This window comes from Bradyrhizobium sp. cir1 (assembly GCF_014198245.1).
Classification (GTDB): domain Bacteria; phylum Pseudomonadota; class Alphaproteobacteria; order Rhizobiales; family Xanthobacteraceae; genus Bradyrhizobium.
Genome location: NZ_JACIHE010000018.1, coordinates 1 through 90,000 on the forward strand (window position 1 = coordinate 1; position 90,000 = coordinate 90,000).

89 protein-coding genes, 1 tRNA gene, 1 pseudogene and 1 riboswitch (1 of these 92 only partly in view) are annotated in these 90,000 nt (G+C 65.2%); of the genes and pseudogenes, 48 read left to right on the plus strand and 43 right to left on the minus strand.

Features of this window, described 5'->3' with window-relative positions; genetic code table 11:
• Nucleotides 1–217: 217 nt before the first annotated feature.
• Complete coding sequence (locus GGD63_RS28685; protein WP_183246876.1) at nt 218–991, plus strand: thioesterase family protein; 774 nt, start codon at nt 218–220, stop codon at nt 989–991.
• Nucleotides 992–1,332: 341 nt separating this feature from the next.
• Here the strand turns inward: GGD63_RS28685 and GGD63_RS28690 are convergent, their stop codons facing one another.
• Nucleotides 1,333–2,895 carry an AMP-binding protein gene (locus GGD63_RS28690; protein WP_183246878.1) on the minus strand — a complete coding sequence of 521 codons (1,563 nt, stop codon included), beginning with the start codon at nt 2,893–2,895 and terminating at the stop codon, nt 1,333–1,335.
• 107 nt (nt 2,896–3,002) lie between these two features.
• Here GGD63_RS28690 and GGD63_RS28695 point away from each other — a divergent pair, with 107 nt between their 5' ends.
• The 4 genes from GGD63_RS28695 to GGD63_RS28710 all read left to right on the plus strand — a co-directional run bounded on the left by GGD63_RS28695 (nt 3,003) and on the right by GGD63_RS28710 (nt 5,897).
• The gene (locus GGD63_RS28695; protein WP_183246880.1) at nt 3,003–3,986 is read left to right on the plus strand and encodes a nitronate monooxygenase family protein; all 984 of its coding nucleotides are present in this window, start codon (nt 3,003–3,005) and stop codon (nt 3,984–3,986) included.
• Between the two features lie 99 nt (nt 3,987–4,085).
• A complete protein-coding gene (locus tag GGD63_RS28700) occupies nt 4,086–4,334 on the plus strand; it encodes a hypothetical protein (RefSeq protein WP_183246881.1) in 249 nt (82 codons plus the stop codon).
• A 132-nt stretch (nt 4,335–4,466) separates the two neighbouring features.
• On the plus strand, nt 4,467–5,180 hold the full coding sequence (locus tag GGD63_RS28705; protein ID WP_183246883.1) for a hypothetical protein: 714 nt from the start codon (nt 4,467–4,469) through the stop codon (nt 5,178–5,180).
• A gap of 90 nt (nt 5,181–5,270) precedes the next feature.
• Entirely contained in the window at nt 5,271–5,897 is a 627-nt protein-coding gene (locus GGD63_RS28710) for a hypothetical protein (RefSeq protein WP_183246885.1), read from the plus strand.
• Between the two features lie 3 nt (nt 5,898–5,900).
• On the opposite strand, the gene GGD63_RS28715 is transcribed toward GGD63_RS28710, so the two are convergent.
• A complete protein-coding gene (locus GGD63_RS28715; protein ID WP_183246887.1) occupies nt 5,901–7,481 on the minus strand; it encodes a GMC family oxidoreductase in 1,581 nt (526 codons plus the stop codon).
• Between the two features lie 182 nt (nt 7,482–7,663).
• Nucleotides 7,664–7,888 (minus strand): cysteine rich repeat-containing protein, encoded by a 225-nt coding sequence (locus GGD63_RS28720; protein ID WP_183246889.1) that lies wholly within the window; start codon nt 7,886–7,888, stop codon nt 7,664–7,666.
• Nucleotides 7,889–8,123: 235 nt separating this feature from the next.
• Here GGD63_RS28720 and GGD63_RS28725 point away from each other — a divergent pair, with 235 nt between their 5' ends.
• Nucleotides 8,124–8,414 (plus strand): hypothetical protein, encoded by a 291-nt coding sequence (locus tag GGD63_RS28725; protein WP_026312537.1) that lies wholly within the window; start codon nt 8,124–8,126, stop codon nt 8,412–8,414.
• Between the two features lie 137 nt (nt 8,415–8,551).
• Here GGD63_RS28725 and GGD63_RS28730 read toward each other — a convergent pair whose 3' ends face one another.
• From GGD63_RS28730 to GGD63_RS28740, 3 genes are all read right to left on the minus strand, one after another.
• Nucleotides 8,552–10,462 carry an ATP-binding protein gene (locus GGD63_RS28730; protein WP_183246891.1) on the minus strand — a complete coding sequence of 637 codons (1,911 nt, stop codon included), beginning with the start codon at nt 10,460–10,462 and terminating at the stop codon, nt 8,552–8,554.
• Nucleotides 10,459–11,142: a response regulator transcription factor gene (locus GGD63_RS28735; RefSeq protein ID WP_183246893.1), complete on the minus strand. Its 684-nt coding sequence runs from the start codon at nt 11,140–11,142 to the stop codon at nt 10,459–10,461. The genes GGD63_RS28730 and GGD63_RS28735 overlap by 4 nt, the downstream gene beginning before the upstream one ends.
• 139 nt (nt 11,143–11,281) lie before the next feature.
• Nucleotides 11,282–11,515, minus strand: coding sequence for a hypothetical protein (locus GGD63_RS28740; protein WP_183246895.1), 234 nt, complete (start codon nt 11,513–11,515; stop codon nt 11,282–11,284).
• A 123-nt stretch (nt 11,516–11,638) separates the two neighbouring features.
• Between GGD63_RS28740 and GGD63_RS28745 the strand changes: the two genes are divergently transcribed.
• A complete protein-coding gene (locus GGD63_RS28745) occupies nt 11,639–12,100 on the plus strand; it encodes a DUF6314 family protein (protein WP_183246897.1) in 462 nt (153 codons plus the stop codon).
• A gap of 29 nt (nt 12,101–12,129) precedes the next feature.
• Here GGD63_RS28745 and GGD63_RS28750 read toward each other — a convergent pair whose 3' ends face one another.
• Both GGD63_RS28750 and GGD63_RS28755 read right to left on the minus strand, forming a co-directional pair.
• Nucleotides 12,130–12,432, minus strand: coding sequence for a hypothetical protein (locus GGD63_RS28750; protein ID WP_183246899.1), 303 nt, complete (start codon nt 12,430–12,432; stop codon nt 12,130–12,132).
• 182 nt (nt 12,433–12,614) lie between these two features.
• Nucleotides 12,615–12,699 (minus strand) — tRNA-Leu (locus tag GGD63_RS28755).
• Nucleotides 12,700–12,858: 159 nt separating this feature from the next.
• Here GGD63_RS28755 and GGD63_RS28760 point away from each other — a divergent pair.
• Nucleotides 12,859–13,395 (plus strand): disulfide bond formation protein B, encoded by a 537-nt coding sequence (locus GGD63_RS28760; RefSeq protein WP_183246900.1) that lies wholly within the window; start codon nt 12,859–12,861, stop codon nt 13,393–13,395.
• A 138-nt stretch (nt 13,396–13,533) separates the two neighbouring features.
• Here the strand turns inward: GGD63_RS28760 and GGD63_RS28765 are convergent, their stop codons facing one another.
• Nucleotides 13,534–14,619 carry an AbrB family transcriptional regulator gene (locus GGD63_RS28765; RefSeq protein ID WP_183246902.1) on the minus strand — a complete coding sequence of 362 codons (1,086 nt, stop codon included), beginning with the start codon at nt 14,617–14,619 and terminating at the stop codon, nt 13,534–13,536.
• A gap of 100 nt (nt 14,620–14,719) precedes the next feature.
• Complete coding sequence (locus GGD63_RS28770; protein ID WP_183246904.1) at nt 14,720–14,995, minus strand: PsiF family protein; 276 nt, start codon at nt 14,993–14,995, stop codon at nt 14,720–14,722.
• A gap of 221 nt (nt 14,996–15,216) precedes the next feature.
• Here GGD63_RS28770 and GGD63_RS28775 point away from each other — a divergent pair, with 221 nt between their 5' ends.
• Nucleotides 15,217–15,708, plus strand: coding sequence for a hypothetical protein (locus GGD63_RS28775; protein ID WP_183246906.1), 492 nt, complete (start codon nt 15,217–15,219; stop codon nt 15,706–15,708).
• Between the two features lie 46 nt (nt 15,709–15,754).
• Here GGD63_RS28775 and GGD63_RS28780 read toward each other — a convergent pair whose 3' ends face one another.
• Complete coding sequence (locus GGD63_RS28780; protein WP_183246908.1) at nt 15,755–16,303, minus strand: TetR/AcrR family transcriptional regulator; 549 nt, start codon at nt 16,301–16,303, stop codon at nt 15,755–15,757.
• A gap of 110 nt (nt 16,304–16,413) precedes the next feature.
• Between GGD63_RS28780 and GGD63_RS28785 the strand changes: the two genes are divergently transcribed.
• From GGD63_RS28785 to GGD63_RS28805, 5 genes are all read left to right on the plus strand, one after another.
• Nucleotides 16,414–16,842, plus strand: coding sequence for a thioesterase family protein (locus GGD63_RS28785; RefSeq protein WP_183246910.1), 429 nt, complete (start codon nt 16,414–16,416; stop codon nt 16,840–16,842).
• Nucleotides 16,843–16,845: 3 nt separating this feature from the next.
• Complete coding sequence (locus GGD63_RS28790) at nt 16,846–17,322, plus strand: PaaI family thioesterase (protein WP_183246912.1); 477 nt, start codon at nt 16,846–16,848, stop codon at nt 17,320–17,322.
• Nucleotides 17,323–17,366: 44 nt separating this feature from the next.
• The gene (locus GGD63_RS28795; protein ID WP_183246914.1) at nt 17,367–17,750 is read left to right on the plus strand and encodes a CidA/LrgA family protein; all 384 of its coding nucleotides are present in this window, start codon (nt 17,367–17,369) and stop codon (nt 17,748–17,750) included.
• Nucleotides 17,747–18,469, plus strand: coding sequence for an LrgB family protein (locus GGD63_RS28800; RefSeq protein ID WP_183246915.1), 723 nt, complete (start codon nt 17,747–17,749; stop codon nt 18,467–18,469). The genes GGD63_RS28795 and GGD63_RS28800 overlap by 4 nt, the downstream gene beginning before the upstream one ends.
• 88 nt (nt 18,470–18,557) lie before the next feature.
• Nucleotides 18,558–19,220 carry a DsbA family protein gene (locus tag GGD63_RS28805; protein WP_183246917.1) on the plus strand — a complete coding sequence of 221 codons (663 nt, stop codon included), beginning with the start codon at nt 18,558–18,560 and terminating at the stop codon, nt 19,218–19,220.
• A 96-nt stretch (nt 19,221–19,316) separates the two neighbouring features.
• Here the strand turns inward: GGD63_RS28805 and GGD63_RS28810 are convergent, their stop codons facing one another.
• From GGD63_RS28810 to GGD63_RS28820, 3 genes are all read right to left on the minus strand, one after another.
• Nucleotides 19,317–19,523 carry a hypothetical protein gene (locus GGD63_RS28810; protein WP_183246919.1) on the minus strand — a complete coding sequence of 69 codons (207 nt, stop codon included), beginning with the start codon at nt 19,521–19,523 and terminating at the stop codon, nt 19,317–19,319.
• Nucleotides 19,524–19,605: 82 nt separating this feature from the next.
• Nucleotides 19,606–20,676 carry a phospholipase gene (locus GGD63_RS28815; protein ID WP_183246921.1) on the minus strand — a complete coding sequence of 357 codons (1,071 nt, stop codon included), beginning with the start codon at nt 20,674–20,676 and terminating at the stop codon, nt 19,606–19,608.
• Nucleotides 20,677–20,697: 21 nt separating this feature from the next.
• Complete coding sequence (locus tag GGD63_RS28820) at nt 20,698–21,669, minus strand: S1C family serine protease (RefSeq protein WP_183246923.1); 972 nt, start codon at nt 21,667–21,669, stop codon at nt 20,698–20,700.
• Nucleotides 21,670–21,945: 276 nt separating this feature from the next.
• On the opposite strand from GGD63_RS28820, the gene GGD63_RS28825 reads away from it, so the two are divergent.
• The 9 genes from GGD63_RS28825 (at nt 21,946) to GGD63_RS28865 (ending at nt 33,104) form a co-directional block, all read left to right on the plus strand.
• Nucleotides 21,946–23,364: a M20 family metallopeptidase gene (locus GGD63_RS28825; protein ID WP_183246925.1), complete on the plus strand. Its 1,419-nt coding sequence runs from the start codon at nt 21,946–21,948 to the stop codon at nt 23,362–23,364.
• A 262-nt stretch (nt 23,365–23,626) separates the two neighbouring features.
• On the plus strand, nt 23,627–25,417 hold the full coding sequence (locus GGD63_RS28830; RefSeq protein ID WP_183246926.1) for a peptide ABC transporter substrate-binding protein: 1,791 nt from the start codon (nt 23,627–23,629) through the stop codon (nt 25,415–25,417).
• Between the two features lie 26 nt (nt 25,418–25,443).
• The gene (locus tag GGD63_RS28835; protein WP_183246928.1) at nt 25,444–26,403 is read left to right on the plus strand and encodes an ABC transporter permease; all 960 of its coding nucleotides are present in this window, start codon (nt 25,444–25,446) and stop codon (nt 26,401–26,403) included.
• Entirely contained in the window at nt 26,369–27,286 is a 918-nt protein-coding gene (locus GGD63_RS28840) for an ABC transporter permease (protein ID WP_130363364.1), read from the plus strand. The genes GGD63_RS28835 and GGD63_RS28840 overlap by 35 nt, the downstream gene beginning before the upstream one ends.
• A complete protein-coding gene (locus GGD63_RS28845; RefSeq protein WP_183246929.1) occupies nt 27,286–28,281 on the plus strand; it encodes an ABC transporter ATP-binding protein in 996 nt (331 codons plus the stop codon). Before GGD63_RS28840 ends, GGD63_RS28845 begins: the two co-directional genes overlap by 1 nt.
• Complete coding sequence (locus tag GGD63_RS28850; RefSeq protein ID WP_183246930.1) at nt 28,278–29,246, plus strand: ABC transporter ATP-binding protein; 969 nt, start codon at nt 28,278–28,280, stop codon at nt 29,244–29,246. The genes GGD63_RS28845 and GGD63_RS28850 overlap by 4 nt, the downstream gene beginning before the upstream one ends.
• 211 nt (nt 29,247–29,457) lie before the next feature.
• On the plus strand, nt 29,458–30,597 hold the full coding sequence (locus tag GGD63_RS28855; RefSeq protein ID WP_183246932.1) for a TRAP transporter substrate-binding protein: 1,140 nt from the start codon (nt 29,458–29,460) through the stop codon (nt 30,595–30,597).
• 93 nt (nt 30,598–30,690) lie between these two features.
• On the plus strand, nt 30,691–31,359 hold the full coding sequence (locus GGD63_RS28860) for a TRAP transporter small permease subunit (RefSeq protein ID WP_183246934.1): 669 nt from the start codon (nt 30,691–30,693) through the stop codon (nt 31,357–31,359).
• The gene (locus GGD63_RS28865; RefSeq protein WP_183246936.1) at nt 31,356–33,104 is read left to right on the plus strand and encodes a TRAP transporter large permease subunit; all 1,749 of its coding nucleotides are present in this window, start codon (nt 31,356–31,358) and stop codon (nt 33,102–33,104) included. The genes GGD63_RS28860 and GGD63_RS28865 overlap by 4 nt, the downstream gene beginning before the upstream one ends.
• 471 nt (nt 33,105–33,575) lie before the next feature.
• Here GGD63_RS28865 and GGD63_RS28870 read toward each other — a convergent pair whose 3' ends face one another.
• The 4 genes from GGD63_RS28870 to GGD63_RS28885 form a co-directional block, all read right to left on the minus strand.
• Nucleotides 33,576–34,223, minus strand: coding sequence for an HAD family phosphatase (locus GGD63_RS28870; RefSeq protein WP_183246938.1), 648 nt, complete (start codon nt 34,221–34,223; stop codon nt 33,576–33,578).
• A 114-nt stretch (nt 34,224–34,337) separates the two neighbouring features.
• Nucleotides 34,338–36,242 carry a sensor domain-containing diguanylate cyclase gene (locus GGD63_RS28875; protein ID WP_183246948.1) on the minus strand — a complete coding sequence of 635 codons (1,905 nt, stop codon included), beginning with the start codon at nt 36,240–36,242 and terminating at the stop codon, nt 34,338–34,340.
• A gap of 175 nt (nt 36,243–36,417) precedes the next feature.
• The gene (locus tag GGD63_RS28880) at nt 36,418–36,639 is read right to left on the minus strand and encodes a dodecin (protein ID WP_183246949.1); all 222 of its coding nucleotides are present in this window, start codon (nt 36,637–36,639) and stop codon (nt 36,418–36,420) included.
• 150 nt (nt 36,640–36,789) lie between these two features.
• The gene (locus tag GGD63_RS28885; RefSeq protein ID WP_246785700.1) at nt 36,790–38,124 is read right to left on the minus strand and encodes a glycosyltransferase family 87 protein; all 1,335 of its coding nucleotides are present in this window, start codon (nt 38,122–38,124) and stop codon (nt 36,790–36,792) included.
• Nucleotides 38,125–38,326: 202 nt separating this feature from the next.
• On the opposite strand from GGD63_RS28885, the gene GGD63_RS28890 reads away from it, so the two are divergent.
• Both GGD63_RS28890 and GGD63_RS28895 read left to right on the plus strand, forming a co-directional pair.
• Nucleotides 38,327–39,328: a family 16 glycosylhydrolase gene (locus tag GGD63_RS28890; protein WP_183246951.1), complete on the plus strand. Its 1,002-nt coding sequence runs from the start codon at nt 38,327–38,329 to the stop codon at nt 39,326–39,328.
• Nucleotides 39,329–39,330: 2 nt separating this feature from the next.
• On the plus strand, nt 39,331–40,791 hold the full coding sequence (locus tag GGD63_RS28895; protein ID WP_183246953.1) for a GH1 family beta-glucosidase: 1,461 nt from the start codon (nt 39,331–39,333) through the stop codon (nt 40,789–40,791).
• A gap of 9 nt (nt 40,792–40,800) precedes the next feature.
• Here GGD63_RS28895 and GGD63_RS28900 read toward each other — a convergent pair whose 3' ends face one another.
• The 8 genes and pseudogenes from GGD63_RS28900 to GGD63_RS28935 form a co-directional block, all read right to left on the minus strand.
• Nucleotides 40,801–41,397 carry a hypothetical protein gene (locus GGD63_RS28900; RefSeq protein ID WP_183246955.1) on the minus strand — a complete coding sequence of 199 codons (597 nt, stop codon included), beginning with the start codon at nt 41,395–41,397 and terminating at the stop codon, nt 40,801–40,803.
• Between the two features lie 15 nt (nt 41,398–41,412).
• Nucleotides 41,413–41,970 carry an HNH endonuclease gene (locus tag GGD63_RS28905; RefSeq protein WP_027522133.1) on the minus strand — a complete coding sequence of 186 codons (558 nt, stop codon included), beginning with the start codon at nt 41,968–41,970 and terminating at the stop codon, nt 41,413–41,415.
• A 203-nt stretch (nt 41,971–42,173) separates the two neighbouring features.
• Nucleotides 42,174–43,151, minus strand: a pseudogene (locus tag GGD63_RS28910) (peptidyl-alpha-hydroxyglycine alpha-amidating lyase family protein).
• Nucleotides 43,152–43,295: 144 nt separating this feature from the next.
• A complete protein-coding gene (locus GGD63_RS28915; RefSeq protein ID WP_183246957.1) occupies nt 43,296–45,059 on the minus strand; it encodes an NAD(P)/FAD-dependent oxidoreductase in 1,764 nt (587 codons plus the stop codon).
• 78 nt (nt 45,060–45,137) lie between these two features.
• Complete coding sequence (locus tag GGD63_RS28920; protein WP_183246959.1) at nt 45,138–46,223, minus strand: DUF2855 family protein; 1,086 nt, start codon at nt 46,221–46,223, stop codon at nt 45,138–45,140.
• 89 nt (nt 46,224–46,312) lie between these two features.
• The gene (locus GGD63_RS28925; RefSeq protein WP_183246960.1) at nt 46,313–47,827 is read right to left on the minus strand and encodes an acyl-CoA synthetase; all 1,515 of its coding nucleotides are present in this window, start codon (nt 47,825–47,827) and stop codon (nt 46,313–46,315) included.
• Nucleotides 47,828–47,851: 24 nt separating this feature from the next.
• Complete coding sequence (locus GGD63_RS28930; RefSeq protein WP_183246962.1) at nt 47,852–49,036, minus strand: ABC transporter substrate-binding protein; 1,185 nt, start codon at nt 49,034–49,036, stop codon at nt 47,852–47,854.
• Nucleotides 49,037–49,070: 34 nt separating this feature from the next.
• On the minus strand, nt 49,071–50,045 hold the full coding sequence (locus tag GGD63_RS28935) for a nitronate monooxygenase family protein (RefSeq protein ID WP_183246964.1): 975 nt from the start codon (nt 50,043–50,045) through the stop codon (nt 49,071–49,073).
• Between the two features lie 181 nt (nt 50,046–50,226).
• Here GGD63_RS28935 and GGD63_RS28940 point away from each other — a divergent pair, with 181 nt between their 5' ends.
• Nucleotides 50,227–51,114, plus strand: a complete 888-nt coding sequence (locus tag GGD63_RS28940) for a LysR family transcriptional regulator (protein ID WP_183246966.1) — start codon at nt 50,227–50,229, stop codon at nt 51,112–51,114.
• Between the two features lie 55 nt (nt 51,115–51,169).
• Here the strand turns inward: GGD63_RS28940 and GGD63_RS28945 are convergent, their stop codons facing one another.
• Nucleotides 51,170–51,820, minus strand: a complete 651-nt coding sequence (locus GGD63_RS28945) for a DNA-3-methyladenine glycosylase (protein ID WP_183246968.1) — start codon at nt 51,818–51,820, stop codon at nt 51,170–51,172.
• A 225-nt stretch (nt 51,821–52,045) separates the two neighbouring features.
• Here GGD63_RS28945 and gluQRS point away from each other — a divergent pair, with 225 nt between their 5' ends.
• Together gluQRS and GGD63_RS28955 are read left to right on the plus strand one after the other, a co-directional pair.
• Nucleotides 52,046–52,915 carry a tRNA glutamyl-Q(34) synthetase GluQRS gene (gene gluQRS / locus GGD63_RS28950; RefSeq protein WP_183246970.1) on the plus strand — a complete coding sequence of 290 codons (870 nt, stop codon included), beginning with the start codon at nt 52,046–52,048 and terminating at the stop codon, nt 52,913–52,915.
• A gap of 103 nt (nt 52,916–53,018) precedes the next feature.
• Nucleotides 53,019–54,293, plus strand: coding sequence for an ATP-binding protein (locus tag GGD63_RS28955; protein WP_183246972.1), 1,275 nt, complete (start codon nt 53,019–53,021; stop codon nt 54,291–54,293).
• On the opposite strand, the gene GGD63_RS28960 is transcribed toward GGD63_RS28955, so the two are convergent.
• Nucleotides 54,220–55,113 (minus strand): YihY/virulence factor BrkB family protein, encoded by an 894-nt coding sequence (locus GGD63_RS28960; protein ID WP_183246974.1) that lies wholly within the window; start codon nt 55,111–55,113, stop codon nt 54,220–54,222. The genes GGD63_RS28955 and GGD63_RS28960 overlap by 74 nt on opposite strands.
• 351 nt (nt 55,114–55,464) lie before the next feature.
• On the opposite strand from GGD63_RS28960, the gene GGD63_RS28965 reads away from it, so the two are divergent.
• The 6 genes from GGD63_RS28965 to GGD63_RS28990 all read left to right on the plus strand — a co-directional run bounded on the left by GGD63_RS28965 (nt 55,465) and on the right by GGD63_RS28990 (nt 59,653).
• Nucleotides 55,465–55,659 carry a twin transmembrane helix small protein gene (locus tag GGD63_RS28965; RefSeq protein WP_183246976.1) on the plus strand — a complete coding sequence of 65 codons (195 nt, stop codon included), beginning with the start codon at nt 55,465–55,467 and terminating at the stop codon, nt 55,657–55,659.
• 88 nt (nt 55,660–55,747) lie between these two features.
• On the plus strand, nt 55,748–56,320 hold the full coding sequence (locus GGD63_RS28970) for a cob(I)yrinic acid a,c-diamide adenosyltransferase (protein WP_183246978.1): 573 nt from the start codon (nt 55,748–55,750) through the stop codon (nt 56,318–56,320).
• Between the two features lie 126 nt (nt 56,321–56,446).
• Nucleotides 56,447–57,196: an electron transfer flavoprotein subunit beta/FixA family protein gene (locus GGD63_RS28975; RefSeq protein WP_183246979.1), complete on the plus strand. Its 750-nt coding sequence runs from the start codon at nt 56,447–56,449 to the stop codon at nt 57,194–57,196.
• Nucleotides 57,196–58,140 carry an electron transfer flavoprotein subunit alpha/FixB family protein gene (locus GGD63_RS28980; RefSeq protein ID WP_183246981.1) on the plus strand — a complete coding sequence of 315 codons (945 nt, stop codon included), beginning with the start codon at nt 57,196–57,198 and terminating at the stop codon, nt 58,138–58,140. Before GGD63_RS28975 ends, GGD63_RS28980 begins: the two co-directional genes overlap by 1 nt.
• A 208-nt stretch (nt 58,141–58,348) precedes the next feature.
• Entirely contained in the window at nt 58,349–59,230 is an 882-nt protein-coding gene (locus tag GGD63_RS28985; RefSeq protein ID WP_183246983.1) for a 3-hydroxybutyryl-CoA dehydrogenase, read from the plus strand.
• A 228-nt stretch (nt 59,231–59,458) separates the two neighbouring features.
• Nucleotides 59,459–59,653, plus strand: coding sequence for a putative motility protein (locus GGD63_RS28990; RefSeq protein WP_183246985.1), 195 nt, complete (start codon nt 59,459–59,461; stop codon nt 59,651–59,653).
• Between the two features lie 3 nt (nt 59,654–59,656).
• Here the strand turns inward: GGD63_RS28990 and tlpA are convergent, their stop codons facing one another.
• Nucleotides 59,657–60,322, minus strand: coding sequence for a thiol:disulfide interchange protein TlpA (gene tlpA, locus GGD63_RS28995; protein ID WP_183246986.1), 666 nt, complete (start codon nt 60,320–60,322; stop codon nt 59,657–59,659).
• 105 nt (nt 60,323–60,427) lie between these two features.
• Between tlpA and argH the strand changes: the two genes are divergently transcribed.
• From argH to lysA, 3 genes are all read left to right on the plus strand, one after another.
• On the plus strand, nt 60,428–61,825 hold the full coding sequence (gene argH / locus GGD63_RS29000; protein WP_183246989.1) for an argininosuccinate lyase: 1,398 nt from the start codon (nt 60,428–60,430) through the stop codon (nt 61,823–61,825).
• A 93-nt stretch (nt 61,826–61,918) separates the two neighbouring features.
• Nucleotides 61,919–62,209 (plus strand): LPS translocon maturation chaperone LptM, encoded by a 291-nt coding sequence (lptM, locus tag GGD63_RS29005; protein ID WP_183246991.1) that lies wholly within the window; start codon nt 61,919–61,921, stop codon nt 62,207–62,209.
• Nucleotides 62,210–62,232: 23 nt separating this feature from the next.
• Nucleotides 62,233–63,498, plus strand: a complete 1,266-nt coding sequence (gene lysA / locus GGD63_RS29010) for a diaminopimelate decarboxylase (protein WP_183246993.1) — start codon at nt 62,233–62,235, stop codon at nt 63,496–63,498.
• Nucleotides 63,499–63,682: 184 nt separating this feature from the next.
• Here lysA and GGD63_RS29015 read toward each other — a convergent pair whose 3' ends face one another.
• Together GGD63_RS29015 and GGD63_RS29020 are read right to left on the minus strand one after the other, a co-directional pair.
• Nucleotides 63,683–64,591 (minus strand): NAD(P)-dependent oxidoreductase, encoded by a 909-nt coding sequence (locus GGD63_RS29015; protein WP_183246995.1) that lies wholly within the window; start codon nt 64,589–64,591, stop codon nt 63,683–63,685.
• A gap of 251 nt (nt 64,592–64,842) precedes the next feature.
• Nucleotides 64,843–65,226, minus strand: coding sequence for a carboxymuconolactone decarboxylase family protein (locus GGD63_RS29020; RefSeq protein WP_008567285.1), 384 nt, complete (start codon nt 65,224–65,226; stop codon nt 64,843–64,845).
• Nucleotides 65,227–65,394: 168 nt separating this feature from the next.
• Between GGD63_RS29020 and GGD63_RS29025 the strand changes: the two genes are divergently transcribed.
• Complete coding sequence (locus GGD63_RS29025) at nt 65,395–67,329, plus strand: TIGR02302 family protein (protein WP_183246997.1); 1,935 nt, start codon at nt 65,395–65,397, stop codon at nt 67,327–67,329.
• The gene (locus tag GGD63_RS29030) at nt 67,317–68,468 is read left to right on the plus strand and encodes a DUF4175 family protein (RefSeq protein ID WP_183246998.1); all 1,152 of its coding nucleotides are present in this window, start codon (nt 67,317–67,319) and stop codon (nt 68,466–68,468) included. Before GGD63_RS29025 ends, GGD63_RS29030 begins: the two co-directional genes overlap by 13 nt.
• Nucleotides 68,469–68,751: 283 nt before the next feature.
• On the opposite strand, the gene GGD63_RS29035 is transcribed toward GGD63_RS29030, so the two are convergent.
• Entirely contained in the window at nt 68,752–69,126 is a 375-nt protein-coding gene (locus GGD63_RS29035; RefSeq protein ID WP_025033579.1) for a response regulator, read from the minus strand.
• 39 nt (nt 69,127–69,165) lie between these two features.
• The gene (locus GGD63_RS29040) at nt 69,166–70,041 is read right to left on the minus strand and encodes an MJ0042-type zinc finger domain-containing protein (protein WP_183247000.1); all 876 of its coding nucleotides are present in this window, start codon (nt 70,039–70,041) and stop codon (nt 69,166–69,168) included.
• Nucleotides 70,042–70,211: 170 nt separating this feature from the next.
• On the opposite strand from GGD63_RS29040, the gene ftsE reads away from it, so the two are divergent.
• The 4 genes from ftsE to GGD63_RS29060 all read left to right on the plus strand — a co-directional run bounded on the left by ftsE (nt 70,212) and on the right by GGD63_RS29060 (nt 73,618).
• Complete coding sequence (ftsE, locus tag GGD63_RS29045; protein ID WP_183247002.1) at nt 70,212–70,871, plus strand: cell division ATP-binding protein FtsE; 660 nt, start codon at nt 70,212–70,214, stop codon at nt 70,869–70,871.
• Nucleotides 70,864–71,832: an ABC transporter permease gene (locus GGD63_RS29050; protein ID WP_183247004.1), complete on the plus strand. Its 969-nt coding sequence runs from the start codon at nt 70,864–70,866 to the stop codon at nt 71,830–71,832. Before ftsE ends, GGD63_RS29050 begins: the two co-directional genes overlap by 8 nt.
• Nucleotides 71,833–72,105: 273 nt before the next feature.
• Complete coding sequence (locus GGD63_RS29055; protein WP_183247006.1) at nt 72,106–72,810, plus strand: YdcF family protein; 705 nt, start codon at nt 72,106–72,108, stop codon at nt 72,808–72,810.
• 34 nt (nt 72,811–72,844) lie between these two features.
• A complete protein-coding gene (locus tag GGD63_RS29060; RefSeq protein WP_183247008.1) occupies nt 72,845–73,618 on the plus strand; it encodes a 1-acyl-sn-glycerol-3-phosphate acyltransferase in 774 nt (257 codons plus the stop codon).
• A gap of 97 nt (nt 73,619–73,715) precedes the next feature.
• Here the strand turns inward: GGD63_RS29060 and GGD63_RS29065 are convergent, their stop codons facing one another.
• On the minus strand, nt 73,716–74,324 hold the full coding sequence (locus tag GGD63_RS29065; RefSeq protein ID WP_183247010.1) for a gamma-glutamylcyclotransferase: 609 nt from the start codon (nt 74,322–74,324) through the stop codon (nt 73,716–73,718).
• A gap of 110 nt (nt 74,325–74,434) precedes the next feature.
• On the opposite strand from GGD63_RS29065, the gene GGD63_RS29070 reads away from it, so the two are divergent.
• The gene (locus GGD63_RS29070) at nt 74,435–75,619 is read left to right on the plus strand and encodes a DUF2125 domain-containing protein (protein ID WP_183247012.1); all 1,185 of its coding nucleotides are present in this window, start codon (nt 74,435–74,437) and stop codon (nt 75,617–75,619) included.
• 118 nt (nt 75,620–75,737) lie between these two features.
• Here the strand turns inward: GGD63_RS29070 and GGD63_RS29075 are convergent, their stop codons facing one another.
• Genes GGD63_RS29075 through GGD63_RS29085 form a run of 3 tightly spaced genes read right to left on the minus strand, consistent with a single transcriptional unit; the run spans nt 75,738 to nt 78,651 of the window.
• Entirely contained in the window at nt 75,738–76,673 is a 936-nt protein-coding gene (locus tag GGD63_RS29075) for a prephenate/arogenate dehydrogenase family protein (RefSeq protein ID WP_183247014.1), read from the minus strand.
• On the minus strand, nt 76,670–77,767 hold the full coding sequence (gene hisC, locus GGD63_RS29080) for a histidinol-phosphate transaminase (protein WP_183247015.1): 1,098 nt from the start codon (nt 77,765–77,767) through the stop codon (nt 76,670–76,672). The genes GGD63_RS29075 and hisC overlap by 4 nt, the downstream gene beginning before the upstream one ends.
• Before the next feature lie 35 nt (nt 77,768–77,802).
• Nucleotides 77,803–78,651, minus strand: coding sequence for a chorismate mutase (locus GGD63_RS29085; RefSeq protein ID WP_183247017.1), 849 nt, complete (start codon nt 78,649–78,651; stop codon nt 77,803–77,805).
• 204 nt (nt 78,652–78,855) lie between these two features.
• Nucleotides 78,856–78,935: riboswitch (SAM riboswitch) on the plus strand.
• Between the two features lie 91 nt (nt 78,936–79,026).
• Here GGD63_RS29085 and GGD63_RS29090 point away from each other — a divergent pair.
• Together GGD63_RS29090 and metW are read left to right on the plus strand one after the other, a co-directional pair.
• The gene (locus GGD63_RS29090; RefSeq protein WP_183247019.1) at nt 79,027–80,229 is read left to right on the plus strand and encodes a homoserine O-acetyltransferase; all 1,203 of its coding nucleotides are present in this window, start codon (nt 79,027–79,029) and stop codon (nt 80,227–80,229) included.
• 1 nt (nt 80,230) lies between these two features.
• Nucleotides 80,231–80,893, plus strand: a complete 663-nt coding sequence (metW, locus tag GGD63_RS29095) for a methionine biosynthesis protein MetW (RefSeq protein ID WP_183247022.1) — start codon at nt 80,231–80,233, stop codon at nt 80,891–80,893.
• Between the two features lie 147 nt (nt 80,894–81,040).
• Here the strand turns inward: metW and GGD63_RS29100 are convergent, their stop codons facing one another.
• Nucleotides 81,041–81,904 (minus strand): alpha/beta fold hydrolase, encoded by an 864-nt coding sequence (locus GGD63_RS29100; protein ID WP_183247024.1) that lies wholly within the window; start codon nt 81,902–81,904, stop codon nt 81,041–81,043.
• Between the two features lie 215 nt (nt 81,905–82,119).
• Between GGD63_RS29100 and GGD63_RS29105 the strand changes: the two genes are divergently transcribed.
• Nucleotides 82,120–82,779 carry a TIGR02594 family protein gene (locus GGD63_RS29105; RefSeq protein ID WP_183247026.1) on the plus strand — a complete coding sequence of 220 codons (660 nt, stop codon included), beginning with the start codon at nt 82,120–82,122 and terminating at the stop codon, nt 82,777–82,779.
• Between the two features lie 209 nt (nt 82,780–82,988).
• Here the strand turns inward: GGD63_RS29105 and GGD63_RS29110 are convergent, their stop codons facing one another.
• Complete coding sequence (locus GGD63_RS29110) at nt 82,989–83,777, minus strand: MOSC domain-containing protein (protein ID WP_183247028.1); 789 nt, start codon at nt 83,775–83,777, stop codon at nt 82,989–82,991.
• 242 nt (nt 83,778–84,019) lie between these two features.
• Here GGD63_RS29110 and clpB point away from each other — a divergent pair, with 242 nt between their 5' ends.
• Entirely contained in the window at nt 84,020–86,659 is a 2,640-nt protein-coding gene (clpB, locus tag GGD63_RS29115; protein WP_183247030.1) for an ATP-dependent chaperone ClpB, read from the plus strand.
• 75 nt (nt 86,660–86,734) lie between these two features.
• On the opposite strand, the gene GGD63_RS29120 is transcribed toward clpB, so the two are convergent.
• The 4 genes from GGD63_RS29120 to GGD63_RS29135 form a co-directional block, all read right to left on the minus strand.
• Nucleotides 86,735–87,001, minus strand: coding sequence for a hypothetical protein (locus tag GGD63_RS29120; protein ID WP_183247032.1), 267 nt, complete (start codon nt 86,999–87,001; stop codon nt 86,735–86,737).
• A gap of 89 nt (nt 87,002–87,090) precedes the next feature.
• Nucleotides 87,091–88,710, minus strand: a complete 1,620-nt coding sequence (locus GGD63_RS29125) for an SMP-30/gluconolactonase/LRE family protein (RefSeq protein WP_183247034.1) — start codon at nt 88,708–88,710, stop codon at nt 87,091–87,093.
• Between the two features lie 145 nt (nt 88,711–88,855).
• Entirely contained in the window at nt 88,856–89,218 is a 363-nt protein-coding gene (locus tag GGD63_RS29130) for an SPW repeat protein (protein ID WP_183247036.1), read from the minus strand.
• A 126-nt stretch (nt 89,219–89,344) separates the two neighbouring features.
• A protein-coding gene (locus GGD63_RS29135; protein ID WP_183247038.1) for a M23 family metallopeptidase crosses the window boundary here: on the minus strand, nt 89,345–90,000 show its 3' portion. The gene runs 1,408 nt beyond the window's last position; the window shows 656 of its 2,064 coding nt (coding positions 1,409–2,064); the start codon falls outside the window, past its right edge; it ends in the stop codon at nt 89,345–89,347.

Below are 90,000 nucleotides of genomic sequence, written 5' to 3' on the forward strand. Positions count from 1 at the left end.
GGCTCACGGACGGCTCCTGTGAATGGGTGTGTGACAACCTCATTCTGGCACACCTGATGCCGTAGGGGGCCGTCCACACCATCAACCACAGGGAGTAGTTTGGCGAAGACTCCTGGTTATCAGTCTTGCGTCACAACTTCTCCCTGGGAGTATGGGTCCCGGCCTGCGCCGGGACGACACCGTCTTCTGAACTGCGAATGTGCGCCACGGTGAAAGCATGTCCCCCATCTACCGCGTCGACGGTAACAACGTCGTCACCAGCCCGGATGCTGCTGGACCCTGGGACCGGCGCATGCAGCACGGCTCGGCGCCGGCATCGCTGGTGACATGGGCGGCCGAGCGCATTCCGACGCCTGTTGCGATGGACATCGCGCGCGTCACGATCGATTTGATGCGGCCGGTCCCAGTGGCGCCGCTCACGATTGCGACCGAAGTACTGCGCGAGGGCCGCAAGATCCAGCTCTGCGAGATCAAGCTGCTCGCCGACGGCGTGCAGGTGGTCGGCGCCACCGTGCTCAAGGTCAGGCGCCAGGCGCAGGCGCTGCCGGATGAGGTCAAGGAGTTGCCGGTCACGCTGCGGTCTCCGGAGGACTCGCTTGTTGAGGACGGTCACGCCGCCACCAGCCCGTTCGTGCGATCGGTCTCGATGCGCGCCGCGCGCGGCCGCTTCGGCCAGGCCGGTGCCGGCGCGATCTGGTTTCGCGTCGACCATCCTCTGATCGAGGGCGAAGCGATCTCGCAGGCGATGCGCGCCGTGGTCGCCGCCGACTTCTCCAACGGCACCGCCTCGACGCTCGACTTCCGCGCCTGGACCTACATCAACGCCGATCTCACCGTGAGCTTTGCGCGCCAGCCGGTCGGCGAGTGGATCCTGCTCGACGGCGACTCATGGATCGGCCCTGATGGCGCGGGCCTTGCGATGTCGCGGCTTGCCGACCGGCAGGGCTATTTCGGCCGCGCGGTGCAGAGCCTGGTGATCGAGAAGCGGTGACGGCAGGGCCGCGATCGTTCCTTCCGAATGAACGGCAGGCTTCCGCCGCCGCGGAAGGGACACCTGGTTACGAGCTCTTGCTCGACGCTGGCATCCTGCCATTTCACAAACCGTAGAAGATCTTGATCTCCCACAGCACCACGATGATAGCCGTGATCAACGTGACCGCGGCGACTGCACTTTCCAGGGAAGCGACTCTCATGGCTTACTCCGCTTCCCAGCCCCGTCAGCGGTCTAGGTGATTCCCTGATTCGCGGGCAATCGGGTGGGCATCGCTGGCGCGCACTCCGTTGCGCGCTGTGGTGCCGGGGCCACAACAACACCGTAAAATCCCGGGGTATTTACCCCACCATCCGGTCCCGCCCGGTCCAGAAGCCCGCACGCAGTACCTTCTTGTCGACCTTGCCGACGCCAGTCATCGGCAGCTGCTTGACGAACTGGATCTGCTTCGGCGCATGCGCCGAGCCCTTTCGCGTCTTCACGAGATTGATCAGCTCATCGGCATCAGGCCTGGCACCCTCGCGCGGTACGATAACGGCGGTGACGGCCTCGCCCCATTTCTCATCGGGAACGCCGACGACCGCGACCATCGCCACATCGGCATGCTGCGACAGCACGTCCTCGACCTCGCGCGGGAAGATGTTGAAACCGCCGGAGACGATCATGTCCTTCTTGCGGTCGAGGATGAACATGTAGCCGCGCTCGTCCTTGCGTGCGATGTCGCCGGTGTGGACCCAGCCGTTCTTCAGCGTCTCGGCGGTGATGTCCGGCCGCTTCCAGTACTCCGCCATCGCATGCGGGGCACGCACGCAGATCTCGCCGGCCTCGCCCGTCGCCACCTCCTGGTCGTTGTCGTCGAGGAGCTTGACCTCGCAGGCGGCGATCGGGAAGCCGCAGGACAGGAATAGCTCCGGCGTCCTGGGATCATGATCTTTCTTGCGCAACACCGAGATCGGATAGCATTCGGTCTGTCCGTAGAGCTGCGAGAACACCGGGCCGATGCGTTCGATGCCTTCGAGCAACCGGCTCGGTGACATCGCGGAGGCGCCGTAGAGCACGAGCTCGAGCGAGGACAGGTCGGTCCTGCCCAGCGCGGGATGGTCGAGCAGCACATAGATCATGGTCGGCACGAACAGCGTGAAGTTGATGCGCTCGCGAGCGATCGTCGCCAGCACGGCCTCGGGATCGAAGCCTTTCAGCATGTGTACGGTGCCGCCACGCATCAGGGTCGGCAGCACCTTCGTGCCGGCGACATGGCTGATCGGCGCGACCGCGAGATAGCGCGCTCCCTCCGGGATTTCGAAGTCGGCGAGGATCGCGGCGGCTCCCCCGGCATTTTCGCGGTGGTAGCGCAACGCCCCCTTGGATTTGCCGGTCGTGCCGCCGGTGTAGTTCAGCGTGGAGAGGTCGTCCGGGCCGGCAAGGCACTGTGCGCTGGTGTGGCCTTCGACTTCGATCGCCTGCAGCAGATCGACGCCATAGTCGGCCGGTCCCATGGTGAAGACCGCCTTGAGCCGGCCTGCGCTCGCGGCGAGCTCGCCGCCGCGATCGCGGAAGGCGGCCGCATCGACCACGAGGACCTCGGCCTCGGAATCCTCGAGCTGGAACAGCTGGTCCCCTTGCGATCCCAGCGGATGCAGCCAGGTCACGCAGAGCCGCGACAATTGCGCGGCGACACCGGCGCACCAGGTGTCGGCGCGGTTTGCGGTGAGGAAAGCGACGCGCGCGCCGGGCTGCAATCCAAGCCGCATGAACACGCCCTGGATGCGTCCGATCAGGTCGATCGTGCTCTGGTAGCTCAGCGATCCGCCGGGCCAGGCGAAAGCGGTGCGGCCGGGATAGCGCGACAGTGCCCGTAGCGTCTGCGCGCAAGTCGGCGACGATGCGTGGAGCGGATCGGACATATGTTTCCTCGTTGCTTTGTCATCGGCCTCTAACGTGCCAATGTTGCTGTAACGCTAGCACAGGGAATGCGGGAGGAAACGACAAAGCCCGCGCGAGGGAGGCATGCGTGAGGTCAGAGCGTCTGCAACGTTTCGGCGATCGTCTCGCCCTGCCGCTGATCGCCGCGCCGATGTTTCTGGTGTCGGGCGTGGAGCTCGTGGTCGCGGCCTGCCAGAGCGGCGTGATCGGCAGCTTCCCCACTGCGAATTGCCGCAGTACGGAACAACTCGATGCGTGGCTCACTGAGATCGAAACACGGCTGGGACAGCACGAAGATCAGACCGGCCGCAAGGCAGCGCCGCTGTGCCCGAACCTGATCGTGCACCGCTCCAATGCGCGGCTCGAGCAGGATCTCTCCGTGCTGCTGCGGCACAAGCCGGAGATCGTCATCACCTCGGTCGGCTCGCCGGCGCCGGTCTTGAAGCCGCTGCATGACGCGGGTGCGCTGGTACTGGCGGACGTCGCCTCGATCCGCCATGCCGAACGCGCGGCGGAAGCGGGGGCAGACGGGCTCGTCCTGCTCACCGCAGGCGCGGGCGGACAGACCGGCTGGCTCAATCCGTTCGCCTTCGTCCGCGCGGTGCGTGCGTTCTATGACGGCATCATCGTGCTCGCGGGCGGTATCAGCGACGGGCGCGCGCTGCATGCGGCCGAGGTGCTCGGCTGCGATCTCGGCTATATGGGCACGAAGTTCATCGCCACGCGCGAGAGCATGGCGGATGACCGTTACAAGCGAATGCTGGTCGAGAGCAGCGCCGACGACATCCTGCTCACCACCGCGTTCACGGGCCTCCAGACCAACATGCTGAAGCCGTCGATCATCGCTGCCGGTCTCGATCCCGACGACCTGCCGGCGCGCGGCGCGATCGACATCGCGGAGGATATCGACGTCACCGCGCGCGAGAACAGACCCAAGCGCTGGCGCGACATCTGGAGCGGCGGGCACGCGACGTCGGGCGTCACCGATGTGCTCGCGGTCGATGATCTCGTTGCGCGGACGATCGCGGAATACCGCGAGGCAGGTGGGCGCGATCGCATCGGTCACAGTTAATCCCGCATAGCTCCGGCCCGGCCCACTTAACGGCAGATTAACCATCGCCCGCCAAGAATCCCTCTCGAGGCCGCCAATCAGGACCGAGAGGGACAGGCGATGGACTACGAGTTTCTCAACACCAAGACGGCGGCATCGCTGGACGAGATCCGCGTCCGCGTCGCCCATGCGCTGGCCCGCCATCCGCTGTGCCGCAATGTGCGCTTCGACATCGTCAGCGTCCCCCGCACCCGCCGGGGCGGCAACTGGACGGTGACGCTGCAATCGGTCGAGCCGCGCGCGGTCTGGGAGGCCTCCGAGATCGTCGCCGACATCCAGGACGCCTATGATCTGGCGGCAGCTGCCTGATTTCCTTGGGGTTTCGGCGATGTCGCCGCAGTCCGCGCGATTGCCGCCGCAATGGCACGGTTAGGCCTTAATTATCGCCCAGTTTCCGGGCAGTGATCACGTGGACTTGAAGTTGTGGGCGCGGAGGGACGTTTGTCCAAAGCCATCACCATCGTTGTGCTGACCTGTTTCCTCGTCCTCGGCGCCGCCACCGCTGCCATCCTCGGCCGTGACAGCGTGCCCAGCGTCAGCGCTGAGATGATCACCGAAGCCCTGCCCGCGAAGCCGCTCACGACCAACCGTGCCGCCAAGGCCGATCGCCTGGTTCCGACGCTCGCGCTGGCCTCGGCCGCGATCGAGCCGGTCCAGGTGCCCGCCGACAGGCTCGCGCAGGCGCCGGTCCTGACCGAGCCGCTGCGCCAGGCCTTTGCCGCTGCGACGCCGTCCGATTTCCCGATGCCGAAAGCAAACGCGCATGAGGCGCCCGCGGCAGCGGAAGTTCCCGCCGTCGACGTCCCGGCCAAGCCGAAAGTCGTCGCCAAGCCGCAGCCGCAAAAGTCCTATTCGCTGCTCTCCGACGTTCAGATTTCGGGCATCAAGGATCGTCTGAAGCTGTCGTCGTCGCAGGAATATTACTGGCCTTCGGTCGAGACTGCGCTGCGCAACGTCGCGCGCAGGATGCAGGCGAACAAGCTGTCGAATCCGAACGCGCCGCCCAGCGCGCAGATCGATCCGAATTGCGACGAGGTGCAGCAGTTGAAGTCGGCCGCGATGCCGCTGCTGTTCCAGCTGCGCGACGACCAGAAGGAAGAAGTGCGCAAGCTCGCCCGCCTCATCGGGCTCGAGAAGGTCGCGCAACAGATCTGACGCGCGCGGTTTCCCTTATCGGAACCCGCCGGCATCAGGAACATCCGGTAATCCCAACGCGTTGCCCGCCCCAAAAGAGGGAGTGGATCAATGCGCGCCACGACAGCTTATTTCGTCGGTGCCGGAACGATCATCGCGGCCATTGCCATTGGTCTCGGCGGCGGCATCGTCGCCGGCAATATCATGAATCCGAGCCCGCCCAAGCAGGGCGCGGACACCAACAAGGTGTCGCAGCGCACGACCAATGCGCCGGAGCGCGTGCAATATCTCACCGGCTCGCAAGCCTTCGGCATGATTATTGCAGCGCCAGCCCAGGCCGAAGCAAAGCCCGAAGCCGCAAGGTCCGACACGCAGACCGCTCAGGCGAACGCAGAACCACCAGCGCCGCAGCCTTCGCAAGCGGCCGCGGTTGAGCCGCCGAAGCCTGCCGAGCAGCAGCCTTCGACGAACCAATCCTCCTCACCTGAAAATGCCTATGCCAAGGCCAGGGATTCCGACCTGAAGCGTGCCGCGTCCGAACGGCGCCGAGCCGAACGCCGCGAGCGCTGGGCGGAACGTCACCGCTACGACTCTCGCGAGCCGCGCGGCATGCGCGATCGCACCGATTGGGACGACGTGGCACGGAGCGTTCGCGAGGATTCCGATGCGCGCGATTACGCGAGCCGGCCGCGTGGCGGCTTCCCGCAGATCAGGCTGTTCGGGCCTGACGACGATTAGCGCCTAGCCCAGGATCGCGGCCGCCGCGCATTCGGCAATCAGGATCGTCGGCGTCTGGATGTTGCCTGAGATCATGATCGGGATCACCGAGGCGTCGGCGACATGCAGGCCGTCGATGCCGCGCACCTGCAACCGCTGCGGATCGACGACGGCCAGACCGTCCGTACCCATGCGGCAGGTCGAGGCGGCATGATAGAGTGTCGTGCAATGGCCACGGATATAGTCGGCGATCTCGGCGTCGCTCACCGCTTCCGCGCTGGGCGTGATCTCACCCTCGATCATCTCTTTCAGCGGCGCTTGCGCGGCGATGCGGCGGTTGATGCGCACGCCTTCGATCATGGTCGCGATGTCGTCGCCGCTCGCATCCGAGGCGAAATAGCCGGGGTCGATCGCGGGATGTTCGATCGGATCGGCCGAGCGCAGCGTGATCCGGCCGCGGCTGTTCGGCCGCTGCAACGTCGCATGCAGGGTGATGCCCGGCTTCGACGACAGGAAGCGGACATAGTCGCGGTGCGGGCTGATCGCGCCATAGAGCTGCAGGTCGGGCTCGACGTCGGGGCGGCTCTTCACATGCGCGCCGGCAGCGACCCAGGGAGAGGTGCGCGGACCGCTGCGGCTGGTTTCCCACTCGGCAAGGCTTGCGGCCAGGCTCTCCTCCGTCCAGGCGCCGACGCCGATCTTCTCCTTCGTGTAGAAGGTGATGGGAATGTTGATGTGATCCTGGAGATCCCTGCCGACGCCCGGCAGATCGTGCACGACGTCGACGCCGGCCGCCTTCAATTCGTCGGCCGGGCCGACGCCTGACAGCAGCAGTTGCTGCGCCGAGCCGATGGCGCCGGAGGCGACCACCACCTCGGTGGTGGCGAAGACGCTCTTCGGCTGCCCGTTCTCGAGATATTCGACGCCGATCGCGCGGGAGCGCTCGATGATGATGCGGATGACGCGCACGCCCGTCTTCAGCGTGAGATTGGCCCGCGCCAGTGCCGGGCGCAAATAGGCCTTGCCGGTGCCGAAGCGTTCGCCGTCCTTGATGACGAACTGGAAGAAGCCTGCCCCTTCCTGGGTGGCGCCGTTGAAGTCGGGATTGTGCGGCAGCCCCGCGGCCTGCGCCGCCTCCAGCCATTTCAGTTCATTCGGATCGACATGGGGAACGTCGGCGACGTGCAGGGGACCGCGCGTGCCATGGAAGGGATTGTCGGTGAAGCGCGCATTGCTCTCGAAGGCAATGAATTTCGGCAGCACGTCGCGCCAGGCCCAGCCTGCGCAGCCCGCCTGCGCCCAGCCGTCGTAGTCGGACGGCAGGCCGCGGATGTAGATCATCGCATTCATCGCGCCGGAGCCGCCGACCATTTTTCCGCGCGGCCAGAAGATGCGCCGTCCGCGGCAGCCCGCCTGCGGTTCGGTGTAATAGCCCCAGTCGACCGATGTGTTGAACATCGTCGGCCAGTCCGACGGAATGTCGGAAGCGAGCGGCGCAGTCCGGCCGGCTTCCAGCATCAGAACCTTGCGGTGCGGATCGGCCGACAGCCGGTTGGCCAGCACGCAGCCGGCCGAGCCGGCGCCCACGATGATGGTGTCGTACATTGAAGAGCACTCCGAAGACATTCACCTCGCGGAGTGCTTGCAAGATCTGTGCTTTGGAACTGGTTGCGTCATTCCGGGATGCGTGCGCAGCACGCAGGCCCGGAATCCATCTATCCGCAGCGAACGCAGCACGATGGATTCCGGGTTCGCTCCGTTGGAGCGCCCCGGAATGACAGCCGTAGTCAGCCCCCGTGCGACTCGACGACCTTGCGGCAGCCGTCAGAAAGCTTCGACTTGTTCTCACGCAGGCAGGCGTTCATCTGGGGCGGCTTGCCGACATGTTCGGCGCAGAATTTGCTGGCGTCACTGCGGCAGGCCATCTGTTCCTGCAATGTCGGGCCGGATTGCGCTGCGGCGGGCAGGGCGGTAGCGGCAAGCAGCAGCGCGGCAAGAACCGAAATCTTCATAAAGCACCTCTTTGGGATTGTCGGTGGTCCCGTTCGGGATCAAGCGGGCGGGACCATCTCGCGAAGGGCGGGTGCCGGTCCATGCCATGTTCATGGCATCGGCTCGTCGCCCCGGCTGCCGCACCCCCATCTTCATGGCATGTATCCGCGCGCCGTCTTTTGCCATTCAGGCTGCACGTCGGCTGCGAGACCCGGTGAATTGCATCGGGCGCCGAACGGGAAGCAGGAGAGCAAGATGTCGAAACGAGCGGGAGCGCTGAGCGCCGGGCTGACGGTCATGGTGCTGGCGGGTGCGGCGATGGTGTCGCTGGGCACGAGCCCGGCGCAGGCCGTGGTCTATTGCAAGACCGTCGGCGTGCCCAAGGGCTGTGTGGTGCGACCGACGGCGGCGGTGGTGGTCGCACCGGGAGCCCCGGTCGCGGCGGCTGCAGTCGCGACACCCGGTGTCGGTGCGCCCGGCGTTGGCGTGCGTGCGGGCACGCCGATGAATCGCGGCGGTCCGGTCAACCGCGTCGGAGTTCGCTGACGATCTCGTTCCATTGAGTTGATTGCATCGTTTCGGGCAAAGGAGCCTTGCGGACGAACCCCCCGTCCTCCGCAGGCAAAACAATCCGGCCCGTCCCCTCTCTCCGCGCGTCCCACACGTTCGGGGAGGGGGGCTTTTCAGCCGCCGGCGGCGTCGCTGTCGGGAAAGACTTGCGGCAATTGCAGCCGCACGCGCGTGCCCGAGGCGTCTGAGCTGAGATCGAGCACCGCGCCACAGCGCGCGGCGCGGCTTCTCATATTGCGCAAGCCCCGTGCGGTCTGGCTCGCGCCGTTGCCCGAAGGCACAAAACCGCGGCCGTCGTCGGTCACGCTGATCACGCCATACGGTCCCTGGCCTCCGTCGAGCGTCTCGATGGTGACCGCGACGTTGCGGGCCTGCGCATGCTTGACGGCATTGGTCACGGCCTCGTCGAGGATGCGCACGATCTGGATCACATGCCATGGCCTGAGCTCGGGATGCAGCGGCAGGCCCTGCGGCGTCGCCACGCGCCAGTCGAGCGCGATGTCATGCGGCCGCAACTGTGCCGTCGCGCGCTCGCGCCAGGAGCCGAGCGCGAGCATGAGGTCGCCGCCGATGTCGTCCATGGAGTCGATGACGAGGCGCAGATCCTTCAGCGCCGCGCGGGCGGCATCCGTGATGGTCGCCCCCTCATGGCCGCGCTCGGAGAGCGCGACGATGCTGACGAGCTGGCCGCCGAGGCCGTCATGGAGGTCGCGCATCAGCCGCGTGCGCTCATTGGCGAGCGCGGCCGCGCGGGCGCGCTCCTCCTCGCGGGCAAAGCTCGCCTTCAGCCGTTCCTCGGCCTCGCGCACGCGCGCCACGAGCTGTCCGGCGAAGCTGTCGACCTGGTTCAGCGCGCGGGCGAAGCGCCAGGTCAGCCCGGCACCGATCGCGACCAGCATCGCCGAATAGGACAGGCGCGAGACGAAGATGCGTTCATTGGTCACGATCTCGAACACCGACAGCATGTCATGGACCCAGCAGGTCAGTACGATGGTCACCGCGCAGCCGATCGTGAAGCTCGCCGCATCCTGCCGCCGCACCACTGCGGTCGCGGTCACGCAGGCCATCAGGAACAGGGAGATCCCGACGGTGGGGATGCCGAGCACCAGAAAGAGAATGCGCGGCAGCGGCGGGCCGGCGATCAGCCCGACCACGAACACGATGAGGCCCGGAGCGAACAGCAACGTGCCGTAGCGCGGCCAGCGCCAGCCGAAGAACAGCACGCCGAACATGACGATCAGCGCGCTCTCGGTCGGCGCTGACGCCAGCAGGACCGCGGCAAGCCGCGACGTTGGGGCCGGCGGCACCGGTGGCGGCACGAACGCCTGCACGACACCGAGCACCATCGCTACCGCCAGCACGCCGTAAACCGGCTCGCGCCGCCGCATCAGCCACATGATCGCGAGGATGACGGCGAGGATCGATTGCCACGCGGAGAACACGACGGGCAGCGTCACGAACAGCAGCGTGCGCGTCTCGAAGGCCGGGCGGAGGGCAGCGTCGGGTCCGACATAGACGGTGTCGAGGAAGCCCTTCAAGGGGCCCCATACGAACAGCCGCACCATGATCTCATTGCTGCCGTCGCGCAGCAAGGACGCCGGGATCATCGCGATCTGCGGCGTGTTGCGGTCCGGCCGGTTGGCGTTGGCGTCGCGACGGGAGTCGAGCACGACGACGCCGTTGACGGCGACCTCCACCGCGTTACTGAAGCGCGGCAGGAACACCGACCATCCCGATGCGGCTTGGTCGCGCCGGAACGTGAAGGCACCGGTATAGAGCGGCGGATCGCCCAGCGAATAGCGCGACGACGTGAAGTGCGGCAAGGTGACCGGGCGCGTCGCGCCGTCCTCGCGCAGCGAAAATCCGCTGACCGCGAAATCGTCGGGGTCGCTGGGCTGGAGCAGCCGCAGCCCGAGGATGGTGGCGATCACGATCAGCACCTGGAGCAGCAGATAGGGCACGAGGCGCGACACGATCAGCCGGCGCCGCGGGCGTGTCGGTGCCTTCGCCGCAATCTCGCTCACAGCTTGATCAGGCCCTGCTGCACCGCCTCGAACACCGCTTCGCTGCGCGTGTGCACCTCGAGCTTGCGATAGATGTTCTTGATGTGCCCGGGCACGGTCTGCCTGGACAGGCCGAGATGGCTCGCGATCTCGGCGTAGCTGAAGCCTTTTGCGATGCCCCAGAGGATGTCGATCTCGCGCGGCGTGAGCTTGGCCGTGTTGAGCGCGGGACCCGGCGACGGCTCGGCCGAACCCTGCGCGGCACCTTGCGTCCGGCGCACGATGAAGCGGGCGATCGAGGCCGAGATCGGCGAATGGCCGGCGACCAGATCGCGCACGGTGGTGGCGATATCGGTGGGGAAGGCGTCCTTGAGCAGGTAGCCGGTGGCGCCGACCGTGATCGCCGAGATCACGCTCTCCTCGTCGCCGAGCGCCGAGATCACCATGATCTCGGTGTCGGGAAAGCGCTGCCGGATTTCGCGGATCAGTTCGACGCCATGGCCGTCGGGAAGCCTGAGATCGGTGAGCAGCACGCGCGGTGCCGCCTCGGCCAGCGCGGAGCGGGCCTCTGCCAGCGTGCCGGCGCTGCGCACCTCGTAGCCGGCCTTGACCAGCGCGTCCTGGAGCCGCCAGCAGGTCGGCGCATCGTCCTCGACGAGGAGGATGGTGATGGCTTCACCCGTCTCGCCCTGTTCGCTCATGTTCATGGTCCCGCGACCCGCGTGTCCCCCGCGGCGCGAGGCCAAGCTTAGCCGCAGCGTGGAGGTCGCGACACCCATAATCATGGGGGCGGTTTGGCTGCGGCGTCCGCCTTATCTGTGGCCGCCGAACCGGCGCTCTCTATAAAACATCCACCCGCGGTGGCGGATAGCGCCGCGCCAGGGTCGACAGTGGCAGGTGCCGTTCGCCTTCCGGCAACTCCAGATACGCGAGCACCAGCGATCGCTTCCAGTCGCCGATGCCGAAATCCATCGCCATCCATTTCTGTGGCTCGGGACCTTCAAGGCCCCGGACCCAGACGAAATAGCGGGGGAGGTCGTCGGCGTCCGCTTCCGTCGTGCGTCGTCTGGCCATCAAAGCTGCTCGCTGCATCACCATCCGTTGCGGTAGGATATAGGTATCGGTTCGCTGAAGTCGAACTCCCGGTTGCGGCTCCTGCAAGTCTGGACCGGTTGGTTAACGCGCGGGCCTGAAGATATGAACGAAGCCACGATCGATCGCTGGGGTGAAGCCTCTAAAGTCACGAAAAAGCTGATCGGCTCGTGGTCCTTCTACCGGGTCATCGAAGGCCAGGCCACGATGCAGGGTATAGCGACCTTTACGCCACTCGACAGGGAGCGGTTGGCTTATCGCGAGCAGGGACATCTGAAGCTCGCGAACGGCACCACGGTGCAGGCCGAACGCGAATACGTCTTCAGCAACAGCGACGGAGGATTCCAGGTCTTCTTCAAGGAAGATCCACCGCGGCTGTTTCACGAGATTTCACTGTCCGCATCTTCCGGAGGAGAGCTGAGCGGACATGCGCGCCATCTCTGCAGGCGCGACGAATACCGGTCGGCCTACATGTTCCTGCCGGGTGGAACGTTTGTCGTCCGTCATGTGGCGTCGGGCCCAAGCAAGGACTACACGATGAACACGACCTACACGCCTCTGTCGTGATCAAGCCGGCGCGGTGGCCAGGCCGCCTATCATTGCCAGAGCCGGCTCTCTGCCACGCGGTTGATGTCGGCGAGCCTGCGGTCGGCATCGGCGTTCAGATCGATGCTCGCGACCAGCGCCAGCAGGCGGTGATAGGCGCTGTCGGCAACCTCGACCGGCAGCGGGGCCTCGTCATAGGCCTCGACATAGCTGGCGACGAGGCTGCTCAACAGGCGGCAGAGGCCGCGCTGGGCGGGATCGTCCCGGCCGAGCGTATCGAGCTTCTGCTGAAATGTCCGGAAGGTTCGCAGGCCGTGGTGCTGTTCGGAAAGCCACGCGTGCAGGTCGTTCATGTGAGCCTCTTCGAATTACGGAAGAAGCTACCGGTTTATACAGTGGAGATGGGAGGATGGCTAGTGGAGGGAAGGGATTGAGCTATGTTGAGCCAGTCCGTCTTCGCCAAGAGGCTTCGCCGGACACGCTTCGCCCTTCGCTCCTGCATCGCCGTGCCACGCGAAGCCCGAAGGGCGAAGCGTGGTGCCCCTGGCCGGAATCGAACCAGCACTCCTTGCGGAACTCGATTTTGAGTCGAGCGCGTCTACCAGTTCCGCCACAGGGGCCCTCGGTCGGCCCCTCCAAGGAGGGCGTCGCGAAGCCGGCGGACTATAGCCATGGACAAGGCGGGGTCAACCCGCGCCAAAGTGATCCCGGCCGTTCTCGACAGCCGGATGGGCTGGAGCTAGAGGCTTGAGCAGCGCGAGACATGCTACGAGGCCGCCGTGACGACCCAGAGTGCCGCAATACCTGCGTTCAAACCGGCGGCGAGCCCTGCGCTCGCCGCCTCGCTTGCGGTCACCCTGATCGCGGCAGCCACGATCGCGGGCGCGTGGTTTTTCCAACTCGTGCTGGAAATCCTGCCCTGTCCGCTGTGCCTGGAGCAGCGCTACGCCTATTACCTCGCGATCCCGCTCGGCGCGCTGACGGCGCTCGCGGCGCGAGCCGGTGCACCGCGGCCGCTGCTGCTCGCAGGGCTTGCGATCCTCGCGCTGGCGACCCTCGCCAATGCCGGCCTCGGCACCTACCACTCTGGCGTCGAATGGGGTTTCTGGAAGGGCCCGACCGATTGCTCCGGCCCCGTCGTCAATCTCGGCAGCGCCGCTGATCTGCTGTCGAAGCTCGACACGGTGAAGGTGGTCCGCTGCGACGAGGTGCAGTGGCGCTTCCTCGGCCTCTCGCTCGCCGGCTATAACGTGCTGATCTCGCTCCTGATGGCCGCGATCGCCGCGTGGGGATTTGTGCGGACGGCGAAGCGCTAGGCGAGATGCCGTAGGGTGGGCAAAGGCGCGCGCTTCGCGCGCCGTGCCCACCATCTCCTAGTGATATTGCCGCAAGAATGGTGGGCACGGCGCTGCGCGCCTTTGCCCGCGGAGCTCCGTTACCGGAGCTGCGCCCCGTCAATCATCCACATCGTCCTGCGTGCGCCCGAACAGGTGCACGATGCCCGGCGTTGCGATCGTCACGAACACGAAACGCGACAGATGATGGGCGCCGACGAAGATCGGGTCGATATGCAGCGTCAGCGCCAGGGCCAGCATCGCGTCCATGGCGCCCGGCGCGAAGGCGACGACGACGTCGGAGAACTTCACCTGCGTGGTGAGCGCGACGATGCCGACGAAGATCGCGGAGACGGCAATGGCCACGGCGAACGAGCCCAGCGCCGCATTGATATGGCCGGCGAGCGTCTTGATCCGCATCCGTGCGAAACGGCTGCCGATCAGGGCGCCGATGCCGACCAGCGCCACGCCGCGCACCCAGTCCGGCAATCCACCCTCGACCCAGCCCGCGCCATGCAGCACGCTGGAGGCGATCATCGCGCCGAACATCCAGCTTGCCGGAAACTTGACCAGCCGCAGCAGGAGCGCCGCAGCCAGGGAGGCGGCGACCAGCTCCAGGAGGCCGAGCGGCGAGGCGATGGTCGTCGTCAGCGACGGCGCGGCCGAAGGCGCCACGCCCGCGAGCGCCAGCACCAGCGGCAGCGCCGCGGTGAGGATGATGACGCGCATGGTCTGCACCACCGCGATGCCCGGTAGGTCGGCGCCGCGCTCGACCGCCAGAATCGTGATCTGCGACAGCGCACCGGGGCTGCCGGCGAGGAAGGCCGAGGTGCGGTCCCAGCCATGGATGCGCTGGAGGTAATAGCTCGAGCCGAAGGTCGAGCAGAAGGTCGCGAGCGCGAGCAGCCCGATCGTGAGGGGATAGGCGCTGACCTGCTGGATCAGATGGCGCGAGACCACCGAGCCCAGCGAAATGCCGAGCAGCACCAGCACGGTCTGGGTCAGGATCGGCGGCAACGTCAGCTGGCGACCGGCGATCGCGGCGATCCCGACCGCGATCATCGAGCCCGAGATTAACCCGCCGGGAAGGTTGGCGAAGAGAAATACGAGACCGCCGGCGGTGCCGATGACGAGCGTCTCCACCGTGCTCAGGATCTTGGCACGGCTCGGCCATTCGAACGGCAGGGAGGCGGTGATTTGCTTCACGCCACCTTATCGCAAATCAGCGAGAGGCGCACAATTGCGGCTACGTCATGCCGCAATGCGCGACGCCTCTCCTTGATGATCGAACCGTATTGTGACGGATTTACTTCTTGTCGGCGGCAGGGGCGGCGGTGCCGGCCTTCGCTTCCTTCATGCACTCGCGGCGAAACTTCTTGCGCTCCTTGCCCTTCAGTCCCTTGGCGTCCGCCTGCTTGGAGCATTCGAGCGACTCGGCCGAACGCTCCTTCGGCGCCGCCTTCTTGTCGGCGGTGGCAGCGGCATCGGTCTTGGCGGCCGGCGCTGTGGCCTGCGCGAAGGCGGTGCCGGAGGCGAGCAGGGAGACGAGGGCGACGGCGGCGAGGCGAGAGGCGAGGGTCATGATGTTGCACTCTTCTTGGGGGAATTGCGAAGAGCTGGGAACGTCGGCTTGCGATGCTGAACGCGACATGAATGATTTGAACGGCGCGATCACTATATTTTTGCGGCGAAAGCCATCGCTTCCTTGTCGCGGGCCGGCGGCACGCTAGGATAGCAATCCTCGTTTCACTTCCCCAAGGGAAGACAAGGGAAGACAAGGGAAGACCAAGGAGGAGATCAGGGATGACCAATCAGACAAAACTGCTGTGTGCGATCGTGGCTTCGGGCGTCGTGGCATTGATGGCCGCCGCACCGGCGCAGGCGCTGACCTCGCAGGAGTGCAGCGCGAAATATCAAGCCGCCAAGAAGGACGGCTCGCTCGGCACCATGAAGTGGAACGACTTCCGCAAGGCCCAGTGCGGTGCCGATGCGACGCCTGCCGCCGCGCCGACCGCGGCTGCTCCGGCCGCGCCGGCCGCTCCGGCCGAACCGAAGCAGGCCAAGAAGGAGGCGGCACCTGCGGCCGCGCCAGCCCTGCCGGCTGGCCCCGCGATCTATCCGAACGCGGTCGACCCGAAATACGCCAAGGAGACCGCCGGCAAGGCGCGCCTGCACACTTGCGTCGACCAGTACAATGCCAACAAGACCACCAATGGCAATGGCGGCCTGAAGTGGATCCAGAAGGGCGGCGGCTATTACAGCGAATGCACCAAGAAGCTGAAGGGCGCTGCCTGAGCTTCGAATTGATGCGGAGGCCGGAGCAATGCTCCGGCCACTTCGCCTAGTCCAAGAGCTTCTCGGCCGACTTTGCCACCAACTGCGAACGCTTGCGCGGGCCGCGCTCGACGAACAGCAGGCTCTGGCCGAAGATGAAGCAGTAGAACAGGAAGGCCTGCGCCTCGGCTTCCTCGGCCTCTAAGCCGGTCGCGCGGTAGAGCTCGGCAACGTGCTTGAGTCGCGCTGCATCGACGCTCGCCACCGCCGCCGCGGCGTTCTCGTCCGAGCGGGCCCATTGCCGGATCGCAAGCTCGATCGCCATGCCTTCCGGATTGACCCGCTCGGAATAGAGCTGGATCACCGCCTTCAGCCGCTCGCGGGGGGCCTCGCCATCGAGGCTCGTCTGCTGCGCAATCGACGCCGCGCGCCCCTCGCGCCAGCGTTCCAGCATGGCCTCGAGCAGCGCGGCGCGGTCGGCGAAACGGCGATAGAACCCCCCCTTGGTGACGCCGAGATTCTTGGCGAGCACCTCGACCCTGACACCCTCGACCCCCGAGCGGGCGAGCTCGGCAAATCCCGCCTCGACCCAGACATCGCCCTTGCCGTCGCTCATGAAGGAAGCCTCGCCGATTCCTGATACGGTGCCGTATTGCTAACGCGCCGCAGCCCTGATACGCTACCGTATCAATAGCTAAAGAGCAGAATGGGCGGGGAGAAATTGCGATGGAGCGGGAGGCGACCTATCGCGGCACGGTTTATCCGTGGCAATGCGACCATGTCGGCCACATGAACATCATGTGGTATGTCGGCAAATTCGACGAGGCCAACCGGAATCTGTTCGCCCGCCTCGGGCTGACGCCGAGTTATCTGCGCAGCTCGGGCCGCGGCATGGTCGCAGTCCAGCAGAACATCGCCTACAAGCGCGAGTTGCTCGCAGGCGACATCGTCGAGATCCACAGCCACCTGCTCGAGGTCGGCGACAAGTCGATCCGCTTCCGGCACGACATGCGGAATGCCGAGACCGGGGAGATCGCCGCGACGTGCGAGATCACGGGCGTGCATATGGACCGTCAGCTCCGCAAGTCCGCGCCGTTCACTGACGCCATCCGCGAAGCTGCCTCGAGGCATCTCGCTGAGCCGGCAGGGGCCTGAGCCATGACTGCGTTCGAGCCGAAGAACCCGGGCTATCGCGCGGCGGCCATCGCCATGTTCGACGGCCAGCCGGCAATGCGCACGCTCGGCATCGTAATCGTCCGTCTCGCGCCGGGCGAGGTCGAGCTGGCGATGCTGCATGCGCCGGCCCTCACGCAGCAGAACGGTTTCATCCATGCCGGCATCGTCACGGCCGGGCTCGACAACGCCTGCGGCGTTGCCGCCTTCACCCTGATGCCGCCGGAGGCCGATATCCTCACCGTCGAATTCAAGACGACGCTGCTCGCGCCCGCCCGCGGCGAGCGCTTCGTCTTCAAGGCCGAGGTGGTCAAGCCCGGCCGTACGCTCACCTTCTGCGAGGCAAAGGCCTTCGCCGAGCATGACGGCAAGACCACGCTGATCGCCACGATGACCGGGACGCTGATGACGATGCTGCCGCGCCTTGCGACTTCGCATGAACCGCGCGCGTCCCACGCATAGCGGCGATTGACAAGCCTGGCGGCACATCCCTTGATGTGAACGCCATGCTTGCAAGTCTCGGTCTCATCCTGCTCTGCCAGTTGATCGGCGAAGCCGTCGTGCGCGGCCTCGGCCTGCCATTGCCGGGACCCGTGCTCGGACTGCTGCTGCTCCTGATCCTGCTGCTTGCCCGCGACCGCTTTGCGCTGCTTGCGCACGGGCCGCTGCGCGACAATGGCATCGAGACGGCGAGCAAGGGCCTTCTGGCCCATCTCTCGCTGCTCTTCGTGCCGGCCGGCGTCGGCGTCGTGCAGAAGCTCGACCTGCTCGCGTCTCACGGCATCGCCATCGTCCTCGTGCTCGCACTGTCCGTGGTCGTCACGCTGCTCGCGACCGTGCTGACCTTCCGCCTCGTCAGCCGGTTGTTGAGGCAACAGGACGCGCGATGACGGACAACCCATTCTCGCTCTGGGTCTATCTCTCGCAGTCCCCGCTGCTGTGGCTGACCGTGACCCTGCTGGTCTATGCGAGCACGGATGCGGTGTCGCTGGCGACGCGGCGCCATCCGCTCGCCAATCCCGTGCTGCATGCGATGTGGATCATCGGTGCGTTCCTGCTTGTCACCGGCACCTCCTACACGACCTATTTCGCCGGTGCGCAGTTCGTGCACTTCCTGCTGGGACCCGCGACCGTCGCGCTCGCCGTGCCACTCTACGAGAACCGCAAGCGCGTGGTCGTATCGATCGTGCCGATGCTGGTGGCGCTGATTGCAGGCTCGGTCACGGCGGTGGTGTCGGTGGTGCTGCTGGCGGAGCTCGCCGGGCTGCCGCGCGATGTCGTGCTGTCGCTGGCGCCGAAATCCGTCACCGCCGGCGTCGCCATGGGCATCGCCGAATCCCTGCACGCCGATCCTTCGCTGGCGGCGGTCGCCGTGATCCTCACCGGCATCATGGGCGCAATCATCGTGACGCCGCTGATGAACCGCACCGGCATCACCGACTACCGGGCTCGCGGCTTTGCCGCGGGCCTCGCCGCGCACGGCATCGGCACTGCGCGAGCGTTCCAGGTCGACGAGATCGCCGGCGTCTTCTCCGGCATCGCCATGAGCCTGAACGCTTTGGTGACCTCGTTCCTGGTCCCCCTGGCGGTCACGCTGCTGGTGCGATGACATCGCGACCGCAACATTCTATATGGTCGGTAACAATTCCCGGTTCTGAGCCGTATTTGTCGACGATGGGACCGAAACGGGACGAGATATGACTGGATCTGGGAATAAGAGCCGCCTGATGCCGACCCGGCGTGCGGCGCTGACGCTGATCGGGGCGGGCGCGCTCGCGGCGGGCGGCATCACCTCGGCGCGGGCAGCCGCCGGCGATGACGAGGTGCTGACCGAGACCAAGGTGCTGCGCGATCCCGACACGCCGGTCGCCGGCAATCCCGACGGCAACATCACGATCGTCGAATGGTCCGACTACAATTGCCCCTATTGCCGCAAGCTCGAGCCCGAGCTGCGCCAGGTCGTTCAGGACGACGGCAAGGTGAGGCTGGTGATGAAGGACTGGCCGATCCTCGGGCCGGTCTCGGTCACGGCAGCGCGAATCGCGCTCGCGGCCAAATTCCAGGGCAAGTACCTCCAGGCCCATGATGCCATGATGGGCGTCAGCTCGCGCCTGACCGAGCCGCGCATCAACGAGCTGCTCGCGGCCGCCGGCGTCGACATGGACCGGTTGAAGCGCGATCTCACCGGTCATGCCAAGGACATCGACGCCATCCTCAAGCGCAACAACGAGCAGGCCGAAGCCTTCGGCTTCCGCGGCACCCCGTCCTTCATCGTCGGCAAGTACCGCGTGCCCGGCGTGCTCAGCATGACCGAATTCGAGCAGGTCATCGCCGACGCCCGCAAGGCCAGGATGAACTGACGCGCGCATCGTTGATCACAGCCAACATGAAGGCGCCGCCGCGGAGCTGCGACGGCGCCTTGTTCATGTCGGTCGGACGAAATGATTTGGACGAGACTACTTGGACGAGATCCGGACCCAGTCCTTGTGGGCGCGATCGCGCAGCGCATCCCAATCGGCCTTGGCGACATCCCAGTTCACGATCGTGCGATTGCTGGTCGCGACCTCGCCATTGGCGACCGACGACGTCCGCATGGAGTCATAGACATAGACGCTGCCGGCAAGCAGCAGCGCGCCCAAGATCATTCCGAAAAAAGTCTGCATGTCGAACCTCCGGTGACGGCCGATAACGTCGGCCCGGAGAGAAAGGTTCCGCGGCCATGCGGCGCATGTAAGGAGAGATCGTTCATCCCGCATTCAGCCACTGCAACAGCTCCGCGTTGATCTCGCGCGGATAGGTGTGGCTGAGGTCGTCGATCTCGCGATAGGTGATGTTCGCGCCGGCGGCTGCGAGCGCCGCCTGCGTCTGGCGCGCGGTCTGCACGGGAAACATCCAGTCGAGCTTGCCGTGGGTGATGAAGATCGGCAGCTGCCGCAGGCGCGTGATGTCGGCCATTTCTGCCATTAGCGGATGGAAGGTTGCGGACACCGGCGCCAGATGGGTGAAGGGCGAGGCGCCGTCGAGCCCGCTCACATAACAGAAGGTGCCGCCGTCGCTCATGCCGGTCAGCAGCATGCGGGAAGCATCGACGGTCCAGCGGCTGCGCACCGTTTCGAGTATGCGCATCAGGTTCGGCGTGTCGGCGTCATCGCCCATCAGCGCCCAGGTCGGGCCGGTTGCAGTCGGTGCCACCAGGATCGCGCCGAGACTGCGGGCATCGCGCAGCCAGCTCCACAGGAAGCCGCGGCCGTTGCCGCTGCCGCCATGCAGCGCCATCACCAGCGGCATGGCGCGATCGTGCCTGTAGTACTCGGGCACATAGACCGAGAAGCCGCCGCGGCTGCCGGGCTCGTTGTGGTTGTGCAAGATGCCGGTGTGCTCGCTCGTGCTGACCTGCAGTCGCGAGAGCAGATCCTCATTCTCGCGATTTGCGGCGTTGAGGAAGAAGCTGCTGACCGGCGGAAATTGCCCCGCCAGGGGATAAAGCGCCTCCAGCGCGCGCGGTACATGGCGCAGCGCGCGAAAGACGGCGACGAGATCGCCATTGCCGCGCTCGACCTCGCGGATGCCGGCAAAGGCGGCGAGCGTCTCGTTGCAGGCGAGATCGAGTCGTTCGCGCAGTCCGGCAAACTGCTCCGGCCATTCGCCGATCGCGGCGTGCGATGTCTGCAGCGCCGCGTCCGGCGTGCCGATCGCGTTCATGACGGAGGCGAAGGCAGGCGGGTGAAAATGCCGCTGGAAGAAGCCGAGCGCTTCAAGCGCATTCAGCAGCCGCGGCAGAACGGCCACGATGTCGTCGATCACGGCCTCGCTCATCGCGGCATTCCTGGCTTGGGGTCAATGCAGCTTCGGTGCCTTCAAAAGCCTGAAGCGGTCGGTCGAGGTCACCGTGACATCGAAGGTGACGCCCTCATGGTGCACGGTCAGCGGCACGTCGACGCCGGCGGCGCCGAGAGCCCACATCTTCCTGTAGAAGGCGGTCTGGCTCGTGATCTTCTCGCCGTCCACGGCGAGGATGACGTCGCCGGTCTTGAGCTCGGCGCGTGCGGCCGGGCCGTTGGCGGAGATGCCGATCACCACCACGCGGTTGTCGATCTCGGTCGAGTAGAGCCCGAGCCAGGGCCGCGCCGGCTTGTTGACCCGACCGAACTTGCGCAAGTCCTCCAGGATTGGCTTCAGCAGGTCGATCGGCACGATCATGTTGACGTGCTCGGCCTTTCCGTCGCGTTCACGCTCGAGCTGGAGCGAGCCGATGCCGATCAACTCGCCGCGCTCGTTGAGCAAGCCGGTGCCGCCCCAGTTCGGGTGCGCGGGATAGGTGAAAACGGCCTCGTCCAGGAGATATTCCCAGTAGCCGGCGAATTCCTGCTTGGCCACGATCTGGCTTGCAACCGATCGCGTGCGGCCGCCGGCGCCGCCGACCACGACGCGGTCGCCGATGCGGGTATCTGCTGAGTTGCCGAGCGGCAAGGGCTCGACGCCGAGCTCACCGAGTGCCTGCACGAGGCCGAAGCCGGTGACGGAATCGAAACCAAGCGCATGCCCCTCGACGACGCGACCGTCTGCGAGGTGCAACCACACCGATTCCGCTTCGGTGATGAGGTAGCCGATGGTCAGCACCAGCCCGTCGTCGATCACGACGCCGTTGCCGGCGCGTTCGGTGCCCAGCGTCTCGGCGCTGAATGCGTCCGGCGGGACGATGGCGTGCAGGCCGACGACGGAAGCGAGCGCGCGGTCGAGATCGAAACCGTAATCGCTCGCACGCGGCTGATTGGCCGGCGGCACTCTCCATTCGGTCAGGGCGGGCATGGAGTTCTCCTGCTGAGTGCATCGCGCCGCCATTGATGCGGGACGACGCGCGAAGCACGCATAATTTAGGCCGGAGAAGGCCGTCTTGAAAGCCTCGTTCCGGAGAACGCCGCATGAAATCTTCGAAACGCACGGTAACGCCGCGTGCACAGGGGACGGGCAACCGCGCGATCCGGCACCGGCCGCATGGCTGCTGTCCGGCGAGGTGCTAGGCGGGCTGCAATGAAGCTGCTAACCATTGCCGCTTCGTTTGACCAAGGGATCACGGACCGAAGCATGGATAACCGCAGCGACATCTGGCGTGGCGTCGACACGATCAAGGCGCGTTTCATCGACCTCAGCGATAAGGTGTGGGGCACGCCCGAGGTGTGCTACACCGAGGCGCGGTCCGCCGCCGAACATCTCGCCGAGTTGCGTCATCAGGGCTTCCGCATCACCGAGAACGTCGCCGGCATCCCGACCGCGCTGATGGGCGAGTGGGGCGAGGGCGGACCGGTCATCGCCTTCATGGGTGAGTATGACGCGCTGCCGGGCCTCAGCCAGGAGGCGGGCGTTGCGGAACACCGTCCGATCGAGACCGGCGGCCATGGCCATGGCTGCGGCCACAATCTGCTCGGCTCGGCCGCGCTGCTCGCCGCGACCGCGGTGAAGGACTGGCTCGCCGAGAACAAGGTGCCCGGCCGTGTGCGCTATTACGGATGCCCGGCCGAAGAAGGTGGTGCGGCAAAGGCCTTCATGGTGCGCTCCGGCGCGTTCGAGGACGCCGACATCGCCATCACCTGGCATCCGCACAGCTTCTGGGAGGTGGCGGTGACGCCGTCGCTCGCGAATACGCGTGCCGACTTCATCTTCACCGGCCGCACCTCGCATGCGGCGGCTTCGCCGCATCTCGGCCGTTCCGCGCTCGATGCCGTGGAACTGATGAATGTCGGCGTGAACTACATGCGCGAGCACATGCCGAGCGATGCGCGCGTGCATTACGCGCTGCTCGACACCGGCGGCATCGCGCCCAACGTGGTGCAGGCGCATGCGCGCGTGCGCTACTCGATCCGCGCCCGCGATCTTCCCGGCATGAACGAGCTGGTCGAGCGCGTGTCCAAGATCGCGCAGGGGGCCGCGCTGATGACCGAGACCAAGGTCGAGATGAAGATCATTTCCGCGGTCTCCAACATCCTGCCGAACACGCCGCTGGAGCAGGCGCTGCACCGGGTCATGGAAGAGCTCGGACCGCCGCATTTCGACGATGGGGACAAGAGCTTTGCCACCCAGATCCGTGCGACGCTGAGCGACAAGGACATCTCCTCGGTCTACTACGCGATCGGCATGGAGCCGACCGATCGGCCGCTGGCCGACTTCCTGGTGCCGCTCGATGCCAAGCGCAACCCGCTTGTCGGCTCGACAGACGTCGGCGACGTCAGCTGGGTGGTGCCGACCGTGCAGGTTCACGCACCCACGGTTGCAATCGGCACGCCCTTCCACACCTGGCAGGTGGTGGCGCAGGGCAAGAGCGCGCACGCGCACAAGGCCATGGTGCAGGCGGCCAAGGCGATGGCCGGGCTCGGCATCAAGGCGCTGACGGAACCGGAGCTGATCAAGGCCGCGAAGGCGGACCTGAAGAAGCGCACGGCCAAGACACCTTATGTGTGTCCGCTGCCGGACCACGTCTCGCCGCCGCTGACTATGTCCGTGGCGTAGAATTCGGCCTCGATACTTCGTCTGATCCGACGAACAAATTTTCCGCAGTGCAGCGCGGTTTCCGGCGCGTTTTGGCGCCGGATTGCCAAACGCTTGGGCTGCGGAACACGGTTTTGCTCAACGGACAGCCAGAAGACCGTTTGCATACACACGGTCCCAGTTGACGTGCCCCCTAATCGGTGTGCCATCTACCGCCAGCCAAACCCGGCGGTCGCCTCTTGCGGCCGCCTGCATCCATACGGGAACCAGACGGGGGACAACCATGCTGGATAAAGAACTGCGTTCGATGATCGGTCAGGTGAAGGGCGGGCGGATGGATCGCCGCGCCTTCATCAAGCGCCTCGCCGCGGTCGGTCTCACCGCCCCTCTGGCCAACCAGATCCTGGCGCTTGGCGGTGTCGCCATGGCGCAGAGCCCCAATCCCTATCCTCCGACCAAGCGCGGCGGTGGCGGCGCGCTGAAGCTGTTGTGGTGGCAGGGGCCGACGCTGCTCAATCCACATTTTGCCAACGGCACCAAGGACCAGGACGGCTCGCGTCTGTTCTATGAGCCGCTCGCGAGCTGGGACGCCGAGGGCAATCTCAATCCGATTCTGGCCGCCGAAATTCCCTCACTCGCAAATGGCGGCCTTGCCGCCGATGCCAAGTCGGTGACCTGGAAGATCAAGCCCGGCGTCAAATGGCACGACGGCAAACCCCTGACTGCCGACGATTTCGTGTTCACCTGGGCCTATGCCAGCGATCCGGCTACGGCCGCCGTCTCCGTCAGCACCTACGCGGACATGACGGTCGAAAAGGTGGATGACCTCACCATCCGCATCCTGTTCAAGAATCCGACGCCGTTCTGGGCCAACGCGTTCGTCGGCGCTTATGGATGTGTCATCCCGAAGCATCTGTTTGCCGACTACAAGGGCTCGAAGTCCCGCGAGGCGCCGAACAATCTGTCCCCGGTGGGCACCGGTCCCTACAAGTTCGTCGAGTTCAAGCCGGGCGATGTGGTCCGCGGCCAGCTCAATCCCGACTATCACATGCCCAACCGTCCGCATTTCGACACCATCGAGATGAAGGGCGGCGGCGATGCCGTCTCGGCGGCGCGCGCGGTGATCCAGACCGGTGAATTCGATTTCGCCTGGAACATGCAGGTCGAAGACGACGTGCTGCTCCGCCTGGAGAAGGGGGGCAAGGGCAAGACCGTCTATGCCACCGGTGGTGACATCGAGTTCATCGCCATCAATTTCACCGACCCCAACGTCGAGATCGACGGCGAGCGCTCTTCGATCAAGACCAAGCACCCGATCCTGTCGGATCCGAACGTGCGCAAGGCGCTCGCCCTGCTCGTGGATCGCGAGTCCGTCAAGAAAGCGATCTACGGCCGGGCCGGACGCACCACGGCCAACTATCTCAACGGGCCCGAGAAATTCGTCTCAAAGAACACGTCGTGGGAGTTCAACATCGAGAAGGCATCGAAGATGCTCGATGACGCCGGCTGGAAGGTCGGAGCGGACGGCATCCGCGAGAAGGACGGCAAGAAATTCAAACTTCTGTACCAGACCTCGACCAACGGTCCGCGCCAGAAGACCCAGGCCATCGTCAAGCAGGCCTGTCAGAAGGCCGGCATCGACGTGGAGCTGAAATCGGTCGTCGCCTCGGTGTTCTTCTCGTCCGACGTCGCCAATCCGGACACGTTCCCGAAGTTCTATGCCGACATCGAGGAATTCCAGATCCCGATGACCCAGCCGGATCCGGCTCTGCACATGAAGCGTTACATCTCCGCCAATGTCGCCAGCAAGGAGAACAAGTGGCAGGGGCAGAACTTCCCGCGCTACGTGAACAAGGACTATGATGACGCCATTGCTGCCGCCGAGACCGAGACCGATCCGGTCAAGCGCGCCGCGCTCTACATCAAGTGCAACGACCTGTTGTGGCAGGACACCGTGTTCATTCCGGTGATGCACCGCCTCAAGGTCGAGGCCGCCGCCAACAACTTGCGGCCAGCGCTGAGTGGCTGGGCTAACGAGACCGACAACATCCAGGACTGGTACCGGGAGGCATGAGCGCAGCCTAAACGGGATTCTTCCCTATGAGTCAGTATGTCCTGCGTCGCCTCCTGATTGCCGTTCCGAGCCTGCTGGCGATTTCGCTGGTGCTGTTCGTCGTGCTCGCGCTCGCCCCCGGCGACCCGTTCTCCGAACTGGCGACGAACCCGAACGTGCCGCCCGAAGTGCAGGCCGCACTCCGGGCCAAGTTCGGTCTCGACGATCCGATCCACCTTCGTTACCTGCACTGGCTCAACGCGATGCTGCACGGGGACTGGGGCTTTTCCTTCGTCAGCCGGATGGACGTCGACACGCTGATCCTCCAGCGCCTGCCGGCCACGCTCTACGTGATCGGGTCGGCGCAGATCCTGGCGCTGCTGATCGCGATTCCGGTCGGGGTCTATGCCGCGACCAAGCCCTATTCGCTGTTCGACCAGATCGCCAACACGCTCGCCTTCGTCGGCTTCTCGCTGCCGACCTTCTTCACCGGCATCCTGTTCATCCTGATCTTCTCGGTCACGCTGGACTGGCTGCCCTTCGTCTACACCACCGACATCAAGGCCACCGGCATCCGCTGGGTGCTCGAAATGATCCGTCAGGCCATCATGCCGGTGGCTGTGCTCGGCCTGTTCCAGGCAGCGTCGATGACGCGCTTCGTGCGCTCGGCGATGCTCGACGTCATCAGGCTCGACTACGTCACCACGGCGCGGGCCAAGGGCCTCGGCCAGGCCACGGTGATCGTCAAGCACGTGATGCGCAACGCGATGATCCCTGTGGTCACGCTGATTGCGTTGCAGATGCCCGCGGTGTTCGGCGGCGCCATCGTCACCGAGCAGATCTTCCGCATTCCCGGTATCGGCTCGCTGCTGATCTCCTCCATCCTCTCCAACGACACGCCGGTGGTGATGGCCGTCACCTTCGTCTTCGCGTGCCTCGTGGTGCTGTTCAACCTCATCGCGGACGTCCTTTATGGCTGGCTTGACCCTCGCATCTCCCTCCGCTGAGCGGGGCGTCTACTCGCCCTGGCGCGAGACGTGGCGGCGCTACAGCCGCCACCGGCTCGCCGTCGTCAGCGCCTTCCTGCTCCTCATTCTGGTGCTCGCCGTCGTGCTTGGGCCCTTCGTGTGGCGTGTGAAGATCAACGACATCGACATTGTCGCGGGCATGCAGGGACCCTCGCTCGCCCATCCCTTCGGGACCGACGATCTCGGCCAGGACATTCTGGCGCGCATGATCTATGGCGGCCGCATCTCGCTTGCGGTGGGGCTCGCCGCGATGCTGGTCTCGGTCTTCATCGGCACGCTGATCGGCGCGCTCGCCGGTATGTCGCGCGGTGCGCTCGGGCACGGGTTGATGTGGCTCACCGACCTTTTCCTGTCGCTACCGCAACTGCCGCTGCTGCTCCTGCTCATCTATCTCTTCCGCGACGGGCTGAAGCAGGTGTTCGGTCCCGAAGGCGGCATCTTCATCCTGATCGTGCTGGTGATCGGGGGCTTGCGCTGGATGCCGGTGGCGCGGCTCGTGCGCGCGCAGTTCCTGTCGATCCGCGAGAAGGAGTTCGTCGAAGCGGCGCGCGCGCTCGGCGCCAGCCCGGTGCGGCAGGTGGTGCGCCATATCCTGCCCAATGCGGTCGGTCCGGTGATCATTGCCGGCACCATCGACGTCGCCGCCGCCATCATCGCGGAATCGACCCTGTCCTTCCTCGGTCTCGGCTTTCCGCCCGACACTCCGACCTGGGGACGGCTGCTGTATGACGCCAAGGACTTTCTCGACATCGGTCCGCACTGGGCGCTGTTTCCGGGCGGCGCGATCTTCATTGCGGTGGTCGCCATCAACTTCATCGGTGATGGCCTGCGTGACGCGCTCGATGCGCGACGGGTGATCTGATGGCGCCGCTGCTCGAGATCAAGGGCCTGAAAACCCACTTCTCCACCGACGACGGCATCCTCCAGGCCGTCGACGGCGTCGACATCTCCATCAACAAGGGCGAGACGCTCTGCGTCGTCGGCGAATCCGGCTGCGGCAAGACCGTGACCGCGATGTCGATCCTGAAGCTGATCGCGATGCCGCCCGGCCGCATCGCGGCCGGCCAGATCATCTTCGAGGGCCGCGATCTCGTGCCGCTGACCAGCAATCAGCTCGACGAGATCAGGGCCAAGGAGATCGGCTTCATCTTTCAGGAGCCGATGACCTCGCTCAATCCGGTGCTCACGATCGGCGAGCAGATCGCCGAGAGCCTGCGCCGGCACGAAGCGGTGACCAGGAAGCAGGCGCTCGAGCGCACCATCGAGATGTTGAAGCTGGTGCAGATACCCAACGCCGAAGGCCGCGTGCACAATTATCCGCACCAGTTCTCCGGCGGCATGCGCCAGCGCGTGATGATCGCGATGGCGCTCGCCTGCAAGCCGAAGCTGATCATCGCCGACGAGCCCACCACGGCGCTCGACGTCACGATCCAGGCGCAGATCCTCGATCTCTTGCAGGACATGAAGGAGCGCTTCGGCATGGCGGTGATGCTGATCACCCATGCCATGGGCGTCGTCGCCGAGACCGCGCAGCGCGTCGTCGTGATGTATGCCGGCAAGGTGGTGGAGGAAGCGCCCGTCGACGATCTCTTCGGCGATCCCCGTCATCCCTATACGCAAGGCCTGATCCGCTCGATCCCGCGCATCGATCTCGACAGCGAGCACAAGACCCGGCTGGAGGCGATCGGCGGCTCGGTGCCGATCCTGATCAATCCGCCGGTCGGCTGCCGCTTCGCGCCGCGCTGCAAGTTTGCCATGAACGTCTGCACCGAGAAGGAGCCGCTGCTGCGCGAGGTCTCGCCCGGCCATCGGATGGCCTGTCACCTGGGAGATACGTCGTTGGGAGCCGCGTCATGAGCGAACCCTTGCTCCGCGTCAGCGGCCTGAAGAAACATTTCCCTGTGCTCGGCGGCCTGCTGTCGCGCCAGGTCGGCAGCGTCTATGCGGTCGACGGCGTATCGTTCTCGGTCGATCGCGGCGAGACGCTCGGCCTCGTCGGCGAATCCGGCTGCGGCAAGTCCACCACGGGCCGCTGCGTGCTGCGCCTGATCGAGCCGACCGACGGCGAGGTCATCTTCGACGGCCAGGACGTACGCAAGCTCGGCGGCAACGATCTGCGTGCGATGCGGCGCAACATGCAGCTGGTGTTCCAGGATCCGTTCGCCTCGCTCAATCCGCGCATGACGGTCGGCGCCATCCTCGGCGAAGCCTTCACCATCCACAATCTGGCCTCGTCCGCCAAGGAGCGCGAGGAGCGCGTCGCAGGCCTGTTGGTCAAGGTCGGGCTGAAGGCCGAGCACATGCGGCGCTACCCGCACGAATTCTCCGGCGGCCAGCGCCAGCGCATCGTGATCGCACGCGCGCTGGCGGTCGAGCCGAAGCTGATCGTCTGCGACGAGCCGGTCTCCGCGCTCGACGTGTCGATCCAGGCCCAGGTCATCAACCTCCTGGAAGACCTCCAGGCCGAGCTGAACCTCACCTATCTCTTCGTCGCCCACGACCTCTCGGTGGTCGAGCACATCTCCGACCGCGTGGCCGTGATGTATCTCGGCCGAATTGTCGAGCTGGCCAAGGCCAGCGACCTCTACCGCAATCCGCAGCATCCCTACACCAAGGCGCTGCTGTCGGCGGTGCCGGTGCCAGATCCAAAACTCAAGCGCGACCGCATCCGCCTCAAGGGCGACGTACCGAGCCCGATGAAGCCGCCGTCGGGTTGCCACTTCCACACCCGCTGCCCGATCGCCCAGCCGCGCTGCTCGGAAAGCGCGCCCGAGCTGAAGGAGGGGGCGGGAGGGCACTTCGTAGCGTGTCATCTGGCGTAATGGTGCAGCGCGTCATTCTCAGCAGGCGCCTTTACGCTGCCGTTTAATTTGACCCGATGGGCGGGGAATAATTCGAACAGGCGAGTTGGCGGCCTCCTGCACGCCCTCCGCGTCGTAGCGTCGCATCGTCAGGAACTTTCGGCGCAAGCCCTTGTCTTCTCCTTACAAAAAAAGGGGCGATCCGTCACGGATCGCGCTGAGGGAGGACATCATGACGAAGACGAGCAAGGACGGCGCGTCGACGCGCCGCCGTTTCCTCAAAACTGCCGCAGCCGGAGCGGCGGCAACGGTCGCAGCGCCGACCATCGTGAGCGCGCAGGGCCCGATCAGCATGCGCTGGCAGAGCACTTGGCCTTCCAAGGACATTTTCCACGAATACGCGCTCGACTATGCCAAGAAGGTCAACGACATGACTGGCGGCGAGCTCAAGATCGAGGTGCTTCCCGCAGGCGCCGTGGTGCCGGCCTTCGGCCTGCTGGATGCGGTGTCCAAGGGTGTGCTCGACGGCGGCCACGGCGTGCTCGTCTATCACTACGGCAAGCAGACGGCGCTCGCATTGTGGGGCTCGGGACCCGCTTTCGGCATGGATGCCAACATGCTGCTGGCCTGGCACAAGTTCGGCGGCGGCAAGGAACTGCTCGCCAAGCTGTATGAGTCGATCGGCGCCAATGTCGTCTCCTTCCCTTACGGACCGATGCCGACGCAACCGTTCGGCTGGTTCAAGAAGCCGATCACCAAGCCCGATGACATCAAGGGCATCAAATTCCGGACCGTCGGCATCTCCATCGACCTGTACTCGGCGCAGGGCGCCGCGGTGAACGCATTGCCCGGCGGCGAGATCGTCTCGGCAATGGACCGCGGCCTCCTCGATGCGGCCGAGTTCAACAACGCCACGTCCGATCGCGTGCTCGGCTTCCCCGACGTCTCCAAGGTCTGCATGCTGCAGAGCTTTCACCAGAATGCCGAACAGCTTGAGATCACATTCAACAAGACGAAATATGACGCTCTACCTGACAAGATGAAGGCGATCATATCGAACGCTGTCGAAGCAGCTTCGGCCGAAATGTCCTGGAAGGCCATCGACCGCTACTCGAAGGACTACGTCGAGCTGCAGACCAAGGACAACGTCAAGTTCTACAAGACGCCCGATGCCATCCTGAAGCAGCAGCTTGAACTCTACGACGACATCGTGAGGAAAAAGGCGACGGAAAATCCGATTTTCAAGGAGGTCCTGCTATCGCAGATCGCCTTCGCGAAAAGAGCATTGCAGTGGGAGATGGATACAGTCGTCAACCGCCGCATGGCGTTTGAGCACTATTTTGGCGTCAACGCCGCGGCCAAGAAGATCTGATCGTCCCTGCCTCATGCCGCAACGCACCATCCAGGGCACGACCCGGATGGTGCTTTGTGCTACGATATTGCCTCGCGCTGAGCGGTCGCACACATGAGCGTCCAGAATTTACTGTACACGATCGATCGCCTGAGTACCTGGGTCGGCAAGGCGGCAGCGTGGCTGATCATCCTGTTGATGAGCGTTGTCTGCGTCGAAGTGTTCAAGCGCTACATCATGAACATGCCGACGGCGTGGATATTCGATCTGGACAACATGCTGTACGGCACACTGTTCATGCTCTGCGGCGGATACACGCTGGCACAGAACGCCCATGTCCGCGGCGATTTTCTCTATTCCTCAATGCGTCCGCGCACCCAGGCCTCGCTGGACCTCGTGCTCTACATCGTGTTCTTTCTGCCCGGCATCGCAGCGCTGATCTATGCCGGCTACTTCTACGCCGCGGATTCCTGGCGGATCGCCGAGCATTCCAACGTCACGGCGGAAGGCCCGCCGATCTACCACTTCAAATCGGTGATCCCGATCGCCGGCGGGCTGATCATGCTGCAGGGCCTGGCCGAGATCGTGCGCTGCGTCGTGTGCCTGAAGACGGGAGAGTGGCCGAGCCGGCTCGCCGACGTCGCCGAGATCGATGTGGTCGAAGAGCAGCTCGCAAAAAGCGAATATGTCGATGAGGAATCGCGCCGGCTCGCCATCGAGAGCGCACAGCGGATCGACGAAATGGCGCGGCAGCGCGGCATGGGTGGGGAAATCAACACATGAGCGATCCGGCACTCGGCCTGTTGATGCTGGCGCTTATCGTCGTCGTTATCATGATGGGCTTTGCCACGGCCTTCACGCTGATGGGCCTCGGCATGTTCTTCGGTTTCATCGCCTTCTACGACCCCGCGCAGCACTGGACGCAGAACCGCGTCTTCGAGCTGATGGTTCAGCGCACCTATGGCGCGATGACCAACGACGTGCTGATTTCCATCCCGCTGTTCGTCCTGATGGGCTATGTGATGGAGCGCGGCGCGCTGGTCGACAAGATGTTCTATTCGATCCAGCTTGCGTTTCGCCGCGTGCCGGCGTCGCTCGCGGTCACGACCCTGATCGTCTGCACGTTCTGGGGGATCGCCAGCGGACTGGTCGGCGCGGTGGTCGTGTTGATGGGCGTGATCGCCTTCAACCCGATGCTGCGGGCCGGCTATGACGTCAAGCTCGCCTCCGGCGTCATCACCGCCGGCGGCACGCTTGGAATCCTGATCCCGCCATCCGTGATGATCATCGTCTATGCGGCAGTCGCCGGACAGTCCATCGTCAAGCTCTACGCGGCCGCGATGTTTCCGGGCTTCTTCCTGGCGTTCCTGTACCTTGTCTACATCGTCGCTTGGGCGCTGATAAATCCAAAGATCGCCCCGCCTTTATCGGAGGAGCACACCCGGGTCGAGGTGCCGGCCTGGATCACGAGATTTGAGACCCTGTATTCGCCCAACCTGTTCATCGCCCTGTTGAAGGCTGTGATTTCGCCCGGCCAGGCCGGGCGCGTCGAGCTCGATGGCAAGCCGATGAGCTATCGGGCGATAATGCAGAATTTCCTGATTGCGCTGGTGCCGTTCCTCTTGACCGCCGGCACGTTATCCATCGTCTGGTGGTATGTCGTCATCCACCAGCAAGCCGCCGCCGCTTCGGGCGCGGTCGAGGGGCTCGAGCAATTGGGCGGTACCGTATCGGCGGTGGAACCGACGTCCGCCGAAAAGGGACCAGACCTCCAGTTCTATCTCTGGTTCGCGATCAGCGCGGCTATCCTGGCCCTGTGGACCGCGCGTTCCTATTGGCGCATGAACGGAGAGCGCTTCGAGGTGCTCAAGCTCCTCACCTCGTCCGTGATGCCGCTCGGAATCCTCACCGTGGTCGTACTGGCCGTGATCCTGTTCGGCATCACCACAGCGACAGAGTCGGCCGCCGTCGGTGCCGCCGGCGCCTTCCTCCTGGCGGTGCAAGCCCGGACGCTCGACTGGAAGCGCACCAAGGAAGCCGTGTTCCTGACCGCCAAGACCACGGCGATGGTGTGCTGGCTGTTCGTCGGCTCGGCGCTGTTCTCGGCGGTGTTTGCCATCCTCGGCGGTCAGGCGTTGCTGGAGAACTGGGTGCTGTCGCTGAACATGTCGGCGATCCAGTTCATGATCCTGTCGCAGGCGATCATCTTCGTGCTCGGCTGGCCGCTGGAATGGACCGAGATCATCATTATCTTCGTGCCGATTTTCCTGCCGATGCTGAAGCACTTCAACATCGACCCCATCCTGTGGGGGACGCTGGTATTTGTGAATTTGCAGGCCGCGTTCCTGTCTCCGCCGGTCGCCATGTCGGCCTTCTATCTGAAAGGCGTGTCGCCGAAACACGTCACGCTCAACCAGATCTTCGCGGGCATGATGCCCTACATGCTGATTGTCATTCTTTGCATGGTCATCATGTATTTTTGGCCCGGCATGACGCTGTGGCTGCCGAACTATCTGTACGGAAGTTGAGCGTCGAACGTCTCAGTGCTTCGCCGGCCTGGAATCCGGCCTCTCGAAACGAAGGCCGGCGCGCCCGCGTTCGACGCTTCCATGGGCGGCGTGGAGCCGCCGGCCGCTCCGTGGGCGAAGGAGTAGGCGGAAAAAACATCTCGGACTGTGAAGCATCTTACACCACGTGCCTCCGATGGTGCTAGGATGGCCACGCTTCTTGCTTGAAGGAGGCCCCGATGCTTACGCCCTTCAACAGGCCGTACTGGGAACAGAGCGCCCGTGACTGGACGATGAGGCTTGGCGCGCTCATGCCCCAACCGTGGAAAAAGCCCGCCGAGCCCAAGCCGCAGCGGCCCCCGTGGCGGCACTTCGACGATACCCATCATTGGGACTCGACCGCGGAGGAATGGGTCCCCAATCACGACAGGTGATCGCGCCGGGGCCGAGCCTGCCTGGACGCCTTCACCGACGTTACGATGTTACGCATATTCATCCAAGAAGCAGGCCATATTCCGAGAGGGCCTGCCCGAACGCCTCCAGCGACGTGTGGTGATGCGCGAACAGCCCCGCCTCGCGCGCGCCGGCAACATTGGTCATGAGGTCGTCGACGAACAGGACGGCCTGCGGCATCACGTTGAGCTCAGACAGGCAGCGACGATAGCAGCGCGGGTCCGGTTTCGCCGTCTTGAACTGGGCCGAGGCGTAGATTCTCGAGCCGAACAGCGGACGCAGCTCGGGCAGCAGCGTATCGATATGGTCGGCGACCAGCGTGGTGTTGTTGGTGAGGATGGCAACATCGACGGTCTTGCGCAGGCGACGGGCAATCTCCAGCATCGCGCGATCGGCCTGCATCGAACGGCGCCGCGCTTCCACCCATTCGTCGAGCGACAGCGGATAGCCCATGCGTTCGCCGAAGCCTCGCAGATAATCCGCAGCATCGAGCGCGCCGGAGTCGCCGAGCGACTCGAAGCCGCTGTCCCAGATCGCCTCGTGGACGAACGCGCTGGTCGTCCCCGCCAGCTCCGCCAGGCAGGCAACACGCTTTGCCCTGTCGTAGTCGCAGAGCACGTTGTCCATGTCGAACAGGAATAGCTTGATTGCGTCAGTCACGGCAACACTCTCGGATTGGCCGAACATCCGGCCGTGACCGCAGTCATATCCTGCCCGAGTACTGAGGACAAACCCGGGACTGTCTCGACGGTTGTGGTGCGCGGCGCAGCGTCCGCCACGTCTTGTGAGAGGTCGATCCCGTCACGCGGTCTTCGCGGGCCAGGGGACGACCTGTCCCGACATCACCAACCGGTCACGGCCGCTGTCCTTGGCAGCGTAGAGCGCGCGATCAGCTGCCGCGACCAGCGTGCTGGAGTCCGCCGTGGTTTCCGATGGGAGGCTCGCCGCGGCGCCCACGCTGACGGTTACCAGGCGAGAGGGCGGGTTTTGCGCATGCAGCATGGCGTGATCGTGCAGAGCCTGGCGAATCGCTTCGCCGACCTCGGCGCAGCCATCCGGGCCGGTGTTCGGCAACAGCACGGCGAATTCCTCGCCGCCGTAGCGTGCCGCGAGGTCGGCCGGGCGCCTGGTGTGGGCGGACAGAATCCGGCCTAGCGCGCGCAGGCACCCGTCGCCCGCCAGATGTCCGTAATGGTCGTTGAACTTCTTGAAATGATCGACATCGATCAGCAGGAGTGAGAGCTGCGTGCCGTCACGCCGGGCGCGCGCCCATTCGTCGGCGAGGCGTTCGTCGAATGCGCGCCGGTTGGCGAGACCGGTGAGCCCGTCGCTCGTTGCAAGCGCGGCGAGCTTGTCCTGAAGGTCCTTCTGCTCGGTCATGTCGCGCACGACGGCGACGACGCCGTCGATCTCGCCGCTGTCGGAGGCCCGCGTCACGTGCAGAGCCGCTTCGACCCAGATATCGCCCTTCTCGCGATGGCGTTGGCGGTAGACGAACCTCGCCTCCTCGGCCTCGCCGTTCTTCAACGCGGTGATGGCCTGCTCGACCCGTTCCATGTCCTCCTCGTGGATGCCGGCCACGGCCGACGTGCCGAGAAGCTCGTCGGGAGACCAGCCGATCATGCGCTGACATGACGGAGAGACGTAGAGCAGGCGGTTATCCAGCCCGATCCGGGTCACCATATCGCTGGATTGCTCGGCGAGCAGGCGGAAATGGGCCTCATTGGCGACCAGCGCCTGCGCCATGCGCTGCCGCTGCGACAGCTGTCGGACCAGATAGTAGCCGATCACCGCGATCAACAGGACAAGGCCGAGGACGAAGGTCACGCGCGTGACCGCCGCACGTCGCCAGGGCATCAGCACATCGTCTTGCGACTTGCTCGCCAGCGCCATCAGCGGATAACGGCTGCTGCGCTGGTAGTAGCTCAGCCGCTGCACGCCATCGAGCGGCGACTTGAAATAGTAGACGGCCGCGGTCGGCCGGTTTTTCCACTCCCTGAACAATGGCGCATTGGACAGGTCGCGGCCGACGAAGGCGCCCGCCTCGTCGCGGCTGCGCGCCAGCATGATGCCGCCGTTGTTGAGCAGCGATGCCGAGCCATTCGGCCCGAAGTCGAACCGCTCGTAGAATTTCACGAAATAGGCGACGTCGATCGTGAGCAGCACGACGCCGGCGAAGCTGCCGTCAGGATGGTCGATCCGGCGCGACGCGGTGATGATCCACTGGCCGCCGGAGCGGCTCTTGACGGGTCGCCCGATCAGCGTGCCCTTGTCCGGGGAGTCGCGGTGCTGCCGGAAATATTCGCGGTCGCTGTTGTTGAGCCCGGAGAAATCGATGTGCTCGGTCGTGGCGAGCCAGCGGCCGGTCTCGTCATAGACGAAGATGCCGCGGATGCGATCCGATGATTTGCGGATCGGTAGATAGGTCTGGAGCTTTGCGATCGTATCGGGACCGGTGCCGTCGAGCTCCAGTCGGTGGACCAGCCCGACCAGGATCGTGTCGGCGAGCTCGAAAGTGTCGTCCGCGTGCTGGATCAGCGATTGCGCCAGGTTGGTGACGTCGATCTCGGCGTTCCTGAGATCGGCATTGCGCGCTTCCCATTCGCGCCAGGCGCTCAAGCCGAGGATCGCCACGCAAATCAGCACGACGAAGCCTGCCGCCCAGAGTGGAAGGCGCGTCTTGCCGAGTTCGCGGCTCGTGACCATCAGGCTTGCTCCAAATCGGCGCAAACCTCTCACTTTGGACTTAACGGCTTGTTGCAATATCCGCGATGATTGTGTGCGGTCCGTATTCAACCGGTGGGGGTCGATATATCTTGATCGACTTTCGTCGGCGGATGTTAACCATGCTGCCGCGGCGCAACGGTTGGTATCCGCCGCGTCATCCTTCCAGTGTGAATCCAACGCGCAGCGTCACCTGGTAGTGGCGCACGGCGTTGTTCTCGATGTGGCCGCGCGTCTGCACCACCTCGAACCATTTCATCTCGCGCACGGTCTTGGCAGCGCGGCCGATCGCGTTCTTGATCGCATCCTCGATCGAGGTCTCGGATGATCCGACCAGATCCAGGATCTTGTAGACGTGATCCTTCTCGGTTGTGGGCATGAGACGTCTCCCCTTGGGCTGTGGCGGGCCCGGCTACCGCTCCCGCGGTGTAAACCGAAAGCGTCGGGCCTCCCAGTGAACGGGCGGACCTGCTTTGGGTTCCCTGCTCCGCGATGGCCCGTATGCACCAGCGCGGCCAGCGTTCGCCAGCTAAGCGCTGTCCATGGATTCGGTTCGGCACGACAGGACGAGCGGCCATCTCTGCCGGCTCCACAGCAGTTTTAGCAGGAGAAGCAACAGCGCCATCAGCGCAAAGCCGCCTATCGCCGGTGCGAAATGCTGATCGAGATCCACCTTTTGCCCGAACTGCACGGCCAGTCGCGCCGATTGCAACAGCCCATACGCGCCCGCGAGCAGGATCAGGCCGTACGTCACGTCGCGCTCGCGCGGGCTCGCCATCCGGACGAGATCGGGCAGTGCCAGCGCAAGGCCGATCCCGAGGATCGGCAGGTCGTAGTCATAGGCATAGGGGCTGATCATCACCGACACCATCACGGTGACGCCGAGCGTGAATTTGGACGACAGGCCGCGGGCCGCGCCGACGAGGGCGGCGAGCAAGGCGAGGCCGGCAACGGCGACCTGGCCCCAGAAGGCGGCGCTCGCCGGAAAGCCGGCCATGTAGAGCGCCGCATAGGCCGAGATCATGCGGAAGAGCGGGTAGAACCCCTGCTCGAGATAGCTCGCCGATTCCCTGATCGACCCCAGCCATGCGAACCAGATCTGCCAGCCGAACAATAGCGTGCAGAGCAGGGAGCTCGTCAGCACGACGAGCGCCGCGGTCGCGAGCGCGATCCAGCGTCGCGTCGCCAGCAAGTAGAGGCCGACGGCAATGGCAAGGTGCGGCTTGATGACCATGGCGCCGAGCGCGAGGCCGGCGAGCCATTGCCGCCGTTCGACATTGAGGCAAATCAGCCCGATCAGCGCACCGGTGAGAAAGCCGTTCTGCCCGCAGCCGATGGTAATCGCCAGTGCCGGAAACAGCACCACCAGCACCTGTGCGAAATTCGCGCTTGAGATCGCGCGCAGGGTCACGAGATAGAGCGCGAGTGTCGCGGCCGTGAACAGGAGATAGCCGATACCGACCGGCAGGAATGCGAACGGCGCGAGCAGGAGAGCGTATTGCGGCGGATAGGTCCAGGGCATGAAGCTGGTCATGCCGCCAGCCGCCTCCATTTGCATCTTGAGCAGCGCCTCGAAGTGATAGACTTGGTCGAGGTCGCCGCGCCAGACGCGCTGCGCGACGATGTGGAAGGCGTCGAAATCGGCGAGCTCGCGAGTTGCCCAGCTACCCCAGCGGGCGAACCAGAATGTCTTGAAAGCCACGATCACCGCCAGCGTGGCCAGCGCGAAGCGCACATAGGTCGTTCGCTTCGGCGGCGAGAGGCGAACCTGTTCCAGTGTTTCGGCGAGCATGGCGGCGGCGACCTCGAACTGACGGATGGGCGGCCGGGCGGGCGGGTCCGCAGATCGCTGCCAAACTGCCATCGGAGGCTTAAGGGACGGTAACGAATAGGGACGGATTCTGGCGGGTGGCGCCTGCCTGACGGACTGGGAGCGCGAGAATCCGGGCCGGTTCAGGCCGCGATGCCTTTTCGAAATCGCCCGCGGGCTCGGACGCGCGTGCTTGTCCGTTCAGGGACGGGCGAGCTAACCTTTGTGGGTTTCCCGGCAGTTTCGATGTGCGGTCATGTTCCATCGTTGGACGAAGGGCGCTCTGATTGCGATCGGTTTGTCAGCCGTGCCTGCGCCCATTGCGGCGCAGGACGAACTTCATGACGCGCCGCGCAGCCTGTCGCTGCAAGTCACCACCGATCCCTCCACGATCGAATGCCGCAGGCTGGAGACGGTCAATCCCACGTCGCTCGCGTTCCTGATGCTGCGCCGGACGTTCAACGACGATTTCAACGAGCATCCACTCGCGACGGGTCGCTGGGTGCCGCATTATGCCGGCGGTGCGGCCTGGCCGGAGGCGCGCTACTGGGGCGGCGACGGCTCCGACTTCAAGCGCAAGACCAGCGCCAATGGCGAGCAGCAGATCTATGTCGATCCGCGTTACGCCGGCCGTGCGGCGGCACCGCTCGGGCTTGATCCGTTCAAGGTAAAGGATGGCGTACTGTCGATCGTTGCCAGCCGCACGCCGCCGGAATTGAAGCCGGTGCTGTTCAACAACGAGTACATCTCCGGGATCCTGACGACCCAGGGCACATTCGCGCAGAAGCACGGCTATTTCGAAATCCGTGCAAAAATCCCGGTTGGCCATGCGGTGTGGCCGGCGTTCTGGATGCTGGCGGACGACGGCGGCTGGCCGCCGGAGGTCGACGTGTTGGAAGGCCGCGGCGAGAAGCCGGGTGACATGGTCATGACCACGCATTGGCGGATACCGTCGACCCAGAAGATCCAGTCCTGCGGCTTCGATTTCGCAGTCGGCGATGCATCACGCGCTTTCCACAATTACGGTGTGCTGTGGGAGGAGGACCGGCTGGTCTATTTCATCGACCGCAGGCCGGTGTCCGACATCAAGGTGCCGATCGGCTTCGACGATCCCATGTACATGATCGTCAACCTGGCGATCGGATCGAAATTCTTCCTTGGCGTGGGACCGGTCGATGCGGAATCGCCGCCGAGCGTGGCCTTCGAGATCGACCGGATATCCGTCTATCAGATCGATATGGAGCAGGCGCGGAGATAGCAATGTCAGTTGATGTCTCGCGGCGCGAATTTGCAGGGTTTGCGGGTCTCGCCGCGCTTGGCGCGGCAATGGGCGCCAGAGCCGCGGAGACCACTCAGGCTGACCGACACGCGCCCGCGCCCTTCCCGAAGGATTTCCTGTGGGGCACGGCGACCTCGTCCTACCAGATCGAAGGCGCCGTCAACGAGGACGGGCGCGGCAAGTCGATCTGGGATATTTTCAGCCACACCCCCGGCAAGATCGAGGATGGCTCGACCGGCGACCGCGCCAACGAGCATTATCATCGCTACAAGGAGGACGTCGCGCTGATCAAGGCGCTCGGCGTCAAGGCCTACCGTTTCTCCATCGCATGGCCGCGCGTGTTCCCGGATGGATCGGGCCAGCCCAATCCGAAAGGGCTCGATTTCTACAACCGCCTTGTCGACGAGCTGCTCGCGAACGGCATCGAGCCCTACGCCACGCTCTATCACTGGGACCTGCCGCAGGCGCTGCAGGACCGCGTCGGCGGCTGGCAGTCGAGCGACACGTCAAAAGCCTTTGCCGACTACGCCGCCTACGTGGCGGCGCGCCTCACCGATCGCGTCAGGACCGTCTTCACCGTGAACGAGGTCGGGCGCTTCCTGAATTTCGGCTATGGCTGGGGCATCGATGCGCCGGGCCTGAAGCTGCCGGCCGCGCAGCTCAACCAGGCCCGCCATCACGTCGCGCTGGCGCACGGGCTCGCTGTGCAGGCGATCCGCGCCTCAGGGCGGGCTGGCACCCGCGTCGGTGCAGCCGAAAACATCGCCGCGTGCGTGCCGGCGATCGCAACGCCTGAGAATATCCGCGCCGCCGAGATCGCAACGCGCGAGCTCAATGCCGGCTTCCTCGGCGTGGTGCTGGAGGGCAAGTACACCGACGGCTTCCTCGCCTATGCCGGCGCCAACGCGCCAAAGTTCACGCCCGAGGAGTTGAAGATCATCGGCGCGCCGAACGATTTCGTCGGCCTCAACATCTACGCGCCGCAGTTCTACGTCACCGCTTCCGATCGCGCGCCGGGCTTCCACGTGCTGCCGTTCCCGACTTCGTTCCCGCACATGAATTCGGAATGGCTGCGGGTCGGCCCCGAGGTGATCTACTGGGCCCCGCGCCTTGCCGCGAAAATCTGGAACATCGAGACCATCTACATCAGCGAGAACGGCACCTCGTCCGAGGACAGGATCGCCGCCGACGGCCAGGTCTACGACCTCGACCGCATCATGTTCCTGCGCAACTACCTGACCCAGATGCAGCGCGCGATCAGCGAGGGTGTGCCGATCCGCGGCTATTTCCTCTGGAGCCTGATGGACAATTTTGAATGGATTTTTGGCTACGGCAAACGGTTCGGCCTCTACCGGGTCGACTTCGAGACGCAGGCAAGGGTGCCGAAACTGAGCGCGGCATTCTATCGCGACGTGGTGGCGCGGAATGCGATTGGCGTGTGAGGGCGTTGTCTATTGATGACTGCGGGGCGGGTAGTCCCGCTTGAGCCGCACGATCTCCTCAGCTGGCGCAGTAAGCAGCATCAACTTGAGCGGTGACAATGGGCCTCCACGGCAAGGACCGAACTGGCCATCGACCCGCCCTCGATACAGTGTCTTGCCGTCGCCGCTGACCTTGTCAGGGCTGGGCGAAACTCCGATTGTGAGCAACGCACCGGGCGCCCACTCCAGCGGGCGGTGAGCACAGCCACCGTCGCACCATCGATCGTACGCGACCATCGCGATCCGATCGACCCTGCTGCGAGGAAGCGCGCCCCTCAGGACTTTGACGTCCCTGAATCCAAGCAGCTCGATGCCGGTGTCCGGTTCGGAAAGGTGGCGGATGCTGACGAGACGGCCGCTGAAGACGATCGGGCTCAGAGTTTCGAGAGCGGCACGCGCCTCGAGATCAACGGCTCTCTTGGTCGGATCGACCTTCTCGTTGATCGCTTCGAAAAAGGCCGGAAACGGAAGCCCACAATCCAATCCATGGACAGTGACAGGCCATCCAATTCCCAATGCTGCCAGCAAAATGGCCGGTCGAATGCCGCGAGGAAAGCCGAACCGCACAGGGGGCTCCGGATCCTACGGATCCAGCTCCGTATCCCAGTACAGGTAATCCAGCCAGCTGTCGTGCAGGTAGTTCGGCGGGAACAGCCGGCCGTTGCGGTGGAGCTGGTGCACGGTCGGCGCGAACGCGGTCTGGCGCGGAAACATTTTTGCCTGCGCCGGGGTGAGGTTGCCCTTGCGCAAATTACATGGCGAGCACGCCGCGACCACGTTCTCCCAGGTGGTCTGGCCGCCTTTGCTGCGCGGGATGATGTGATCGAAGGTGAGGTCTTCGGGCGAGCCGCAATATTGGCAGTTGAAGCGATCGCGCAGGAAGACGTTGAACCGGGTAAAGGCAGGATGGGTGGTCGGCTTGACGAAGGATTTGAGCGAAACCACGCTCGGTAATTGCATCTCTAACGTCGGACTTCGAACCGCCTGATCGTAATGGGCGACGATGTTGACGCGATCGAGGAACACCGCCTTGATCGCGTCCTGCCACGACCACAGAGACAGTGGGTAGTAACTCAGCGGCCGGAAGTCCGCATTCAGCACCAACACCGGCCAACTGCCTTGCGAGACATGTGCGTTCAAGTAACGCTCCCGGCCTCCAATATACGCTGCGAAGCAGCATGTACTGACATACTACATGCAGCGTGACGGGATTGTGAAGCCCGTTGAGCGACTTATTCAGCCGTGGCCAATGCGGCTGCGGGGTGGCGAAGCGCCCAAAAACGCCGTGATTCGGGGAGGGGCGGGCGAGGCCGGCCCGGAACCGCCGGACGGTCGCCGATACCTCATTCCGGTACCCGCTCCAGCTTCTGCAGGCACCGTGTCGCCCGCACCACGGCCGGCATCTCCTCGTCCGGAAAGCTCGCCTTCCAGTTGGTGACGCCGACCTCGCCGACATAGATGTCGCCCTTCGAATCCAGCGCGAGGCCGTGCGGCGCCAGGAATTTGCCGCTGGCGACGCCTGGCCCCGCTTCGCCGCCAAGCCGCGCGATGCGTTTGCCCTGGGCATCGACGATCGACAGCCGCGGGCCGAGATTGGGCACATTACGGTTGATGTCGAAGCCGGGACCGAGCTCGCCGATGACGAAGGTCGGGCGCTTGGCCCCACCGCAGCAGCACAGCGCGCAGGGCCGGTGCAAATTGTTCCACTGCGTCTCGTACTTGCCCTCGCCGTCGAACACCTGCACGCGATGGTTCTCGCGGTCGGCGACATAGACCCAGCCGTCGGCATCGGTCGCGATATTGTGTACGATGTTGAACTGGCCGGGATCGGTGCCCGGCTCGCCCCAGCTCTTGATCAGCCTGCCGTCGGGCGTGAACTTGTGCACGCGCGCATTGCCATAGCCGTCGGAGACGTAGATATCGCCCTTCGGCGACAGCGCGGTGTGGGTGCAGCGATGGAACGGCTCGCCGCTCATGAACGGCGCCGGCTTTGCGGGGATGCCGATCGTCAGCAGCACCTTGCCGTCGGTGGTGCATTTGCGCACGGTATGGTCGCCGTCGTCGGTGCAATAGAGATTGTCGTCGGCGTCGATGTGAAGTCCGTGCGCGCGGGAGAACAGACCCTCGCCCCAGCTGCGGAGGAAGTTGCCCTCGCGGTCCAGCACGACCATCGGATGGGCGCCGCGGTTGAAGACATAGATGCGGTCGCGGCTGTCGACCGCGACGGAGGCGACGTCGGTCAGCATCCAGCCGTCGGGAAGCTTCGCAAAATTTTCGACGACGCGCTAGCGGTGCTCGCCGGTGCCGAGAATGGCTGGCATTGATCTCTCCTCTTGTCATTCCGGGGCACGCGAAGCGTGAACCCGGAATCCATTGTGCGGCATATTTCATGGATGGATAGATTCTCAGATGCGCAATTGCGCATCATAGCTCGCGCTGCGCGCGCCCCGGAATGACGGGCGTAGTTAAACCCGCCCCAAGATCCCTTCCTCGATCGCCTTGATCTGCAGCGCGAGATATTTCGAGTTGATCCGGCACTGCGCGAGGCTGCCGGCGATGAACCAGAGACCGGGCTGCAGGGTGCGCGCATACATGTTGCGCAGCTCGAAGCCGTCGCCAAAACCCCAGACCGGGCCGACGCGGTCGGCGATGCCATCGCCGAACAGCTTTCGCACCAGGTATTCCTGCGGCTTGTAGCCGGTGGAGAGCACGATCAGGTCGGCCGGAATGGTCGAGCCGTCCTTCATCCGCGCGCCCTCGGGGACAAAGCGTTCGATGTCGGAAAACTGCCTGAGCTTGATCGCACCCTCGACGATCAGGTTGGAGCATCCGACGTTGAAATAATAGCCGCCGCCACGGGTGAGGTATTTGAACTGCCAGCCGGTGCCAGCCTCGCCGAAATCGAGCTTGAAGCCGACACCGGCAAGGCCGTCGAGCAGTTCCTTGTCGAGCTGCTTCGACTGCTCGGTCAGCATCACATGCGTCTTTTTCGCGAGCGGCGTCGGCATCGAGGCCGCGATCAGATCGTTGTCCTCGAGCGTGCCCTCATTGTAGGTCGCATAGGCCAGTTGCGCCGACGGCTCGATATTGGTGACCAGCGTCGGCGAGCGCTGCAGCAGCGTCACCTCGGCGCCGCTGGAATAAAGATCCTGCGCGATGTCGTGACCGCTGTTGCCGGTGCCGATGACGATGGCGCGCTTGCCTGTCCAGTTCTCGCCATCCTCGTAGCGGCTGGAGTGCACCAGCGTCCCCTTGAAATTGTCGAGGGTCGGAATGGCAGGAATATTGGCGATGCCGCTGACGCCGGTCGCCATGATCACGTGGCGCGGATGCATGGTGCGGCTGCTGCCGTCGGCGCGGCGCAAGGTGACGGTCCAGCGGCCCTTGGCCTCGTCATAAGAGCCGCCCTCGAATTCGGTGCCGGTCCAGAAGTTCAGCTCCATGGCATCGACGTAGGCTTCGAACCAATTGGCGAGCTTGTCCTTGGGAATATAGACCGGCCAGTTTGGCGGGAACGGCATGTAGGGCATGTGATTGACCTGCACCTGGTTGTGCAGGGTGAGCGCGTGATAGCGCTTGCGCCAATTGTCGCCGATCCGCATCCCGCGATCGACAATCAGCGTGTCGACCTTCAATTGCTTCAGCCGCGCTGCAATCGCGAGCCCGGCCTGTCCGCCGCCGACCACCAGCACCGCCGGGTCGCGATCGGAATAGTCGCGTGAGGCGTTGCGGAGGTCGAGCCAGTTAGGCCCACGGAAATCGCGCGAATAGGCCTGGCCGCGCGGGCGCGAGGTGCCGAGCTGCTCCTCGAAGCCCTTCAATTCGTCGAGCGCGGTCAGCAGCGTCCATGCCTTCAGGCGGTCGCTGTCGGCAGTGTCAGGGATGAGCCGCACGATGCCGCTGCCGCGGCCGATCGCGGTCTCGAAACTGAAAATGGCCTCGATGTTGTTCGTGCCGGCGCGGGTCACCCAGCGCGGCGGCGCGCGGTTCGGAGCGATCTTGAAATTGGCCGGCGCCGCCTTGGGCGCGCGCGCCGCCAGCTCCTGCGTGATGGTATCGCGGCCCGCGAGCGTCTGCAGGTTCCAGCTCAGCGCCAGCACATCGCGCCAAAAGCCGTCGGTGAGGAAGAGGCTCTCCAGCGTGGCGGGATCAGGCCTGCCCAGCGCGTGCTCGAACGCGTCGAGCCAAGCCTGTGCGGCGACGGAAATATCCTTCGTCCTGTCCAGCATGCGCGACCTCATGGCCGTTTTCGCGGCGTTTCCTCTGAGATCGAACGCTATACTGGTTCAACGATGGTCGAAAGCGCTTTACCCGAGCAGCGAGAGCATATGGCCCTGCTCCGGCGGAATGCGGCCCTGCAGCGTGTCGAGATAGACCTGCCGCACCGCCTCGGGCCCGCGGCTCTCGATCACGGTCAGACATCGCTCCAACATCGGCGCGAAGCCGGCCCAAGCCGCGCCAAGGCGCTGCTCGATGCCGCCCGGCCCCCATTCCTTGGCGCGCTTGCGGATGTGGTCGGGCGCGAAGAACCAGCGCGGCTTTGCGCCGGGCAGGACGCCTTCGTCGGGATCGGTCGCACGATGCGTCAATCCGACGCGTACCGAGCATTTCATCTGGTCGCCGAAATGCCGGTGCAGCGTGGCTCGCAGCGCGCTGTTGCCGGCCATGTCGACGAAGGCGGCGGGGGCGTCCGGCGGCAGCGACGTCACGCGGTCATAGGTGATGACCTCATCATAGCAGCCGAGCGACGAGACAAACCCGGTATTGCCTGATGAGGTCAGGCCGATCACCTTGCGGCCGCGCGTGTGCAGCAGATGCGCAAGACCGAATGCGGTCTTGCTCGATGCGCTCGAGAGCAGCACGGCGTGCGCGCCGAAATCGCCGTTCTCGGCGAGAAAGTCGTCGACCAGGAACGACAGCATGAACAGCGGCCGCAGCAGCGCCTGGTAGTCGCCCTGCCGCCCGGCGTAAGCAGGGTCGCCGCCGACGCGCGCATAGACATTGTAGACGGGCGCCACACCCTGCCGGTGCGCGGCGCCGTCGCGCAGGCCGCGCTTGCTGACGTCGGTCGCCTCGATCACGAGATGCGTCGCCATCGGGAAATAGCCGAACAGGCGCTCACCGACCGGCACGTTCGGATGGTTCGAGGCGATCACCTCGCCAAAGCCCCACACCGGGATGTTGCCGAATCCCTCAGGCGCGGGAAAGATCTGCCAGTATTTCAGCTCGTCGCCTATCACCGCATAGGTGATGTTGTTGGCGGTGAGCGCGAAGCGCTCGACCCTGACGAGTAGTGCATCCTCCAACAGCGCATCTGCCGCGGGAAGCGCGGTCGCGATCGTCTTGCAGGTCTCGAAATTGTCGCGCGCAACGATGAAGTCGGTAGCTGTCATGATGTCGATCCCGGCTTTGATCCGCACCGGCATCTCATCGACTATGCGCGCCCCTTTTGCAACCTCAACATAGTTTTAAACGCTGTTCGCTAGGTACGACCGGCCCAATAGGGATCGCGTAGCTTGCGCTTGAAGATTTTTCCAGTCGCCTCGCGGGGCAGGGTGTCCAGAAACTGGACTTCCTTCGGCACCTTGAAGTTAGCCAATCGCTCGCGCAGAAAAGTCTGCACGGCGCCGGCGGAAAGCTGCGCGCCCGCCTCCGGCTCGATGCAGGCGCACAGCCGCTCGCCGAATTCCGCATCGGGGATGCCGAACACCGCGCAATCGCGCACCCCTCGCATCGCGATCAGCACGTTCTCGATCTCGGCCGGATAGATGTTGACGCCGCCTGATATCACCATGTCGCGCTTGCGGTCGCACAGGAACAGATAGCCGTCTTCGTCGAGATAGCCGACGTCGCCGACGCTGACGAGACCATCGCGCCCGGCTTCGGCGCGGGCCTGCGCCTTGCCGTGATAGTCGAAGTCGGGCACGGCCGTCTGGCGCATGTAGATCTCACCGACCTCATTGACGCCGCAGAAGCTGCCGTCATCGCGAAAAATCTTGACGATGCCGCCTTCGATGGCGCGGCCGACCGTGCCGGGCTTCTTCAACGCCTCCTCGGCCGAGTGCCACACCGGGATGCCAGTCTCCGTCGAGCCGAAATATTCGTTGATGACCGGTCCCCACCAATCGATCATGGCGCGCTTGATCTCGGGCGGGCAGGGCGCGGCACCGTGAACCACGAAACGCAACGAGGAGAGGTTGTAGCGCTGCCTGACCTCCTCGGGCAGCCGCAGCAGCCGGACGAACATGGTCGGCACCATGTGAATATGCGTGACGCGGTGGCGCTCGATCAGTGCCAGCAGCTCCTCGGCGTCGAACCGCGCCTGGAGGACGATGGTGCAGCCGCTGCGGAACGCCAGCATGCCGTAGGAGTGCGGCGCCGAGTGGTACATCGGCCCGTTGATCAGCACGACCTGGTTGTCCCGCGGCTTGATGCCATAGGCGATCGCGCCGACGCGCTCGGAGGCGGCCGCCTGTTCCGGCTGCATCGGCATGCGCCGCACGCCCTTCGGCATGCCCGTGGTCCCCGATGTGTAGATCATCGCCGCGGCACGGCGCGGCGGATCCTGTCTTTCCGGATGGCCGTCGCGCCAGCGGTCCCAATCGGTGAGGCCCGCCGGGACTTGGGTCAGCTCGGGGGGAATGGCGAAGGTTGCGGCGAGCTCGGGCGGCGTCGCAACGACGAGCAGGCGCACGTCCTCGGGCAGACCCGCGCGGATCTGCGGCAGCAGGTCGGCGTGGCAGACCAGGATCTTCGCGCCGCTATCCGTCAGGATGTAGCGGACCTCCTCGGCCTTGAGATGCCAGTTGATGGGCACCATCGGACTGCCGAGCGCGGCGGAGGCCGCGACCACCTCGAACAGCGCAAAATCGTTGCGCAGCATCATGGCGACCGGAGCGCCTTCGGCCAGGCCAAGGGCGCGGAGCCCGCTCGCCGCGCGTCTGATGCGCGCCTGGATCTCGTCGTAACCGATCCGGCGTTCGCCGCTGATGATCATGGCGTGTCCTTACCCTGTTCCAGTTTAGCGATCATCCAGCACGTCGCCGAATCCGACCCAGCTCTTGCCGTTGAAGCGGCGCAGCTGCAGCTGCTGGAACGGCAGATAGTCATCGGGGCCGGTTGTGACAGACATGCCCGGCAGCAGCAGCGGCAGCTTTACGTCCTTTAGCGAGGCGGCCTGGCGCATGATGTTGTCGCGGCTGAAATCATCCTTGCATGCCTTCAGCACCGTCATCAGCAGCGTCGCGTAGTGGTAGCCGGCCGCGTAGTTGGAATTGGAGAGGTCCGCATTCGGCATGTACTGCTTCATGAAGGCAAAATAGTCCTTCACACCGGGATCGCTGGCCCATTGCGGGTCCATCGTGTCCTTCTGGTTGCTCGACGAGATCAGGCCGACCGCGTTGTCGAGCCCGGCCGGCTCGAGGAACGAGATCGACGAGGCCGAGGTCGGCACGAAGAACAGCTCGGGCTTCCAGCCGATCTCGGCCACGCCCTTGATCATCTGCGAGGTGAACTTGCCGAGCACGACGCCGAACAGCACGTCGGCGCCCGATGCCTTCAGGGTCGAGAGCTGCGAGCTGATCGTCGGCGCGCTGGTCTCGTAGGTCTGCTCCGCCACGATCATGCTGGCGGCCTTCTCGCCGAGCGCGCGCTTGAAGCCGGCGACATAGTCGCGGCCGAAATCGTCGTTCTGGGACAGGATGGCGATCCTGGCGCCGGGCTTGGTGCGCAGCACGTGCTTGGCATAGACCACGCCCTCGGATTCGTAGGCGGCCATGCCGGGCATGGTCCACGGATATTTCAGCGGGTCGGCCCATTTCGTCGCGCCCGAGAGCACGAACAGCTGCGGCACCTTCTTGCCGTTGAGGTAGCGCTGCACGGCGCTGTTGGTGGCGGTGCCGAGCGAGCCGAACATCATCAGCACCTCGTCCTGCTCGACCAGCTTGCGGGTCTGCTCGACGGTCTTCGGCGGCGAATAGGCATCATCCAGCGTGATGAACTTGACCTTGCGGCCGTTGATGCCGCCTTCGGCGTTGACCTTATCGAAGAACGCCTCCTGCGTCCGTCCGATCGCGCCGAAGCCGGAGGCCGGGCCGCTGTAGGGCAGGGTCTGGCCGATGCGGATCTCGTCGCTGCCTTCGGCATGGGCGCCGCCGGCGGCGAGCGTCAGCAGGGACAGGCCGATCAATGTGGCTGCCAGCTTCATGATGTCCTCCCGATTTTCTTGTCCGTCCGAGCCGTCAGGCGCTGGCGCGCATCAGGAAATCCTGCCGGGCCTGATCGAATTCGCCCTTCATCCGGTCGACGAGCTCGGCGACCGGAGGGGCGTCGGTGATCTGGCCGATGCCCTGGCCCGATCCCCAGATGTCGCGCCATGCTTTCGATTTCATGTTGCCGCCGGAGCCGAAATTCATCTTCGATTTATCTGCGGCCGGAAGATTGTCCGGATCGAGGCCGGCGGCGGCGATCGAGGGCCCAAGATAGTTGCCGTGCACGCCGGTGAACAGGTTGGTGTAGACGATGTCGTGCGCGGCGTGCTGCGTCAGCGCCGACTTGTAGGCTTCGTCGGCATTGGCTTCCTGCGTGGCGATGAAGCGCGTGCCCATATAGGCGAGGTCGGCGCCCAGCGTCAGCGCGGAGGCGATGCCAAAGCCGTCGCTGATCGCCCCCGACAGCAGGATCGCGCCATCGAACCATTGCTTGACCTCGCGCACCAGTGCGAAGGGCGACAGCGTGCCGGCATGGCCGCCCGCGCCGGCGCAGACCAGGATCAGGCCGTCGACGCCCTGCTCGGCGGCCTTGCGGGCATGTTTGACGTTGATGACGTCGTGGAACACCAGCCCGCCGTAGGAATGCGCGGCCTCGACGATCTCCGCCGGCGGCCGTAGCGAGGTGATGATGATGGGCGCCTTGTGCTTCACGCAGGTCTCCATGTCCTTCATCAACCGGTCGTTGGAGGCATGGCAGATCTGGTTGACGGCGTAGGGCGCGACCTTCCTGCCGGGATTGCGCGACTTGTATTCGCCGAGCTCGTCCTCGATGCGGCTCAGCCACTCGTCGAGTTTCTCGACGGGACGGGCATTGAGCGCGGGAAACGAGCCGACGACACCGGCCTTGCACTGGGCGATCACCAGCTCCGGTCCGGAGACGATGAAGAGCGGCGAGCCGACGACGGGCAACTCCAGATTGTTCTTGAGCAGAGCGGGCAGTGCCATCGGACCCTCCTGATAACGCGCATCGCCGGTCCTTTCGGCCGATGGTGAGCGCTTCCATGTCGATTTGTCGCGCCGGCGGAGTGTGCTCGCTTGGCGCTTTGACCCCACTATAGGGTTGGATAACGGGCGGGGATCGTTCAATATTGAACAAGCGCATATACAAATTTGAACGGAGGCGGCGATGGATTGGGATCTCTGCAAGACCTTCGTCGCGGTCGCCGATACCGGCAGCTTCACGGCCGCGGCGAAGCGGCTGCACGCCAGCCATCCGACCGTCAGCCGCAAGATCGCGGCGCTGGAGGCGCAGCTCGGCACAAAACTGCTGGCGCGTGCCGCCGACGGCTTCGTGCTCACCGCCGATGGCCGCACCTTGCGCGAACATGCCGAGGCGATGGCGGCTGCCGCGCTCCGGGCTGAAGCCGCGGTCGGGGCCGGCGGGCGCAAGGCGCGCGGCACGGTCAAGCTGTCGATCGGCGCGACGCTGGCCTCGCACTGGCTGATGCCGCGGCTGCGGTCCTTTTTCGGCGCCCATGATCACATCCGGCTCGAGATCATCACCCATCCGTTTCCGGCCAGCGTGCGCCGCCGGGAGGCTGACGTGGTATTGCGGCCGGTCGACAGCGGCGAGGAAAACCTGGTCGGCCGCAAGATCGGCCGCCTCGGCACCGGCTTCTACGCCTCGCGCGACTATGCGGCCGGCCGGTTCCTGCCGGAGCGAAGCGGCGAATGGAAGGGGCACAATATCATCGGCTTTGCCGACCAGGATTCCAACGCGCAGCTGGCGCGCTGGAGCGATGCGATCACGCGTCAGGGCACCGTCGTGATGCGCTGCTCGTCGCAGGGCGATATGCTGGCGGCGGTGCGTGCGGGGATCGGAATCTCCGCGCTGTCCTGCTTCGTCGCGGAGAGCTATCCGGACCTCGTGCGCGTCGCGCCGCAGAAGCTCGTCAGCGTCGCCGACCTCTGGCTGCTCGCCCATCCCGATCTGGTCGAGCTGTCCGCGGTGCGTGCCGTCGTCGACTTCGTGGCCGAGTGTGCCCGCGCCGATCGCGAGCGGCTGCGGGGCTAAAGCATGATCCGGAAAAGTGCGAAGCGGTTTTCCGGAAAGATCATGCGCAAAAAATTCAGTTTCCGGCGAGCACGCCTTCGCGCTTCTTCACGGCGCGATAATAGCTCCACCACAGATGCGCGGCCGCGCCGCGCAGCGGGCGCCAGGGCTCGGCGAGCGGCGCCATCTGCTTCTCCGTCGGCCGTGCCTTGAGGCCGAGCCCGATCTTGATGCCCTCCTGCACGGCGAGATCGCCGGCCGGCCAGGCATCGCCATGGCCGAGGCAGAACAGCAGATAGACGTCCGCCGTCCACGGCCCGATGCCGGGAAGCGAGATCAGCGTGTGATGCGCAGCGTCGGCGTCTTCCTCCGCGAGCACGTCGAGGTTAAGCCGCTGCGCATTGATCTCGCGCGCCAGATGCTTCAGCGTCTTGATCTTGGCGGCGGACAGGCCGAGCCGCCCCAGCCGGTCGGTGCGGGCGCGGCGCACGGCGTTATGGTCGAACGGATCGAAGGTGGCCGACAGTCGCCCCCAGATCGCCGCCGCACTCGCGGTCGAGAGCTGCTGCCCGCAGACGATGTGCGCGAGCCCCGTAAAGCCCGGCTCGCGCCGCCGCAACGCCGGCATGCCGGCGGTCGCGAGCACGGGCTTGAGCCGCGGATCGCGCTTGATCAGCGCGTGGACGGCTTCTTCGAGGTCGGACTGGGTTTCGAGGTGGATGGTCATTGTTATGGGACTCGTGATGCGCGGGCTTGACCCCGTATCTATTATCCTACTCCGTCATTCCGGGGCGAGGCGACGGGATCGCGCGAAGCGCGACGCCGGCGCATCGAACTATGGTGCGCAATTGCGCACCAGGGAATCTCGAGATTCCGGGTTCGGTCCTGCGGACCGCCCCGGAATGACAATCGTGGCAGTCAAGCCCGGCAATGACGGATACACCGAGAACTCATGCCACCCGTTTTCCGATTTGCCCCCAGCCCGAACGGCCTGCTGCATCTCGGCCATGCCTATTCGGCGCTGCTGAACTTCGATCGCGCCCGAGAGACCGGCGGGCGGCTGCTGCTGCGGATCGAGGACATCGACGCGACGCGCTGCCGGCCGGACTACGAGGCGGCGATCTATGAGGACCTCGCCTGGCTCGGCATTACCTGGGAGACGCCGGTGCGGCGGCAGTCGGAGCATCTTTCCGACTATCGTGCCGCGCTCGAAAGACTCTCCGCGCTGGACCTCGTCTATCCCGCCTTCGAAAGCCGCGCCGAGATCGCAAGGCTGGTGGCCGTGCGCGAGGCCGACGGGCCGTGGCCGCGCGATCCCGACGGCGCACCGCTTTATCCTGGTGATGCGAAGTCGCTTCCTGCCGCCGAGCGCACGCGGCTGATCGCCGCGGGCGCGCCCTACGCGCTCCGGCTCGACATGGCGGCCGCCTGCCGCTGCGCCACCGGCCTGAGCTGGAACGAGCTCGGCGAGGGACCGGATGGCGAGCGCGGCACCGTCCCGGCGCGACCGGAGGCCTGGGGCGACGTGATCATGGCCCGCAAGGAGACGCCGACCAGCTACCATCTGTCGGTGGTCGTCGACGACGCGCTCCAGGGCGTTAGCGAGATCGTGCGGGGGCAGGACCTGTTTCACGCAACCGCGGTGCACCGCCTGCTCCAGGTCCTGCTCGGCCTGCCGGAACCCGCTTACCGCCACCATGCTCTGATTCGTGACGGCGAGGGGCGGAAGCTGTCGAAATCCAGCCGGTCGACCGGGCTGCGGGAGTTGCGCGCCGCCGGCGCCACACCAGCCAGTGTCCGCCAGCTGGTGGGATTAGGTTAAGTTTCTCTGGGGGTTAGCGAAACGCCGCCGTGACTCCGGGGGTTCCGTCGTGCCATGCTCGGCCGACAGCCCGGGTTCGAAGCGGATACTTCGAAGGGGAATTATGGCGGCGAAAACGCGCGCAGTGCGCACTACGCGGACGTCCCCGCCTCGGAAACGGTCCGGGGCGGCCGGGCGGTCGCGCAAGCGCGGCCCCAAGGCTGACGCGCCTGATGTGGTCCAGGCGGCGCTCGCCGCCTTTGCCCACGAGGTCCGCACCCCCCTGACCGGCATTCTCGCGATCAGCGACCTGCTTGCGACCTCCGATCTCGGAGAGCGGGAGAGGCGCTGGGCCGACACCATCAAGGCCGGCGCCGAGCATCTGGCGAGCCTTGCCACGCTGTTCGTGGACGCAGCCAGAACGGGCAAGGGCGCCGGGAAGGGCGGCAGCGCGCTGCGGCAGGATCTGTTCGACTTGCGGGCGCTCGCGCGCAGCACCGGCGATTCGCTCGCCGGGCGCGCGGCGGCCAAGGGGCTCCAGGCCCAGGTCGAGATCTCCGAAAAGCTGCCGGGGCTGGTGGTCGGCGATCCCGTCCGCCTGCGCGCCGCGCTTGAGAACCTGATCGACAATGCCGTGAAGTTCACCGAGCAGGGCGGCGTGGCGCTCGCGGTGGCGCCCTGGCGTCCTGCGAAGGAAGAGGCCAAGGGCAAGGCAAAGGGCAAAGGCAGGGTCGGTGTTGCCTTCGCGGTGTCCGACAGCGGCATCGGCCTGACCATGGCCGAGATCAAGCGGCTGTTTCGCCCTTTCACCCAGGCCAATGTCACCATCGCCTCGCGTTTCGGCGGCGCCGGGCTCGGGCTGTCCTCGGTGAAGCAACTGGCGCGCGCGATGGGCGGCGACATCTCGGTCGCGCCGCGCGGTGGCGGCGGCGCCACCTTCACGCTGACGGTGTCGCTGGATGCGGCGGGGCCGGCCAGGTCCAGCAAATCGAAGGGCGAAGCCGGGGTGGATGCGGTCGCTGCGCTGCGCGTGCTCAGTGTCGAGGACAACCCGTTCGGCCGCGTCGTGCTCAACACCATCCTCACCGAGCTTGGCCATCATGCCGAGTTCATCGGGCGCGGCGAGGATGCCGTGAACCGGCTGGAGCAGGGCGCCTTCGATGCCGTGCTGATGGACATGGTGTTGCCGGGGATCGACGGCGTCGAGGCGATCAGGCGGATCCGCACCATGCCGGCGCCGCTGGCTCAGATCCCCATCATCGGGGTCTCCGGGCGCGGCGAGGACGAGGCGGCCTCGCGCGAAGCCGGCGCCGACGCCTTCCTGGTCAAGCCTGTGTCTCCGCGGGCTTTAGCGACTGCGCTGCTTGAAGCGACACGCCGTGAGGTAGCTGCGACTTGATGATCGCGGCATTGAGCTCGCCGCCGTAAACGAAGATCGCGGCGATGAAATACAGAAACACCAGTGCGATGATCACCGAGGCGAGCCCCGCATACATCGTCACGTAATTGTTGGCGAAGCGCGCCAGATATTGTCCGAAGACGATGCCCGAGATCAGCGACGCCACGATGGTGAAGACGATGCCGGGCAGGATCTGGAGAAAGCCGCGCCGGCCCGCCGGCAGCCAGGCGTGCAGGATCAGCAGCGCGACCACCAGCGCAGCCACGGTGATGCCGTAGCGCAGCCAGGTGAGGATGCTTTCATTGGATTCGACGAACAGCGGGATATGGCGCCGCGCCGCCTCGATGAAGAGCGGACCAAGCACGATCAGGAAAGCCATGGCGAGCGCGGTGAAGGCCGCGACCAGCGTGTAGCCGATCGATTCCAGCCGCAGCCAGTACCAGCGCCGCATCTCCACCACCGCGTAGGCGCGGTTGAGCGCGACGCGGAGCGCCTCGACTCCGTTCGAGGCGAAGTAGACCGACAGCGCCGCGCCGATCGTCAGCACGCCGGTGCGGGTGGTGGTCAGCACGTCGTGGATTTCGCCCGAGATCGAATCGGCGACCTGCTTGGGCCAGACCTGGAGCATCAGGCTGGCGGCCTGATCGGCGAGTTCCTTGGAGCCGAAGAAGCCGGCGAGCGAGGTCAGCACGATCAGGAACGGGAACAGCGCCATCAGCGTCGACAGCGCAATATGGCTTGCGATCGCCCAACCGTCGTCGGCCAGGAACGTGTAGAACGCATCCTCCACCACGACGTAGATGTAGCGGATCGCTTTCACGTGGCACCTGTGTTGGCGGCCGATGCTTTCGTACCCCTCTTGCGGCGTGGTTCGCCTCGCCCCGCTTGCGGGGAGAGGCCGACGCGCTCGGCAGCGCACTTGCGCGCCTGAGCGCGGCGGGTGAGGGGGAGTCTCCGCGGGGACGGTGAGAGCCGGATTCGCGGAGAGTCCCCCTCACCCGAATTCGATCTGCGATCGAATTCGACCTCTCCCCGCAGGCGGGGAGAGGCGAAGAGAACGGGCCGCTCGCGCAAATCGGAAATCATCCAGCTAGCTTCTGATATTATTGGCCTAAAAGCCAGATCGGGAACGCCATGGCGAACCGCCGCACACGGTGTTATCTACCCTCAGATGGCATCTATCCTGAGTACTTTCATCCTGCCGATTGCGGTCGGCGCCGTGGCGCTGGTGCTGCTGCTCGGTCTCGTCAACATGATGCGCGGCGGCTCGCCAGACACCTCGCAGAAGCTGATGCGCTGGCGGGTGCTGCTTCAGTTCGTGGCGATCGTCATCGCCATGGCCGCAGTCTGGGCGATGGGGCGCTAGGGCATGATCCGGACCCGTAGGGCCGCGTTCGCGCAACGTGCGAAGCGGTTTTCCGAAAAGATCATGACCTAAGATCAAGGAATCTATCATGGTCGTGCTGAACCGCATTTATACCAAGACCGGTGACGACGGCACGACAGCGCTCGGCTCGGGCGAACGCCGGCCGAAATATGATCTGCGCATCGAGGCCTATGGCACCGTCGACGAGACCAATGCCGCAATCGGCGTTGTCAGGCTCCATACCCATGACATGCCCGAGTTCGACGCGATGCTCGGCCGCATCCAGAATGATCTGTTCGACCTCGGCGCCGATCTCGCCGTGCCCGAGCGTGAAGGCAAAGACGAGCGGCTGCGGGTGGTCGCGAGCCAGGTGGAGCGGCTCGAGCGCGACATCGACGCACTCAACGACAAGCTTTCGCCGCTCACCTCCTTCGTGCTCCCCGGCGGCACGCCGGCCGCGGCCTACCTGCATGTTGCGCGCACGATATGCCGCAGGGCGGAACGCGTCATCGTGGAACTGGCGGCTCAGCCCAACGAACCGGTCAGCGCGGCTGGCATCCAGTATATGAACCGCCTGTCGGACTTGCTGTTCGTGGCGAGCCGTGCCGCTAACCATAACGGCGCCGGGGACGTGCTCTGGGTTCCGGGCCAGAACCGCTGACCCATTTGAGCGGCGCATTTCTAAGGTCTAAAAATTGGCCGCTTCGCGCGTTGACCGGGCCGGATCAGGCCTTTAGGTTCCGCGCCAGTTGATAACTCCCCTCCCAAATTGAGTGAAAGAGGATCGATGAAGGTCTTAGTGCCGGTAAAGCGGGTGGTCGATTACAACGTCAAGGTCCGCGTCAAGGGCGATGGATCGGGCGTTGAACTCGCCAACGTCAAGATGTCGATGAACCCGTTCGACGAAATCGCGGTCGAGGAAGCGCTGCGTCTGAAGGAAGCCGGCAAGGCGACCGAGGCCGTGGTGGTCTCCATTGGACCTGCGCAGGCGTCGGAGACGATCCGCACCGGTCTTGCCATGGGCGCCGATCGCGGCATCCTGGTGAAGGCCGAGGGCACCGTCGAGCCGCTCGCCGTCGCCAAGATCCTGAAGAAGGTTGCCGAAGAAGAGCAGCCCGGCCTCATCATCCTCGGCAAGCAGGCGATCGACGATGACAGCAACCAGACCGGCCAGATGCTGGCCGCGCTGCTCGGCTGGTCGCAGGCGACGTTCGCCTCCAAGCTCGAGGTCGAAGGCTCTGACTTCAAGGTCACGCGCGAAGTCGACGGCGGCCTGCAGACCGTCAAGCTGAAGGGACCGGCGATCGTCACCACCGACCTTCGTCTCAACGAGCCGCGCTACGCCTCGCTGCCGAACATCATGAAGGCGAAGAAGAAGCCGATCGCGGAGAAGACCGTCGCCGATTACGGCGTCGATGTCGCCGCGCGTCTCGAGGTTCTCAAGACCACTGAACCGGCAGGCCGCAAGGCGGGCGTCAAGGTCAAGGACGTCGCCGAGCTGGTGTCGAAACTCAAGAACGAAGCCGGGGTGCTCTGATGACGACGCTTCTGATTGCCGAACACGACAATGCGTCGCTCAAGGATGCGACCAACAAGACCCTGACCGCGGCTGCCGCGCTCGGCGGGGATGTCGAGGTGCTGGTCGCTGGCCAGAACGCCAAGGCCGCGGCGGATGCTGCTGCCAAGCTTGCCGGCGTGAAGAAGGTGCTGCTCGCCGACGGCGAGCTCTACGCGCACGATCTCGCCGAGCCGCTGGCCGCGCTGATCGTCTCGCTGGCCCCGTCCTATGACGCGATCGTCGCGCCCGCGACCTCGCGCTTCAAGAACGTGATGCCGCGTGTCGCCGCCCTGCTCGACGTCATGCAGGTCTCGGAGATCATCAAGGTGGTCGCTCCCGATACCTATGAGCGTCCGATCTATGCCGGCAACGCCATCCAGACGGTGAAGTCGAAGGACGCCAAGAAGGTCATCACGGTCCGCACCTCCACCTTCGCTGCAGCAGGTGAAGGCGGCAGCGCGCCGGTCGAGACCGTGGCGGCGGCGGCCGATCCCGGCCTGTCGTCCTTTGTCGGCGAGGAAGTCGCCAAGAGCGATCGTCCCGAGCTGACCTCGGCCAAGATCATCGTTTCCGGTGGCCGGGCCATGCAGAGCCGCGAGAACTTCGCCAAGTACATCGAGCCGCTGGCCGACAAGCTCGGCGCCGGCGTCGGTGCCTCGCGCGCGGCGGTGGACGCCGGCTATGCCCCCAACGACTGGCAGGTCGGCCAGACCGGCAAGGTCGTGGCCCCCGAACTCTATGTCGCGGTGGGCATTTCCGGTGCGATCCAGCATCTGGCCGGCATGAAGGACTCCAAGGTGATCGTCGCGATCAACAAGGACGAGGACGCGCCGATCTTCCAGGTCGCCGATTACGGCCTGGTCGCCGACCTCTACCAGGCGGTTCCGGAGCTGACGGCCGAACTCGCCAAGCTCGGCAAGTAAAACGCGTTCAAAACACCGGCCGGAGGTATAAACTCCGGCCGGTGTTTCATTTTTGAGGCGTTTTCTTTGGCGTGGGGCACGCCTTCGAAGCGATCCAATCTAGGTTTCGAGCCAAGGTTCTGATTAAATCAGGCTTCTGGTCAAATCAGACCTCCCGGCTCAGGGGATAGGCAGGCGCGATATGCGCGCCGTTCCGGTGGATGACATTATGGCGGCAGTGATCAAGAAGGTCGGCGTGATCGGCGCGGGTCAGATGGGCAATGGCATCGCCCATGTTGCGGCGCTCGCCGGCTTCGACGTGGTGCTCAACGATGTTTCGGCCGACCGCCTCAAGTCGGGCATGGCCACCATCAACGGCAATCTGGCGCGCCAGGTCTCCAAGAAGGTCGTCACCGAGGAGGCCAAGACCCAGGCGCTGGCGCGCATCGTGGCCGCCGAGAAGCTCGACGACCTCGCCGACTGCGATCTCGTGATCGAGACCGCGGTCGAGAAGGAAGAGGTCAAGCGCAAGATCTTCCACGAGCTCTGCGCGCTGTTGAAGCCGGAGGCGATCGTCGCCTCCGATACGTCCTCGATCTCGATCACGCGCCTCGCCGCTGCCACCGACCGGCCCGAGCGCTTCATCGGCATTCACTTCATGAATCCGGTGCCGCTGATGGAGCTGGTCGAGCTGATCCGCGGCATCGCCACCGACGATGCGACCTTCGAGGCGTCCAAGGAATTCGTCGCCAAGCTCGGCAAGCAGGTCGCGGTCTCCGAGGATTTCCCGGCCTTCATCGTCAACCGCATCCTGCTGCCGATGATCAACGAGGCGATCTACACGCTGTATGAAGGCGTCGGCAACGTCGAGGCGATCGACGCGGCGATGAAGCTCGGCGCCCATCATCCGATGGGCCCGCTCGAGCTTGCCGACTTCATCGGTCTCGATACCTGTCTGTCGATCATGCAGGTGCTGCACGAGGGCCTCGCCGACTCTAAGTACCGCCCGTGCCCGCTGCTGGTGAAATACGTCGAGGCCGGCTGGCTCGGTCGCAAGACCCAGCGCGGCTTCTACGACTACCGCGGCGCCAAGCCGGTTCCGACGCGCTGATCCATTCCCCGGTGCCGTAAGGTGGGCAAAGCGACTTGTCCGCCGTAGCTCGGCGAGCGAAGGCGGAAGCGTGCCCACGCATTTTTTGCGACCATGGTGAGGTGGTGGGCGCAGCGCGAGTGCGCCTTTGCCTACCCAACGGCACCTCGGCCGTGGGTCGACCGTGTGACAATTCATGTCCCATTAACTGCTCGCCTCTAGGTTACGCCCGGTATAAGGGTTCGCGTAATGGACATGATGGCAATGGTCAGCACCATGCTGGCCGCTCAGCAAGGCGCTCTGCAGTCGAATATTGCGGCGACGCTGACCAAGCAGAACATGGATATGGAGAAGTCTACCGTCCTGACCCTGCTCGGTGCCGCTCAGCCTTCCCTTGCCAATGTCGGCCCCGGCGTCGGCGGCAACCTGAACGTGACGGCCTAAGTCCTAGAGCGACGCGGCCGCCTTGCCCGTCGCCGCCCGGATCAGCTTGAGCGCATCCTCGCTCGCCCATTCCGCCGGCCCCGCGATCGTCGCGATCTCGCAGCCATGCGGGTCGACCAGCACCGAGGTTGGCATGCCCAGCGCCCGGCCTATCGCCTTAAGATCCTGAAAAACCTTGGCTTTCTGGTCGGTGAAATAACCGAGCCGGGTCAGATTGGCTTCTTTCAGGAAGGTCCTGGGTTTTTCGGGGTCGCGGGTGTCGATGTTGATCGCCACCACCTCGAAATTCGGGCCCGACAGCTTGCCCTGGAGCTCGTCCAGCGCGGGCATCTCCTTCCGGCACGGCACGCACCAGGTGGCCCAGAGGTTCACCAGCAGCGTCTTGCCGCGGAAATCGGACAGTTTCTTCGGCTTGCCATCGGCATCCTCGAAAGCGAGGTCCGGCAGCTTCAAGGGGGCGGTCGCCATGGTCAGCGCTGCCACCTCGCCATGGGCGAACGGAGCGATTTTTTGCGCCGTCGCCACCGCCGGCTTGCAGCTCGGATCGCCGCCAGGCGCCCGACTCAGGCCCAGCCCGTACAGCGCGGCGAAGCCGGCTAGCCCGCCGATCGCCACGGTGGCGATGACGAGGGGGATCCGGCGCGTGGCGGAGGGTTTCGGGTCGAGCATATCGTTTGTCATCCGGTCGCAGATATGGCTATCAGGGGCCTCTTAATACGGCTGGCCGCGGCCAGCAAACGTGGCTAGCGACAGGCAAGGCGTGAGCAGGGGATCATGAGCAACAAGATGTGGGGCGGCCGGTTCTCGGAGCGTCCCGATGAGATCATGGAAGAGATCAACGTCTCCATCGACGTCGATCGTCACCTTTTTGCCCAGGACATTGCCGCGTCCAAGGCCCACGCCGCGATGCTCGCCAGCCAGGGCATCATCACGGCCTCTGATGCGAAAAATATCGGCAAGGGTCTAGACACGATTTTGTCAGAGATCGGCAAGGGCGGCTTCGAATTCAAGCGCGCGCTCGAGGACATTCATATGAATGTCGAGAGCCGCCTGTCGGAGCTGATCGGCCCCGCGGCCGGCCGCCTGCACACCGCGCGCTCGCGCAACGATCAGGTTGCGACCGACTTCCGTCTCTATGTCCGCGACGTCCTCGACGAGACCGATGCCGCGCTCGCCGCGTTCCAGCAGGCGCTGGTCGGGCGTGCGCTGGAGCATGCAGCGACCGTGATGCCCGGCTTCACCCATCTGCAGACCGCGCAGCCCGTCACCTTCGGCCACCATCTGCTCGCCTATGTCGAGATGGCCGCGCGCGACCGCGGCCGCTTCCAGGACGCGCGCAAGCGGCTCAACGAGTCCCCGCTGGGCGCAGCCGCGCTCGCCGGCACCTCGTTCCCGATCGACCGCCACGCCACCGCGAAGGCGCTTGGATTCGACCGCCCGATGGCGAACTCGCTCGACGCCGTCTCCGACCGCGACTTCGTGCTGGAGACGTTGTCGGCAGCCTCGATCTGCGCCGTGCACATGTCGCGCTTTGCCGAGGAGATCGTGATCTGGACCTCGCCGCTGGTCGGTCTGATCCGGCTGAGCGACAAGTTCACCACCGGCTCCTCGATCATGCCGCAGAAGCGCAATCCGGATGCCGCCGAGCTCGTGCGTGCCAAGACCGGCCGCGTCATCGGTGCTCTGAACGGGCTGCTCATCGTGATGAAAGGCCTGCCGCTCGCCTATCAAAAGGACATGCAGGAGGACAAGCAGGGCGCCATGGAGGGCTTTGCCGCGCTGTCGCTCGCGATCCGCGCCATGACCGGTATGGTCCACGACCTCGTCCCTGACGAAGCCAAGATGAAGGCGGCCGCCGGCGAGGGTTACGCCACGGCGACCGATCTTGCCGACTGGCTGGTGCGGACGCTGAAGATGCCGTTCCGCGAGGCCCATCACGTCACCGGCCGCATCGTGGCCAAGGCGGCCGAAGGCGGCGTGGCGCTGCACGAACTGCCGCTGAAGGACATGCAGGCGATCGAGCCGAAGATCACCAAGGACGTACTCGGCGTGCTCTCGGTCGAATCGTCGGTGAAGAGCCGCACCAGCTTTGGCGGCACCGCGCCGAAGAACGTGGCCTCGCAGGCAAAGAGCTGGGCGAAGCGGCTGGAAAAAGAGCGAAAATTGGGCTGAGGGCAAAATTTCGCTTATGTTTCATGGTCATCCGGCTCTCGCCAGAGCGCGCCAATCTCTGTATGGTGCGCCCCGCGTAGTGGGGATTTCGTCGTGACGTCAAAGTTTCGCCCGGCCGGCTCGGGGTGGGCCATCATTGTCTTGAGCCTGACGGCGCTCGCGCTTGCCGCCTGTGGCCGCAAGGGCCCGCTCGATTTGCCGCCGACCGCCTCCGGCGCGTCCACGGCCAACGTCGCAGCTCCAACCGACACCGAGACCGCAGCCCAGAAGACGCCGAGCCTGTTCAACCCCACCTCCGGCGCGGACGCCGCGCCGGCGGCGCCCAAGGGCAGCAAAAAATCGTTTATCCTCGACCCGCTCCTGGACGAAAAGCCCAGCCGCTAGGCTGGGACAACTGAGCCAACGCCATGAACCATTTTGACTACCGCAACGGCGTGCTGAACGCCGAGGCGGTGAACCTGTCCGAGCTGGCCGCAACAATCGGCACGCCGTTCTACTGCTATTCGACCGCGACGCTGGAGCGGCACTACCGGGTCTTCACCGAGGCTTTCGCCGGCGAGAAGGTGCTGGTCTGCTACGCCATGAAGGCGAACTCCAACCAGTCGGTGCTGCGCACGCTGGCCAAGCTCGGCGCCGGCGCCGACGTGGTCTCGGGCGGCGAGCTGAAGCGCGCGCTGGCCGCCGGCATTCCCGCCGGCAAGATCGTGTTCTCCGGCGTCGGCAAGACGGAAGATGAGCTGCGCGCTGCGCTCGCCGCCGACATCCTCTGTCTCAACGTCGAATCCGAGCCGGAGCTCGAGCTGCTGTCGCGCCTTGCGACCGAGATGGGCAAGACCGCGCGGATCTCGTTGCGCGTCAATCCCGACGTCGATGCCGGCACGCATGCAAAGATCTCCACCGGCAAGTCCGAGAACAAGTTCGGCATCCCGATCGTGCATGCCCGCGAGGTCTATGCGCGCGCTGCAAAGCTGCCAGGCATCGAAGTGACCGGCACCGATGTGCATATCGGCAGCCAGATCACTGACCTCTCCGGCATGGAGACGGCGTTCCGCATCCTCTCCGAATTCGTGCAGACGCTGCGCGCGGACGGCCACGAGATCAGCCACGTCGATTTCGGCGGCGGTCTCGGCATTCCCTACTACATGGACCGCGAGGCGCCGCCGGCGCCCGCCGCCTATGCCGCCATGGTCAAGCGCGTCAGCCACAATCTCGGCTGCACACTGATGTTCGAGCCGGGCCGCATGATCGTCGGCAATGCCGGCATCCTGGTCGCCAAGGTGATCTACGTGAAGCACGGCGACGGCAAGAACTTCGTCATCATCGACGCCGCCATGAACGATCTGATCCGCCCGACGCTGTATGAAGCCCATCACGACATCCTGCCGGTGACGCAGCCGGCGAGGGATGCCGCCACGATCACGGCCGACGTGGTCGGCCCGGTCTGCGAGACCGGCGACTATCTCGCGCTCGACCGCACGCTGCCGATGCCGAAGGCGGGCGATCTCCTCGCCATCATGACCGCCGGTGCCTATGGCGCCGTGCAGGCCGGCACCTACAACACGCGGCCCTTGGTGCCCGAGGTGCTGGTGAAGGGCGAGCAGTACGCCGTGGTGCGCCCGCGCATCGAGGTCGAGCAGCTGATCGCGATGGATACGCCCGCGCCGTGGCTGTGAGTGTGAGGCGGTAAGGTCGCGCCTCAAGCTTGCTGTCGTCCCCGCGAAGGCGCGGACCCATAACCACAGGGAGTGGTTGTCGTGCGAAGCTGATAACTCCGAGTCTTCGCAAAACTCCTTCCTGTGGCTATGGGTCCCGGATCTGCGCTTCGCTTGTCCGGGACGACGAGTAGAATTTGAGGCGCTACTTCCCCGCCAATCCACCCGTTGCTCCGCCAACCACAACTCCCGCCTTCTTCTCGATCGGCTTGATCGCCGCGGTGAAATCCGACTCCGCGCCTTCCGCGCTGATCACGGTCTCCCACAGCCGCCCTACCGCATCGGCGACTTCCATCGACAGGCCGAGCTGCTTCATCTCTTCCAGCGCCAGCCGCACGTCCTTCACCATCAGCCCCGTGGCGAAGCCGAAGTCGAAGGTGCGCGGCAGCACCGAGCGCGGAAACTTGTCGCGGCTGGCGGTGTTCATGCCGGAGCCGGCATTGATGACGTCGATCATCACGGCGGGATCGAGCCCGGCCTTCACCCCCATCACCACCGCTTCCGACGTCGCCACGATCGCCGTGGCCGAGAGGAAATTGTTGGCGAGCTTCATGGTCTGCGCCGCGCCCGGCTTCTCGCCGATGAAGAACACTTTTCCGATCACCTCGAGCGCGGGCTTGAGCAGCTCGAACTCCGCCTTCGGTCCCGACACCATCACCGCCAGCGTGCCCTTCTCGGCGCCGCCGACGCCACCGGAGACGGGACAGTCGATCTGCACGATATCGCGCTTGGCGAGCAGGCCGTGAATCTTCGCAGCCATCGCCGAGCCGACGGTGGAGAGATCGATGAAGCGTTTGGCGCGCCTGCCTTCGATCACGCCGTTCGCGCCGGTGGCAACCTCGAGCGAAGCCTGCAGCGAGGGTAGGCTCGCCATCACGGTCTCGACCTGGTCGGCGACGTCCTTCGGCGATGACGCGGCAGTGGCACCGCGCGCCACCAGCTTTTCGACGACCTCCTTGCGCGTGTCGAACACGATGAGCCGGTTGCCGGCCTCGATCAGCCGCCGCGCCATCGGGAAACCCATGTTTCCGAGCCCGATGAATCCGATGTCCATGGTGTTTCCTTGTGCTTGTTATTCGTTGTTGTCGATGTGCGTTCGACCCAGCTGTCGTCCCGGACAAGCGCGCCCAAAGCGCGCGCTGATCCGGGACCCGTAACCCCAGGGAGAAGTTGTGGCGCGAGAGTGTAACTCCGAGTCCCCGTAACCACATCGTCCTGTGGTTGGGTCCCGGATCAGCGCTACGCTGCGCTTGGTCCGGGACGACGATGAGGAGGGACGGCGCGCCCCTCACTCACGCGCCCCTCTCACGCCTTGCCATCGATCTCCGCGAACACCTCGCGCGCGATGCGGAAGCTGTCGACGGCGGCCGGCATGCCGCCGTAGATGGCGACCTGCATCAGGATCTCGCGGATCTCGTCGCGGGTGACGCCGTTGGTGAGTGCGCCCTTGAGATGCGCGCGAAACTCGTGCTGGCGGTTGAGGATCGCGATCATCGCGATGTTGAGCATGCTGCGGGTCTTGCGCGGCAGCTCCTCGCGGCCCCACACCGTGCCCCAGCAATATTCGTTGAGCATCTCCTGGAACGGACGGTTGAAATCATCGACGTTCTTCAGGGCGTTGTTGACATAGGCTTCTCCGAGTACCGCTTTGCGGACCTCGAGGCCCTTGTCGTGCATCTTCTTGTCCATGGCGTTTCCTTCGTTTCCCTCAGGTGGCGGCGCGGAAATTACGGGGTTGCGGCGGGCCAGTCACGTCCTCGTGTTATGCGGGAAAAGGGGTCTCTCCCGTACAGGAACGGATGCCTCAGTGCTGCCGTTGTGGTACGCTTCACTCTACCGGGCAACCTGGAGAGCTGATTGAACGGCGTCACCCCCGACCCGTCAGACCCGATCCGCGATGGCGACGCTCTGTCGCGGCTGAAGCTGGCGCAGGCCCTCGACAGGGCCATCTATGCCATCGCGTGGGAGCGTGCCTGGCCAAGTTTCGCGCGGCTGCTGACCGTCATCGGCCTGTTCCTGGTGGTGTCCTGGGCCGGTCTCTGGCTGGCGCTGCCGTTCCTGGCCCGTGCGGTCGGTCTCGTCATCTTTGCCGGCATTGCGATCGCCGCGCTGTTCCCCCTGCTTCGGTTCCGGTGGCCGAGCCGCGAGGAAGCGCTGAGCCGGCTCGACCGCGGCTCCGGTATCCGTCACCGCCCGGCCACCACGCTCACGGATACCCTGACCTCGCAGGACCCGATCGCGAAGGCGCTGTGGCAGGCGCAGCGTGAGCGCACGCTGGCTTCGCTCAAGCGCATCCGTGCCGGTCTGCCGCACCCGCGGCTCGCGCTCCACGATCCCTGGGCGCTGCGGGCGCTGGTCATGGTGATGCTGGTCGCGACCTTCTTCGCCGCCGGCGACGAGCGCGCGATGCGGCTGGGCGCCGCCTTCGACTGGAACGGCGTGCTGGCGCCGACCAATGTTCGCGTCGACGCCTGGGTCACGCCGCCGCTCTACACCGGCAAGCCGCCCATCATCCTGTCGGCGGCCAACAAGGAGGCCGCAGCGCTGCCGGCCAGCGGCCCGCTCGCCGTGCCCGCCGGCTCGACTCTGATCGTGCGCTCTTCCGGCGGCAACCTCGATGTCGTCGTCTCCGGCGGCCTCAAGGAGGTTGCCCCCACTGAAGCCACGCCCAAGGGCACCAACGAGAAGCATTTCGCCATCACCGCCGACGGCACCGCGCATGTCCGTGCGCCCTCCGGCCAGCCGCAATGGGCGTTTGCGGCGACGCCTGACCGTCCGCCGACGATCGCGCTCGCCAAGGATCCCGAGCGCCAGGCGCGCGGCGGACTCCAGCTGTCCTACAAGATCGAGGACGATTACGGCGTCACCGGCGCCGAGGCGCAAATCGGCCTGCGCTCCGCCGATTCCGGCAAGGACGGCAGCAAGGACGACACCAAAGCCGCGGCGCGGCCGCTGTTCCAGCCGCCGCAATTCCCGCTGGTGCTGCCGAATGCGCGCACCCGCAGCGGCGTCGGCCAGACCGTGAAGGACCTCAGCGAGGATCCCTATGCGGGTGCCGACGTCACGCTGACGCTCACCGCCAAGGACGAGGCCGGCAACGAGGCTAGAAGCGAGCCGTTCAACATGCGCCTGCCCGAGCGTCTCTTCACCAACTCGCTCTCGCGCGCGCTGATCGAGCAGCGCCGGATCCTCGCGCTCGACGCCAACAAGAATTCCGACGTCTACGCCGCACTCGATGCGCTGATGATCGCGCCTGAATTGTTCACCCCGGATGCCGGCTGCTATCTCGGCCTTCGGAGCCTCGCTGCCCAGCTCGAGGCCGCCCGCACCGACGATGCGTTGCGCGACGTGGTGGCGAGCATGTGGGCGTTCGCGGTCACCATCGAGGACGACGGTGTCGCCGGCAGCGTCAATGCCGCGCTGCGTTCGGCGCAGGACGCGCTGAAGCGGGCGCTTGAACGCGGCGCCAGCGAGGACGAGATCAAGGTGCTGACGCAGAAGCTCCGCGAGGCGATGGCCGGCAAGGTGCGCGATCTCGCCCGGCGCGCCGAGCAGAATCCGCTCGGCCCCCGGCAGCCATTCCCGGCGGAGGTCCAGCTCATCCTCGACAAGGCCATCGAGCTGCGACAGAAGACCCAGCATGCGACGGCGGAACAGCTCGAGGAGCTGGCGCAGCAGCAGGACGCACTTCGCCAGCAGCTTCAGGCCTATCGAAAGTCGGCGAGCAACCGGGCGAAGGCGGGCAACGACGGGGCCAACCAGTTTACGCGGGACCGGAAATGCGGAAGCTAGCACGCGTGCCAGTCTTCAAGGCGATCTCGATCGCCTTTCTCGCCTTGCTGTTGGGAGGCGTCTCGCCGGCCGCTGCCCAGCTGGATCAGGATCCCGATGCGCTGCTCGACAGCGCGGAAAAGGCGATGCAGGATTCCGGCGACAGCCTCAGGCAGAAGGAATCCGGCAAGAGCCTGAGCAATCAGTCCGACGCGATCCAGAAGCTCGAGGAATACAAGCGGGCGACGGAACGGAGCCAATCCTCCAGCCGTGATCGCAACGTCATCACGCAGCGCGATCTCGACGAGCTGCTGAAGCAGATCGAGAAGGCGGCGCGCGAGGGCAATCGCGAGGCGGCCCAGCGCATGCTCGAGCAGCTTGCGCAGATCATGGAAAATCTCCAGATGGCGCAGCCCGGGCAATCCGGCGACAGCGACATGGAGCAGGCGCTGAACGAGCTCAGCGACATGATCCGCAAGCAGCAGCAATTGCGCGACAAGACCTTCAAGCAGGGCCAGGATTCCCGGCGTGACCGCTCGCGCGGCAAGCAGGGCGACCAGTCGATGTCGGACCTCCAGCAGGACCAGCAGGCGCTACGCGATCGCCTGAAGAAGCTGCAGGACGAGCTCGCCAAGCGCGGCCTCACGCAGAAGGGGCAAAAGGGCCAGAAAGGTCAGCAGGGGCAGAAGGGCCAGCAGGGCGATCCGGGACAGTCCGGCCAGGATGGCGATCAGGACGGCGACCAGGGCGACGATGACGGCAGCCTGGATACCGCCGACGGCGCCATGGGTGATGCCGGCTCGAAGCTCGGCGAGGGCAATGCGGATGGTGCCGTGGACTCGCAGGGCAAGGCGCTCGACGCCCTGCGCAAGGGTGCGCAGAAGATGGCCGAGGCGATGCAGCAGGGCGACGGCGACGGGCAGGGCGATGGTCCCGGCAACCGGGCCGGCCGCCAGCAGAGCGGCGGCAATCAGACCGACCCGCTCGGTCGTCCGCTTCACGGCCGTGAGTTCGGCGACGATTATACGGTCAAGATCCCCGGCGAGATCGACGCCCAGCGTGTCCGCCGCATCCTCGAAGAGCTCCGCCGCCGCCTGGGGGATCCCTCCCGCCCGCAGATCGAGCTCGACTACATCGAGCGGCTGCTGAAGGATTTTTAGAGGGCGGTTAAACCGGACCTTCCATCGTCATTTGCGAGCGCAGCGTGTTTCCGCGGCGGCAGTCTGGATTGTTTCGCTGCGCTCGCAATGACGATGTTGCGAGACCGGACTCCAATCCATCACCGTCACCCTGAGGTGCTCGCCTCTTCGGCGAGCCTCGAAGGGCGACGGCCCGGCTGCAGCGGGGCCGTTCATCCTTCGAGGCTCTCCATGCAGCGCCTGTTGCGCTGCATGTTTCGCACCTCAGGATGACGGATTCGGGACAGTCGCTGTGTTGTAGCCGCTACCCCTTCTTCGCCGCCAACGCATCCGCTACCGCGGTGCGGATGTCGGCGACCGAGAAAGGTTTTGTTACGACATCATGCACCAGCGCGTTCAAGTTCGACGCGCGCTCGCGCTGGTCGGCAAAGCCGGTCATCAGCAAAATCGTCAGATCGGGGAAATCGCGCGCAGCGGACAGCGCCAGCGCGATGCCGTCCATGACGGGCATCTGGATGTCGGTGAGCAAGAGATCGAACGCGCCGTCCTCGCGGGTCAGGATCTCCAGCGCCTCGGCGCCGTCTTGTGCGGTGACGGTCTCGTGGCCGTCCATGGCGATCGCGCGCGCCACCAGCGTGCGCATCGAATCCTCGTCGTCGGCGATCAGGATTTTCGGCATCAGGCAAACCTTGGTATCAGCTCCCGCTTGCGAGGCTGACTATACGCTGCCGCCGGCGATGTCGCGCCGGTTGAAGAAGCGAACGTCGATATTGCGGCCCTCCGGCGGCGGCGAGGCCAGGCGCGAGCGGAAGAAAGCGCGCTCGCCGGGCCGCAGCACGGTCTGTTCCAGCACCGTATTCCAAGCATAGATCTCCGCGCCTTGCGCGTCGCGCACGGCAAAACGCAGCCGCGGAATGTCGAGCGCCTTCTTGCCCTCGCCAACGATGACCCCCTCGATCACCAGCACCTGCTTACCGTCGACGGTCTCGCTGGAGAGCTTGACGTCCTTGAAGGTCAGCCCGCGCAGGTTCACATCAAAGCCGACCAGTTTGTAGAAGGCAGCCGTCTGCGGCAGCAGCCGCACCATATCCCCGCGCCAGATCACCAGCGCCAGCACCAGGGCGCCCATGGCGGCGCAGGCGGTCGGCAGGCCGAGATAGGATTTTCGCGGCGCCGGGGCTGCGGCGGGGCGGCTGACCCGCGCGCCGGGGCGGCGGAACAGGCTACGGAACCAGGACTGGTGCTGCGCCCCAGTGGCCTCCTCTTCGGCCTCCCGGGCGGCCGCCGACCATTCGTCCTCGGTCGTCTTGACCTCGTCCGGCCAGTCGCTGGCAATCGATGGGCTGTCGACCACGGGCGCGTCGGCGGCGTTATCGTCCTTGGCGTAGGAGTTCCACTGCTCGGCGAGGTCGGACTGGTCGTCGGCCTGGCTGGCCGCGGCCATGGCCGGGACGGACGCCCCCTCGATGGCATCCTCGGCATAGGCGACCCAGGTCTCCTTGCAGCGGGAGCAGCGGACCGTCCGTCCGTTCGCCCCCAGGCTCGCGGGCTTGATGGCGTAGGATGTCGTACAATGGGGGCAGACGATATGCATGGACGAGCCTTGATGCATGGACTGGTCTTGATGACCCGGAGAGCCGGTTGCCCTGGATGCTACAAGGCGACCGTTAACGAACCGGAAACCATAACGGTCGCAAAAACCGTTGATCGCGCATGGCAGCGCGCCGAGTCGCTTCCATCGTCCCCTCTCGAACGGAGCTGAGCTTGGTTCGGTTCGAAAATGTCGGATTGCGTTACGGCCTGGGGCCGGAGATCCTGTGCGACCTCAGCTTCCAGATCCCCGCGCATTCCTTCCAGTTTCTCACCGGCCCGTCCGGCGCCGGCAAGACCTCGCTGCTGCGCCTGCTGTTCCTGTCGCATCGGCCGACGCGCGGTCTCGTCAATCTGTTCGGTCACGATATCTCGCAGCTCGGCAAGGACGAGATCGCCGATTTGCGCAAGCGCATCGGCATCGTGCTGCAGGACTTCCGCCTGCTCGACCACATGACGACCTATGAGAATGTCGCGCTGCCGTTCCGCGTCATGGGCCGCAGTGAGTCGAGCTATCGCAAGGAGGTCATCGACCTCCTGCGCTGGGTCGGCCTTGGCGATCGCATGGATGCGCTGCCGCCGATCCTGTCGGGCGGCGAGAAGCAGCGTGCCGCGATCGCGCGCGCCGTGATCTCGCGGCCGCAGCTGCTGCTCGCGGACGAGCCCACCGGCAGCGTCGATCCGACGCTCGGCCGCCGCCTGCTGCGGCTTTTCATCGAGCTCAACAAATCCGGCACCGCCGTCATCATCGCGACCCATGACATCGGCCTGATGGACCAGTACGAGGCGCGGCGGCTGGTGCTGCACCAGGGACGGCTGCACGTCTATGAATAGGACCGACGAGCGCGGCGTGCTGGTCGATCTCGGACAGGAGCGTCCGCAGCTTCCGGCCAAGGCGCGCAACATGTCGCCGATCGTGCCGCGTGCCTCGATCCACGGCCGCGCGCTGGTCGCCGTCGTCGCCATCATGACCTTCCTGGCGTCGATGACCACGGGCACGGTGCTCCTGGTCAGCGCCTCCGCAGCGGAATGGCAGTCGGAGGTCGCAAGCGAGATCACTATCCAGGTCCGTCCGCAAGCGGGGCGCGATCTCGACCGCGACACCGCGGCCGTGACCGAGGCGATGCGCGCGCAGGCCGGCATCGTCGAGGTCAAGCCGTTCAGCAAGGACGAGAGCGGCAAGCTGCTCGAGCCCTGGCTCGGCACCGGCCTGTCGATGGACGATCTGCCGGTGCCGCGCATGATCATCGCGCGCGTGCAGCCCGGCACGCCGCTCGATCTCGGTGCCCTGCGCGCCCGCGTGACGCAAGTGGCGCCGAGCGCCAGCGTCGACGATCACCGCGCCTGGATCGAGCGCATGCGCTCGATGACCAATGCCACCGTGCTCGCCGGCCTCGGCATCCTCGCGCTCGTCATCATCGCGACCATCATCTCGGTGTCGTTCGCCACCCGTGGCGCCATGGCGGCGAACCGCCCGATCGTCGAGGTGCTGCATTTCGTCGGCGCCGGCGATCGCTACATCGCCAACCGTTTCCTGCGCCATTTCCTCAGGCTCGGCCTCGAAGGCGGCGTGATTGGCGGCGGTGCCGCCATGCTGGTGTTCGGCTTCTCCGAGTCGGTCGCCGGCTGGTTCTCGGGGACCCCGGTCGGCGATCAGTTCGCCGCGCTGCTCGGCACCTTCTCGTTGCGGCCGTCCGGCTATGTCGTGCTCGCGGTGCAGGCGGTCCTGATCGGCGCCATCACGGCGGTTGCTTCGCGCCAGACGCTGTTCGCGACGCTGAATGACGTTGATTGAAGTTTCTTCGCCTCTCCCCGCCTGCGGGGAGAGGCCGGAATGCGCGCTGCAAGCGCGGATTCCGGGTGAGGGGGACTCTCCGCGAGTCCAACTGCCGCCGTCCCCGCGGAGAGTCCCCCTCACCCCAACCCTCTCCCCGCAAGCGGGGCGAGGGAGCGCACCATCGACGAGGATGGAGTTGCGGCCCGTTGCATTCATCGAGCCTGACAAACCGGACTCCACTTCGCCTCAAAACGTCCTAAAATCATTCAGGGAAGGGATCACCGACATCGCATGACCTCGCCGACCGACGATCGATCGCCGAAACTGCCGCGCGGCTGGCTGCGCGCGACAATCGTGTCGACGATTGCGTTCGCTTTCGTCGGCGCGGCGGCGGGTTTCGTCGCGTTCCTGTCGCAGATGCGCGGCGCCGAGATCACGCCGGACCGTAAGGCCGACGGCATCGTGGTCCTGACCGGCGGTTCCTCGCGGGTGTCGGACGCGATGGAGCTTCTAGCCGCCGGCTATGGCAAGCGGTTGCTGATCTCCGGCGTGCATCCGACCTCGACCGCAAGTGACATCTCGCGGACCTTGCCGGAGAACCAGTCCTTCATGACCTGCTGCGTCGATCTCGACCGCACCGCGCTCACGACCCGCGGCAACGCCGCGGAGGCGCGGCGCTGGGCCGAGGGACGACGTTTCAAGTCGCTGATCGTGGTCACCTCGAACTACCACATGCCGCGCGCGCTGGTGGAGTTCTCGCATGCGATGCCGGAGACCACGCTGATCCCGTTCGCGGTGGTCGGCGATAAATGGCGCGAGGAGCCGTGGTGGACCTCGGCGTCCACCCTGCGGCTGCTGTTGTCCGAATATGTCAAGTACATCGCGGCCGAGCTCAGGGTGCGGCTGGAGGATTTCGGGATTGACCTTTCGCCCGAGATGTCGGAGCAGCCTGCAGGTCAGCAGCCGAAGCGACCCGCCACCGCCCAGGCCAATTGACCGGCCATTGATCGGCAAATTGATCGGATCGTCGATGTTTCTGATTTTCCTGCGTTCGCTCTTGTTTAACGTGCTGTTCTACACTGTGCTGGTGTGCCTTGCGATCGTGGCGCTGCCGACCTTCGCATTGCCGCCGCGGGCCATGCTCACGGTCGCCGAATGGTGGGCGAAGGCGACGCTGGTCCTGATGCGCGTGATCTGCAACATCAAGGTGGAATTCCGGGGTGTCGAGAAGATTCCGCAGGGACCGCTGGTGATCGCAGCGAAGCACCAGTCGTTCTGGGAAACCTTCGTATTGCCGGGCTTCTTCAACCGCCCGATCTTCATCCTCAAGCGCCAGCTCATGCAGATTCCGGTGTTTGGCCAGTTCCTGGTCAAGACCGGGATGATCGCGATCGATCGCAATGCCGGCGTGAAGGCGCTGCTGGACATGACGCGGCGCGCGCGCGAAGCGGTGCGCAGCGGCAGGCAGCTCGTGATCTTTCCGGAAGGCACGCGTCGCGCGCCGGGCGCTCCGCCCGACTACAAGACCGGCTTTGCGCAGATCTATTCGTCCTGCGGCGTGCCGTGCCTGCCGATCGCGCTCAATTCCGGCCTGTTCTGGCCGCGCCGCACTTTCATGCGCTATCCCGGCACGCTCGTCGTCGAATTCCTCGATCCGCTGCCATCAGGCCTGCCGAAGGACGAGTTTCTTTCCCGCGTGCAAACGGCCATCGAAGACGCGACCGGTCGCCTCGTCGAAGCGGGCCGGAAAGAGCAGGAGCAGTTGATCGGCAGCGCGCCGAGCTACGCGCCGTCGGAGAGCTAAAGCATGATCCGGAAAAGTGCGAAGCGGTTTTCCGAAAAGATCATGCGTAAACAACAACCCAAAGCGCGATGACGATTCATCCAGATCTCATCGCGCTTTAGCGGCTCTCTCGATCTTCCGGAGTCGCCGCGTGCAGGGGATGCGCATCACCATGCAGCATGACCGCGAGCTGATGCAATTGCGTGTCGCGAAAACCTTCGGCCTCGATCGCCTTCACTGTTGCCGTGACGTAGTCGCGGTTGGCGCCGGACTGGCCGTGGCCCTGGACGACATGGCGGTGCTGCTCGGCGAGCGACAGCCGGCCGGCATACTGCACATGGCCGCGGTCGACGACATAGGCGAGCGCGGAGACACGTTGGCGCGCATCGTTCTCCAGCCAGACCGAGCGCATCACCTCGCGATAGACCGACGTGACCTGCTCGCGTTCGCGCAAATAGGCGACGACGTCAGTGCGGTTCTTCTCGGCGACGCGGAAGGCGATGCCGCGGCAGGCGCCGCCGCGATCGAGCCCGAGCACCAGGCCCGGCTTTTCCGGCGTGCCGCGGTGCACGAAGGAATAGACGCAGAGCGCGCGATGCTCGCCGACCAGCCGCGCCGGGACGCGCTCCTCGAATTCGAAGCCCGGCCGCCACATCAGCGAGCCGTAGCCGAACACCCAGAGGTCGTCCTTGGCTGTGGTGACGGAGGGGAGGGTGATTTCCGACATTTCGGGCACGGCTACCAGAACCGCGCCCCCAAGCGAAGCGAATTCTCCGTCTTTCGTCGGGGGCCGGCCCCGCTTACATTTGCCTGAATCTGGGGCCAAAGGGTCGCCGCATGTCCGATATGACCGTTGCCACAGGCCGCCGCTCCCGTTGGGGCCTTTTCATCGCACCCGTTCTCCTGCTGATCCTCGCCGTCGCGTGGACCTGTTTCTGGTTCTATGCCGCTTCGCAGGCCGAGACCGCCGCAGACGCCTGGCGCGCGCAGGAGGCCAAGTCCGGCCGCATCTATGATTGCGCCAAGCGCTCGATCGCGGGCTTCCCGTTCCGCTTCGAGGTTCAGTGCTCCGGCGCCAGCGTCGCCCTGGTCTCGCAGAACGCCAGCAAGACGCCGTTCACGGCGAACCTCGACAACATCCTGGTCGTCGCCCAGGTCTACGATCCCAAGCGCGTGATTGCCGAATTCTCGGCGCCGGCGACGCTGACCGACGGGGTCACGCAGAACACCTTCGTGGTGAACTGGAGCAAGGGCCGCAGCAGCGTCGTTGGCCTGCCGGCCGTGCCGGACCGCGCCTCCCTCGTGTTCGACGATCCCAGCATCAATCGCCTTGATGGCTCGGTGCAGGTGCCGCTCGCGCGCGCCAAGCAGGTCGAGCTGCATGGCCGCCTCGCGGACGGCTCTCCGGCCGATCATCCCGTGATCGAGACCGTGCTCCACGTCGCGCAGGGCAGTATCCAGGGCGTTCATCCCTTGCTCGCCGAGCCGTTCGAAGCCGATACGCGCGCCAAGATCACCGGCCTTTCCGACCTCACGCCAAAGCCCTGGCCGCAGCGCTTCCGCGAGATCCAGGCCGCCGGCGGTCATATCGAGATCGTGCAGTCGCGGATCCAGCAGGGCGAGATGATTGCGGTCGCGGCCGGCACGCTTGGCCTGTCGGCCAATGGCCGACTGGACGGCGAGCTGCAGATGACGGTGACCGGCCTCGAGCGCGTGATCCCCGCGCTCGGGATCGAGAAGATGCTGGAAGAGGGCGTGCCGCAGGCAACGCTGGATCGCGTCGCGCCCGGTGTGAAGTCGCAGGATCTCAACAATTTGTTCGGCGCGCTCGACCGCGCCGTTCCCGGCCTCGGCAAGGTCATCAAGCAGAACGCCAACGCCGGCGTTGCCGCCGGCATCAACTCGATCGGCACCGAGAGCACGCTCGAGGGCAAGAAGGCGCGCAGCTTTCCGCTGAAGTTCGTCGACGGCGCCGTGCTGCTCGGCCCGGTCAAGGTCGGCCAGATCCCGCCGCTGTATTGAAACCTCTCTCGTCATTCCGGGGCGATGCGTAGCATCGAACCCGGAATCCATTTCTCCGCGAGCGCTGTGGCCCGATGGATTCCGGGCTCGCCCTTCGGGCGCTCCGGAATGACAGGAGCTACGGCTTCTTCAGCGCCGCATGCGGTCGGCCGAAATCCGCTGCCGCCGAATCCTGGCCAATCTCGACGATGCCGCGGCGGATGGCGCGGGTGCGGGTGAAGTGATCGAACAGTGCTTCGCCGTCGCCGCGGCGGATCGCGCGGGTCAGCTTGGCGAGATCCTCTGTGAAGGTGCCGAGCATCTCCAGCACCGCTTCCTTGTTGGCAAGGAAGACGTCGCGCCACATCGTCGGGTCGGAGGCGGCGATGCGGGTGAAGTCGCGAAAGCCGCCGGCGGAGAATTTTATCACTTCCGATTCCGTCACCTGCTGCAGTTCGTCGGCGGTGCCGACGATGGTGTAGGCGATCAGATGCGGCAGATGGCTGGTGATCGCGAGCACGAGATCATGGTGATCCGGAGTCATCACCTCGACCTTGGCGCCCATCGCCGCCCAGAAGGCGCGCAAATGCGCGACGGCCTCGGCGTCGGTGCCATCAGGCGGCGTGAGAATGCACCAGCGGTTGATGAACAGCTCGGCGAAGCCGGAATCCGGACCCGAATGCTCGGTGCCCGCGACGGGATGTGCCGGCACGAAATGGACGCCCTGTGGCAGATGCGGCGCCACGTCCCTGACGACCGCGCCCTTGACCGAGCCGACGTCGGAGATGATTGCGCCGGGCTTGAGGTGCGCGGCGATTTCCTGCGCGACCGGCCCGCAGGCGCCGACGGGAATGCAGAGGATGACGAGATCGGCATCCTTCACGGCCTCCGCATTGGTCGCCACCACCTGGTCGACAATGCCGAGCTCGATCACCCGCGCACGCGTCTTCTCCGAGCGCGCGGTGGTGACGATTTCGCCAGCCAGGCCCTGGAGCTTCGCGGCGCGCGCAATCGAACCGCCGATCAGGCCGAAGCCGATCAGGGCAACGCGCTGGAAATGCGGGTTCGCGCTCATTTGCCGGCCATGAAGTCGCGCAAGGCATCGACGACGAGGCGGTTGGCCTCCTCGGTGCCGATGGTCATGCGCAGGGAATGCGGCAGGCCGTAGTTCTTCAGCGCGCGCAGCACGAGGCCGCGCTTCGTGAGGAAGGCGTCGGCGTCGTCCGAGGTCCTGCCCTTGTCGGTCGGGAAGTGGATCAGCACGAAATTGGCAACGCTCGGCGTCACCTTCAGGCCGAGCTTGGTGATCTCCTCGGTCAGCCAGTTGCGCCAGGTCTCGGTGAACTGCTTCGACATGGCCTGATGCGCGGTGTCCTCGATCGCAGCGACCGCGGCATACATCGCCGGCGTCGACACGTTGAAGGGACCGCGAATGCGGTTGACGGCGTCGATGATGTGCTCGGGGCCGAACATCCAGCCGATGCGCAGCGCGGCAAGGCCGTGGATCTTGGAGAAGGTGTGCGTCACCACCGTATTCTCGGTGGTGGCGACGAGCTCGATGCCCATCTCATAATCGTTGCGCGAGACGTAGTCGCAATAGGCGGCGTCCAGCACCAGCAGCACGTGCGAGGGCAGGCCGGCGCGCAGCCGCTTGACCTCGTCGAACGGAATATAGGTGCCGGTCGGGTTGTTGGGATTGGCGAGCCAGACCAGCTTGGTCTTCGGCGTCACGGCCTTGAGGATGGCGTCGACGTTGCAGGTGAGGTTGGTCTCCTCCGCGATCACGTTCTTTGCGCCGACCGCCATGGTCGCGATCGGATAGACCAGGAAGCCGTGGGTGGTGGAGATCGCCTCGTCGCCTTGGCCGAGATAGGTGTGGGCGAGCAGGTTCAGGATCTCGTCCGAGCCGGCGCCGCAGATGATGCGGTTGGGATCGAGACCAAAGCTGCGCCCGATCGCTTCGCGCAGCACGCGCGAGGTGCCCTCCGGATAGTCTTCCAGATGATCCGCCACGCGCTTGAAGGCCTCGATCGCCTTTGGCGAGGGCCCGAACGGCGTCTCGTTGGCCGATAGCTTGAACACCTTGCGGCCCGGCTCCGGCACCGGGGTCTTGCCGGGCGTGTAGGGCGCAATATCGAGAATGCCGGGGTTCGGCACGGGGCGGGACATCTTCAACTCCGGATAGGCTTTAGGCGGTACGCGATTTACGATTTCGACCCGGTCGGGGCCACCGTATAGCGCGTTGCGTGGCTGCCGACGAGGGCCGTAGAGCGCACCGAGGCCCCCGCCTCGATCAGGGCAGCCTTGATTTTGTCGATGCTGCTCGCAGCCGTGACCGAAACCAGCAGCGCCGCGCCGTCGAAGGCGGTATCGGGCACCGCGACAATGTCGGCGAGCGGCGACAGCGCCCGCGCGATCTCGGCATTCCAGCCCGAAACGCGCACGCTGAAGGTCTCGACTTCCGTCACCAGGGCGCTGTCGGCGACGCGCGAGATCGCGAACACCGGCAGCGCGGCCGGATGGTCGGCGCGCTCGACGAAGGGCAGCCGCGCGATGATCTTCGGTGCGCCTTCCGCTTCCAATTCCAGCCACCACGGCGTGCGGCTGGAGGTCGCCGAGACCAGCGCCAGATCGCCCTTGGATTTCGCCACAGCCTCGACCGCAGCCTGCGCGCTGAAATGCGCGACGTAAGGCACCGTAAAACCAAAATGGAAGCGCACGGAATCGCGCATAGCGGGCTCGCTCACCGAGATGTCGGCATGCACGGAGAACGGCGCCTGCACATAGGTGAAGGTCGCGATGATGACGCGCCAGATGCTCTCGACGGTGTCGAGCGGCAGGATGCCGCGATGACGCTGCACGATCTCGCGCATCATGGAGGCCTCGCGCGCCGGGCGGAAGGCCGAGCCAACCTCCTGGGTCTGCTTCACCTGGATCAGGCGGTCGATGATGTCGCCGCGCTGCATCAGCAGGCGATGCATTGCCTCGTCGATCGCATCGATCTCCTTGCGCAATTCCTGCAATGATGGTGGCGCGGGTGGACGTTGGGACATATCTGACAGGACTGTTGAGAGGCGTTCCAATGCGGATCGGCCAACTGCTTGGCAAAGGCGGTCCGCTGCGGTTGATGTCCTGATTAGGCAGTCGGAGCGGCGAAAGCAAAGAGAAATAACAGTCTTTTCGGCTGACGTGCCAGGGACGAATTTGGCTCATCGGGACCCGCGACTTGACGAAAACCGCCCAAGCCGGTAGGTTTTTGCCTGTTCCGTGGTCATTTGAGCCGGCCGGCTTGCAGCCACGTTAAAAAACTCGCTAAACAGGCCGGGGACGCTTCCGATCCCGGCCGAACCTAATCGTTCAGGCCGGGTTTTTTATGGCCTGATGTCAATGCGGTCTGCAGTCCGATCGCAAACGAGGTCGATGGTCAGATGGTTGGCGTCAAGTCGATTCCGAGTCCCGCGATCAGCGCCGACGATCGGTCGCATGAGGTGGATCATCCAAGCTCGCTGGTCGCGCATTTCGGCATCGAGCAGCCGTTGTCGCTCGATTGCGGCGTCGACCTCACCCCGTTCCAGATCGCGTACCAGACCTATGGCGAGCTCAACGCCGATCGCTCCAACGCAGTCCTGATCTGTCATGCGCTGACCGGCGATCAGCATGTCGCCAATGTGCACCCCGTCACCGGCAAGCCCGGCTGGTGGGAGACCCTGGTCGGCCAAGGCCGGCCGCTCGATCCTGACAGGTACTTCATCATCTGCTCCAACGTGATCGGCGGCTGCATGGGCTCGACCGGGCCGGCGTCGATCAATCCCGCCACCGGCAAGGTGTGGGGGCTGGAATTCCCCGTCATCACCATTCCGGACATGGTGCGCGCGCAGGCGATGCTGATCGACCGGCTCGGCATCGACACGCTGTTCGCCGTGGTGGGCGGCTCGATGGGCGGCATGCAGGTGCTGCAATGGACCGCGGCCTATCCCGAGCGCGTGTTCTCCGCGCTGGCGATCGCCTGCTCGACGCGGCACTCGGCGCAGAACATCGCGTTTCACGAGCTCGGCCGCCAGGCCGTGATGGCCGATCCCGACTGGCACAATGGCGGCTATGCCGATCGCGGCATTCATCCGCATCGCGGCCTCGCGGTGGCGCGGATGGCCGCGCACATCACCTATCTCTCCGACGCCGCGCTGCATCGCAAGTTCGGTCGGCGCATGCAGGATCGCGACCTGCCGACTTTCTCGTTCGACGCCGACTTCCAGGTCGAGTCCTATCTGCGCTACCAGGGGTCGTCCTTCGTCGAGCGCTTCGACGCCAACGCCTATCTCTACTTGACGCGCGCGATGGACTATTTCGACATCGCCGCCGACCATGGCGGCGTGCTGGCGAAGGCGTTCGCAGACATCCAGACCCGCTTCTGCGTCGTCTCCTTCACCAGCGACTGGCTGTTTCCGACCTCGGAATCGCGCGCGCTGGTGCATGCGCTGAACGCCTCGGGCGCGCGGGTGTCGTTTGCCGAGATCGAGACCGATCGCGGCCATGATGCCTTCCTGCTCGACGTGCCCGAGTTCTTCGACATCTCCCGCGCCTTCCTGCAATCGGCCGGCAAGGCGCGCGGACTGAACGGCGGGGGTGGCTAGGATGTCGGTGCAGGAAGTGCTGCCGCTGGGCGGCGTAGCGACCGGGCAGTCCGGCCAGGTTCGCGCCGACCATCTGCTGGTGGCCGAGATGGTCAAGCCGGGCTCGAAAGTGCTCGACGTCGGCTGCGGCGAGGGCGACCTGCTTCAGTTGCTCGAGGCCCGCGGCATCGACGGCCGCGGCATCGAGCTGTCGCGCGAGGGCGTCAACCGCTGCGTCGCCAAGGGCCTCGCGGTGGTGCAGGGCGACGCCGACACCGACCTCGTCAATTATCCCGACGACGCTTTCGACTACGTGATCCTGTCGCAGACGCTGCAGGCGACGCGGCAGCCGAAGGTCGTGCTGGAGAATCTGCTGCGCATCGGCCGCCGCGCCATCGTCTCGTTCCCGAATTTCGGCTTCTGGAAGATGCGGCTGCAGCTCCTGATCGGCGGCCACATGCCGCGCACGGAGAATCTGCCTGCGACCTGGTACGACACCGCCAACATCCACTTCTGCACCATCAAGGATTTCGTCGAACTGTGCGACGCGATCAACGTCAAGATGGAGCGCTCGGTGGCGCTCGATCTCTACGGCCGCCCGGTGCCACTGAACCTGCCCTGGTGGGTGTGGAACATGTTCGGCGAGCAGGGCGTGTTTCTGCTGAGCAGGGGCGGGGGGAAATAGCTTTCCGTCCGCGCTCCTCAATATGAGGAGCTGAGGTCTATCCTTCGTCGTTGCGAGCGCAGCGAAGCAATCCAGAGTCTTTCCGCGGAGGGATTCTGGATTGCTTCGCTGCGCTCGCAATGACGTAGCACTCGGCTCGGCCCGCGCCTAGTGCGCCGCCAGCGACCTGGGATCGCGCGCCGACCATCGTCCCGCTTCCACCAGCGCCACGAACCTCTCCACCGTCGCATTGAACAGCGCGGGCTCCTCGAGATTGAGCACGTGGCCCGACTTCGGAAACATCGCGAGCCCCGCGGCCGGCAGATGCTTCTTCAGGAACAGGCTCGCTCCGACGCAAGGATCGTCCTCGTCGCCGCAGATGATCAGCGCGGGCGTGGACGCCTTCTTGATCGCATCCACCATCGTGTAGATCGAGGGACGGCGACCCTGGAAGCCGCGCATCGTGTTGGCCGAACCCTTCGCGTCGTGCCGCGCCAGCGCGGCGTAGAAATCGGCGTGGCCGCGCGGATCTTTCACCAGGAAGGGAATCCGGCTCGGCGCCTCGCGCGTGACCTTGGCGACCTCGGCTGAGCCCAGCGTCTCGAACTGCTCGGCATTGGCGCGGCACTGCTTGCGCCAGGCGTCGAGATTTTCGAGCTCCGAGCCCGAGCCAACGCCGGCCAGCGTCATCGACAGCGCGCGGTGCGGCGCGTTCAGGCCGATCTGGAGCGAGGAGTAGGCGCCCATCGAGAGCCCGACGAGATGCGCGCGCTCGATCTTGAGATGGTCGAGCACGGCGAGCGCGTCGGTGTAGAAATGCGTGTAGGTGTAGACCTCGCCATCAGGCACGTCCGACGGCGCGTAGCCGCGCGCCGAATAGGTGATGCAACGGTGGCCGCGCGAGAAGTAGCGCATCTGCGGCTCCCAATTGGTGTAGTCGGCCGCGAACTCGTGCAGAAAAATAACCGGCGTTCCCTGACCCGCCTCTTCGAAATAGATGCGGACGTCATCCCAGGTCGTGGCGTGGGGCATTAACTGTTTCCCTCTCTTCAGAGCCGCCTTTGCAGGATCGCAGTTAATGCTGATGTCCGCAATGCGGCGGCATCAGGCGAGCATCGGCACAAAATCATCGCAGCTATTCGCGGGCGTGGCGTCTTTTTCTCGCCACATCCGGAAGCTTTACGCCCCGGCGGATGTCGGCCACCGCACGGGCCGACAGGAAGTGGGGTGTCAACGAAGGATGAAGAATGTTTGAGTTGTTTGCGTTCCGCCTGTCGCGTTGTGTTGTCGCGCTGGCGGTCTTCTTCGCGGCGGTCGCCGCATTCGTTTCTCCGGCCTCGGCGCGGCCGCATCATCGTCATAGCGCAGAGCGGCACGTTTACGTGCACCACGCCAGACATCATCACTCCCGCCATCATGCACGCAGCTCGCGCTTCGAGCGCAGCGCGGCGCAGTTGCGGGCGGGCGGCTTCGCCGACACCCAGGCCAGCTATGATCCGAACGCCAACAGCGGCGGCATGGGCAATAGCAGCATGGCTGCGAGCGGCGGCTTCGGTGGCGGATCGGGCCTCGTGTCCGAGGCGCGCCGCTATCTCGGCGGCAATCCGACCGGGCGCGGCAGCCTGTGGTGCGCGCGCTTCATGAACATGGTGCTTGAGCATACCGGCCATCGTGGCACCGGCTCGGACATGGCGAATTCGTTCGCACGGTACGGCACGCGTGTGTCCGGCCCGCAGGTCGGCGCCATCGCGGTGATGTCGCGCGGCGGCCGCGGCGGCCATGTCGGCATCATCACCGGCGTCGACGCCCAGGGCAATCCGATCATGATCTCCGGCAACAACGGCAACCGCGTCCGCGAGGCGCCGATCGCGCGCGGCCGGATCTATGCGTATGTGATGCCGAATTGAGGTAACGGTGCGTGGGGTGGGCGGACCCTCGCGTCATGTGAGGTTGTCGTCCCGGACAAGCGTCAGCGCAGATCCGGGACCCATAACCACAGGCGTGTGTCGTCGCGCGAGCCGGTGACCACGGGTCTTCGCCAAACCACTCCCTGTGGCTATGGGTCCCGGATCGGCGCGCGCTTAGGGCGCGCTTGTCCGGGACGACGAGAGAGGGCTCACACCAATCTCGGCTCTTCCACCGCAACCGCATCGCCCACGCCGATCTCGCCACCTTCGATCACCTCGGCATAGATGCCGCAGTCCATGTGGCCGAGATGGCGCGAGAGCGTCGGTGGTATCTCGAGATCGCGCTTGGCGGTCACGGGATCGACATTGGTCGCCGGACAGCGGACGATGCGCTTGACCACTTTCAGTCGGGCCTCGCCGATCGCGAGCGTCTGGCCGACGAGGTCGAGCTCCGACCAGGCCGGCCAGCCCTTCACGTAGAGATTGGCGCGGAAGCGCAGCGGATGCACGGCTGTGCCGCCGAGCATGGCCTCGATGGCGCGGACGCTGTCGAGATTGATGATGGACACGACCTTGCGGGCGACGTCGGAAAAGCTGTGGTCGCGGCCGGACAGGACTTTTGGCGGGCCCTTCAACTCCGGCTGGAAGTTCTCGGTGAAATAGCTCTCGATCGCGGCGCGCCCGGCGGCGGTCTCGAGATCGCCGCTGGCGACGATCTGGCCGTCCTTGCGGATGGTCAGGCGGTTGGTCGCATCCTCGAAGCGGCTGTCGAGGGAGGCCAGCCGCTCATTGCGCGCCAGCATCAGGAACAGGATTTTCGGCTTCCATTCGGGCGCCTCCGGATCGAAGCCGCTCGGGCCGTTCTCGATGGCATAGCGGCGGTCGGCGGGCAGCGTCTCCCCTCGCCGCAAGGGGGCGCGGGAGAGGGGCTCCGGTGTCAGGCCCTTGATCGGGTAGCGGAAGAGGCCGGTGATCTCGGCGGTCTGGCTGGCTGTCATGCTGCTACTTAGGGGATTCGAGCTGCTGGCGCCAAGCTGGCGGATCAGCGCACGAAATTGTGAACTGGCCTCTTTCGCATCCGCAGCCCGCTTCCCACATCTGCCCCAGGCCGGCGGCAGCGTCGGCAAGCCACGACCGTTACCGGTTGAGAAACGTCAATGCGGTAATTGGAAACCCAATGAAGATGCCGTTTGGGGTGCCTTAGAGGGCCCCAAGGGCAGGCCGAGGGAAAGACAACGACATGAATATCGACAAATATACTGAACGCTCCAGGGGCTTCATCCAGTCCGCGCAGTCGCTCGCGGTGCGCGAGGGGCACCAGCAGTTTTCCACCCTGCACGTGCTGAAGGTCCTCCTGGACGACAATGAGGGGCTCGCGGCCGGCCTGATCGACCGCGCCGGCGGCAATTCCCGCGCGATCCTGAAGGCGACCGAGGAGGCCCTTAACAAGGTGCCGAAGGTCTCCGGCGGCGGTGCCGGCCAGATCTATCTCGCGCCCGAGCTTGCCCGCACCTTCGACGTGGCCGAGAAGGCCGGCGAGAAGGCCGGTGACAGCTTTGTCACCGTCGAGCGGCTGCTGCTCGGCCTCACGCTGGAGAAGACCAGCGAGGCGGGTGCGATCCTCGCCAAGGGCGGCGTCACTCCGCAAAACCTCAATGCGGCGATCGAGGCGCTGCGCAAGGGCCGCACCGCGGATTCCGCGACCGCCGAGAACGCCTATGACGCGCTGAAGAAATATGCCCGCGACCTCACCCAGGCTGCGCGCGACGGCAAGCTCGATCCGGTCATCGGCCGCGACGAAGAGATCCGCCGCACCATCCAGGTGCTCTCGCGCCGGACCAAGAACAACCCCGTCCTGATCGGCGAGCCTGGCGTCGGCAAGACCGCCATCGCGGAAGGGCTCGCGCTACGCATCGTCAACGGCGACGTGCCGGAGAGCCTGAAGGACAAGAAGCTGCTGTCGCTCGACCTCGGCGCACTGATTGCCGGCGCGAAATACCGCGGCGAGTTCGAGGAGCGGCTGAAGGCCGTGCTCCAGGAGGTGACCGGCAGCGAGGGCACCTTCATCCTGTTCATCGACGAGATGCACACGCTGATCGGCGCGGGCAAGGGCGATGGCGCGATGGACGCCTCCAACCTGCTCAAGCCGGCGCTCGCCCGCGGCGATCTGCACTGCATCGGCGCGACCACGCTCGACGAGTACCAGAAGCACGTCGAGAAGGACGCGGCGCTGGCGCGGCGCTTCCAGCCGATCTTCGTCAGCGAGCCCTCGGTCGAGGACACCATCTCGATCCTGCGCGGCCTGAAGGACAAGTACGAGCAGCACCACGGCGTGCGGATCACCGATTCCGCGCTGGTGGCGTCCGCGACGCTGTCCAACCGCTACATCACCGACCGCTTCCTGCCCGACAAGGCGATCGACCTCATGGACGAGGCGGCGGCGCGGCTGAAGATGCAGGTCGATTCCAAGCCGGAAGAGCTGGATTCGCTCGACCGAGAGATCATCCGGCTCAAGATCGAGCAGGAGGCTCTCAAGAAGGAGAGCGATGTGGGCTCCAAGACCCGTCTCGAATCGCTCGAGAAGGAGCTGGCCGAGCTGGAAGAGAAGTCGGCGGCACTGACGTCGCGCTGGAGCGCCGAGAAGAACAAGCTCTCCAACGCCCAGAAGCTGAAGTCCGAACTCGACGCACTTCGTGTCGAGCTCGCCAATGCGCAGCGGCGCGGCGAATTCCAGAAGGCCGGCGAACTGGCCTATGGGCGCATCCCGGAGCTGGAGAAGAAGCTCGCGGACATCGAGGCGCGTGAAGGCTCCGGCGAGATGATGGAGGAGGCGGTCACCGCCAACCACATCGCGCAGGTGGTCTCGCGCTGGACCGGCGTGCCGGTCGACAAGATGCTGGAGGGCGAGAAGGAGAAGCTCCTGAAGATGGAGGAGCAGCTCGGCACCCGCGTCGTCGGCCAGGCCGAGGCCGTGCGTGCGGTCGCAACCGCCGTGCGCCGCTCGCGTGCGGGCCTGCAGGACCCGAACCGCCCCACCGGCTCGTTCATGTTCTTAGGGCCCACCGGCGTCGGCAAGACCGAGCTGACCAAGGCCTTGGCCGAGTACCTGTTCAACGACGAGACCGCGATGGTCCGCCTCGACATGTCCGAATACATGGAGAAGCACTCGGTCTCGCGACTGATCGGCGCGCCTCCGGGCTATGTCGGCTATGACGAGGGCGGCGCGCTCACCGAAGCGGTGCGGCGCCGGCCTTACCAGGTCGTGCTGTTCGACGAGATCGAGAAGGCGCATCCTGACGTCTTCAACGTCCTGCTGCAGGTGCTCGACGACGGCCGCCTGACCGATGGCCAGGGCCGCACCGTCGATTTCCGCAACACGCTGATCATCATGACCTCGAACCTCGGTTCGGAATTCCTGGTGAACCAGCCGGAGGGCGAGGACACCTCGGCCGTGCGCGAGCAGGTGATGGGGATGGTGCGCGGGCACTTCCGCCCCGAATTCCTCAACCGCGTCGACGAGATCATCCTGTTCCACCGCTTGCAGAAGAGCGAGATGGGCCGGATCGTCGAGATCCAGTTCGCCCGGCTGCAGAAGCTGCTGACCGATCGCAAGATCGTGCTGGCGCTCGATGCCGCCGGCCGCGACTGGCTCGCCGCCAAGGGCTGGGACCCCGCCTACGGCGCACGGCCGCTGAAGCGCGTGATCCAGCGCTACCTCCAGGATCCGCTCGCCGAGATGATCCTGGCCGGCGACGTCAGGGACGGTGACAAGGTCGCGATCTCCTCCGAAGGCAACGTGCTGACCTTCAACGGCAAGGCCCCGCAGACCGCGGAGATCGCCCAGTTCGAGGCGCCGGTGGCGAAGCGGAAGCTGAACTGAGGGGCACGGCCGCCTGAAATAACAATTCGCCCCGGAGAGGTTCGCTTCTCCGGGGCGAAGCGTTTTGGTCAGACCCTAGCCGACGGCGGACGTGGAGCCGGGCTCGGCCGGTCCGACCTCCTCCTGTTCCTCTTCCAGCTCCGACAAAATATCCACCAGCTCGCGCACCCGTCCCTGCGCGAGCGGCCGCAAATCGTTGATCATCGGCTCGTCATTGGCGAGCCAGGCCACGGCCTCAGTGAGTTCCTCGACGGTCGCGCCGGTCCCGATGATCTGGGCAATGGTGACGTCATCGGCCCGGTCCACGATCTTGATGACATCGTCGCGTGAGAGGCGCGTCATGGGGCGATCCTCCTGCTGGTCGGTCCCGTTAGCCACTAACCGGGAACCGGCGCACCGGTTCCCCCGCAGCCGGATTCCGCTGGCAGGCGCTACTTCCTCACCGCCTTGTAGATCGCATTCTCGATGTCGGAGGAGAAGTAGATGACGCCCGTCGCGCCGACCGCCACGCCTGTCGGAATGTGGGTCGGCAGGCCGCCGGGCGCGCCCGTCAGGCCGATCGGAAGGTCGGCGGCGATCTCGGTGACCTCACCGGTTTCCGGCACGATCTCGATCAGTCGCTTGGCGCCGACCTCAGCCACGATCAGCTTGCCGTCGCTGCCGCGTGCGAGGCCTTCGGGCATTTTCAGCTCCCTGGCGAGCACGGTCTTCTCGCCGTTGCTGTCGACCCTGGCGACGGTGCCCGCAAAGGCCTCGGTGATGTAGACTTCGTCGGCTTTCCCACGAACGAGCCCGATCGGTCCCTCGAGGTCGCCAATCAGCGTGGTGCGATCCTTGCCATGCTCGCCGCCGACACGGACCAGCGACTTGGTGCCGAGCTCGGCCACCAGGATGCTGCCGTCCGCGAGCACGATGGCGTCATGCGGCACCTTGAAGCCGTGCAGCATGTCGCGCGTTGCGCCGGTCTTGCCATCGATCACCTGCACCGTGCCGGTGAACCAGCTCGACAGGACCACGTCGTTACCCTTCGCCGTCGCGCTCATCGGATATTCGAGCGTGACGCCGGCGGCATGCATGCGCGCCTTCTCGATGACCTCGCCGGTCGCACCGTCCACCGTGCGATAGGCAAACACGTCGGCAACGTGGATCGTGTCCCTGCCATCCTCCGAGGTGACGCCGATGCCGCCGGGCAAAGCGAGCTTGCCGATGATGATCTGCTTGGCCTCGCCGGTCGCCGGATCGACCTCCTGGATGCCGTTGTCGGCCATGTTGGAGACGTAGATGCGATCCCTGTCGTCGATCGCGAGGTTATCGAGCGACGGCTTCAGCTGCGCGACCATGGCCTTCGCGCCCGACTTGGGATCGACCCGCACGAGCTGGCCGAGGGCGGTGTCGACCACAAAGAGGTTGCCCTTGGAATCGAAATTCACCGCGGCCGGCACCTTGAAGCCGTCGGCGACGACGGTCAGCTCGGCCTTGTCGACGTCGACCTTGGCGATCTGTCCCTTGAACCAGAGCGGACCGTAGAGCTTGTCGTCGGGACCGAACTCGAAGCCGTTGAGGCCGCCCATCTTCTCCATGATCTGGCGGGGCGGTTTGACGCCCTCGACGTCGATCTCATAGAGCGTGTCGCCGAGAAAGACGGTGGTGGCATAGAGCCTGCCGTCCTTGCGGAAGGCGAGGGAATTGATACCGGGAAGGCCCGAGGCGAGCTTCTTGATCGGGCCGTCGCCTTTGCGCGCGTAGAGATCGCCGGCCAGGAAGCCGGTCCAGGCCATGGTGCCGTCGGGCGCGAACGCGATGTCGTCGGCCATTCCGACCGGGGCTGGGATTGCAACCTTGGCGGTAGCGCCGGCGATGTCGACCTCATAGAGCGCGGCGCCCGCGACGCTGCCGGCGAACAAATGGCCTTCCTGGTCGATCCCGAGCCCATGCACGCCATGGAACGCCGAGCTCGGAACGAGCCTGGTCACCTCCCAGTTTTCTGCGGATGCGCTCGGGTTGGAGAAAGCCGCAGCAATCAGGGCCGCGCAGGCGAGCCTGTTCTTCATGGGCGAGACCTCCCGTTTTTTGGAAAGTATTCGCCCGTCACGCGGCTTTGGCAAACGAAACTTGACGTTGTGCCGGCAAGGCGGCGTGCCTTGCGGCACCTCGTCGATATGATGGCCTACCCGCGGTGCGGGCGGGCTTTGCCCGTTACCGGCTCGTCGTCAGCCGCGGCGGATTCTGGGACATCATCCAGATCTCGACCGCAGCAAGCACAGCGACCAGAATGCCGACCACGACGTGAATGGTCATTGCCGTCTTGGCGCCCTGGAACCCGAGCACCCAAGGCGCAATGAGCGTCCACAGGCCAACGATCAGGTTGAGCCACTCTTCCCACACCGCGAAGGCTGCAAGCGCCGCGACCGCCAGCACCGCGATCACGATGCCTGCGATATACGCATTCTGGGAGGCTGCTCCGGCGTCAAAACCGAATATCCAGGGCGACAGGAACAGGAACGCGCCGAGGATCAGGTTTGCGACGTCGCAGAATTTTGCGTTCGTCCAATTTTCCATGACATCCTCCGTCAGGCCTCCTGCCTCGTGACAAAACAACCGGGCCGCAGCCCGGTAGGTTCCCTGCGGTTCCAGGAAAATTGATTGAAAAAGCGGGAGATTCGCCGGGGAGGTGCGCGGCAACCGCTACCGGTTCGTCACCTGCAACGGTCCGCCCGTTGCATCCGACATGCGCGCGATGGCGGCACCCCGACCGCTCATCATGCCATCGAGTCGGTCGCGCTCTTTCTCGAAGCCGGCGAGCACCGCACCTTCCAGTGAACGGCCGCGCGGCAGCTTGACGCGCATCGGGTCGACGAAACGGCCGTTGACCAGGATCTCGTAATGGACGTGCGGGCCGGTCGACATGCCGCTCGAGCCGACGAAGCCGATCACCTGGCCCTGTCGCACCTTCTTGCCGAGCTCCATGCCCTTGGCGAAGGCCGACATGTGGCCGTAGGCGGTCTCGTAGCCGTTGGAATGCTTGATGCGGATGTACTTGCCGTAACCGCCTTCGGGGCCGGCCTTTTCGATCACGCCGTTGCCGGAGGCGAAGATCGGCGTGCCGTAAGCGGTGGCCCAGTCGACGCCGGTGTGCATCTTCACGAAGCCGAGGATCGGATGGCGGCGGCCGCCGAAGCCGGAGCGCATGATGGCGTTGTTGACGGGCTTCCTGACCAGGAATTTCTTCGCGCTCTTGCCGGTCTCGTCATAATAGTCGACGACGCCGTCGTCGGGGCTCTGGTAGCGGTAGTATTTCTTGGTCTCGCCGCCGACCGTGAGCGAGGCGAACAGCACGTCGT

What these genes read in the sequence shown, in the direction of transcription:
- GGD63_RS28835 (WP_183246928.1), top strand. Translation starts at nt 25,444, where the DNA reads ATGAGTCAGTATGTCCTGCGTCGCCTCCTGATTGCCGTTCCGAGCCTG.
- GGD63_RS28745 (WP_183246897.1), top strand. Translation starts at nt 11,639, where the DNA reads ATGAACGAAGCCACGATCGATCGCTGGGGTGAAGCCTCTAAAGTCACG.
- GGD63_RS28935 (WP_183246964.1), bottom strand. Translation starts at nt 50,045, where the DNA reads ATGGCACTGCCCGCTCTGCTCAAGAACAATCTGGAGTTGCCCGTCGTC.
- clpB (WP_183247030.1), top strand. Translation starts at nt 84,020, where the DNA reads ATGAATATCGACAAATATACTGAACGCTCCAGGGGCTTCATCCAGTCC.
- GGD63_RS28840 (WP_130363364.1), top strand. Translation starts at nt 26,369, where the DNA reads ATGGCTGGCTTGACCCTCGCATCTCCCTCCGCTGAGCGGGGCGTCTAC.
- GGD63_RS28940 (WP_183246966.1), top strand. Translation starts at nt 50,227, where the DNA reads ATGGATTGGGATCTCTGCAAGACCTTCGTCGCGGTCGCCGATACCGGC.
- lysA (WP_183246993.1), top strand. Translation starts at nt 62,233, where the DNA reads ATGAACCATTTTGACTACCGCAACGGCGTGCTGAACGCCGAGGCGGTG.
- hisC (WP_183247015.1), bottom strand. Translation starts at nt 77,767, where the DNA reads ATGTCCCGCCCCGTGCCGAACCCCGGCATTCTCGATATTGCGCCCTAC.
- GGD63_RS28990 (WP_183246985.1), top strand. Translation starts at nt 59,459, where the DNA reads ATGGACATGATGGCAATGGTCAGCACCATGCTGGCCGCTCAGCAAGGC.
- GGD63_RS28790 (WP_183246912.1), top strand. Translation starts at nt 16,846, where the DNA reads ATGACTGCGTTCGAGCCGAAGAACCCGGGCTATCGCGCGGCGGCCATC.
- GGD63_RS29085 (WP_183247017.1), bottom strand. Translation starts at nt 78,651, where the DNA reads ATGTCCCAACGTCCACCCGCGCCACCATCATTGCAGGAATTGCGCAAG.
- GGD63_RS28915 (WP_183246957.1), bottom strand. Translation starts at nt 45,059, where the DNA reads ATGCTGGACAGGACGAAGGATATTTCCGTCGCCGCACAGGCTTGGCTC.
- GGD63_RS29075 (WP_183247014.1), bottom strand. Translation starts at nt 76,673, where the DNA reads ATGAGCGCGAACCCGCATTTCCAGCGCGTTGCCCTGATCGGCTTCGGC.
- GGD63_RS28820 (WP_183246923.1), bottom strand. Translation starts at nt 21,669, where the DNA reads ATGCCCGCCCTGACCGAATGGAGAGTGCCGCCGGCCAATCAGCCGCGT.
- GGD63_RS28965 (WP_183246976.1), top strand. Translation starts at nt 55,465, where the DNA reads ATGGCATCTATCCTGAGTACTTTCATCCTGCCGATTGCGGTCGGCGCC.
- GGD63_RS28715 (WP_183246887.1), bottom strand. Translation starts at nt 7,481, where the DNA reads ATGTACGACACCATCATCGTGGGCGCCGGCTCGGCCGGCTGCGTGCTG.
- GGD63_RS28830 (WP_183246926.1), top strand. Translation starts at nt 23,627, where the DNA reads ATGCTGGATAAAGAACTGCGTTCGATGATCGGTCAGGTGAAGGGCGGG.
- GGD63_RS28710 (WP_183246885.1), top strand. Translation starts at nt 5,271, where the DNA reads ATGCGCGCCACGACAGCTTATTTCGTCGGTGCCGGAACGATCATCGCG.
- GGD63_RS29065 (WP_183247010.1), bottom strand. Translation starts at nt 74,324, where the DNA reads ATGTCGGAAATCACCCTCCCCTCCGTCACCACAGCCAAGGACGACCTC.
- GGD63_RS29110 (WP_183247028.1), bottom strand. Translation starts at nt 83,777, where the DNA reads ATGACAGCCAGCCAGACCGCCGAGATCACCGGCCTCTTCCGCTACCCG.
- GGD63_RS28870 (WP_183246938.1), bottom strand. Translation starts at nt 34,223, where the DNA reads ATGTTCGGCCAATCCGAGAGTGTTGCCGTGACTGACGCAATCAAGCTA.
- GGD63_RS28805 (WP_183246917.1), top strand. Translation starts at nt 18,558, where the DNA reads ATGACTGGATCTGGGAATAAGAGCCGCCTGATGCCGACCCGGCGTGCG.
- GGD63_RS28740 (WP_183246895.1), bottom strand. Translation starts at nt 11,515, where the DNA reads ATGGCCAGACGACGCACGACGGAAGCGGACGCCGACGACCTCCCCCGC.
- GGD63_RS28875 (WP_183246948.1), bottom strand. Translation starts at nt 36,242, where the DNA reads ATGGTCACGAGCCGCGAACTCGGCAAGACGCGCCTTCCACTCTGGGCG.
- GGD63_RS28815 (WP_183246921.1), bottom strand. Translation starts at nt 20,676, where the DNA reads ATGAGCGAGGCCGTGATCGACGACATCGTGGCCGTTCTGCCGCGGCTG.
- GGD63_RS28880 (WP_183246949.1), bottom strand. Translation starts at nt 36,639, where the DNA reads ATGCCCACAACCGAGAAGGATCACGTCTACAAGATCCTGGATCTGGTC.
- GGD63_RS29130 (WP_183247036.1), bottom strand. Translation starts at nt 89,218, where the DNA reads ATGGAAAATTGGACGAACGCAAAATTCTGCGACGTCGCAAACCTGATC.
- GGD63_RS28795 (WP_183246914.1), top strand. Translation starts at nt 17,367, where the DNA reads ATGCTTGCAAGTCTCGGTCTCATCCTGCTCTGCCAGTTGATCGGCGAA.
- GGD63_RS28685 (WP_183246876.1), top strand. Translation starts at nt 218, where the DNA reads ATGTCCCCCATCTACCGCGTCGACGGTAACAACGTCGTCACCAGCCCG.
- GGD63_RS28735 (WP_183246893.1), bottom strand. Translation starts at nt 11,142, where the DNA reads ATGAGCGAACAGGGCGAGACGGGTGAAGCCATCACCATCCTCCTCGTC.
- GGD63_RS29060 (WP_183247008.1), top strand. Translation starts at nt 72,845, where the DNA reads ATGTTTCTGATTTTCCTGCGTTCGCTCTTGTTTAACGTGCTGTTCTAC.
- GGD63_RS29125 (WP_183247034.1), bottom strand. Translation starts at nt 88,710, where the DNA reads ATGAAGAACAGGCTCGCCTGCGCGGCCCTGATTGCTGCGGCTTTCTCC.
- argH (WP_183246989.1), top strand. Translation starts at nt 60,428, where the DNA reads ATGAGCAACAAGATGTGGGGCGGCCGGTTCTCGGAGCGTCCCGATGAG.
- GGD63_RS28920 (WP_183246959.1), bottom strand. Translation starts at nt 46,223, where the DNA reads ATGACAGCTACCGACTTCATCGTTGCGCGCGACAATTTCGAGACCTGC.
- GGD63_RS28750 (WP_183246899.1), bottom strand. Translation starts at nt 12,432, where the DNA reads ATGAACGACCTGCACGCGTGGCTTTCCGAACAGCACCACGGCCTGCGA.
- GGD63_RS28890 (WP_183246951.1), top strand. Translation starts at nt 38,327, where the DNA reads ATGTTCCATCGTTGGACGAAGGGCGCTCTGATTGCGATCGGTTTGTCA.
- GGD63_RS28980 (WP_183246981.1), top strand. Translation starts at nt 57,196, where the DNA reads ATGACGACGCTTCTGATTGCCGAACACGACAATGCGTCGCTCAAGGAT.
- GGD63_RS28865 (WP_183246936.1), top strand. Translation starts at nt 31,356, where the DNA reads ATGAGCGATCCGGCACTCGGCCTGTTGATGCTGGCGCTTATCGTCGTC.
- GGD63_RS28975 (WP_183246979.1), top strand. Translation starts at nt 56,447, where the DNA reads ATGAAGGTCTTAGTGCCGGTAAAGCGGGTGGTCGATTACAACGTCAAG.
- GGD63_RS28775 (WP_183246906.1), top strand. Translation starts at nt 15,217, where the DNA reads ATGACCAATCAGACAAAACTGCTGTGTGCGATCGTGGCTTCGGGCGTC.
- GGD63_RS28690 (WP_183246878.1), bottom strand. Translation starts at nt 2,895, where the DNA reads ATGTCCGATCCGCTCCACGCATCGTCGCCGACTTGCGCGCAGACGCTA.
- GGD63_RS28885 (WP_246785700.1), bottom strand. Translation starts at nt 38,124, where the DNA reads ATGGCAGTTTGGCAGCGATCTGCGGACCCGCCCGCCCGGCCGCCCATC.
- GGD63_RS28800 (WP_183246915.1), top strand. Translation starts at nt 17,747, where the DNA reads ATGACGGACAACCCATTCTCGCTCTGGGTCTATCTCTCGCAGTCCCCG.
- GGD63_RS28945 (WP_183246968.1), bottom strand. Translation starts at nt 51,820, where the DNA reads ATGACCATCCACCTCGAAACCCAGTCCGACCTCGAAGAAGCCGTCCAC.
- GGD63_RS28955 (WP_183246972.1), top strand. Translation starts at nt 53,019, where the DNA reads ATGGCGGCGAAAACGCGCGCAGTGCGCACTACGCGGACGTCCCCGCCT.
- GGD63_RS28810 (WP_183246919.1), bottom strand. Translation starts at nt 19,523, where the DNA reads ATGCAGACTTTTTTCGGAATGATCTTGGGCGCGCTGCTGCTTGCCGGC.
- GGD63_RS29015 (WP_183246995.1), bottom strand. Translation starts at nt 64,591, where the DNA reads ATGGACATCGGATTCATCGGGCTCGGAAACATGGGTTTCCCGATGGCG.
- GGD63_RS28970 (WP_183246978.1), top strand. Translation starts at nt 55,748, where the DNA reads ATGGTCGTGCTGAACCGCATTTATACCAAGACCGGTGACGACGGCACG.
- GGD63_RS28825 (WP_183246925.1), top strand. Translation starts at nt 21,946, where the DNA reads ATGGATAACCGCAGCGACATCTGGCGTGGCGTCGACACGATCAAGGCG.
- GGD63_RS29020 (WP_008567285.1), bottom strand. Translation starts at nt 65,226, where the DNA reads ATGGACAAGAAGATGCACGACAAGGGCCTCGAGGTCCGCAAAGCGGTA.
- GGD63_RS29120 (WP_183247032.1), bottom strand. Translation starts at nt 87,001, where the DNA reads ATGACGCGCCTCTCACGCGACGATGTCATCAAGATCGTGGACCGGGCC.
- GGD63_RS28925 (WP_183246960.1), bottom strand. Translation starts at nt 47,827, where the DNA reads ATGATCATCAGCGGCGAACGCCGGATCGGTTACGACGAGATCCAGGCG.
- GGD63_RS28845 (WP_183246929.1), top strand. Translation starts at nt 27,286, where the DNA reads ATGGCGCCGCTGCTCGAGATCAAGGGCCTGAAAACCCACTTCTCCACC.
- GGD63_RS28725 (WP_026312537.1), top strand. Translation starts at nt 8,124, where the DNA reads ATGTCGAAACGAGCGGGAGCGCTGAGCGCCGGGCTGACGGTCATGGTG.
- GGD63_RS29090 (WP_183247019.1), top strand. Translation starts at nt 79,027, where the DNA reads ATGGTTGGCGTCAAGTCGATTCCGAGTCCCGCGATCAGCGCCGACGAT.
- GGD63_RS29030 (WP_183246998.1), top strand. Translation starts at nt 67,317, where the DNA reads ATGCGGAAGCTAGCACGCGTGCCAGTCTTCAAGGCGATCTCGATCGCC.
- GGD63_RS28785 (WP_183246910.1), top strand. Translation starts at nt 16,414, where the DNA reads ATGGAGCGGGAGGCGACCTATCGCGGCACGGTTTATCCGTGGCAATGC.
- GGD63_RS29100 (WP_183247024.1), bottom strand. Translation starts at nt 81,904, where the DNA reads ATGCCCCACGCCACGACCTGGGATGACGTCCGCATCTATTTCGAAGAG.
- GGD63_RS28855 (WP_183246932.1), top strand. Translation starts at nt 29,458, where the DNA reads ATGACGAAGACGAGCAAGGACGGCGCGTCGACGCGCCGCCGTTTCCTC.
- GGD63_RS28985 (WP_183246983.1), top strand. Translation starts at nt 58,349, where the DNA reads ATGGCGGCAGTGATCAAGAAGGTCGGCGTGATCGGCGCGGGTCAGATG.
- GGD63_RS28780 (WP_183246908.1), bottom strand. Translation starts at nt 16,303, where the DNA reads ATGAGCGACGGCAAGGGCGATGTCTGGGTCGAGGCGGGATTTGCCGAG.
- gluQRS (WP_183246970.1), top strand. Translation starts at nt 52,046, where the DNA reads ATGCCACCCGTTTTCCGATTTGCCCCCAGCCCGAACGGCCTGCTGCAT.
- GGD63_RS28700 (WP_183246881.1), top strand. Translation starts at nt 4,086, where the DNA reads ATGGACTACGAGTTTCTCAACACCAAGACGGCGGCATCGCTGGACGAG.
- GGD63_RS28770 (WP_183246904.1), bottom strand. Translation starts at nt 14,995, where the DNA reads ATGACCCTCGCCTCTCGCCTCGCCGCCGTCGCCCTCGTCTCCCTGCTC.
- GGD63_RS29035 (WP_025033579.1), bottom strand. Translation starts at nt 69,126, where the DNA reads ATGCCGAAAATCCTGATCGCCGACGACGAGGATTCGATGCGCACGCTG.
- metW (WP_183247022.1), top strand. Translation starts at nt 80,231, where the DNA reads ATGTCGGTGCAGGAAGTGCTGCCGCTGGGCGGCGTAGCGACCGGGCAG.
- GGD63_RS29055 (WP_183247006.1), top strand. Translation starts at nt 72,106, where the DNA reads ATGACCTCGCCGACCGACGATCGATCGCCGAAACTGCCGCGCGGCTGG.
- GGD63_RS28930 (WP_183246962.1), bottom strand. Translation starts at nt 49,036, where the DNA reads ATGAAGCTGGCAGCCACATTGATCGGCCTGTCCCTGCTGACGCTCGCC.
- GGD63_RS29070 (WP_183247012.1), top strand. Translation starts at nt 74,435, where the DNA reads ATGTCCGATATGACCGTTGCCACAGGCCGCCGCTCCCGTTGGGGCCTT.
- GGD63_RS29105 (WP_183247026.1), top strand. Translation starts at nt 82,120, where the DNA reads ATGTTTGAGTTGTTTGCGTTCCGCCTGTCGCGTTGTGTTGTCGCGCTG.
- GGD63_RS28895 (WP_183246953.1), top strand. Translation starts at nt 39,331, where the DNA reads ATGTCAGTTGATGTCTCGCGGCGCGAATTTGCAGGGTTTGCGGGTCTC.
- tlpA (WP_183246986.1), bottom strand. Translation starts at nt 60,322, where the DNA reads ATGCTCGACCCGAAACCCTCCGCCACGCGCCGGATCCCCCTCGTCATC.
- GGD63_RS28860 (WP_183246934.1), top strand. Translation starts at nt 30,691, where the DNA reads ATGAGCGTCCAGAATTTACTGTACACGATCGATCGCCTGAGTACCTGG.
- GGD63_RS28720 (WP_183246889.1), bottom strand. Translation starts at nt 7,888, where the DNA reads ATGAAGATTTCGGTTCTTGCCGCGCTGCTGCTTGCCGCTACCGCCCTG.
- GGD63_RS29050 (WP_183247004.1), top strand. Translation starts at nt 70,864, where the DNA reads ATGAATAGGACCGACGAGCGCGGCGTGCTGGTCGATCTCGGACAGGAG.
- GGD63_RS28850 (WP_183246930.1), top strand. Translation starts at nt 28,278, where the DNA reads ATGAGCGAACCCTTGCTCCGCGTCAGCGGCCTGAAGAAACATTTCCCT.
- GGD63_RS29040 (WP_183247000.1), bottom strand. Translation starts at nt 70,041, where the DNA reads ATGCATATCGTCTGCCCCCATTGTACGACATCCTACGCCATCAAGCCC.